This window comes from Ruegeria sp. CH2 (assembly GCF_056537065.1).
Genome location: NZ_JBQFQV010000009.1, coordinates 56,149 through 163,568, shown reverse-complemented (window position 1 = coordinate 163,568; position 107,420 = coordinate 56,149). Strand labels below are relative to the sequence as shown.

General features: G+C 55.2%; 103 protein-coding genes and 5 pseudogenes (1 of these 108 running past the window's edge). 50 read left to right on the top strand and 58 right to left on the bottom strand.

The features are described 5' to 3' along the window. Positions 1-101: 101 nt before the first annotated feature. Entirely contained in the window at positions 102-947 is an 846-nt protein-coding gene (locus ACR0M9_RS13785; protein ID WP_480773869.1) for an EamA family transporter, read from the bottom strand. Positions 948-1,076: 129 nt separating this feature from the next. Here ACR0M9_RS13785 and ACR0M9_RS13780 point away from each other — a divergent pair, with 129 nt between their 5' ends. Next, positions 1,077-1,526 carry a group II truncated hemoglobin gene (locus ACR0M9_RS13780; protein WP_480478526.1) on the top strand — a complete coding sequence of 150 codons (450 nt, stop codon included), beginning with the start codon at positions 1,077-1,079 and terminating at the stop codon, positions 1,524-1,526. Positions 1,527-1,595: 69 nt separating this feature from the next. Here ACR0M9_RS13780 and glnT read toward each other — a convergent pair whose 3' ends face one another. The 6 genes from glnT to ACR0M9_RS13750 form a co-directional block, all read right to left on the bottom strand. Further along, the gene (gene glnT, locus ACR0M9_RS13775; RefSeq protein ID WP_480483615.1) at positions 1,596-2,924 is read right to left on the bottom strand and encodes a type III glutamate--ammonia ligase; all 1,329 of its coding nucleotides are present in this window, start codon (positions 2,922-2,924) and stop codon (positions 1,596-1,598) included. 81 nt (positions 2,925-3,005) lie between these two features. Beyond that, the gene (locus tag ACR0M9_RS13770; protein WP_480483619.1) at positions 3,006-4,334 is read right to left on the bottom strand and encodes an FMN-binding glutamate synthase family protein; all 1,329 of its coding nucleotides are present in this window, start codon (positions 4,332-4,334) and stop codon (positions 3,006-3,008) included. Positions 4,335-4,354: 20 nt separating this feature from the next. Then, positions 4,355-5,038 carry a protein GlxC gene (locus ACR0M9_RS13765; protein ID WP_480483614.1) on the bottom strand — a complete coding sequence of 228 codons (684 nt, stop codon included), beginning with the start codon at positions 5,036-5,038 and terminating at the stop codon, positions 4,355-4,357. A gap of 1 nt (position 5,039) precedes the next feature. After that, positions 5,040-5,969, bottom strand: coding sequence for a class II glutamine amidotransferase (locus ACR0M9_RS13760; protein WP_480545992.1), 930 nt, complete (start codon positions 5,967-5,969; stop codon positions 5,040-5,042). A gap of 147 nt (positions 5,970-6,116) precedes the next feature. Continuing rightward, complete coding sequence (locus ACR0M9_RS13755) at positions 6,117-6,332, bottom strand: hypothetical protein (protein ID WP_480773868.1); 216 nt, start codon at positions 6,330-6,332, stop codon at positions 6,117-6,119. A gap of 11 nt (positions 6,333-6,343) precedes the next feature. Continuing rightward, positions 6,344-7,717, bottom strand: a complete 1,374-nt coding sequence (locus tag ACR0M9_RS13750; RefSeq protein WP_480483611.1) for an ammonium transporter — start codon at positions 7,715-7,717, stop codon at positions 6,344-6,346. 340 nt (positions 7,718-8,057) lie between these two features. Here ACR0M9_RS13750 and ACR0M9_RS13745 point away from each other — a divergent pair, with 340 nt between their 5' ends. From ACR0M9_RS13745 to ACR0M9_RS13725, 5 genes are read left to right on the top strand one after another with little or no spacing between them, the layout of a single operon-like run. Further along, positions 8,058-9,203 carry an aminomethyl transferase family protein gene (locus ACR0M9_RS13745; RefSeq protein WP_480478538.1) on the top strand — a complete coding sequence of 382 codons (1,146 nt, stop codon included), beginning with the start codon at positions 8,058-8,060 and terminating at the stop codon, positions 9,201-9,203. 55 nt (positions 9,204-9,258) lie between these two features. Continuing rightward, complete coding sequence (locus tag ACR0M9_RS13740; RefSeq protein WP_480487939.1) at positions 9,259-9,855, top strand: dimethylamine monooxygenase subunit DmmA family protein; 597 nt, start codon at positions 9,259-9,261, stop codon at positions 9,853-9,855. After that, a complete protein-coding gene (locus ACR0M9_RS13735; RefSeq protein ID WP_480773867.1) occupies positions 9,852-10,814 on the top strand; it encodes a PDR/VanB family oxidoreductase in 963 nt (320 codons plus the stop codon). The genes ACR0M9_RS13740 and ACR0M9_RS13735 overlap by 4 nt, the downstream gene beginning before the upstream one ends. A 13-nt stretch (positions 10,815-10,827) precedes the next feature. Next, positions 10,828-11,895 carry a heme-dependent oxidative N-demethylase family protein gene (locus ACR0M9_RS13730; RefSeq protein WP_480773866.1) on the top strand — a complete coding sequence of 356 codons (1,068 nt, stop codon included), beginning with the start codon at positions 10,828-10,830 and terminating at the stop codon, positions 11,893-11,895. Positions 11,896-11,902: 7 nt separating this feature from the next. Next, the gene (locus ACR0M9_RS13725; protein ID WP_480492855.1) at positions 11,903-12,421 is read left to right on the top strand and encodes a GNAT family N-acetyltransferase; all 519 of its coding nucleotides are present in this window, start codon (positions 11,903-11,905) and stop codon (positions 12,419-12,421) included. On the opposite strand, the gene ACR0M9_RS13720 is transcribed toward ACR0M9_RS13725, so the two are convergent. From ACR0M9_RS13720 to ACR0M9_RS13690, 7 genes and pseudogenes are all read right to left on the bottom strand, one after another. Beyond that, a complete protein-coding gene (locus tag ACR0M9_RS13720) occupies positions 12,399-13,028 on the bottom strand; it encodes a helix-turn-helix domain-containing protein (RefSeq protein ID WP_480483605.1) in 630 nt (209 codons plus the stop codon). The two genes, ACR0M9_RS13725 and ACR0M9_RS13720, sit on opposite strands and share 23 nt — an antisense overlap. A gap of 550 nt (positions 13,029-13,578) precedes the next feature. Next, a pseudogene (locus tag ACR0M9_RS13715) lies at positions 13,579-13,710 on the bottom strand (IS481 family transposase); the annotation flags it as partial. 270 nt (positions 13,711-13,980) lie between these two features. Then, positions 13,981-14,580, bottom strand: a complete 600-nt coding sequence (locus tag ACR0M9_RS13710; RefSeq protein ID WP_480483604.1) for a short chain dehydrogenase — start codon at positions 14,578-14,580, stop codon at positions 13,981-13,983. Further along, the gene (locus ACR0M9_RS13705; RefSeq protein WP_480558960.1) at positions 14,577-14,939 is read right to left on the bottom strand and encodes a MerR family transcriptional regulator; all 363 of its coding nucleotides are present in this window, start codon (positions 14,937-14,939) and stop codon (positions 14,577-14,579) included. Before ACR0M9_RS13705 ends, ACR0M9_RS13710 begins: the two co-directional genes overlap by 4 nt. A 197-nt stretch (positions 14,940-15,136) precedes the next feature. Further along, entirely contained in the window at positions 15,137-15,847 is a 711-nt protein-coding gene (locus ACR0M9_RS13700; RefSeq protein WP_480773865.1) for a transporter substrate-binding domain-containing protein, read from the bottom strand. After that, positions 15,844-16,209, bottom strand: a complete 366-nt coding sequence (locus ACR0M9_RS13695) for a MerR family transcriptional regulator (RefSeq protein WP_480773864.1) — start codon at positions 16,207-16,209, stop codon at positions 15,844-15,846. Before ACR0M9_RS13695 ends, ACR0M9_RS13700 begins: the two co-directional genes overlap by 4 nt. Before the next feature lie 321 nt (positions 16,210-16,530). Further along, a complete protein-coding gene (locus tag ACR0M9_RS13690) occupies positions 16,531-17,442 on the bottom strand; it encodes a PLP-dependent cysteine synthase family protein (RefSeq protein WP_480773863.1) in 912 nt (303 codons plus the stop codon). A gap of 126 nt (positions 17,443-17,568) precedes the next feature. Between ACR0M9_RS13690 and ACR0M9_RS13685 the strand changes: the two genes are divergently transcribed. After that, the gene (locus ACR0M9_RS13685; RefSeq protein WP_480487944.1) at positions 17,569-17,946 is read left to right on the top strand and encodes a winged helix-turn-helix transcriptional regulator; all 378 of its coding nucleotides are present in this window, start codon (positions 17,569-17,571) and stop codon (positions 17,944-17,946) included. Between the two features lie 87 nt (positions 17,947-18,033). Then, positions 18,034-18,162 (top strand): hypothetical protein, encoded by a 129-nt coding sequence (locus ACR0M9_RS13680; protein ID WP_480528895.1) that lies wholly within the window; start codon positions 18,034-18,036, stop codon positions 18,160-18,162. A gap of 148 nt (positions 18,163-18,310) precedes the next feature. Here the strand turns inward: ACR0M9_RS13680 and ACR0M9_RS13675 are convergent, their stop codons facing one another. The 6 genes from ACR0M9_RS13675 to ACR0M9_RS13650 form a co-directional block, all read right to left on the bottom strand. Beyond that, the gene (locus ACR0M9_RS13675; RefSeq protein WP_480483598.1) at positions 18,311-18,988 is read right to left on the bottom strand and encodes an aspartate/glutamate racemase family protein; all 678 of its coding nucleotides are present in this window, start codon (positions 18,986-18,988) and stop codon (positions 18,311-18,313) included. A gap of 7 nt (positions 18,989-18,995) precedes the next feature. Next, positions 18,996-19,718 carry an ABC transporter ATP-binding protein gene (locus tag ACR0M9_RS13670; protein WP_480487946.1) on the bottom strand — a complete coding sequence of 241 codons (723 nt, stop codon included), beginning with the start codon at positions 19,716-19,718 and terminating at the stop codon, positions 18,996-18,998. A 3-nt stretch (positions 19,719-19,721) separates the two neighbouring features. After that, positions 19,722-20,504 (bottom strand): ABC transporter ATP-binding protein, encoded by a 783-nt coding sequence (locus ACR0M9_RS13665; protein WP_480773862.1) that lies wholly within the window; start codon positions 20,502-20,504, stop codon positions 19,722-19,724. Then, positions 20,501-21,472: a branched-chain amino acid ABC transporter permease gene (locus ACR0M9_RS13660; protein ID WP_480483618.1), complete on the bottom strand. Its 972-nt coding sequence runs from the start codon at positions 21,470-21,472 to the stop codon at positions 20,501-20,503. Before ACR0M9_RS13660 ends, ACR0M9_RS13665 begins: the two co-directional genes overlap by 4 nt. Positions 21,473-21,491: 19 nt before the next feature. Further along, entirely contained in the window at positions 21,492-22,361 is an 870-nt protein-coding gene (locus tag ACR0M9_RS13655; protein WP_480483595.1) for a branched-chain amino acid ABC transporter permease, read from the bottom strand. A gap of 97 nt (positions 22,362-22,458) precedes the next feature. Then, positions 22,459-23,646 carry an ABC transporter substrate-binding protein gene (locus ACR0M9_RS13650; protein ID WP_480773861.1) on the bottom strand — a complete coding sequence of 396 codons (1,188 nt, stop codon included), beginning with the start codon at positions 23,644-23,646 and terminating at the stop codon, positions 22,459-22,461. A 228-nt stretch (positions 23,647-23,874) separates the two neighbouring features. Here ACR0M9_RS13650 and ACR0M9_RS13645 point away from each other — a divergent pair, with 228 nt between their 5' ends. Next, positions 23,875-24,585 carry a GntR family transcriptional regulator gene (locus ACR0M9_RS13645; RefSeq protein ID WP_480773860.1) on the top strand — a complete coding sequence of 237 codons (711 nt, stop codon included), beginning with the start codon at positions 23,875-23,877 and terminating at the stop codon, positions 24,583-24,585. A 54-nt stretch (positions 24,586-24,639) separates the two neighbouring features. Here the strand turns inward: ACR0M9_RS13645 and ACR0M9_RS13640 are convergent, their stop codons facing one another. From ACR0M9_RS13640 to ACR0M9_RS13630, 3 genes are all read right to left on the bottom strand, one after another. Further along, the gene (locus tag ACR0M9_RS13640; RefSeq protein ID WP_480773859.1) at positions 24,640-25,323 is read right to left on the bottom strand and encodes an IS6 family transposase; all 684 of its coding nucleotides are present in this window, start codon (positions 25,321-25,323) and stop codon (positions 24,640-24,642) included. A 529-nt stretch (positions 25,324-25,852) separates the two neighbouring features. After that, entirely contained in the window at positions 25,853-26,962 is a 1,110-nt protein-coding gene (locus tag ACR0M9_RS13635) for a ParB/RepB/Spo0J family partition protein (protein ID WP_480558978.1), read from the bottom strand. Then, positions 26,959-28,266 carry an AAA family ATPase gene (locus ACR0M9_RS13630; RefSeq protein WP_480483587.1) on the bottom strand — a complete coding sequence of 436 codons (1,308 nt, stop codon included), beginning with the start codon at positions 28,264-28,266 and terminating at the stop codon, positions 26,959-26,961. Before ACR0M9_RS13630 ends, ACR0M9_RS13635 begins: the two co-directional genes overlap by 4 nt. Before the next feature lie 763 nt (positions 28,267-29,029). Between ACR0M9_RS13630 and ACR0M9_RS13625 the strand changes: the two genes are divergently transcribed. Then, on the top strand, positions 29,030-29,419 hold the full coding sequence (locus tag ACR0M9_RS13625; protein WP_480773858.1) for a DnaA N-terminal domain-containing protein: 390 nt from the start codon (positions 29,030-29,032) through the stop codon (positions 29,417-29,419). Between the two features lie 261 nt (positions 29,420-29,680). After that, a pseudogene (locus ACR0M9_RS13620) lies at positions 29,681-30,391 on the top strand (IS6 family transposase). A 104-nt stretch (positions 30,392-30,495) separates the two neighbouring features. On the opposite strand, the gene ACR0M9_RS13615 reads toward ACR0M9_RS13620, so the two are convergent. The 4 genes from ACR0M9_RS13615 to ACR0M9_RS13600 form a co-directional block, all read right to left on the bottom strand. Beyond that, on the bottom strand, positions 30,496-31,119 hold the full coding sequence (locus ACR0M9_RS13615) for a class I SAM-dependent methyltransferase (RefSeq protein ID WP_480773857.1): 624 nt from the start codon (positions 31,117-31,119) through the stop codon (positions 30,496-30,498). Positions 31,120-31,128: 9 nt separating this feature from the next. Continuing rightward, positions 31,129-31,875 (bottom strand): CDP-diacylglycerol--serine O-phosphatidyltransferase, encoded by a 747-nt coding sequence (pssA, locus tag ACR0M9_RS13610; RefSeq protein ID WP_480773856.1) that lies wholly within the window; start codon positions 31,873-31,875, stop codon positions 31,129-31,131. Between the two features lie 12 nt (positions 31,876-31,887). Beyond that, positions 31,888-32,562, bottom strand: a complete 675-nt coding sequence (locus ACR0M9_RS13605; protein ID WP_480773855.1) for a phosphatidylserine decarboxylase — start codon at positions 32,560-32,562, stop codon at positions 31,888-31,890. Between the two features lie 84 nt (positions 32,563-32,646). Next, entirely contained in the window at positions 32,647-32,967 is a 321-nt protein-coding gene (locus ACR0M9_RS13600) for a hypothetical protein (RefSeq protein WP_480483592.1), read from the bottom strand. 63 nt (positions 32,968-33,030) lie between these two features. Here ACR0M9_RS13600 and ACR0M9_RS13595 point away from each other — a divergent pair. Further along, positions 33,031-33,339 (top strand): annotated as a pseudogene (locus ACR0M9_RS13595) (transposase); the annotation flags it as partial. 290 nt (positions 33,340-33,629) lie between these two features. On the opposite strand, the pseudogene ACR0M9_RS13590 reads toward ACR0M9_RS13595, so the two are convergent. After that, a pseudogene (locus ACR0M9_RS13590) lies at positions 33,630-33,776 on the bottom strand (IS6 family transposase); the annotation flags it as partial. Positions 33,777-33,853: 77 nt separating this feature from the next. On the opposite strand from ACR0M9_RS13590, the gene ACR0M9_RS13585 reads away from it, so the two are divergent. After that, positions 33,854-35,707, top strand: a complete 1,854-nt coding sequence (locus tag ACR0M9_RS13585; RefSeq protein WP_480773854.1) for a caspase family protein — start codon at positions 33,854-33,856, stop codon at positions 35,705-35,707. Positions 35,708-35,732: 25 nt separating this feature from the next. Here ACR0M9_RS13585 and ACR0M9_RS13580 read toward each other — a convergent pair whose 3' ends face one another. Both ACR0M9_RS13580 and ACR0M9_RS13575 read right to left on the bottom strand, forming a co-directional pair. Next, positions 35,733-37,649 (bottom strand): CHASE2 domain-containing protein, encoded by a 1,917-nt coding sequence (locus ACR0M9_RS13580; protein WP_480773853.1) that lies wholly within the window; start codon positions 37,647-37,649, stop codon positions 35,733-35,735. Continuing rightward, positions 37,646-38,296 (bottom strand): DUF928 domain-containing protein, encoded by a 651-nt coding sequence (locus tag ACR0M9_RS13575; RefSeq protein ID WP_480483581.1) that lies wholly within the window; start codon positions 38,294-38,296, stop codon positions 37,646-37,648. The genes ACR0M9_RS13580 and ACR0M9_RS13575 overlap by 4 nt, the downstream gene beginning before the upstream one ends. Before the next feature lie 222 nt (positions 38,297-38,518). Here ACR0M9_RS13575 and ACR0M9_RS13570 point away from each other — a divergent pair, with 222 nt between their 5' ends. Continuing rightward, positions 38,519-40,294 carry a caspase family protein gene (locus ACR0M9_RS13570; RefSeq protein WP_480539165.1) on the top strand — a complete coding sequence of 592 codons (1,776 nt, stop codon included), beginning with the start codon at positions 38,519-38,521 and terminating at the stop codon, positions 40,292-40,294. A 134-nt stretch (positions 40,295-40,428) separates the two neighbouring features. Next, positions 40,429-42,126, top strand: coding sequence for a caspase family protein (locus tag ACR0M9_RS13565; protein ID WP_480773852.1), 1,698 nt, complete (start codon positions 40,429-40,431; stop codon positions 42,124-42,126). A gap of 397 nt (positions 42,127-42,523) precedes the next feature. Here ACR0M9_RS13565 and ACR0M9_RS13560 read toward each other — a convergent pair whose 3' ends face one another. Continuing rightward, positions 42,524-43,177, bottom strand: a complete 654-nt coding sequence (locus ACR0M9_RS13560) for a GntR family transcriptional regulator (protein ID WP_209506749.1) — start codon at positions 43,175-43,177, stop codon at positions 42,524-42,526. 208 nt (positions 43,178-43,385) lie between these two features. Between ACR0M9_RS13560 and ACR0M9_RS13555 the strand changes: the two genes are divergently transcribed. The 13 genes from ACR0M9_RS13555 (at position 43,386) to ACR0M9_RS13495 (ending at position 58,312) form a co-directional block, all read left to right on the top strand. After that, positions 43,386-44,468: a Gfo/Idh/MocA family protein gene (locus tag ACR0M9_RS13555; protein ID WP_480483578.1), complete on the top strand. Its 1,083-nt coding sequence runs from the start codon at positions 43,386-43,388 to the stop codon at positions 44,466-44,468. 100 nt (positions 44,469-44,568) lie between these two features. Continuing rightward, complete coding sequence (locus tag ACR0M9_RS13550; protein WP_480483577.1) at positions 44,569-45,579, top strand: sialic acid TRAP transporter substrate-binding protein SiaP; 1,011 nt, start codon at positions 44,569-44,571, stop codon at positions 45,577-45,579. A gap of 30 nt (positions 45,580-45,609) precedes the next feature. Then, positions 45,610-46,185 (top strand): TRAP transporter small permease, encoded by a 576-nt coding sequence (locus tag ACR0M9_RS13545; protein WP_480483576.1) that lies wholly within the window; start codon positions 45,610-45,612, stop codon positions 46,183-46,185. After that, entirely contained in the window at positions 46,182-47,477 is a 1,296-nt protein-coding gene (locus ACR0M9_RS13540) for a TRAP transporter large permease (RefSeq protein ID WP_170753386.1), read from the top strand. Before ACR0M9_RS13545 ends, ACR0M9_RS13540 begins: the two co-directional genes overlap by 4 nt. Continuing rightward, positions 47,477-49,363, top strand: a complete 1,887-nt coding sequence (locus ACR0M9_RS13535; RefSeq protein ID WP_480483575.1) for a bifunctional sugar phosphate isomerase/epimerase/4-hydroxyphenylpyruvate dioxygenase family protein — start codon at positions 47,477-47,479, stop codon at positions 49,361-49,363. The genes ACR0M9_RS13540 and ACR0M9_RS13535 overlap by 1 nt, the downstream gene beginning before the upstream one ends. Next, entirely contained in the window at positions 49,293-50,237 is a 945-nt protein-coding gene (locus tag ACR0M9_RS13530) for a shikimate dehydrogenase (RefSeq protein ID WP_480492853.1), read from the top strand. Before ACR0M9_RS13535 ends, ACR0M9_RS13530 begins: the two co-directional genes overlap by 71 nt. Continuing rightward, positions 50,234-51,049, top strand: a complete 816-nt coding sequence (locus ACR0M9_RS13525) for a citryl-CoA lyase (RefSeq protein WP_480487955.1) — start codon at positions 50,234-50,236, stop codon at positions 51,047-51,049. Before ACR0M9_RS13530 ends, ACR0M9_RS13525 begins: the two co-directional genes overlap by 4 nt. Continuing rightward, positions 51,039-52,208: a Gfo/Idh/MocA family protein gene (locus tag ACR0M9_RS13520; protein ID WP_480773851.1), complete on the top strand. Its 1,170-nt coding sequence runs from the start codon at positions 51,039-51,041 to the stop codon at positions 52,206-52,208. The genes ACR0M9_RS13525 and ACR0M9_RS13520 overlap by 11 nt, the downstream gene beginning before the upstream one ends. A 7-nt stretch (positions 52,209-52,215) precedes the next feature. Then, on the top strand, positions 52,216-52,890 hold the full coding sequence (locus tag ACR0M9_RS13515; protein WP_480483571.1) for a hypothetical protein: 675 nt from the start codon (positions 52,216-52,218) through the stop codon (positions 52,888-52,890). Next, entirely contained in the window at positions 52,883-54,073 is a 1,191-nt protein-coding gene (locus ACR0M9_RS13510; protein ID WP_480487961.1) for a Gfo/Idh/MocA family protein, read from the top strand. The genes ACR0M9_RS13515 and ACR0M9_RS13510 overlap by 8 nt, the downstream gene beginning before the upstream one ends. 138 nt (positions 54,074-54,211) lie before the next feature. Further along, on the top strand, positions 54,212-55,141 hold the full coding sequence (locus tag ACR0M9_RS13505; protein WP_480773850.1) for a sugar phosphate isomerase/epimerase family protein: 930 nt from the start codon (positions 54,212-54,214) through the stop codon (positions 55,139-55,141). Beyond that, positions 55,122-56,531 (top strand): aldehyde dehydrogenase family protein, encoded by a 1,410-nt coding sequence (locus ACR0M9_RS13500; protein WP_480773849.1) that lies wholly within the window; start codon positions 55,122-55,124, stop codon positions 56,529-56,531. The genes ACR0M9_RS13505 and ACR0M9_RS13500 overlap by 20 nt, the downstream gene beginning before the upstream one ends. Beyond that, a complete protein-coding gene (locus ACR0M9_RS13495; protein WP_480773848.1) occupies positions 56,531-58,312 on the top strand; it encodes a thiamine pyrophosphate-binding protein in 1,782 nt (593 codons plus the stop codon). The genes ACR0M9_RS13500 and ACR0M9_RS13495 overlap by 1 nt, the downstream gene beginning before the upstream one ends. 415 nt (positions 58,313-58,727) lie before the next feature. Here the strand turns inward: ACR0M9_RS13495 and ACR0M9_RS13490 are convergent, their stop codons facing one another. Together ACR0M9_RS13490 and ACR0M9_RS13485 are read right to left on the bottom strand one after the other, a co-directional pair. Further along, entirely contained in the window at positions 58,728-60,107 is a 1,380-nt protein-coding gene (locus tag ACR0M9_RS13490; protein WP_480773847.1) for an NCS1 family transporter, read from the bottom strand. Positions 60,108-60,126: 19 nt separating this feature from the next. Beyond that, on the bottom strand, positions 60,127-60,825 hold the full coding sequence (locus tag ACR0M9_RS13485) for an aspartate/glutamate racemase family protein (protein WP_480558996.1): 699 nt from the start codon (positions 60,823-60,825) through the stop codon (positions 60,127-60,129). Positions 60,826-61,017: 192 nt separating this feature from the next. Between ACR0M9_RS13485 and ACR0M9_RS13480 the strand changes: the two are divergent. Further along, positions 61,018-61,404 (top strand): annotated as a pseudogene (locus tag ACR0M9_RS13480) (IS6 family transposase); the annotation flags it as partial. 35 nt (positions 61,405-61,439) lie between these two features. Here the strand turns inward: ACR0M9_RS13480 and ACR0M9_RS13475 are convergent. From ACR0M9_RS13475 to ACR0M9_RS13465, 3 genes are all read right to left on the bottom strand, one after another. Further along, on the bottom strand, positions 61,440-63,467 hold the full coding sequence (locus tag ACR0M9_RS13475; RefSeq protein ID WP_480773846.1) for an oxidoreductase: 2,028 nt from the start codon (positions 63,465-63,467) through the stop codon (positions 61,440-61,442). Positions 63,468-63,733: 266 nt separating this feature from the next. Beyond that, positions 63,734-64,681, bottom strand: a complete 948-nt coding sequence (locus tag ACR0M9_RS13470) for a DMT family transporter (RefSeq protein ID WP_480773871.1) — start codon at positions 64,679-64,681, stop codon at positions 63,734-63,736. Between the two features lie 163 nt (positions 64,682-64,844). After that, entirely contained in the window at positions 64,845-65,795 is a 951-nt protein-coding gene (locus ACR0M9_RS13465; protein WP_480559000.1) for a LysR family transcriptional regulator, read from the bottom strand. Positions 65,796-65,885: 90 nt separating this feature from the next. Between ACR0M9_RS13465 and ACR0M9_RS13460 the strand changes: the two genes are divergently transcribed. Together ACR0M9_RS13460 and ACR0M9_RS13455 are read left to right on the top strand one after the other, a co-directional pair. Beyond that, positions 65,886-66,722 carry a TauD/TfdA dioxygenase family protein gene (locus ACR0M9_RS13460; protein ID WP_480483563.1) on the top strand — a complete coding sequence of 279 codons (837 nt, stop codon included), beginning with the start codon at positions 65,886-65,888 and terminating at the stop codon, positions 66,720-66,722. 19 nt (positions 66,723-66,741) lie between these two features. Beyond that, positions 66,742-68,373 carry an arylsulfatase gene (locus ACR0M9_RS13455; protein ID WP_480773845.1) on the top strand — a complete coding sequence of 544 codons (1,632 nt, stop codon included), beginning with the start codon at positions 66,742-66,744 and terminating at the stop codon, positions 68,371-68,373. A gap of 9 nt (positions 68,374-68,382) precedes the next feature. Here the strand turns inward: ACR0M9_RS13455 and ACR0M9_RS13450 are convergent, their stop codons facing one another. Next, on the bottom strand, positions 68,383-68,544 hold the full coding sequence (locus ACR0M9_RS13450) for a hypothetical protein (protein WP_480539185.1): 162 nt from the start codon (positions 68,542-68,544) through the stop codon (positions 68,383-68,385). 78 nt (positions 68,545-68,622) lie between these two features. Between ACR0M9_RS13450 and ACR0M9_RS13445 the strand changes: the two genes are divergently transcribed. From ACR0M9_RS13445 to ACR0M9_RS13430, 4 genes are all read left to right on the top strand, one after another. Next, positions 68,623-68,955, top strand: a complete 333-nt coding sequence (locus ACR0M9_RS13445) for a YegP family protein (RefSeq protein WP_480539187.1) — start codon at positions 68,623-68,625, stop codon at positions 68,953-68,955. A gap of 52 nt (positions 68,956-69,007) precedes the next feature. Continuing rightward, positions 69,008-69,244 carry a hypothetical protein gene (locus tag ACR0M9_RS13440; RefSeq protein ID WP_480773844.1) on the top strand — a complete coding sequence of 79 codons (237 nt, stop codon included), beginning with the start codon at positions 69,008-69,010 and terminating at the stop codon, positions 69,242-69,244. Positions 69,245-69,459: 215 nt separating this feature from the next. Further along, complete coding sequence (locus ACR0M9_RS13435) at positions 69,460-70,101, top strand: Crp/Fnr family transcriptional regulator (RefSeq protein WP_480487969.1); 642 nt, start codon at positions 69,460-69,462, stop codon at positions 70,099-70,101. A gap of 65 nt (positions 70,102-70,166) precedes the next feature. Further along, positions 70,167-70,367 (top strand): YgaP family membrane protein, encoded by a 201-nt coding sequence (locus tag ACR0M9_RS13430; protein ID WP_480483558.1) that lies wholly within the window; start codon positions 70,167-70,169, stop codon positions 70,365-70,367. A 68-nt stretch (positions 70,368-70,435) separates the two neighbouring features. Here ACR0M9_RS13430 and ACR0M9_RS13425 read toward each other — a convergent pair whose 3' ends face one another. The 5 genes from ACR0M9_RS13425 to ACR0M9_RS13405 all read right to left on the bottom strand — a co-directional run bounded on the left by ACR0M9_RS13425 (position 70,436) and on the right by ACR0M9_RS13405 (position 74,727). Continuing rightward, positions 70,436-71,923: a TIGR01777 family oxidoreductase gene (locus ACR0M9_RS13425; protein WP_480487971.1), complete on the bottom strand. Its 1,488-nt coding sequence runs from the start codon at positions 71,921-71,923 to the stop codon at positions 70,436-70,438. Next, entirely contained in the window at positions 71,920-72,537 is a 618-nt protein-coding gene (locus ACR0M9_RS13420; protein WP_480773843.1) for a DUF4166 domain-containing protein, read from the bottom strand. Before ACR0M9_RS13420 ends, ACR0M9_RS13425 begins: the two co-directional genes overlap by 4 nt. A 99-nt stretch (positions 72,538-72,636) precedes the next feature. Further along, positions 72,637-73,200 carry a GbsR/MarR family transcriptional regulator gene (locus tag ACR0M9_RS13415; protein WP_480483554.1) on the bottom strand — a complete coding sequence of 188 codons (564 nt, stop codon included), beginning with the start codon at positions 73,198-73,200 and terminating at the stop codon, positions 72,637-72,639. A gap of 235 nt (positions 73,201-73,435) precedes the next feature. After that, complete coding sequence (locus ACR0M9_RS13410; RefSeq protein ID WP_480773842.1) at positions 73,436-74,179, bottom strand: FHA domain-containing protein; 744 nt, start codon at positions 74,177-74,179, stop codon at positions 73,436-73,438. Next, positions 74,176-74,727: a hypothetical protein gene (locus ACR0M9_RS13405; protein ID WP_480773841.1), complete on the bottom strand. Its 552-nt coding sequence runs from the start codon at positions 74,725-74,727 to the stop codon at positions 74,176-74,178. The genes ACR0M9_RS13410 and ACR0M9_RS13405 overlap by 4 nt, the downstream gene beginning before the upstream one ends. Between ACR0M9_RS13405 and ACR0M9_RS13400 the strand changes: the two genes are divergently transcribed. Beyond that, complete coding sequence (locus ACR0M9_RS13400; protein WP_480773840.1) at positions 74,727-75,149, top strand: hypothetical protein; 423 nt, start codon at positions 74,727-74,729, stop codon at positions 75,147-75,149. The two genes, ACR0M9_RS13405 and ACR0M9_RS13400, sit on opposite strands and share 1 nt — an antisense overlap. A 55-nt stretch (positions 75,150-75,204) precedes the next feature. Here the strand turns inward: ACR0M9_RS13400 and ACR0M9_RS13395 are convergent, their stop codons facing one another. From ACR0M9_RS13395 to ACR0M9_RS13380, 4 genes are all read right to left on the bottom strand, one after another. Next, positions 75,205-75,951: an anti-sigma factor family protein gene (locus tag ACR0M9_RS13395; protein WP_480773839.1), complete on the bottom strand. Its 747-nt coding sequence runs from the start codon at positions 75,949-75,951 to the stop codon at positions 75,205-75,207. Beyond that, entirely contained in the window at positions 75,948-76,457 is a 510-nt protein-coding gene (locus tag ACR0M9_RS13390) for an RNA polymerase sigma factor (protein WP_480773838.1), read from the bottom strand. Before ACR0M9_RS13390 ends, ACR0M9_RS13395 begins: the two co-directional genes overlap by 4 nt. Before the next feature lie 42 nt (positions 76,458-76,499). Continuing rightward, a complete protein-coding gene (locus tag ACR0M9_RS13385) occupies positions 76,500-76,892 on the bottom strand; it encodes a COG4315 family predicted lipoprotein (protein ID WP_480773837.1) in 393 nt (130 codons plus the stop codon). A 407-nt stretch (positions 76,893-77,299) separates the two neighbouring features. Continuing rightward, the gene (locus ACR0M9_RS13380; protein WP_480773836.1) at positions 77,300-77,938 is read right to left on the bottom strand and encodes a TetR family transcriptional regulator C-terminal domain-containing protein; all 639 of its coding nucleotides are present in this window, start codon (positions 77,936-77,938) and stop codon (positions 77,300-77,302) included. A gap of 130 nt (positions 77,939-78,068) precedes the next feature. Between ACR0M9_RS13380 and ACR0M9_RS13375 the strand changes: the two genes are divergently transcribed. The 7 genes from ACR0M9_RS13375 to ACR0M9_RS13345 all read left to right on the top strand — a co-directional run bounded on the left by ACR0M9_RS13375 (position 78,069) and on the right by ACR0M9_RS13345 (position 86,941). Next, complete coding sequence (locus tag ACR0M9_RS13375) at positions 78,069-78,926, top strand: ABC transporter permease (protein WP_267366088.1); 858 nt, start codon at positions 78,069-78,071, stop codon at positions 78,924-78,926. After that, positions 78,923-79,711, top strand: coding sequence for an ABC transporter permease (locus ACR0M9_RS13370; protein ID WP_480588105.1), 789 nt, complete (start codon positions 78,923-78,925; stop codon positions 79,709-79,711). Before ACR0M9_RS13375 ends, ACR0M9_RS13370 begins: the two co-directional genes overlap by 4 nt. Continuing rightward, positions 79,708-80,805: an ABC transporter ATP-binding protein gene (locus tag ACR0M9_RS13365; RefSeq protein WP_480773835.1), complete on the top strand. Its 1,098-nt coding sequence runs from the start codon at positions 79,708-79,710 to the stop codon at positions 80,803-80,805. Before ACR0M9_RS13370 ends, ACR0M9_RS13365 begins: the two co-directional genes overlap by 4 nt. Before the next feature lie 17 nt (positions 80,806-80,822). After that, complete coding sequence (locus tag ACR0M9_RS13360) at positions 80,823-81,884, top strand: ABC transporter substrate-binding protein (RefSeq protein ID WP_480773834.1); 1,062 nt, start codon at positions 80,823-80,825, stop codon at positions 81,882-81,884. Between the two features lie 62 nt (positions 81,885-81,946). Further along, positions 81,947-84,013: an FAD-dependent oxidoreductase gene (locus ACR0M9_RS13355; protein WP_480773833.1), complete on the top strand. Its 2,067-nt coding sequence runs from the start codon at positions 81,947-81,949 to the stop codon at positions 84,011-84,013. Beyond that, positions 84,010-85,584 carry a trimethylamine methyltransferase family protein gene (locus ACR0M9_RS13350; RefSeq protein ID WP_480773832.1) on the top strand — a complete coding sequence of 525 codons (1,575 nt, stop codon included), beginning with the start codon at positions 84,010-84,012 and terminating at the stop codon, positions 85,582-85,584. Before ACR0M9_RS13355 ends, ACR0M9_RS13350 begins: the two co-directional genes overlap by 4 nt. Then, positions 85,577-86,941 carry an aminotransferase gene (locus ACR0M9_RS13345; protein WP_480773831.1) on the top strand — a complete coding sequence of 455 codons (1,365 nt, stop codon included), beginning with the start codon at positions 85,577-85,579 and terminating at the stop codon, positions 86,939-86,941. The genes ACR0M9_RS13350 and ACR0M9_RS13345 overlap by 8 nt, the downstream gene beginning before the upstream one ends. A 292-nt stretch (positions 86,942-87,233) precedes the next feature. On the opposite strand, the gene ACR0M9_RS13340 is transcribed toward ACR0M9_RS13345, so the two are convergent. The 4 genes from ACR0M9_RS13340 to ACR0M9_RS13325 all read right to left on the bottom strand — a co-directional run bounded on the left by ACR0M9_RS13340 (position 87,234) and on the right by ACR0M9_RS13325 (position 90,566). Continuing rightward, on the bottom strand, positions 87,234-88,103 hold the full coding sequence (locus ACR0M9_RS13340; protein WP_480773830.1) for an EamA family transporter: 870 nt from the start codon (positions 88,101-88,103) through the stop codon (positions 87,234-87,236). Between the two features lie 3 nt (positions 88,104-88,106). Continuing rightward, positions 88,107-88,892 carry a phosphodiesterase gene (locus ACR0M9_RS13335; protein WP_480546016.1) on the bottom strand — a complete coding sequence of 262 codons (786 nt, stop codon included), beginning with the start codon at positions 88,890-88,892 and terminating at the stop codon, positions 88,107-88,109. A 343-nt stretch (positions 88,893-89,235) separates the two neighbouring features. Next, positions 89,236-89,760, bottom strand: a complete 525-nt coding sequence (locus tag ACR0M9_RS13330; protein WP_480773829.1) for a redoxin domain-containing protein — start codon at positions 89,758-89,760, stop codon at positions 89,236-89,238. 56 nt (positions 89,761-89,816) lie between these two features. Further along, entirely contained in the window at positions 89,817-90,566 is a 750-nt protein-coding gene (locus ACR0M9_RS13325; RefSeq protein ID WP_480773828.1) for a hypothetical protein, read from the bottom strand. An 86-nt stretch (positions 90,567-90,652) separates the two neighbouring features. On the opposite strand from ACR0M9_RS13325, the gene ACR0M9_RS13320 reads away from it, so the two are divergent. Continuing rightward, a complete protein-coding gene (locus tag ACR0M9_RS13320; protein ID WP_480514547.1) occupies positions 90,653-91,195 on the top strand; it encodes a MarR family winged helix-turn-helix transcriptional regulator in 543 nt (180 codons plus the stop codon). Continuing rightward, positions 91,196-91,906, top strand: coding sequence for an MOSC domain-containing protein (locus ACR0M9_RS13315; protein ID WP_480483491.1), 711 nt, complete (start codon positions 91,196-91,198; stop codon positions 91,904-91,906). It abuts the gene before it with no gap. 243 nt (positions 91,907-92,149) lie between these two features. On the opposite strand, the gene ACR0M9_RS13310 is transcribed toward ACR0M9_RS13315, so the two are convergent. Continuing rightward, a complete protein-coding gene (locus ACR0M9_RS13310; RefSeq protein WP_480483489.1) occupies positions 92,150-93,055 on the bottom strand; it encodes a LysR family transcriptional regulator in 906 nt (301 codons plus the stop codon). Between ACR0M9_RS13310 and ACR0M9_RS13305 the strand changes: the two genes are divergently transcribed. Beyond that, positions 93,036-94,025, top strand: coding sequence for a nuclear transport factor 2 family protein (locus tag ACR0M9_RS13305; protein ID WP_480483487.1), 990 nt, complete (start codon positions 93,036-93,038; stop codon positions 94,023-94,025). The two genes, ACR0M9_RS13310 and ACR0M9_RS13305, sit on opposite strands and share 20 nt — an antisense overlap. Before the next feature lie 17 nt (positions 94,026-94,042). Next, on the top strand, positions 94,043-94,996 hold the full coding sequence (locus ACR0M9_RS13300; RefSeq protein WP_480773827.1) for a VOC family protein: 954 nt from the start codon (positions 94,043-94,045) through the stop codon (positions 94,994-94,996). Positions 94,997-95,131: 135 nt separating this feature from the next. Here ACR0M9_RS13300 and ACR0M9_RS13295 read toward each other — a convergent pair whose 3' ends face one another. Then, a complete protein-coding gene (locus ACR0M9_RS13295; protein ID WP_480773870.1) occupies positions 95,132-96,319 on the bottom strand; it encodes a diaminopropionate ammonia-lyase in 1,188 nt (395 codons plus the stop codon). Between the two features lie 99 nt (positions 96,320-96,418). On the opposite strand from ACR0M9_RS13295, the gene ACR0M9_RS13290 reads away from it, so the two are divergent. Beyond that, positions 96,419-96,898, top strand: coding sequence for an Lrp/AsnC family transcriptional regulator (locus ACR0M9_RS13290; RefSeq protein ID WP_480773826.1), 480 nt, complete (start codon positions 96,419-96,421; stop codon positions 96,896-96,898). A 225-nt stretch (positions 96,899-97,123) separates the two neighbouring features. Here ACR0M9_RS13290 and ACR0M9_RS13285 read toward each other — a convergent pair whose 3' ends face one another. The 5 genes from ACR0M9_RS13285 to ACR0M9_RS13265 all read right to left on the bottom strand — a co-directional run bounded on the left by ACR0M9_RS13285 (position 97,124) and on the right by ACR0M9_RS13265 (position 104,494). Next, positions 97,124-99,568, bottom strand: coding sequence for a GcvT family protein (locus ACR0M9_RS13285; RefSeq protein WP_480773825.1), 2,445 nt, complete (start codon positions 99,566-99,568; stop codon positions 97,124-97,126). Positions 99,569-99,576: 8 nt separating this feature from the next. After that, the gene (locus ACR0M9_RS13280) at positions 99,577-100,458 is read right to left on the bottom strand and encodes a phosphotransferase (RefSeq protein ID WP_480483477.1); all 882 of its coding nucleotides are present in this window, start codon (positions 100,456-100,458) and stop codon (positions 99,577-99,579) included. A 1-nt stretch (position 100,459) separates the two neighbouring features. Continuing rightward, positions 100,460-102,451 carry an ABC transporter permease gene (locus ACR0M9_RS13275; protein WP_480773824.1) on the bottom strand — a complete coding sequence of 664 codons (1,992 nt, stop codon included), beginning with the start codon at positions 102,449-102,451 and terminating at the stop codon, positions 100,460-100,462. Continuing rightward, positions 102,448-103,470, bottom strand: a complete 1,023-nt coding sequence (locus ACR0M9_RS13270; protein WP_480546022.1) for a quaternary amine ABC transporter ATP-binding protein — start codon at positions 103,468-103,470, stop codon at positions 102,448-102,450. Before ACR0M9_RS13270 ends, ACR0M9_RS13275 begins: the two co-directional genes overlap by 4 nt. Positions 103,471-103,546: 76 nt before the next feature. After that, positions 103,547-104,494, bottom strand: coding sequence for an ABC transporter substrate-binding protein (locus ACR0M9_RS13265; RefSeq protein ID WP_480488010.1), 948 nt, complete (start codon positions 104,492-104,494; stop codon positions 103,547-103,549). Positions 104,495-104,697: 203 nt separating this feature from the next. Between ACR0M9_RS13265 and ACR0M9_RS13260 the strand changes: the two genes are divergently transcribed. Next, positions 104,698-105,483 (top strand): DeoR/GlpR family DNA-binding transcription regulator, encoded by a 786-nt coding sequence (locus ACR0M9_RS13260; RefSeq protein WP_480483469.1) that lies wholly within the window; start codon positions 104,698-104,700, stop codon positions 105,481-105,483. A 197-nt stretch (positions 105,484-105,680) separates the two neighbouring features. On the opposite strand, the gene ACR0M9_RS13255 is transcribed toward ACR0M9_RS13260, so the two are convergent. After that, a complete protein-coding gene (locus ACR0M9_RS13255) occupies positions 105,681-106,709 on the bottom strand; it encodes a LacI family DNA-binding transcriptional regulator (RefSeq protein ID WP_480773823.1) in 1,029 nt (342 codons plus the stop codon). A 112-nt stretch (positions 106,710-106,821) separates the two neighbouring features. Between ACR0M9_RS13255 and ACR0M9_RS13250 the strand changes: the two genes are divergently transcribed. Further along, positions 106,822-107,420, top strand: the beginning of a protein-coding gene (locus ACR0M9_RS13250; RefSeq protein ID WP_480488014.1) for a tripartite tricarboxylate transporter permease. It continues 913 nt past the right edge of the window; the window shows 599 of its 1,512 coding nt (coding positions 1-599); its start codon is at positions 106,822-106,824; its stop codon lies beyond the right edge, outside the window.

Below are 107,420 nucleotides of genomic sequence, written 5' to 3'. Positions count from 1 at the left end.
GCCTGCTGGCCAACACCCTCACCGCCTGCTGCCGCGCAAACAAACTCCCAGAACCAGAAGGCCTGACCGCGTGATATACGCGGGGGCCGGAGCGGGGCGTTTCAGAGTGCAAGGTACCCTATACCTGCAAATGCAACACAACATCCAAGCCACTGCTGAAGAGCCATTTTTTCCTTCAATATGGCCCAGGCCAGAACTACGGTTAACAACCCAAAAACGGATGCCGAGACCGAGGCAAATTGTGCATTGGGCAAACCACCCGCTGAGACCACGCAAAGGATGGCAACTGCATCCAGAACACCCATCACACATAACAGGGGCATCGCTTGGGGTCCGGGCCAGATTGCTTTTCCAGATGCCACAGCAACCATCCCCAGAGTCAGGATTGCCGCCAATCGGCTGACCAGCGAGACCGAGTACTCGTTGCTAAGCTCGGTTGCATATTGTCCTAGGGCAAAGGCCGCCGCGAAGCCGACGGCCGCAACCAGCGACAGCAGTATTGTTGGGCCTGTTGCCGGATACACCACCGCATCCCGTTCGGACTTGGCTGCGACCACGGAAACCCCGATGCCAATCGCAATGACGGCAAGCCAATGCAGCGGGCTGATAGTTGCACCCCGCCATATGGCCAGCAACACGGACAAGACCGGGTAACTCGCGACAAGTGGCGCAACCGACCGAACCGGGCCACGCTGAAAAGCGGCATACATGCTGATACCCGCCAACAGATAAAACCCGCCCGCGGCGACAGCGGTGAACACTGCGGCACCAGAAATCGAGTCAAATGTACCCAGCGTCACCGTCAGACCAAACTGAAGCACCGCGCCCGATATCAGCACGACCATCAGCGACGCGATCACGCTGACAGACTGGCTGACATAACGTACTGCCAGATCGTGTATCCCCCAGCAAAGTGCCGCGACCAGGCCAAGCGCCAGAGCAGTCATTTTGTCATCACCATCATCGGCTTTGTTTCAATCCGCTTGAGACCATGCATACGTCAAACTGTCACTGGTATTAAACTTATTTTCCTGTTATGCAATATTATTGAAGCCAAAGGCAGTAAGAGGCAGCACATGACGTCTGCATTAGAGCAACTTGGCGGTGAGAGCCGGCTGCGCAGTCTGGTTGAGCGTTTCTATGATCGGATGGAAACGGATCCGGCAGTTTATTCCTTGCACAGGCTACACTTTCGCGGCCATGGGCTAAACCATACCAGACAGGCCCAGTTCGAGTTTCTCAGCGGTTTTCTGGGAGGGCGGGCCTATTACCGCGAACGATTTGGTCATATGGACCTGCGCGAAATTCATGCGCATGTCCCTATCCGCGAAGCTGATGCCGAGCTTTGGCTGGAGACGTTTGACGCCGCGCTGGCGGATTGCGGCATGTCCGGTCCGGTTGTCGATAGGATGCGCGTGACGTTGCGCAGGGCGGCGCTCATGCTGGTCAATGACGTACCTGACTGGCGGCTGGAGGCGGATGCGGGCGCAGATGCCCGTGACACACAGCGTGAAAAGAGCGACTAACTTCGCGTGGCCATCGCAGAAACAGGGCCGCCTATGGCGCGGCCCCGATATGCAACCCTGCAATCCGACTTAGATATCGAGCGTGTTGTCTTTTTCCCAGCGCGAGAAATGGGAAACAAAAGAGTTCCATTCCTGATGCTTCATTTTCAGGAAAGCTGACGAGAATTCGGAACCCATCATCGCCTTCAGCTCTTTGTCCTTGTCGTATTCGCGCAGCGCATCAAGCATGTTCAGGGGCAGTTTCGGTGCACCGCGTACCTTATGGCCTTCGGCATACATATCGATGTCCCAGCGCTTGCCGGGATCGGCCTTGGACCGGATACCTGACAGCCCGGCCGCGATGATGACGGCCTGTAGCAGGTAGGGGTTGGTTGCGCCATCGGGCAAGCGCAATTCGAAACGTCCGGGGCCGGGAACGCGCACCATGTGCGTGCGGTTGTTGCCGGTCCAAGTCACCGTGTTAGGCGCCCAGGTAGCACCGGATATCGTCCGCGGCGCGTTGATGCGTTTGTAGCTGTTCACCGTGGGGTTGGTGATCGCCGCCAGTGCCGAGGCGTGTTTCATGATCCCGCCGAGGAAGTGCTTGCCGCGTTCTCCCAGACCAACCTCGCCGGTTGGGCCGTCACCCTCTCCTGCGAATACATTGGTTTTGGCGGCATCACCCGGCGCATCCCAGACCGAGATATGGGCGTGGCAGCCATTGCCGGTCAGTCCTTCGACCGGTTTCGGCATGAATGTCGCCCGAAGCCCGTGTTTTTCCGCGATCGATTTTGCCATGAACTTGAAGAAGGAATGCTTGTCTGCTGTGCGCAGGACATCATCAAATTCCCAGTTCATCTCGAACTGGCCGTTGGCATCCTCGTGGTCGTTCTGGTACGGACCCCAGCCCAGGTCCAGCATGTAGTCACAAATTTCGCGCACCACATCATAACGGCGCATCACGGCCTGTTGGTCATAACAGGGCTTTTCGGCTGTATCAAACGGATCACTGATCTGTTCGCCATCCGGGGTCATCAAAAAGAACTCGGCCTCGATCCCGGTTTTGACATGCATGCCCTCGCTTGCCGCTTCGCCAATCAGGCGGCGCAGAACATTGCGCGGGGCTTGCGCGACGTCCTTGCCTTCCATCACACAGTTGCCCGCAACCCATGCCACCTCTGGCTTCCATGGCAGCTGGATCACCGATGACGGGTCCGGCACCGCCAGCATGTCAGGATGCGCAGGGGTCATATCCAGCCAGGTGGCAAACCCGGCAAAACCAGCGCCATCTTCCTGCATCTCGGCAATGGCTTGCGCTGGCACCAGTTTGGCCCGCTGTCCACCAAACAGATCGGTGAACGAGATCATGAAGTATTTGACGCCTTTTTCTTTTGCGAAAGCTGCGAGATCTGTCGTCACGATTGCTTTCCTTTCCCTGTTGAATTTTCGGTTTTCAAAGCAAGAACGCGGCCCCCATTCAGGAGGCCGCGTCGCATATGTTCAGAACCCTTCCTTGCCCGGGTACCAACTGGTTCCCGCTAAGGGCACCCGCGCCATCGCGGCGGCCTCCATGGTCAGGGCACACAGGTCCTCCGGCTCGAGGTTGTGCAGGTGGTTGTGACCGCAGGCGCGCGCAATGGTCTGCGCCTCTAACGTCATGACCTTCAGGTAGTTGCGCAGCCTGCGACCCGCTTCGACGGGGTTCAAGCGCGCGGCAAGCTCTGGGTCCTGCGTTGTGATGCCAGCGGGGTCGCGCCCTTCGTGCCAGTCATCATAGGCCCCTGTGGTCGTGCCCAGTTTCTGATACTCGGATTCCCATTTGGGATCGTTGTCGCCAAGGGCCACCAGAGCGGCGGTGCCAATGGCGACCGCATCGGCCCCAAGCGCCAATGCTTTGGCCACATCTGCACCTGTTCGTATGCCACCCGAAATGACCAACTGAACTTCACGATGCACACCTAGATCCTGCAACGCCTGCACGGCGGGGCGGATACAGGCCAGTGTGGGCAAGCCAACATGTTCGATGAACACATCCTGCGTGGCAGCTGTGCCACCCTGCATCCCGTCCATGACCACGACATCAGCCCCGGCCTTTACCGCCAGTGCAGTATCATAATAGGGGCGCGTCGCGCCGACCTTGACATAGATCGGCACCTGCCAACCGGTGATTTCGCGCAACTCAAGGATCTTGATCTCCAGATCGTCCGGCCCGGTCCAGTCCGGATGGCGACAGGCCGAACGCTGGTCGATGCCTTTGGGCAGGGTCCGCATTTCGGCCACACGGTCGCTGATCTTCTGACCCAGAAGCATCCCGCCACCGCCGGGTTTAGCGCCTTGCCCGACCACGACTTCAATCGCATCCGCCTTACGCAAATCATTCGGGTTCATGCCGTAGCGCGAGGGCAGATACTGGTAGACCAGCTTGGATGAATGACCCCGTTCTTCCGGGGTCATGCCGCCATCACCGGTTGTGGTCGACGTGCCCGCAGCAGATGCGCCACGGCCCAAAGCCTCTTTGGCAGGACCAGACAACGCGCCGAAACTCATACCCGCGATGGTGATCGGAATGTCCAACTTGATCGGATTTTTCGCAAAACGTGTGCCTAGCGTTACCGAGGTATCGCAGCGTTCGCGATATCCTTCCAGCGGATAGCGCGAGATGGATGCGCCCAAAAACAGCAGATCGTCGAAATGAGGGACCCTGCGCTTGGCTCCGCCACCGCGAATATCATAGATGCCGGTCGCAGCAGCGCGTCGGATCTCGGCATTGATGGGGTTGGAGAACGTCGCCGACTGGATCGGCAGGGTGCGGGGGATCTGATCGTCCATATCTTTCATACCCTTCTTCCTCAGTATGCGGCGGCGTTGTCGATGTCGAAATTGTACAGCTGCCGAGCCGAGCCGTAGCGTTTGAACTCTTCCGGTTTGGCATCACAGCCCGCCCGGTCCAGCAGGTCTTTCAGTATCTCCAGATGTTCGGGACGCATTTCCTTCTCGATACAATCGGCACCAAGACTTTTGACCGAGCCGCGCACGAACAGCCGCGCCTCGTAGAGTGAATCCCCCAGCGCATCGCCTGCGTTTCCGCAGACCACCAGGTTTCCGGCTTGCGCCATGAAGGCGGACATGTGGCCGATATTGCCGTGCACGACGATGTCGATGCCTTTCATCGAAATGCCGCAGCGCGAGCTTGCATTGCCCTTGATCACCAGCAATCCGCCATGGCCGGTCGCGCCGGCATATTGGCTGGCGTCACCATCGACGATGACCTGACCGGACATCATGTTCTCTGCAACACCCGGCCCGACGGACCCTTCGACCTTGATAGTTGCCTGCTGGTTCATCCCCGCGCAGTAATACCCGGTCGATCCCTTGACCGTCACCTCGATCGGCGCGTCCAGCCCAACGGCAATCGCATGGCTGCCCTTGGGATTTACAATTTCCCAACGGGTCTGGTTGGTCTCGGAATTTTGTGCCTGCAAGCAAGAGTTCAATCCGCGCAGCCCGTCTGCCTCTAGATCATAGGTCTGCATATCAGGCGGCCTTTTCGTGGGTTGTGGGGCTGTCGTTGTGCGACCAGAAATAAACGGTGGACGGTTCAGGTTCCCAAACTCGTGCATCTTCGATGCCGGGCAGGTTCACTAGGGCGCGATACTCGCTGCCAAAAGCCACATACTGATCGGTTTCAGCCATCACGGCTGGTTTACACGCGATCGGATCACGCACGACGCCAAAGCCGTCCTTGGTTCCCACGACAAAAGTGAAGAAACCGTCCAGATCATCGATGCTGGATTCCAGAGCCTCGCCCAAGGTGGCACCATTCATCATCTTCCAGGTCAGGTAGGCTGCGCCAACTTCGGTGTCGTTCTCTGTCTGGATCGTTACACCCGCGCGGCGCAGTTTGCGGCGCAACGAGTTATGGTTGGACAGCGACCCGTTATGGACCAGACATTGGTCGGACCCTGTATTGAACGGGTGGGCACCCATTGTGGTCACCGCAGATTCCGTCGCCATGCGGGTGTGTCCGATGCCATGCGTGCCGCTCATTCCGCTGAGGTTAAAACGCTCGGCAACATCCTTCGGCAGGCCGACTTCCTTGTAGATTTCAAGGCTGTCACCACGGCTCATCACCCGGACCGACGGGCGGATCTCAGCCAGAGCGGACCGTGCAGCTTCGAACTGACCGGCAGGAATTTCCAAAACGGCATGTGTGTCGTTGTTTCTTTGACCAACAGACGTACCCAGGCTTTTGCCCAACTCGTCCGCAAGGTCGACAAAATCGGTTTCGGGGTTGGGGGACTGAACCGTAATCTTGGTTTTACCCGCCGATTCTGCGCCATAAATCGCAATACCGGCACTGTCGGGGCCACGATCTGTCATCGTGATCAGCATGTCTGTCAGCATATTGCCCAGTTGAGGAGCAAGGGACTGATCTTTGAGGAATAATCCAACAATTCCGCACATGGCTGGCAGATCTCCTTGTGTGTTTCGTTATGATTCGACGGTACCAATTATTCTGCAGGATATCAATAACGGTAGGAAAGTTTTTTTCCTGTCAGGCAATGGACGCATCCATTGATCTTGCGCCCATTGCCGGTTCTCAAAACCGGATCAATAACGATCCAGCTGTGCTTTTACTCTGTCTTCGTCTCCTGCGTGACGGGCTTTTTCAAGATGCTCGCCCTCGCGGACAAATTGGATACGGTGCCAGCCGACCCAGAAGACAACGCCGATGATGACCATCAGAATTTCGTACCCCTGGAAAGGATAGACCGGTCCGACTTCGGCAAGATCAACGGACCAACTTGTATATCCGATTGTAGACATAACGTTCTCCTCTATTTCGCGGCTGCGCCGCGGGCGGCCAGCTCTTCTTTGTCAGCCGCGATGATCGCTGCTTTGGCATCTTCGTAGGCATGGTGTTCGGCGTAATCGAGGCCCTGAAGCTCAACCTCTTCCGGTATGCGAAGAACACCGGCAGCAGCTTGCAACTTGGCCACGATCCAACCGGGCATGAAACCCAGCACAAAGAACATTATGACTGCACCGGTGACCTGTCCGACCGGATTGATCGTCGCATATCCTTCGTAAGGCGAAGACGGGACACCCCACAGGACAAACCCAGCAATGATGAGGCCAATGACACCTGAGTACCCGTGCACTGCAACCGCCCCGACAGCATCATCCAGCTTGAACCGGCGTTCGACCCAGTAGTGCAGCTTGTAGACAATCACGACACCGATCGCGCCGATGATCATCGCCTGGATCGGGTGGTACAGGTCATTCCCTGCGGATGCCGTGATAACACCGGCCAGCCCGCCAGAGAACGTCCAGAAGGCATCGCCTTTTGAAACCACATACGCCGCCATCAATCCACCAGACAGAGACATCAGGAAATTGAAGGTGATCGCCGAGAGAGTCGTCGGAGCCAGATAGATGTTTGTTGCGGTCCAGGTCACACCAGTGATCTGCCCGTCAATCGCCTCGGGAGAGATCACCGGAACGTTGCAGGCAGCGTAGAAACCCCAGAAACCGGTGTAGATCAGGAAAATCCCGATCGTCAGCATCCACGGATTGTGAGGTGGAATATCCCGAGGAGTTCCGTCCTTAGCAAACTTGCCAAGGCGTGGACCCAGAACCATGATCACACCAAGCGCATACCCCCCGGCGATCGCGTGAATAACGCCGGATGCATAGGCATCATGATACCCCAGAACACGCACCATCCAGCCGGCATAGTGCCAACCCCATGCGGCATCGATGATCCAAAAGACCGACCCGATCAGCACCGCATGTACCCAAAGGGCCGAAGATCTGATCCGCTCGATCACCGAGCCGGAAACGATCGAGGCCGCGGTCCACGAAAACAGCAGGAATGCGGCCCAGAAGACCCCTGTGATTCTGTCGCCAAGGTTGGTGGCCATTGTGTCGGCCCAAGGCAGATTCGCGGCACCCGCTTCTGCATCCAGACCGCCCCAGAACGGAAAGTTCGGAAAGGCCCAATAGATCCACCATCCAAAGAAGAAGAACGTGACCGTCACCAGCGGGATGATCATGATGTTTTTCATCAATGTGTGCATGTGGTTACGCGCTCGGCTGGCGCCGACCTCGTACATGCAAAAGCCCACATGGATGAGGAACATGAAGACGACCGTTACCCAGTAATAAAACTCGGTAAAGACCGTCGTGAGTGCGTTTAGATTACCATCCACTTCGTAGTCTCCCTGTTGTTGCAGCAGGAGGTCCGCCCGCGCAGAATTTCCTGCTGGGAATATTTATCTACTCAGAGGACATTTTCATTTGCGACCTGTCAATAGATATGTGGGGCAAACACCTTTTAGGCCTGTCCGTAACCTAAGCTTTGGCACACCAAAAACGGACCTAAACATCTGACAAACAACTAACAAATTCCCTTCTCAGGAATGTTTTCAGGGTGCAAAAATTGCAGGCAAATATTCCCAGCAGGAAAATTTTCTGCACTCAGGTGTTGATTTTCAATCCAACATCGGCCTCAATGTGGCCAACAAAAACGATCAACGGGAGACCTGAACCATGGCCATTCTTTGGAGGACGTCGGCCCTTGCGCAGCGCCATGCCGAGATCGGCGGCGAGCTTGAGGACTGGAACGGAATGGGGACCGCTTGGTTCTATGACCACAGCCCTGAACGTGCCAAAGCGGACTACGAAGCCATCCGCACCAAAGCTGGTCTTATGGATGTATCCGGCCTGAAAAAGGTTCATGTGGTTGGCGAGGATGCCGCCTATGTTATTGATCGTGTCACCACGCGGAATGTGGAAAAAATCATGCCTGGCCGATCGACCTATGCCTCGATCCTGAATGCCGAAGGCAAGTTTGTTGATGACTGCATCATCTATCGTCTGTCGGTGAACACGTGGTTGGTGGTGCATGGCACCGGAACAGGCATGGAGCAGCTGACATCCGTGGCGGCAGGCAAGAACTGCTCGGTCATTTTTGACGACGACATGCATGATATGTCGCTGCAAGGGCCAGTCGCCGTTGATTTCCTGGCAAAGCATATCCCCGGCATTCGTGACCTGGCTTATTTCGGCATCATGCAGACCAAGCTTTATGGGTGCCCGGTGATGGTTTCGCGGACCGGGTATACCGGTGAGCGTGGGTACGAGATTTTCTGTCAGGCCAAACATGCTGTGCATCTGTGGGACAGCATTCTGGCTGACGGCAAGGACATGGGCATCGTACCAGTCCAGTTCTCGACACTCGATCTGCTGCGCACCGAAAGTTACCTGCTGTTCTATCCGGGCGATAATTCGGAAACCTATCCGTTCGATGGTGAGACATGTGGCGATACGCTGTGGGAACTGGGTCTGGATTTCACTGTCTCGCCCGGCAAGACCGGCTTTATCGGCGCCGAGAACCATTATGCCTCGAAAGGCAAGGAACGGTTCAAGATCTATGGCGTCAAGTTGGAAGGCACGACACCGGCGAATGAGGGCGCGGACCTGCTGCAGAATGGTGAAAAGGTCGGTGTTGTCACCTTTGGCATGTATTCCGAAATCAACGGGCATAATGTGGGTATCGCGCGGATGCCGGTTGCCTGCGCATCGCCCGGAACCAAGCTGACGGTGCGCAACGGAGATGGAACGGAAATAGCGGCGACTGCGGAAGAGATGCCGTTCTACGATCAGGATAAATCGATCAGAACCGCAAAGGGCTGAGTTTCAGGGGGCGCAACGGGCATACCGTGGCGCCCTTTTCCTATTTGAGGGTACAATGTCAAAGTTCGAATTTCCCAAGTCAATCACAAGCCGACCGATCTGGGGCACGCTGGAAGCTCGCAAGGGTGACCATCATCTCATGATCGCCGAAGCCGAAGGCGCAGAAGCCGTTCTCGACATCGCGACGCCTGATCTGATGGCCAAAACGCATCTGATCTACATCCCTAAAGGGACGGACTACTCGGAAAGGTTGCAGGCGCTGAACCCCGCCCAATTCTACGAAGGTCCATCCTATGCGGCCGCGCTGCAACGCATCCGCCGCGTGCTGGAGGACGCGCATATGGGATTGCAGGTCTATCTGAGCGGTACTGAGGGCATGATGGGTCAGGCCATGAATGAGGTGACAGCAGTCGGCCTGCCACACACGGCGATACAGACCGAACATCGCGGTTCGGTTGCACGCCGGATGCAATGCGTGCACTGCAAAGGCATCACCGAAGATGTCGAGGTTGATCCGTTTGTCTGCTCGCATTGCGGGCTGAATCTGTTCGTGCGCGATCACTACTCCCGCCGGCTTGCCGCCTATCAGGGTGTCCGTGTCGACGCCGAAGATCATGGCAACGTGCCCGAGCCAAAGGGGATCTACGAATGAGTGGTGCCGAGAAAATTCAGGTCAAAGTGACCGAAATCACCCCGCTGAATGAACTGGTGACGCGGTTCCGGTTCGAACGCATCGACGGCGGTCAGTTGCCAACATTTTCGGGCGGAGCGCATACCGTTGTCGAAATGAAGGATGGCGGCATCACACGGCTTAATCCTTATTCCCTGATGTCCGACCCGTTTGATCAGTCATCCTATACGATCTCGGTCCGCCGCGATGATGAAGGCAGGGGCGGTTCGTTGTTCATGCACCGTCAGGTAAAGCTGGGTGATGAAATGACCATCAGTTATCCGGTCAACCTGTTCTCTCTTGACTTGCGCGCCCGCAAGCACCTGTTTCTGGCCGGTGGCATTGGCATCACGCCCTTTCTGGCGCAGATCAAGCAACTCGAACTGCTGCACGGGCACTGGGAACTGCATTACGCGTGTCGCAACACGGCATTGGCGTCTTATGCCGAGCAACTGACAGACAGGCATCCGAATGAAACCCATCTGTATTACGACGACCAAGACCAGCAGATTGATCTGAAAAACCTGCTGAGCGGGCAACCCTTGGGTACACATGTATATGTCTGCGGTCCCAAGGGCATGATTGATTGGGTGCGCAACACCGCGGCTGCCGAAGGCTGGCCCGAGGATTGCGTCCATTACGAAGAGTTTCTGGCCCCGCGACCCGGCAAACCGTTCGAAGTGCGGTTGGCCACATCGGACAAAGTTATTCATGTGGGCGAGAATGAAAGCCTGCTGGAGGCGATCGAACGTGAAGGCGTGGATGCACCGTATCTGTGCCGCGGCGGGGCTTGTGGCCAATGCGAAACCGTTGTGCTGGATCATGATGGCAATTTCGTTCACCGCGACCACTGGCTGACCGACGAAGAAAAGGCAGCGGGCAAGAAAATCATGCCTTGCGTATCGCGTTTCGAGGGCAAGTCCCTTGTGCTGGACCGCTAAGAGGAGGCCCAACATGACCATTCAATTCAACGACGAGTCCTTCCGCGACGATTATACGTTTCATAACTCGGACTGGGCGATAAAACGCTTTCCGTTTCCGTTCCACGAAGACAGCTACATGTATTCGGTCAACATGGAACAGCATCGCGGCGGGCCCGAAGGGTCAGTCTATGAAAAGCGGTTCGATGTGGACGAACATTATGTTTCGGAAATGAAAGACCGCGCCATCGTTCTGGATCAGGACCCGCTGCGTTGCCAGTCTTTGCCACACATGACATTGGCGGGTTGGGACATTCTGGAACTGATTATGGTTTGCAAGTCCGAGGATTACCCGGATCTGTTTGAACTGCACCGCAACGGCAACCAGTGGCGCTGGATCAACAAACCATTGGGGATTGATCACAGCTTTACCTTCATGGATGAAACCACCCTGCCCTGCGGGCCGATGGAATATATCACCCGTCAGGCCCAGGGTGACTATGCGATGCTTGATCAACGTGACGACATGCTGTGGATGGATGCCGGAATGGTGACCACCCAGGCCGACTGGAGCCTGGATTTCGACATTGGCATGAACTTTTTCGAATGGCACGCCCCGGTACCACTGGCCCACGAGATGGGTATCTTTCAGCGTGCGCTGAAATTCTTGCTGAGTATTCAGCAGGGCGCACCCGCACGCCGCCTGAACTGGACCATGACGGTCAACCCGCTTTTGGATACCAGCCCGGAGAACTACCATAAATGGGGTATTCAGAAAACCACACTGACACCGGAGAATATTGGCCAAAAACAACATCTTCGGGTCGAGTTGCAGACATTCTTCCGACTACCGCGTTCAAACGCGCTGTTATTCCCAATCCGCTGTTATCTGTGTAGTTTTCAGGATCTGATGACTGTACCGAAATGGGGTCGTCGCCTGCATCGTGTTGTTCGTGATCTGCCAGTGGAACTGGCAACCTACAAAGGGTTCATCGACAACCGGCCGCTGATGCTGGACTATCTCAGCCAGTTCGACGACGGGTTGCCCACCTCGCCCGGGATCTGGCCGGATCTGGAAACGGAACCCCCCTTGTCAAAGTAAACCGGCAATGTCAGGTGTCTTGGCTGTTATGACTGATCCAGACAGAACACCGTGGCTCATCCCGAGCGATGACTTCGCTCTGTATGACGCTCTGGCGCTGCTGCGCGAGTCCTTTCGGTACATGGATGCTCGGATCGACCCTCCGTCGTCCATCCATCGTCTGAACGTGGACGGAATGCTTGCGCATTGTCAAAGTGGCGGAGAAATCTGGGCCATCGGCCGACCGCTTTTCGCCTGCATGTTTCTAACGCCCAAGCCCGACAGCTTGTACCTTGGAAAGCTGGCAGTGAAGGACGGATTGCGAGGACAGGGTATTTGCCGGTCCTTGGTGGATCATGCTGCAATCCGCGCAGCGCAGCTTGGCCTGCCCGCGCTGGAACTGCAAACGCGCGTGGAGCTCACTGAAAACCATCGCATATTTTCCAGGCTTGGGTTCACGATTGTCAGCACGGGCAGCCATGAGGGGTATGACAGACCCACAGATTTCCTGCTGCGCAAGCCGATCAGTTTGTCTGCGGATAGCTGATCACTGAAAGATAGCGTGCCGGCAGATTGACCAACCGTTCCGGGCCGTGGGGTGCGTCGGCGTCAAAGAACAGGGTATCGCCGGGCTTCAGGGGATAAATCTGGTCCCCGTGGCGATAGTCTACCTCGCCTTCAAGCATGTAAATCGTCTCAATTCCGCCATGTTGGAACGTTGGGAACACATCGGATTCAGCAGTCAGTGTGATCAGGTAAGGTTCCACGATTACACCTGATCCATTGGCGCCGATATGCCCAAGCAGGTTGTACTGATGGTTGGCGCGAGTTCCCTCGCGCTCCAGTTCGACCCCTTCACCAGCTTTCGTATGAACCGCCTCGCGGCGTTCTTCAAACTGACGGAAAAAGCTAGTCAGAGGAACCGAGAGCGCATCCGCCAGCAATTGCAGGGTTGTCAGAGAAGGTGACGTGTTGCCGTTTTCGATCTTCGACAACATGCCGATTGACAACCCAGTTAGCTGAGCCAGGTCTGCAACCGTGATGTTCTGCTGTTTACGAAACGCTCGAACCTCGCGACCAATGGCGACTTCGAGAACTTTTTCCCTGTCACCCGAACGAACCGAATGCGGGTCCTGACTCAGATTTATCGCCATGTCTTTGTCTTTTTTTTTCAATTTCACTCTTTCAACGTCTTGCTACACTTGTCCAAACCGGTTCTGCAACCAGGCGCGGTGCAATAGCCCATCCAATTCGGACCACAATAGCACCAAGCTTTCCTGATAGTAAAATAATCATGCTGACAGAGAATATGAGCACACTGTTCAATCGCAGGAACCGTTCCGCTGCACGCAGGTGTTTTGCCAAAACGCTGGACTGCCAGGTTTCACTGCATCAATCTGAAATCTCGGCTAAATCGACCCAGCGATTTACTTGGGTCGATTTCAGTACTGCGCCACAGAATCGCATTTCGTAGCGACCGTCTTCAAATGTCGCCAGTTGCGTAAAGTGCGACATGCTGCCTGTCGTCAGGGAATTTGGGACAGTTGGCCGCCTGAACTAAGAGAGGATCAGGCTCACCTGGTTGTTTTGATTATGCGGCGGATTCGAGGTGGAGCAAGCGCCGGGTTTCGATTGTCTTTTGTTTGGTCCTTCCTCGTTGTCTTAGTATGGTCTGCCCGCGTCCGAAGTAGACATCGGCCGGGGTTAGGTGTTCAGTTTCGGCATCTGGTGGATTGGATTTAGGATGGATCGATCTGGTTTTGATGTCCAGATTTTGCAGATGTATTCATATGGTGCGAGACCGCTGAGCGTCATCAGTCTGAGGGCAAAGTTGTAGGGGTCAATTGCGGAAGAGTGTGGAATCCAACGCTAAGAAAACAATGACGCCATTGCGGGACGGGGCGAAATGACACTCTGAGCGATTTCGTGTTGCGCGCGCTCACAGCACCTGTATGCCGCAGGGACGGAATTTTCGGCGCCGCGGTGCAGCGCGGAGACCGGCCATTCATCGACTGCGCAGCAATTTTCGGACACCCAATTTACGAGTCGCGGACGAGAGTCCTATTTCGCTGCGGTTGCACCAACGTCCGGTCGCACGACGGGTTTCTAGTCAACGATCACCACCTGCCCTGTGAGAGCACCCTCGACACATTTCGCATATGCCAATCCAACATGATGGGATGAAACCGGTTTGTGGCCGTGAAACCATGCGCCGTAACGTGGCGCGGACACGTCCAACATGCCCGGACTGACAACATTGACTCTCAACCCGCGCGGCATCTCGATTGCAGCGCTCTTTACGAAGCCTGCCAATGCTCCGTTAGCGGTTGCCGCATTTGAACCCATTCTGATCGGATCGCGATCAAGAACACCGCTTGTCAGAGTGAAGGAACCTGCATCCGAAATGACGTCCAGCCCAGCCAGGACAAGGTTCACTTGCGCCATAACCTTTTGCTGAAGACCCACCATGAAGGTCACTTGGGTCATCTGCGGCAACGGGGCAAAGGTCGCGTCGCCTGCACAGGACACCACAGCATCGAAATTGCCGAGGCTTTCATACAGTGATTTCACCGCGTTTAAGTCACTTGAATCGACCCGATGGTCCCCACTTGAACGTCCCACTGTGACGATTTCATGCCTTTGCCGAAGCTCCTTGCAGGCAGCTTGTCCAATATCACCACCTGCTCCGACTACGATAATTCTCATGCCTGATCCTTCAATATCTCATCATAGCGTTTCAGTTTTCGATTTAGGATCACGCGGCATCGGTCCAGATCGGCCTGTCGATCTTCCAGGCGGCGGCTATGTGCCAAAAGGGCAGCTTTGCGCTCAGGGACTTTGCCGTCGCCGGATGCGTAAAGCTCCGCAAAAGCCCGCATTTCTGCCAAAGGCATACCTGTCGAACGAAGGGACGCCAGTAACTCTAACCAATCGGCATCTGTCTTCGAGAATTTGCGCTTGCCATCCGCGCCGCGTTGGACGAATGGACACAACCCCGATTTCTCATAGAAACGAATTGTTGAAGCGCTGAGTCCGGTGCGTTCTGCAACTTCTGAAATCATCATGCGATCTGATCCTCTCGCCCAAGTCCCTACCTACCTGAAGCTACTTCAGGTCAAGCAACTTCTGCAGAAACTCTCAAAAGCCGCCATTCTCGCATCGCGCAGCTTCGGCCACTCTGGCTCGCTGCAAAGCGCTTGGGCAGTATCGATGCGGACAGACAGGACTTGGCGCGCCGCGGCCAAGGTCAGCTTTCGACGTATCAGGCAGCCACCATATCAACTTCGGCAGCCGAGAATCCAAAAGAAGCGACCATGTTCCGATGGGCATCGGTCCCAAGGAATTGCGAAAGAACTGCGTCGACTTCGTTCCGCAGGTTTGTGTCGTTCAAACCAAACGCGAATGACCCGAACGCAGGAGGTTTTTCTGAGTTTGGCACAAGGATCAGTTCCAGGTCCCATTCCGGGTTCTGCTCGATAAATCCACCATGCGCTCGACCCACGCTGGCATAGGCATCGGCGGTGCCTTCACAAACAGCTTGTGCGGCCTCGGCATATGTTTCGAAAATCATGATGCGCTCTGCGCTGACGCCAAATTCAATCGCCGAGCGATGCTGAAACTGGTCCCGGATAACCGCCAAACGGATATCAGAATTGTCGGCAACCGATCGATATCCGCTCAAACCCATCTGATTGCCCCCAGCCACCAGGAGCCCGTCGGGTAGCGCCCAGATCGGGCGGCTGAACAATGCGCTCTTCCTGCGTTCTTCCGTTCCAAAAAGACCGGTCGTCATGCGCCATCGGCCATCCCCGACCCCGGGCAAGAGTTCAGCAAATTCCGTTTCTACCGTTTCAAAACCGGCAATGCCAAGTTGCGCCAATACATACCGCGCGAGTTCAACGTCACAGCCCGTGACGAGGCCTGTTGCATCGACGTAATTGAACGGCGGTTCGATCAGGTAGGCAAACTTCATGGGTCATCCTCTTTGGTGTCCGGGCCATAGCTGGCGATCTTGATGGCGAGGATACTTTCGCATTTTTCGAGAGTAGCGCGTTTGGCTTTTAGCGTTGACGCGTGGCCCAACAGGATTTGTCGCCGTTCTTCGATACCTGCATCGCCCACTTTGGCAAGAGTCGTGAACCGACGCATTTGCTTGAGTGGCATGCCGGTTTCGCGCAGCCAATAGAGCAGAGTCAGCCACTCGACCAAACGAGGCGTAAACCGACGATGTCCATCGGTGCCACGCTCGATCTCTGGCAGCATTCCCGACTTCTCGTAGAACCTTATAGTATGTGCGGATAGCCCACAGGCTTCCGCCGCTTCAGCAATTCTCATCTTCGCAAATGTTCCTCTGATCTCTGGGTAGCGAGTTAGAGCCACTCTAAGTCAATAGCGACTATTGAAAAGCCGGCATTCGTGCAGAGTGCGGCATCTGTCAAACTGGGCTCTGGGCGGTCATCGAAGGCGGAGCAGCATCTGAATTAAGAGAGATCTGTGGAGCCATCGAGGACGGCCCAAACCAATCTCTCAGCGCAACCCCATACTCTGCGGTCGCTGCCCGAAATTCAGACATTCGCTGCAGGCACGAAAGGTAGGATCACCGCAAGGTCAGCAGTGCGAACAAAGCTGGCATCAGCAATTCGTGTTTGAGACCCACTACCGATGCAAGTCTCCGTTCAAGTAGCGCAGACCGGTGTCGATGATCACGGTCACTACGGTTTTGCCCGGTCCAAGTTCCTTGGCCTTTTTCAGGGCCGCCCAGATGTTTGCACCTGACGTCACACCGCCAAGCAAACCTTCCTGGCCAGCGAGCGCCCGGGCCCCCCAATAGGCGTCTTCATCCTTCACTGGAATTACATCATCGATGAGGTCCCTGCGCAGGATCTTCGGCACGAAGGTTAAGCCTATCCCCTCGAGCTTGTGCGTACCACTGGTGTCACCTCCTGAGAGGTTGCGCACGTAGTAGGGCTCCACGGCGACAACTTCGGTGTTGGGATTGTGCGTCTTCAAGACCTCGGCATTGCCCGAAATGCAACCGCCACCGCCCGCAGCCATGACGAAGGCATGTACGGGAGTGTTTACTTGGCTCAGAATTTCCTGAGCCATGTCGTGATACCCCAGCTTGTTATCTATGTTGTTCACCTGATCCGGCCAAAACGTGCCCGGTTCCCCGGCCAGTTCTTTTGCGCGCACAATCATCCGGTCGAGTACATCCGCAGTCAGCACGCCGCCCTCGGCGTGAACAATTTCCACTTCCGCGCCGAACGCTCTCATCGTTTGTAGCTTTTCCTCGGAGAACCCGTTTGAAGACACAAAGTAGGCCTTATACCCGCGAGTGGCACAGACCATCGCCAGCGAGCTTCCGGTGCTGCCACCAGTGTACTCGACAACGCGCCCACCGGGCTTCAACTCTCCGCGCCGTTCGGCCCCTTCGATCATCGACAAGGCCATGCGGTCTTTCATGCTGCCCGTTGGGTTGGCCCCTTCCCACTTCACATAGATGTCGGCGTGATCGGGTCCTGTCAGATGGGACAGTTTGATGAGTGGGGTATTGCCGATGGTGGTCATTTTGGAGCCTTTCGCGGACTGTCATCACCAGTGGCTTCCATAAGTTAAGTCACATACTGAGTCAAACTTCCATTTTTTAAGTAACTGCGCTAAGTTCAACAAATTGACAGCTAACATGAGGACGGAATGACCCAAACAGAGCATGAGTTTCGTTCCCGATGCTCGATTGCGCGCAGCCTTGAGATCCTTGGTGACAAATGGACCCTGCTGGTGGTGCGAGACCTGTTGTGGCACGGAAAACATACATTCCAGGAATTGCAGAACAGTGAGGAACACCTGCCCCCAAACCTTCTGTCTCAACGACTAAAGCGGTTGATGGAGTGGGGGCTTGTGGAGCGGGTGGCCTATCAGGTCAGGCCAGTGCGCTATCGTTACATGCTTACCGACCGGGGGCGAGCGTTAGAGCCAACCTTGTTGGGGATCATGAACTGGGGGCACTTGCACTTAGGGGGAGGACTGTTCGACCCAACGCTTGGCAAGACAGTGGCTGGAACATCGGTCTGAGTTTCCAGACACGTTCGTTCTGGGTTCGTAGCAGACCTGGGAGCATGCGCGTCAACTAGATTCCAGAGTTTGCGACACATCCTCGGCATGTCCGAAGCAGAATACCAACGGCTTCGCGATCTGACCAGCGAATGGCGTTTCGGCAACAACTATCTGCTGACGATCCTCCTGGAACACTTAGACGATGTTGTGGACAGGAGGCTTGGAGCACCGTGATGGCGGACTTCATCGAGGAATACGGTCAGCCGGAAAGCGGCAGATTGCGTTAGCTGACGATGAGGCCCGGCCGATAGTGTTGAAAAACTCTGATTTTGCCCAAAAGTGGTGGAATAGTTGGCCGTAGAGAGCAAGTCGAAGACCCCGGCTAGGCGTAAGAACACAGCTTCGACGTCGTCAATCTGGATTTGACCAAGGCTTCGGCAAAGGTGACGGCACAGGCAACACCATCAACAACTGGCAAACCAAACTCCTCGGATAATTGTGACATCAAGTCTGTCATTCCGGCACAACCCAGAACGATGGCTTCAGCTTTGTCCTCGTCAATGGCGGCGCGAATTTCAGCCCGTATCTTATCTATTGTCGCCGGATCGTTTTCCTCAAGCTTCAGAACCGGCACGTCCGATGCCCGAACCCGGGCACATCTGCGATCCAGGCCATATTTCAGCAAATTGGTTTCCAACCCAGCCAGAGATCGGGACAGCGTAGTAATGACGCTGAATTTTGGACTGATCATGGAGGCCGCGTGATAGGCGGCCTCACCAACACCAACGACCGGAGCCGAGGTGATGCAACGTACAGCGTCGACGCCTGTGTCATCGAAACAGGCCACTACGATGCCATCCACATCCGGATGCTGCTTGACCACATCCAACAAGCCCGGAACACAAGTAGAGACATCCAGATAGCCCTGTATGCTGGCGGGACCGTCTTGCGAAGTGGCAGCAATAATCATGGTTTCAGGATGCGCAGCCGCCCGCGCTGCCTCTTCTATCTTTCGCGTCATGGAACTGGTGGTGTTGGGATTGACGACTAGAAGTTTCACAACGTCCTCACATTTCTCCGCCCAGATAGGCGGCTTTGATCCGGGGATCAGTCAACAGCTCTTTGGAATTGCCCGAGATCACCACATTTCCAGTGGTTAGTGCATAGGCACGGTGCGAAATCGAAAGCGCCATGCGCGAGTTCTGTTCGACCAGCAGCACAGACACACCTTCGTCCCGGTTGATAGCTACAATAGACCGCGCAATGTCTTGCACCAGCTTGGGCGCAATTCCCAACGACGGCTCATCCAGCAACAGAAGGCGTGGCTTTGCCATCAGAGCGCGCCCGATCACCATCATCTGCTGCTCGCCACCCGACAAGGTTCCTGCCGACTGGCTGTAGCGCTCTTTCAGACGCGGAAACCGTTCCAGAACCGAATCCAGAGTGCGCTGAACATCCGCTTTGTCCGAGCGGGTAAACGCCCCCATCAGAAGATTGTCTTTTACCGACATGTACGGGAAGACGCGCCGCCCTTCGGGCACCATAGCGATGCCTTTCGAGACGATCTCGGCCGGATTGGTTCCGGCAATCTGTTCGCCCTCGAACGCAACCGAACCGGATTTGATCTTCGCCAGCCCAGTGATCGCCCGCAGGATCGAGCTTTTGCCTGCCCCATTGGCACCGATCAGAGCAACCGTTTCGCCTTGCTCAAGATCTATTGATACCCCTTTAAGGGCATAGACGTGATCGTAGTAAAGCTCGACATCCTTGAAATCTAACATCTTGGTCATGGCTCAGATCCCAATCTCGTCGTCGGCGCTGCCCAGATAGGCTTCGATAACTTTTTCGTTGTTCTGGACTTCTACCGGTGTGCCCTCGGCGATCATCTCACCGAAGTTCAGCACGACGATCCGGTCCGAGATATTCATCACCGCAGGCATGTCATGTTCTACCAGTAGAACGGTCACCCCCCGGTCATCTCGCACCTTGCGCACCAGATTGACCATTTTCATGGTCTCGTCATGGTTCATCCCGGCGAAGGGTTCATCCAGCAGCAACACTTTGGGATCGGTCGCCAGACCAATCGCGATCCCCAACGCCCGCAGGTTGCCCTGCGGCAGGTTTGAGGCCTGTTCGTTGGCGATCTCGGTCATGCCGAGGAATTCGATCAGATCGTCGGCATATTGCCCGAAGCTGTCGACATCTTCATGCGCCGTTTTTGTGCCCCAGAAATACCCGGCCAACGAAGCACGGGCCCTTAAGTGCTGAGCGACGATGATGCTTTCGCGCACTGTCATGGATTTGAAGATCGTCGTTTCCTGAAACGTACGGACAATGCCTTTGCGGGCCACTGCGTGTGGTTTCAGGTTTGAAATTCTCTCGCCCTTGAACAGCACCTCTCCGGTCGTGGTCGGCAGGAAGGATGAGATCATCTTGAACAGTGTGCTTTTGCCCGCACCGTTCGGTCCGATCACCGACAGGATCTCGTTTTCATTGACGTTGAACGAGATGTTGCTGTTCGCGGTCAGGCCACCGAATTTCTTGGTGACATGGCGGACTTCCAGAAGATGGCTCATTTGTCCTCTCCTTTCTTGCCAGGCAGACGCAGGCTGAGCAGCCCGTTGGGCAGGAACAGCATCAGGATGATCAGCAAGCTGGAATAGGCCAGCAGCTGGAAACGACCCAACTCGAACAACAGGTCCCAGCCAAAATACAGGACCAGCGTGCCCAACATCGGGCCAAACACATATCCCAGACCACCGAGGAAGCAATTCAGCATGAAGTTCACACTGTCGGCGACCTGAAAGCTGGACGGATAAACCGATTGCGCGATCGATCCGAACATCGCACCGCCAATGCCGCCCAGAAAGGACGAGATGGCAAAGACGATGACCCGGATATACGAGATGTTCACACCTATGGAGCTGGCCAGTTCCTCATTCTGCTGCATCGAGCGGCAAAGGTGGCCAAGGCGCGAATTCACCAGCCGGTACATGGCGGCAAAGGTCAGGACCATCAGAACACAGGCGGTGTAGTAGAAGGCCAGTCTTGGGTTCTCCAGTGTTCCGAAATCGGGTATCAGAGGGATACCCAGGATCGACACCCCGCCCGGAAGCGGGATCGAGGTGATGCCCTTGGCACCATTCGTGACAGGCAAGGCAAGCGCAGTCAGGGTGACGACCTGTGTCAGCACCAGCGAGATCATTGCAAAATACACGCCCCGCAGCCGCAGGATCGGCAGACCGATCAGAACCGCCACACCGGCTGCAAAGAGGCCCGCAAGCGGCAGGGACAGCCAGAACGAAATGCCAGCCTTGGTCACCAGAATGGCCGAGACATAAGCTCCGATCAGGGCAAAGGCGCCCTGCCCTATGTTAATGCGACCGATATAGAAGGTCAGCCAGACACCGGCACTGGCGATCGACAGCAGCGCTACCGAGGTCAGCGTGTAGTACAGGTCAGACCGTCCGGAGGCGGCGACAAAGCTGGGAACCGCGATGAAGATGGCCAGCAGGAAGACCGCCACACCGGCCCATTGGATCATTGAAAATTTTGGCACTGCGTTATCCCCACGGTTTGCCCATCAGGCCCTGCGGGCGGATGGCCAGGAAAATCATCAGCGAGACGAAGATCAGCAGATAGGTGATATCGCCATATTGCGAGAGCACCGCTAAACCGATGGCTTCCATGAAGCCAAGGATGATACCGCCTGCGATTGCGCCGGAAATCACACCTGCGCCGCCGATCATGACCATCATGAAAGCCTTGATTGAGGTCGGTCCGCCCATACCCAGATTGACGCCGGTAATAGTCACGAGCAGACCGCCGACCAGACCAGCCAGCATTGCGCCCAATGCAAATCCAATCATGGAGTAGCGAGCAACATTGACTCCCATCAGTTGGGCAGCGGTTCTGTCCTGCGCCAGCGCACGCAGGGCGCGGCCGGTTTTGGAATACTGCATAAACAGGATGAAAGTGACGATCGACAGAATAGCCAGCACGCAGATCAAAATACGGTCATATGGCATGATCAACTTGAAATCCCAGTTGAAAACCCCGTTGACGATCTTGGGCACACCGCGCTGTTTTTCTCCAAAGACCAGCAGGATGACCGCGTCAAACAGAAACGCCAGTCCCGCCGCCAGCAGCATTGTGCTTTCTTCGCGCGATGACCGTCGTATGACTGGGGCGAACAGAAACCGTTCTATCAGCGCGCCGAGCACGGCCAGAGTGATACAGGACGCCAGCAGCGCAAGGATGAAAGGCCAGCCAAGTTGTCCGTAGAAGGTGTAGGTCACAAAGCCGCCGAGAACGTACATCTGTCCGTGAGCAAAATTCAGTACGTTCATCAGGGCAAAGATCAGCGTCAGACCCAAGGCGATCATCGCATATTGCGCGCCCAGATAGATGCCGTTTGCTAGTATCTGTTCCATGATAGTCCCGCGTTAGGTTCGGGTTTCCCGGGCCGATCATCAGCCCGGGAGTTTGAGTGGCTCGTTAGGCTTTCGCCTTGTCGTGGGGAGTTCTGCCTCAGTCGACTTCAGCGACAAAGAGTGTTTCAAACTGTCCGTCCTGGTAGACATTCACTACCAGCGGGACCGCAATCTGACGCTTTTGTCCGAAGGAGGTTGTTCCGACGTACCGCATTACGGCGTCGCCCTTCATGAAAGGGTTCGGTGCTTCGAACGTGTCCATCGTGGTCTGGAACGCCTTGACGTCGTCAATGCCCGCCGGGTTGGCGTTCAGAGTCGCCAGAATATACTCCAGCGCATAGACCTTGGTATTCGATTCATCGTTATATTCGCCGAACATGTCAGTGTAACGCTTGACGAATTCCTTCATTTCGTCCGATGCGATTTCAGGCGTCGATGCACCGCCGACCGAGATGAACCCGTTGGCCAGATCGCCCGCACCTTCGCGCAGAACCGTCGCATCCTGCGCGGTCTCGGTCGAGATGATGCCCTGATACCCCAGTTCGCGCGCAGACCGGATCAACTGAGGTGCATTGGCCGGCGAGACGCCGGACAGAACCAGCAAATCAGGCTGCGTGCGCATTACAGGCGTCAGAACCGGGGTAAAATCTGTCGTGTCCACCTGATACGTCACGTTGTCAGACACAACTTCAAGACCCAGCGCATTTGCCGCTGCGATCCCTCCATCCCGCTGGCTCAGCGGATCAGACTCGTTGGCAGCAACAAAGGCCACGCTCTTTACGCCTTTTTCGTCGCGCAGGTATTCGTAAATCGCCGGGCCGGATTGATAGTTCGCAACCATGCCCAAAACCGCATTGGACGCCGGAGCGGTATAAAGCTCTTTCGGGAAGGCATATGGGAAATACATAATCCCTTTTGCTTCGGCAACTGGGCGCACGGCGGCTGCGCCGTCATCCACGTTAGGACCAACCACATAGTGGATCCCTTCCTGTGCCATCTTCTCCATGCCTGCGATTGCGCGCTTGGGGTCTTTCTGGTCATCGAACGAGACGATTTCGATGTCGTATGTGGTATCGCCAATCTTGTAGCCCCCGGATTCGTTGATCCAGTCAGCCCGCGCCTCCATCGAGCGCTGGTTCGAGATGCCCCAGGCCGCTGCCGGACCTGAAGTCACACCAACAAAGCCAATCTTAAGAACCGGGTTTTCCGCCCAGGCGGTGGAGCCCAGAACGGATATGGCCATCGCCAGGGCCGCCGATGATTTCATCAGATTTCTGCGTTTCATTGTTTCCTCCCTATTGAGGTTTGGGCGCCTCTTTTGTGCGCTTGCAAAGGTTATTGAGTCACAGGTCGAATCCCGGTGATGTTGTTAAACTCAGCATTGTTAACAATCTATGTCAACATTTTTAATCAACGGCAGTGTTGATATTGTGAACAAATGCTCAATATATTGTCATTCGGAAGCCGTGCGTCTAATAAAAACGAACATGAATTCCAGCCAAATCGGAACAAGATGACAGACGCCCAACAAAAACTCGACACCGTCCAATCTGATCCGGATGAGCAATTGATCGTCGATCGAATTTATTCCGCGGTTATGGAACAGAAGCTGGCTCCACGAACCAAATTGAGTGAACAAACCTTATGTGAGACCTTTGGCGTTGGTCGCATGCGCGTCCGCCGCGCGTTGTTGTTATTGAGCAGCCAAGGCATTGTTGAACTTCATTCCAACCGCGGTGCCTTTATAGCCTGTCCAAGCCCTGACGAAGCTCGAGAGGTTTTTGAGGCCCGCTTGATGATTGAGTCTGGCATCGTACGTACACTAGCACATGAAAACGGCAGCCTGGGAATCGACGCATTACGGACACATGTCAAAGAAGAAGATAAGGCTCGGGCAGCTAATGATCGAACCGAGATTATTCGGCTCTCAGGTGAGTTTCATGTGGAGCTGGCCAAATGCCACAACAATACGGTACTCACACGCATTGTCCGCGAGCTGGTAACCCGGTCGTCTCTGATCGTGGCATTGTTCGGAACCAACAGAGACTCTTCGTGCCCCGATGATGAGCACGCTTCGATCATTAATGCGATCTTGAGTGGTGATCCAAAATCCGCGGAAGACAACATCCAACACCATCTCCTTCACGTAAAAAACAGTCTGGATCTGGAACAAACCCGAAAGGTTGAACCCGATCTGGCTAAGATACTCACCGGGCGCATGTAATTGGATCTGTTGCAAACTTTTGGAATGACTAGAGTAGCAACTAACCGGACACACCTATCCTGCGATCTCCGCAAATATCTGAAATCCCGACGTCGTAGCGTTGGGGAACTGCTGCTTTCGGATCATGTTTGCGACCTCGATGCCGTCCAGAATAGCCGATGCGGACCTGAACGATTTGAACCCGCACATGTGCCGCACGCAACGCTTGATAAACCGATAATCCTGCTCGGTCAGGTTATTCAAATACTTTGACCTGACTGTTTGAATTTTGGCAGGGCAACCAAACCGATTAAGCATTTTGTTCACCTCTCGAATGCCCGCTGCGTTGGTTCCGCTTTTGTCGATGACGATCTTGCTCGGGATTCCATTTGAAGACAGCGCTTTGGCAAAGAACCTAGCTGCCGCTGGACGGTTCCTCCGCTCAGACAGCATAAAATCAAGGGTATCTGCTGCCTTGTCGACAGCCCTGTAAAGGTACATCCAATTGCTGCGAACACGAACATATGTCTCGTCCATGCGCCAAGAGCTCGGCGTTGGGCGTTTCTTCGATTGCGATCTTGCTGCGATCATCGGTGAATACCTCACGACCCACCTGATGAGAGCGGCATGGTCCACCTGAACGCCGCGTTCTGCCAGGATTTCTTCTAAGTCCCGATACGACACCGTGTAACGCAGGTAGAAGTACACAGCGTACAAAACAGCATCCTTGGGGAAATGACAGCCCTTCAATGAGATCATGCTCAAACAACCTGTTCAAAACTGTTCGACGAGTACAAACCTCAGATCACACATGCGCGTCAACCAGACCCCAGAGTTCGCGACACATCTTTTTGGGTGCTAAGCCAGCGCTGTTGGCATATATTGTAGTTTATGCAAGTGGCTAACACTACATGTGCCTCAAATCACAACCGACTGATCTTCGACTGTAAACATCGCAACGATGCCTGCGCACTAGGTAAGTTTGACGTTCGGCGGGTCGGCAGGGCAAGCGCGACGATCCCGGCGCCACCTGTTTTCGACAGGCCGGAGATATATGCCTAAGCAGATTATGTCCATAATCGATATTTTGAGAAACTTCATACTTGGTGTGACAGCAAGCTTTGATATGCCGGTTACCCCGTTCACGCCATGGCCCGCGCCCTCCGGTTCAGCTTGGACAGTGGATGTACCCGACAATGTCACTCAAGGCCCCTACCCTTTGCGCGGCAAAACAAAAAAGGCGCCGAAACCTTTCCGACGCCTTCACCTGACTTGCTAGTTCGTGATCTTACCCGTGGGTAAGATCATCTTCCTCGGGAAGCGCATCGAGCAGCGCGGCAATTGCTGCCTCCAGTTTGCTTCGATCAACGCGGGTAAAATCCAGATCATACCGCACCTCAATCCTTCCACTAGAAGCAGCACATTTCGCGATCCCTGCCCTGCCCGAAACCTGAAAAGTTGTTTTCGCGCGGCGTGGTTTACCTGCACTAGCGGCTTCCGTCTTCTTCGAGGACACAGCTTCTGGCTCACCTAGAAATGACCTCAGAATTGCGACTTCACGCGCGCCATCCCGATCAGGCTCACTCTTCAGTGCCTCGCTTACCTGGCGAACCAGACCTGGCGTCGCGTCAAATTTGCGCTTTAGCTCAACACCCACGTTTCGCGGAATGTCGTTCGGGTGGGTCAGAACTTTGTCCAGCATCAGCAGCAAACTGGCAAAAGACCGGATATAGCTGCGCTTTGTGTAGCTGGCAGATTTGAACAGCGTGGACACCGCCTTGTCGACATCGGGACAGTCATTCGCAGGGTCTTCGGAATATGCACGGGCGAGGGCGCCCATTTCCGCAAATGAGATATCCTTTCGGATCAGGTTCTCGTCGACCATACGCCGATAACTGTTGTCCAGATCACCCGCATCAGAAATCCCCGCTGGAATTCTGGCATAGGTTTCGTCGCCGGTCTCATCGTACAAAGCACGATAGGCAGACAAACGGCGCATGCCCTGGATCAATTCATACAGCCCGTCCGACCTGCGCTCCAGGCGGATCGGGTTGGACAAGCCGATCTCCCTAATCGAGTCCTTAAGTTCATCCAGTTCTGGATCGGGACCGGGTTTGCGATCTCGCGTCAGCTTTTCCGTTACAACGTCGTTCAGCACCACTCGTTCTGTCACCAAACCTTCAGCTCTCAGCCGCACCAGTTCGTGTGCAAGACGATCGTTTTCTGCACGGATGGATTGCTCTGTCGATTGCTGATCACGCAAAGCGTCGGCATTTTCCGAAATTGCAGCGGCCATTGGGCCACGTCGTTTTTCGAAAACTTTATCCGGCACCTTACCAACAGGAATGTCATCCATAGCCGGTAGATCAATATCGAACATTCTCCGCTTGCGGCTCATGCGTCATCCTCCACCTTGTCCCAAGCCGATAGCATTACGCCCCGGAATTCCTCATACACATTGTCGAAAGTTGAGCGGGCACGCCGCCAGGTTTCGCGGGTCATTTCGCGGTAATCCATTTCGTAGACCGAGCTCAGAAAACGTCCAGACTGCTCCACCGCACGGGTCATTTCCACCGGGTGCTGTGCGACGTGCTCGCCAAATACCTTCTTAAAGGCATCAAACATCGCCAGATGCAGCGCATTGCCCGGTTCATACCGCGTCAACAGGAACCGCAACTCACAGAAGGTTTTGGGCAACCCAATCTTACCCGTGGGTAAGGTCTTGTCGAACCCATAGGCCAGATCTTCCAACGCTTCTGCCAATTGGCCGATGAACGATGTGGTCGAGTCATACTCCCAATATCCGGGCCCAGAAGGGATATAAAGCATGTCTGCGGCAAAGACCGCGTTCATAGACTGGTACCCGATTGCGGGCGGACAATCGAACAGGATAAGGTCATAGGCGTCATCCGGAATCTGATCCAGATACCGGGACACCGCCGCAAAGAAGGACCATTCGGGATTCAGGTGCCGGTACTGGGCCGACGCAAATTCAACAAAGGCTGCGTTCGCACAGGAAGGTATCGCATCGATCGTCGACCAGGAGGTCTTCTTGATGAAATCAGCAATTCGCAGATCGCCCAGGCCCATATCTGTTATCGCCGGCGGCAACTCCCGGCGAGGCAGGGCGGTTCCCGATTCTGCAGCGGCGGGGCGGTTATTCATGCGTTCTGTTTCACGAATGAGGTCACGCGCCATGATCCCCCAAACCGTATAATCTTCGGCCACATCCGTCAGCCCCATCGAATGGCTTAGTGTTGCCTGAGGGTCGAAATCCACCACAAGGACCCGATACCCATCCAGGGCGGCTGCATGGGCAAGATGCAGCGCCACGGTCGACTTTCCCGCGCCACCCTTGAAGTTTGCGACAGCCGCACGAATGGCGCGCTTGCCTTCAGGGCGAGGGGGCATCAGTGACTTGCGATTAATCTTGAGCCGTCGCCGAAGCTCGTTCACCTCTTCCAGGCTGAACCAGCGCTGACGCCCGTCGGGCTCAACTTCTCCACCAGGTAGGGAAGGATCGGCTGCAAGCTTTCCGCGAAAGGTTGACTGGTTCACCCGGAAGATCAGTTCGGACACTTCCCAGCTGGAAAACCGGCGGAGCGTTTTCTCCATCTCAGGGCTAAAGGTCTGCTGGCGAATCCACCCCTGCAACTTGAGGGACTGATTGCGCAATGCGTTCAGGTCTTCGTGCGTGTACATGCCTCGGGTCTCTTAGTTTGGAACGTAAATTTCTGCTCGTTTCCTATTTACGCTTGATTTGCACTTTACGCAAAAGAAATTATGATGAGAGTACGATCTTACCCACGGGTAAGAAAACAAGGCGTAAAAACACCCGAAGCGATTCGACCGCCCCAGTTGGAACAAAAAGATCAAGACAGCCCTATCCAGCCAGTATTTAGGGGGACGGACCGAAGGAAATAACCACATATAGGGGGACACAAAGACCCAATAAGGGGACACACAGAATGACCCCCATCACCAATATTTCACCAAATTTCTTTTCGGTTTTTGAGTTTGATCTGCGCAAGATCTCGCGATGTTCCAGTCTTGGCTTGACAGAATCGAAGCTTTGGACGCTAATTAGGCCAAGATGACGAAAAGCGTTGGCAAACGGCGCGAGATTGGCGGGACACACCCGCCAGAGGCAGACTGAGCGGTGAGAACGGATATGCAGCTTGCGAAACCGGTCGGGCGAAATGCGCCGGCTTTGAAATATGATATACTATCTGCTCTGACCGTTCATGCGCTGTCAGGCGACAAGCACCGACAACGAAGTATTTTGCGTATCATTTCGTTGATTACGACCCGGTATAACTGGCGCAACAACGAATTATCCATTGGGCGGGAAGAAATTTCGCGCCTGTGGGCAGTGAACGAAAGAACCGTAAAGCGCGAAATGTCCAGATTTCGCACATTAGGTTGGGTAACGGTAAAACGGCCCGCTGCGCGGGGTCGTGTAGCCGTGTACGAGATCGATCTGAAACAAATCCTGATTGACACCGAAGAGGTGTGGTCTGTTATCGGATCGGACTTTCAAGCCCGGATGACTGACGTGCCGGAACCCGAAACGAATGTCGTACCCTTTGCAACCAAACCCAGTACCCCTGACAGCCCAGCTGGGGATGTGTGGTCGCAGGCACAGGCGATTCTACACGGTCGCGATCCGGAACTGTGGGCAAGCTGGTTTCAACATCTGTCCGAAGCTGAAAGGGCAGGGGGGCGTGTTGTCCTTATCGCACCGTCACGATTCATGGCCGATTATATTTCGCAGAAGTGGTCGGCGCGACTTCTGGCCGCCTACAGCCGTATTGATCCCAGCATCAGGACGGTTCGCGTGGACGCAGCTGAGTAACTGTCTTCGGCCTTGTTGCCCAATTGTCGAACGTACGTGATCTCATGTTCGGTCCCATCGAGTAGTTTCCGAACAGTCTTCAAGAAGATCAGCAAAGGTCAATTCAAGCCCATATTCCGTCTTTTTCAGCAGTTCAGCCAACTGGCTGGACAATCGTCCCTCCAGCTTCATGTATGCAGATCTCAGAGAAGTTTGCGAAAGAACCTAACTCGACGGTATTGCCAAGTTGTTCACGTTGAATGATCCAGCTATGTCGCGCTAATGAACATCCCAACGATCATGCCACTCCTGAAAGGTTTTCGCTTTCCTCGTGAGATCATTGCTTACGCGGTCTGGGCTTACCATCGCTTTGGGTTGAGCACAGCTGACGTTGAGGATCTGTTGGCTGCTCGGGGCGTGATCGTAAGCCGGGAAGCAGTTCGGCTATGGGTCAATCGCTTCGGTTGACACTTTGTAGATTGTATCAGACGGGATCGTCCATGGCCGAATGACAAGTGGCACATGGACGAAGTCGTAATCATGATCCGTGGCAACAAACACTGGTTGTGGCGGGCGATCGCCGCAAATTGCGACGTGCTCGACATTCTCGTGCAAACGCGCCGAAATGCTAAAGCTGCAAAGCGTTTTTTCAACGGGCCGGTTGCCAAGTTTGGCGAACCCAGGGTCGTCATCACCGACAAATTGCGCAGCTATATCAAACCAATCAAAGTACTGGCACCGGACGCTGACCATCATGCCCACAAAGGTCTGAATAACGCCATCGAAGTGTCGCACCAACCAACCCGCAAACGAGAAAAGATCATGGGCCAGTTCAAGTCTCACCTACAGGTTCAGAGATTTCTCTCAGCGCATGACCAAATCAACCTGGTCTTCCGCCCCAGCCGATATCAACTCACCGCAAACTCATACCACCACGCTCGCACGGACGCATTCAGCCTCTGGGACGAGTACACTGCGGAAATGACCGCTTGATCCTGTCTTCGCCAATACCTCACATGCTCGGGTCATCAACTTGGCAATACCTGTCATTCTGCTCGGCTTCCTGTTTTCGGCGGCGCTAATTTTTTATTAGAACCCTATGCAACCCCTGATTTTCTCAAAACCAGAAAGGTCATCATCCCGATCGGTGGTAGGGCTCTTTGCTCTTCGACAGTTAGCGCTTGCTCTTGTAATACCGTGTCGATTTCGAAGTCAGAATGCCAACCGATTGTGTTAGCGACTGGCGCAAACGCGCGTTCCAAGGTTGCCAGCAGACCTCGCTCTCGTTTGAAATGGTTCGTAATCACCACACTGCCGCCGGGTTTACAGACCCTCACAATTTCCGCCATTACCTTTTCCGGTTCTGGAACGACGGACAGCACATGCATCGCTGCAACCGTATCGAAATGGTTGTCTGGGAAATCAAGCGCGCGGGCATCCATTTGCCTTAGCTCCGCAACGTGGCTCAGGGATAAATCTCTTACCTTGCCGCGTGCTTTTTGCAGCATGTCCTCGCTGAAGTCGATTCCGGTCACCTGAGTCCTGGGTCCGTAATGTTCCAGTGACAGCCCGGTGCCCACGCCAACCTCCAGAACCTTGCCAGGACGTCTGTTGATATAGTCAACCGCATGCTGCCGCCCGACATTGGTGACGGCCCCAAACGTCTTGTCATAGACGGGTGCCCAGCGAGCGTAAGAGGTTTGAACGGCTTTGATGTCCATATCGTATCCCTAACGGTTAGAAGGTGCTTCCCTGTCAATCCACGCCCAGGCGACCATTCCCACATATCCGACACAAAGCGCGATCAGCGTGGCCCAGGCAAAGGTCAGCAGCGCGGCGCCAACAACAGCGACACCGATGAGAAAAAACTTCGCGTTCTCGCGTGAAATCCGCGTGGTTTTAAAAGACCAGGTCGGTATGCGACTGATAAGCAAAAGACCAATGATCACGATGAAGAGGCAAATCAATATACTGGGCAGCGCGGGCGCATCCGCGAAAGCGAAGGACAGATACATTGGCAACATGACCAGCAGCGCCCCTGCAGGGGCCGGAACCCCCTCGAAATAAGCGCTGTCATGTTCGCAGGTCTCGGACTTGCTGCCCACATTGAACCGAGCAAGGCGCATAACGCAGCACACCGCAAAAAACAGCACGGCGAGCCATGCAGCACTGGGTACATCCTGCAAAGCCCAGAAATAGAGAACAAGCGGCGGGGCAACACCGAAGTTCAAGAAATCCGCAAGCGAATCCAGTTCTGCCCCGATTTTGCTGTCACTGCTGAGCAAGCGCGCAATGCGCCCGTCCAACCCATCCAGCACACAAGCGGCTATAATCAACTGCACCGCAAGCTCGTAGTTGCCCTGAACGCCAAATCTGATTGCCGACAGGCCCGCGCAAATGGCTGTTATTGTCAGTGCATTGGGCAGCAAATGAATCAGCGCAAACCCGGTCTCTTCCTGTTCGGATGGTTCTGTCACTGATCCAGCCACCTACTTTTCATTGGGTGTGTGCAAACTGGCAAGGATAGTTTCGCCGGCAATCATCGTTTGCCCGACACGCACCTGCGGCTCCACGCCATCTGGAAGATAAACATCCAGACGGGAACCGAAACGGATCAATCCAAATCGCTCTCCGGTTTGAAGCGCGTTGCCAGGTTTCACAAAGCAGACGATCCGTCTGGCCACTAGGCCGGCAATCTGGACCACAGCCAGGTCCTGACCATTCCTCATTCGAATACGCAGGCTGTTGCGCTCGTTATCGGCACTGGCCTTATCTAGGGATGCGTTGAAAAATTTGCCGGGGCGGTAGGCAACGGCGGTGATCTCACCTTCAATGGGCGTGCGGTTCACATGGCAATTGAAGACGCTCATGAATACACTGACACGAGTGAGGGGCGTGTTTGGCATCCCAAGCTCACTCGGCGGCACTGCCGCTTCGATTAGCGAAACCACCCCATCCGCCGGGCTGACAATCAAGCCTTCCCCTGTCGGTGATACGCGTTCGGGGTCGCGAAAGAAATAGTAGCACCAGACCGTAAGGCCGACGCCAATCCAGCCCAGAATGTCGGACAGGAGAAACAGACCGACCGTGATGGCGGCAAAGATCGCGACAAACCGAATGCCTTCAGGGTGCATCGGTTTGATGAACGTATCGCGCATGCGCATCGTAAGCTTTCCCCGAGGTCAATTGATGGCACTTTCATAAGTGGATTGCTGGGGAACGCAAGTGTAGCGGGTGCAGACGATTCATTATTTCAGATATCTGATCCAAAGGGCTTGATCGTCTGAATCTCCGCGCACTTCGGTAACTTCAGCTGGGTTGAGGCCAAATTCCGCAACCAAGTCTTCGACCTGACCCGATTGGAAGCTATCGAGGCTTCGTACAAGTCCGCCTTCTTCAAATGCGATCAATTCGTGAGATCTGCCGGACCACCGGACGATCCCGCCACAGAGCGTTCTAAGTTCCATATCGACCAGTTCTGCCACCGGGTCGGCAAAGAAATCGCTCCATTTGAGAAATCCTGTACGGTTCTGAAGGTGTAGAGGCCCCCGCTGGCCTCGGTGTGCCATTGTGGGTTTGCAAACAACCTGAATGGAGGCCTGCGCCAGTGCTTAGAAAGGCTGATCAGCATGTTGAACCAACTGGAGGGTCAGATCAAAGAACTGGATGCCGAGATTGCCCGCCGCGCGCGGTCAAATGAAACGGCACACCGCCTTATGACGGTGCCTGGAATTGGTCCGCTCATCGCAACTGCGCTGGTGGCCCTCGCCCCGCCGCCGGAAACGTTCCCGCGAGGACGCGACTTCGCCGCCTGGCTCGGGCTGGTTCCAAGACAGCATTCAACAGGGGGCAAGCAGCGCCTCGGCGCAACGACAAAGATGGGAAAACGTTCGCTCAGGCGGTTACTGATCATCGGTGCCAACAGCGTTGTTATGTGGCGTTCGCGTAAGAGAACAATGGACGGTATGGCATAAGGATCGTGAGACCGGGTCGGGAAAACCAGCTTGCGACAGAGTGCTTTGAGCACGTGGTTTTGAATTGGACCGGTTCCGCTAACACCATAGGGGCCAGCGGCATGTACAAAGGCCGCGCAACAGGCCGAACACATGTCAGTACCCGAACCGATGCAATTACCGGCCAAAATTACCTCTTGCGTTTTGGGCGTCTACACATGTCGCAAACTTAAATGAGATTAGCATAGTCAGTGCTGACGAGCCGATTATCCAGCCAATCAGGCAAACTGTTGAAATGGAGAGAGTCCAGGTGTGAACTGACCTTTGCAGACCATGTTGACCAGTTCGATACCAGCCAAGGCAGATGCTGCTGAAGTGAACGACATGAATCCCAGCGTAGGCCTGATCCTTCGTTTGATGAAACGGGAAGTTTTAGCGCGGTTCATACGAAAAAGTTGGCGGCACACCTGGCAAATTCTTTGTAGCCTTATCGCGATTCGATGTGGATTATGTTAAAGTAACTGCGGCTTTCGTGGACGAAGTTATTATGCTAATACACCTTGTTTTTATAGGTTTTTTGCGGCTTAGGTCTAGCCTCATCGCTATTGTGATGTTCGGACCTGCTATTGTACTGGCGGACGTATCTGATGTCAGACGTACGGCGCTTGTCATAGGAAATTCGCAGTATGAGTACGTTTCGAATATTCCGAACTCGGCAAATGACGCCCGGGATATAGCAGCAGCGCTTGGTCGGATAAGTTTTAATGTGACCGAATTATACGATCTCGACTATCGCCAAATGCGGCTGGCCCTTCGGGATTTTTCCGACAAGGCTGCGACGGCCGACGTGGTATTGGTCTATTTTGCGGGTCATGGCATCGAAATAGACAACACTAATTACCTGATTCCCACCAACGCGGAACTCAAAAGCGACAAGGATGTGGAATTCGAGGCTATACGGCTGGACTCGGTACTAAATTCGGTATCGACGGCGAAAGGTCTCAAACTTGTTCTTATTGACGCCTGCCGAAACAATCCGTTCCTTTCTGATATGGAGCGCACAACCGCGACGCGGTCGATCGGGCGCGGATTGAGCAGTATTGACCCCGGAGGTGTTCTGGTCGGCTATTCTGCGCGCGGTGGAACTTTGGCTTTGGATGGAAAAGGTCGCAACAGCCCATATGCCGAAGCCCTGCTTGAACATATTGAGGTTCCCGGGCTGGAACTTGGGAAATTGTTTCGCAAAGTCCGGGATTCAGTCTTTAAACTTACCGATGGGTACCAAGAGCCCTTCACTTATGGCTCATTGCCAGGGCGGGATATTTTCCTTGTCCCTGCAGCGGCCAAGGTGCCTTCCATTTTAAAAGAAACGCCTGCGCCTGTTGCCGAGTCCTCGCCTGAAGATGAGCGTGAAAAATCTGCCCAACGCGTTCTGCGCGAAGCGTTAAAGTTGGATGATCAAACGGTCAAGTTGGGCGCTTTGAAGATGATCGCGCAGCTCTATCCAAATACACGCGCTGGTCAATATGCGGCTGACGTAGCCGATGTGCTCAGCCGTTCACAACCGATTAAGAACAACGCCAGCGTGCCTACAGAGTCTGCTGCCGCGTCCCAAAGCCCGATCAACACGACGAACCAGGAAAACGTCGCGGGGCAACAACCAGATCCAGCCCTTGTGGCAGAAAAGGATCTTAATCTCAGCCAAAACGACTATCGCAACATTCAACGTGGCCTGAATTTCCTAGGGTATTCAGCCGGGCCTGTTGATGGGATATTCGGTACGCGCTCTCGTGCGGCACTAAAGCAATTTCAGAGCAAAAGCGGTTCGACCAGAACGGGGTATCTGACAGCGCAAAGCCTTGCTGTGTTAAAGAACGTCGCAAAGCCGCCACCCTCGGCGCACAGCGAGGAACAAACGAGCGGCGAAACGCTTGCTGCCTTGCCGAAGACGACCCAAACCGGCGCAGTAGCGAACAGCTACCATGGGGATTACTCAATCGTGGTCAGAAGACGACCCAATCCAAACTACAATGACCCTGAGCTTGCTAAGGATCGGCCCAAAATAGTGTTGCAGATGGTGTACCGGAAGTCGTCCGCCGGGTTTCAGATGATCAGCGCTCAGGATCTGACGGAAGGTGGTGAAAATCGACCAAAACGATTTCGCGCATCGTTATCAGAAAAGGGGCGGTTGCGTATTTCGGGAAATACAGGGTACCTGTTTGGTAAAGTAAGAATTGTCCCCTTCTCGATTACTCAGAGAATTCCTGCAGACTTTTCCAAGGGGCAAACCCTCCACTCCAACCAAGGCCAGTTCGACAAAGCCTTTTTCATGGATGTGACGATAACAAAACGTTGAAACTCACAACACGAAGTATTCGCAGCTACTCGGGTACGCGCCTGTTGAGTTCAACTACTTGAATTTCTGTCTCGCCATCATCGTGAATGAAACTCGCAGCCACTGGCCATCGTCGTTCAGCGTCCACAGTTTTTGCCGTCGCCATGGTCATATAAATGGGACGAAACCCATCGGCATCCGGTGCTAGGGTCTTGGTCCAGCTTTCCAGGCGTGCAGCGACATTTATCGTATCACCGATGACGTTATAATGCATGGATCCGCTGACACCCAGTGTGCCACCGATTGCTTCTCCACTGTTCAGCGCTATCCGTAGCTTGTATGCACGTTGATTTCGAAAAGTGTTATTAAGTGATGCCACGGCTTCGCGCATGGCGTTGGCACAACGTAGTCCGGCCTGCGCGTCCGATTGCCTTTGCTCGTGTGTTTCGCTTGGAATTGGCGCGCCAAACACAACCAGTATGCCGTCTCCTGTATATTTCTCGACAAACCCACCATGCGCGCGAGCGATTTCACCCAGCCGATCAAGAATTCGCGCGATCCACGTCATAAACTCGTCTGCATCCATCGCATTCCCGGCGAGGGTCGACCCTTCAATATCCGCAAGCAGCGCCGTAACATACAGCTGTCGAGATCGGGGCTTTCCACCCGACATTAGATTTTTGCGCTGCTTCCAGATCTCAGCTGACAACTCTTCGGACAGATGAGATGAAAAAACCTGTGCGATCGCGCGTCTTTGGTTGCGCGAAAAGCCTGAGATGATCCCAAAGCCGAAAAGAAACCCGAAAGTCCAGCCCAGCAGAGAAGGCGCGACAGGCATTAACAACGCGAACTGTTGAAACATGGACAACGTAATCGTTAGCAGGACGCCACCTATCCCAGCCAGCAACACCGCATTGCCGGTGACCCTGACGAAAACAGACACGCAGGCACCTAAGAAGACCGAAGCGAGGATGATGAACGCAGGGAACTGACCGTCCAACGCGCGCAGCGGAGAGGCTTGGCCGTTGAAGTAGTCAATCAACTGTTGAACGATGGCGGCATGAATTTCGGCACCAAAGGTAAAATCTGACCCGGTTGATCGGTTGAGTGGTGTTGAAAAGTAATCTTTTACGGAATGACTGGTAACGCCGATTATCACGGCATTTCCCTCAAAGCGATCCAGCCCAGTTTGAGTCAGAATCTCTGCGGCGGGAACACTGCGCGTGATCGGCAATGCATTTTTGTAATCAATGACGATTTGATAGCCTGACGTATCCACGTTGCGGAACAGGTTTGCACCCGGGGCCAAGGGTTCTACAACTGTATCGCCAAACATCAAATAGCGCGGATTGTCGGGAGCGCTTTTCAATGCGGGTTGCCCGGTATGGGTCGCGGCCAGATGCATAGGCAGTGACAGGGAAATACCATCGTGCGTATTTACTAACAACAAGGCGCGTCGGGCAACGCCATCAGGGTCAATTGGAATATCAGCGAACCCAGTGTGCGTGCCCGGCGGCGCTGAAATGCCAGCAGTCTCGCTATCCTGCAATTTCGAGATCACGAAAACTCTGGGATCGCTCAGCACCTCAAGTAAGGCGTCCCGACCTTCACCTGCCGGAACGTCCCTGTAAATGTCGACGCCCACCGTAGTTGCACCAGAGGCGAGCAAGGTGTTTACAATCTGTGCCAATTGCCGATCGGGGACAGGCCAACCCCATTCGCTCAAATCTCGGTCGGTGATGGCAACCAGATAAACGTCTGCTATAGGTTCATCCGCCGCAAAGGCCGATATTGTCCAATCGTATTGGAGAAGCTCAAGTGACTCGAGCATGCCTTTTTTCCGGAGTTCGACCAGAGGCATGCCGACAATCAGTGTAATGACACAGACCAACACCCAGCGTTGCCAAACCGGCATGAGCGATGACGTTCTCTGCCATGCATGCTTTTGACGCTTCGATGTCACTGACCTACGCCAGCTGAGTTCAGCAATTGTTCGAGTTCGGCTGGGTTCGTCGCCTGCACACGGCCGCTGAGGCCTATATCCACAAGTTCAGAGAGCGCATCGAACCACAGACCAGCTGCGGCCGGGGTGTCGGATCTAAATTCTTCCGGCAAACGCTCGATCAATCCTGATGTTCGTTCGACCACCGCGTCGGTGTTTGGATCGAGCAACTCGAGTTGCAAAAGATAAACTCGGTCGGTGTCCAGCACAATATTTGACCTACTCAGGTCCAGACCGTAATCGCCGGGTGGGAAAGGGCCACTGATGTGTAACTCTGTTGCAGTCATCCCGGATGGGCCCAGTTTGACGATTACATTTCCTCGATGGCCGCGAGTTAGCCGCCAGATCAACGGCGGAAAGGCTTGAGTTGTTAGCCCACCGTCTGCTGGAACCAGTAGCAATAGGTCAGAAGCGGCATCCGAAGGTATATTCCGGGTGCCTGCGCCCATTCGATCCTTTGGCGTACCTATTTTGGGAGGAACAAACACAATTTCTGCGGACGTGTCGGTGTTTTTCTCATCGCCGGAAGCCAGCGCAAAACCGCTGAGAAACAGGCCTGCAGCCAGTACGAAGACAAAAACAGCTATTGATACCCAATTCCACGACACAAGACGCCTCTCGAAGAAAACTGCAGGTGTATCCGCTTTTTGAAGGTTTAGCGTAGGCTTGAAACTACGTTGAGTCCAGTTCCTGCTCTGTCTCGCTTCAGCTGATCCTAAGCTCGGTGGTCAGGCAATTTTATGCTAAAATAAGGATCTGTTCGGTTCAGAGTCGAGTCTGTGCTCATGGTTCCTGAAAGCAAATGGCGAAGCGGCGCCTCGTGTTTGTTGGTGGTTTGTTTGCTCTTGATCTTGCCGCTTGCGGCAGAGGCTAAGGGCAAGCGCGTCGCTCTTGTAATAGGTAACTCCGCCTATCAATACGTCCCGGACCTGCGCAATCCGGCCAATGATGCTGAGGATATATCTAAGGCGTTACAGCGCATTGGGTTTGAGGTTACACAGCATCAAAACCTGAGTTACACAGATATGCGCATTGCATTGCGCGACTTTGCCGAAGCCGCAGCCGATGCGGAAGTGGCGCTTGCGTATTTCGCGGGCCACGGAATCGAAATTGAGAACACAAACTATCTGATACCCGTGAATGCCGCGCTAAAAAGTGATCGGGATGTAGAATTTGAAGCCATTCGTCTGGACGCTATCGTGAATGCCATTGCTGGCTCGTCGGCTCTAAGTATCGTGATTGTTGACGCATGCCGAAACAACCCGTTTTTGGCCCAGATGAAAAAGGCCTCGAGCACTCGTTCAATCGGGCGCGGTCTGGCCGCGGTTGAACCAAGAGGAGTCGTGGTCGGATACGCGGCCCGAGGTGGGACTCTGGCGCAGGATGGCGACGGCCGGAACAGCCCTTACGCGCAGGCGTTTCTGGAACATGTTGAAGAACCGGGAGTGGAACTTGGTAAACTGTTCCGCAAGGTGCGCGACCGCGTGGTCGCACTGACCGACGGGTATCAGGAGCCTTTTGTCTATGGCTCACTACCGGGCGAGGACATATTTTTGGTCCCCAAGGTAGAACAGGCTGCATTACCCTTCCCTGACCTTCAGGAGTCTGACGAACCAGTCTTGCAGCCGCAGGTAACTCAGAAAAACGCGCTGGCCGCAGCTATGAAGGTGAACACAGTCAGGGGGTGGGATTTGGTCGCCAGATCCTATCGCGCTGCAACGTTATCCGAGCCCGAAATACTGAAGCGGATGGCCCAGATCACACCTGCCTGGACCAGAAAAAGCGGGCGGCTCGATGAGATAGAAGCCGCGCTCTTGCCGGGCCCTGCTCAGAAGAAGGAAGTACAACAAAGTCTTAACAACTCAGGCTTCGACGTCGGTACACCTGACGGAGTTTTCGGACCGCGGACCCGATCAGGCATCAAGGCGCTTCAGGCCAACGTCGGGTTAGAACCAACCGGATATGCCGATCTTGCTGTCCTGTCCGGCTTGGGGATCAGACCGCTGGCGGATGATGGCGCGAGTTTTATCAGCAATCCCTTTGCTGTCCGACAGGATATATCCGAGCTGGAAGTGTTAGGTGAATCCGAAGAGGTCACGCAAATTCTTGGCTGTTTGGGCCTGCGTAAAAGCGTCTATGGTACGTTTCGCGGAAACCTATATATTGCGCTGGTTTATTCAGGCAGTGTGCAGAGTGCGCGCAGCGAGGCGCAAAAATGTGGCTTGGATTTGGCCGCAATAACATCGGCTGCAGAGAATGCGTTCATCGTCCGGATGATTTCAAGTGACCCGGCTTTCTTTGAATTGGGATACGACAGCAAAACGAAAATCAGCTACAAGGCCGGACCCTATTTCGGGTTCAGAAAGGACCCCAAAGAAGACGGTGCCATCATCGGATGGCGATGGTTCAGCGGAGAACCCGTGAGCTACACCAACTGGTTGCCATCCAAGCCAAACAAAACCCACGGCAAAGGCAGAAAATCATTTGCCCAATTTCAGTACGAAGCGCGAGGACGGCGCGACCTTGACGATGTGACCCCAACAAAATGGTTCGATGGCTCTGGATGGAATGCGCGTTCCGTGGTCTTGGAAGCTTCTCTGAAATAACGCGCTCTGCCCAAAGGGTTTCAGCGAAGCTATGTTTTTTATGAGGATACGCTGGCAATCGGATCGGCATATTCGATTCAATCAGGTTATGTGGTAATGTTCAGGCGTCTCAACTTGTTCCGATCGGGGGCAGTTTGTTTAACAGTTCATTTCAATATCCTTTCAGGACATTCTTATGGCTGATAGGCTTTGCGATTTGGTTCTCGGTTTCGCATGTTGCGCACGCGGACACCAAACGGGTCGCATTGGTGATTGGAAATGCCGAGTATCAACATGTCGCCAATCTTCCAAATGCAGGCAATGATGCCTCGGATCTGGCCAAAGCCTTGCAACGGATCGGTTTCACGGTTTGGCACAATCAGAATCTAGATTACCGTGGTCTCCGCATTGCGTTGCGCGACTTTGGTCGAGCGGCGAAAGATGCGGATATGGCCATCATCTATTTTGCGGGTCACGGGATTGAGATCGAAAACACAAACTACCTTATTCCTGTAAACTCAGAACTGCGCAGCGATCAAGATATCGAATTTGAAGCGATACGGTTGGACTCCGTCGTTAGTTCCTTGTCGGGTGCCGATGGGTTAAAGGTCGTTTTGATCGATGCGTGCCGGAACAACCCATTCCTGAGCACGATGGAAAGAAATGGCGGCACACGCTCCATCGGTCGCGGATTGGGTCGTATTGACCCCAGCGGAGTATTAGTAAGCTACGCAGCCAAGGGTGGAACGTTGGCTCTTGATGGAGAGGGGCGTAACAGCCCGTATGCCACAGCGCTGCTAAAGCACATCGAAGAGCCTGGGCTGGAACTAGGTAAAATGTTCCGCAAGGTCCGCGACACCGTATTTAAGTTGACAGATGGGTTTCAGGAACCTTTCACCTACGGTTCTTTACCAAGCCAAGATATCTACCTAGTTCCGGTGGCAGCGCCCATGCCGCCGGAAGCCAAGCGTGTCGGGTCTGACAACCGTGAAATCTACGCTGACTTTGAGTTGGCTCGTTCACTCGGAACGCTGGATGCAATTGAGTCCTTTCTAAACCGTTATCAGGAACAGAATGATCACTTTGCGGTAACGCTCGCCCTTTCGCTTCGGGATGATCTGCGTGAGAAGGCAAGGCAACAAGCTGCTCCTGACGACAACCCCAGAACGAACGACACGGAAGTCGCCGTTGTGGCTCCGCCGGACAATCCGACTGAGGAAGCACAGACACGCAGCCTAGTCCGTGACATTCAGAGCGAATTGAACCGCGTCGGATGCAGCGCGGGCGCGGCGGACGGCGTTGCAGGTCCTCGCACTAGAGCGGCATATACCAGATACCGGAACGCCCGAAAAAACCTAGGGCTTCCGGCGGAAGGTCTGAACCAACAACAGACCCTCATTGCGCTTAAGAAAGAACCGGGTCGCGTTTGCAAGGAAGTTGCGGTTGCTGTAGGTTTAGACGGTGATTACGTCATCTCCATTCGGCGTAGATGGGATGATGACTATTGGCAGACTGCAACGCGCGGCGACGAATCCTACTACCCCGGAAAAATCGAACCACTCGCGTCATTGCGGATCAATCGGAAAGGCAGCAAACTGACTCTGGTGTCCGCCCAAGCGTTTACCGGAGGCGGTCCGTGGTTCAAGGATTTCCAGGGGTCATTGGATGACAACGGTCAACTGAAACTCCGTTTCACCCTAAGCTCACATTTTGGTCCACCGGTGACGCCCTACAAGGTTCGAATTGATGTAAAATTGCCTCAAGGACTGCAACCCGACCGACGCCTCGTGTATGAGCCACGACGTATCGACGGTCAGTTTTTCCTGAATTTCCTGGTTAGGCGTGCGAACTAGCTTCCAACGGAATTCCCAAGATGACGGGGGTCGACAAGAGCGGCATGATTACCAAGCTGCGTGCCGTTTGCGCCAAAGTTGCAGAGACCGATTTCCTCTACTTCGAAGTCGGCCATCGGCTTGAGAGCCGTTGAAAATAGGATTTCCACTAAATCAACTGAAGTAGCTGCATGTTGTTGTAGAATTCCGTACCCTGCCATGAGGTCGGTGATATCGGAAGGTGGTGGGCGGGATCACAGCGAACGGCAGCTATGCGGGCTGCACCACCAGCATTCGGCTTCGACGCAAAAGGTCCGGTATGGGCCGCTCACAAACTTCTCGATCTAGATGTGGAATATTGAGATATTCCCTGCCAAATCGACCTGAAGACGTCGAGTCACACAATCAGCATGCCGCCTTACATAGCCTCCAACGTATGGGCGAGGCCATTTCTGATGTGATCTTCCAACAGTTTCTTGGCTGTATCAGCGTCTTTGGCCAGCGCGGCATCGAACATGCGTTTGTGTTCTTGGGCTGCAACCTCACCTCGGTAGGTCAGTACGAGCATCTGATAACGAAGGTACTTGTCATAAATGATTGAGTGAAGGGATAAGAGGTTCTTGGAATTACAGGCTGCAATCATCGCTTGATGAAACTCTGAATCGTACCTCTTCCAGGTTTCCTTTTCAGAGTCATCTCCCTTGAGAAGCCGTTGCTCCATCAAATGCAGCTTATGATGCGCAGCGACCAGGTTGCCTTCCCAGTCCGTGTCGCCATTCGCAATGGACAACTCCAACGCGTGGCATTCCAGCAGAACGCGCAGTTCTGAAATCTCGGTCAGGTCTTCTCGTGAAACTGGCGTGACCAGGAAACCCCGTTGCTCAGGAGCTTCGACAAATCCGTCGCTGGCGAGCCTGTTCAGCGTTTCACGAAGTGTCGAAAGGCTTGCCGAATAGCGTTCCTTCAAGGCGTCCAGCTTCAGTTTGGAGCCGGGCTGCAGCTCCCCGAAGATGATGTCCCGCTTGATGCGCTGATAGGTGCTTGCACCTATCGTAGACGGCTGTTTCGCCATGCGTTTCACCCGATATTTTTAGTTTCCTCGTTCAATTAGCATTTTTTTGAGACATCAGCAATCCAAACTGATGTATGGTATAAATAATAATATCATACATTATTGCGGAATCGCGAAAACCCCAATACGGTCGTGGCCAAATTGGGCAAGGCAGCCTGATCGCAATCAACGGTTTCGGGATTTTCCGGACCCTCCGGAAGGAAGCAAAGTGTCTAAGAACTTTCGCATTGCCATTGTCGGCATTGGTCTTGTTGGACGCCGCCACGCAGACGCTATCCGAGCGTTGCGCCATGTTGATCTCGTTGCGGTAGTCGACCCCAGTGATGAAGGTCGTGCTTACGCCGTTGAGCACGGGGTCGCATGTTACGAGACCCTCGAGAAAATGTTTGCAAATCAGACGCCAGACGGAGCTGTTCTTGCGACCCCGACCACGCTTCATGTTGAACAAGGCCTCACGTGTGTTCGACACGGTTGTCCTGTTCTTGTCGAAAAACCGATCGCCGTAGAAGCCACCGCTGCACTTGAGCTTGTTCAAGCTGCGGAGAAGGCCAATGTGCCACTGATGGTCGGTCATCATCGCAGACACAATCCTTTGATCAGGTCGGCTAAGGAAGCAATTGTCGATGGAAAGATTGGAAATGTGCGCGCTGTCCATGCGAATTGCTGGTTCTATAAGCCAGACGAGTATTTTGATACTGCGCCCTGGAGAAAGAAACCCGGTGCAGGGCCCATCTCGGTCAATCTTGTCCACGATGTGGATCTGCTGAGGTACCTGGCCGGAGAAGTTGTGACCGTACAGGCTCAGTCGGCTGCATCGCAGCGGGGCTACGACAACGAAGATGTTGCTGGTGCGCTGTTGACATTTGAAAGCGGGGCGATAGGGACCATAAGTGTGTCCGACAGCATCGTTGCTCCATGGAGCTGGGAGATGACGTCTCAGGAATATCCAATCTATCCTTCGACCACAGAGAGTAGCTATATGATCGGTGGCTCTCATGGTTCGTTGTCCGTTCCCGATCTTCGCCTGTGGAGTTACCAGAGTGAGCAACGGGACTGGTGGACGCCTATCTCATCGACCGCGCTGAAGAAGGGTGCGTCTGACCCTTTGGTCAATCAGCTCAGGCACTTTATTGAAGTAGCCCGGCACGAAGCAGTGCCGATTGTGTCTGGATGGGAAGGTTTCAGAACGCTTCAAGTTATTGAAGCTATTCAGAATTCTTGCAGAACAGGTGAAACGGTCAGGATCAAAAACTTACAAAAAACACCAATGGTAGATATGACAGTAGTATAAAATATCAGATATTTTGCAAAAAATCTTGCAAAATTTCCAAAATAGGGCAAAACTCTGAATCGCAAAAAAGAAGCATCATGATGTCTCAGGGAGGAGCAAAGTGATTACCAAACTTACCCGCCGGGCTGCTGTATCAGCCCTTGTTGCAACCGGTGTTCTGTTTGGCGCGACAAGCGGTGCGCTGGCGGAAGACAAAGTGCAACTTCGCCTCGCAACATCAGGATCGGAGACCGACCAGCGCTCGGTCGCTATGGCCGAAGTTTTCGCGCCGATGGTCGCTGATTTTGCAAGCTACGAGCCCAGCTATAATGGAACCATCTTTGCCCAAGGCACCGAGTTGGATGCCATCAGCCGGGGTAACCTGGAAATGTCGATCACCTCGGCGCAGGAACTGGCACAGTTCTTCCCCGAGTTTTCGATCTTTACCGCAGGTTATGTCCACCAGGACGCCGCGCATCAGGTGGCTGTCTTCAACGATCCCTTGATGGATGCCTTTAAGCAGAAGGCCGAAGAAGAATTAGGCGTCAAACTGCTGTCGGTCATGTATCTGGGCCGTCGTCAGGTGAACCTGCGCCAGCCCAAGGATGAGCTGACAGTCACGACACCCGCAGATTTGGAAGGCGTGAATCTGCGGATGCCGGGCACCGACGCATGGCAGTTCCTTGGCAAGGCGCTGGGTGCCGCGCCGACACCGATGGCCTTCTCCGAAGTCTATACCGCGCTGTCGACCGGTGCCGTTGACGGGCAGGATAACCCGTTGCCGACCGTCGTCGACGCCAAGTTCTATGAAGTGACCAATCAGATCGTCCTGACATCGCATCTGGTCGACCTGAACTATATCGCCATCGGCAAAGAGGTTTGGGACGGGCTGACACCGGAACAGCAAGCCAAGGTTCAGGAAGCTGCGGACGCAGCAGCTGAATCAGGCCGCCAGAAGCAGCTTCAGAAAGAAGAGGATCTTGTCAGCTTCCTGAAAGAGCAGGGCATGGAGATTTACGAACCCGATCTCGCTGCGTTCCGCGATCAGGTACAGTCTATGTATCTGGACAGCGAATTCGCTGGCTCATGGCCCGAAGGCGTTCTGGATCAGATCAACGCTCTGGGCAACTGAACCCAGTAAGACAGGGGAGGGAGAACCATAATGAAGGCCTTTATGAAGGGGTTCTCCCGACTGACCGAAGCGATTGCCGGCGGGATGCTGGCGGCAATCTTCCTTATCTTCCTTCTCCAAATTCTACTACGGTACTTCTTCACCCCAGCAGGCTGGACGCTGGAATTGATCGGCATTCTTTGGGTCTGGGTGATTTTCTTCAGCTGCGCTTTCATCGTGCGCGAACGGGATCACGTGAAGTTCGACATCATCTATCTTTCGGTGCCGATGCGCGTACGGCAGGTCTTTGCGATGCTGGCGGCCGCAGCGATCGTAGTCGGTATGCTCTACAGCTTCCTTCCGACGTGGGACTACATCGACTGGATGAAAATCCGCAAGACATCGACTGTCCGCAATCCGTTCTCCGGTGAGAAGATTCCGCTGCGCACAGTATTCTCGATTTACGCGGTATTCATGCTGGTCGTCGCAGCGCGCTACGCGTGGCTATTCTTCGACGTCATGCGCAATGGCCCACCAAAGACAGAGTTGGAACTGGTCGTTGGGTACAACGTGGTTGACGATCATCCCCGTGTCGACGTCGAAAAGGATGAGGAAGTTAAGAAATGAGTTTTGAACTTCTTTCCTGCCTGCTCGCTCTCTTTCTTCTGGCAGGCATCGGGACACCTATCGGCTATTCCATCCTCCTGGCCTCATTAGTGTACCTGGGCACGGCCGGACTGGACGTCGCCCTCGCGGGCGAGAAGATCCTGCAAGGTTTTTACAAAAGCACGATCCTGCTTGCCGTGCCTTTGTTCATCGTCGCCGCGAATATCATGAACGCTGGATCGATCACGGACCGTCTTTTGAACTTCTGCGTCGCTGCTGTCGGTCGTTTCAAGGGCGGCCTCGGGCACGTAAACGTGGTAGCGTCACTGATCTTTTCGGGTATGTCCGGCTCGGCCGTCGCGGATGCTGCTGGGATCGGGAAGATCATCATTGAAATGATGACCAAGGATGGCCGCTACAGCCGAGGCTACGCAGCTGCAATCACGGCGGCGTCGGCAACGATCGGCCCTATTATTCCGCCCTCTATCCCAATGGTTTTGTACGCGCTCGTTTCCAAGGCCTCCATCGGGTCGCTGTTCCTAGCCGGTATTCTGCCGGGCCTGATCATGGGCGTCGTCCTCATGGCGATGAACTATTATCTGGCCGGAAAGCGGAACTTTGCATTGGAAGAACCTGTTCCACTGCGCGAGTTGCCGGCTAAAACCGCCAACGCATTTCCGGCACTGCTGATGCCCGCAATCCTGCTCTACGGCATATATGGGGGCGTCACCACTCCGACTGAAGCTGCCGCCGTAGCTGCATTCTACGCCCTGCTACTGGCAGCGTTGTTCTACCGAGCGCTGACCTTCCGCGGCCTTTATCAGGTGTTCGTCGATAGCGCGCGCTCTTCCGCAGCCGTCGGGGTTGTCATTGGTGGCGCGTTCATTCTGAACTTCATCGTCATCCAGGAACAAATACCGCAGTCTATCTCGGCGCTGCTGGAGGGTTCCGATGTTAGCCCGATTGTGTTCCTGATCCTCGTAAACCTGCTGATCCTCGCGCTGGGATGCGTGTTAGACGCAACAACGATCATCCTAGTGATTGTGCCCCTGTTCATTCCAACCTGCGAGGCGCTTGGGATTGATCTGGTGCATTTCGGGGTGCTTGTCGTCGTGAACTCGATGATCGGTCTGATCACGCCGCCCTATGGCATTCTGCTCTTTGTGATCAACGCCGTGACGGACATTCCGCTACGCGAAATCATCTCGGAAATCTGGGCCTTCCTCGCGGTTCTTATCTTCGCCCTGGTGATCATGATACTGATGCCTGATTTGGTCCTGTGGTTGCCGCGTATGTTTGGATATCAGGGATAATGTGCCTCTCGGTTTCGACAACGTCGATCCCCGGTGATCTGGCCGAAAAACTAAGCACTATCGCTGACGCGGGATTCGGGGGTGTCGAATTACACGAACCGGACTTGACCGCTTTTGACGGGCCGCCATCGCAAATTCGGAACATTGCATCAGATCTCGGCCTGAAGATTTGCCTGCTGCAACCTTTCCATAACCTTGAAGGTCAGTCTGGCGGCGGACGGGAGCGCGCCTTTGATCGACTGAAGCGCAAACTCGACCTGATGAGCGAATTGGGTACGGATCTGCTGCTAATCGGGTCCGCATTCGAGGTCGATGCCGCTGCGACCGAAGAACAGGTAATCGCAGATCTTGGCGAGGCGGCCGAAATAGCAAAGGCATTGGGGTTGCGTCTGGCCTATATGGGCTTGCCATGGTCGGATCTTATTCACTCGGATGAACAGGCGTTAGGCGTCGTTGAAGCTATCGACAGCCCTTATTTGGGGTTGGCCTTGAATTCCTTCTTCTCGCTTGCCGACGGGTCCAAACCAGCCCGCCTTCGGGACATTCCCGGAGATCGGCTGTTCCATGTGCAGCTATCCGATGCACCCCGACTTGAGATGGATATTCGCAGGCTCAAACGGCACTTTGGGCTTCTGCCGGGGCTTGGGTCGCTGAACCTTGCGGGCTTTGTGCGGGTGTTGTCCCGCGCTGGGTACAAGGGGCCTTGGTCTATTGCGCGTGTCAATGAAGCAGCTCCTCAACCCGGTGGCCTGACACTGGCCCGAGACAGCTACAGGTCGCTGGTGAACCTGTTAGATGAGGTTTCCCGGACCGAACCGGGAACAGATTTCGGCATCCCGGACCTGCCGGAACGCGTCTATGCGTCAGGCTTCGAATTCGTCGAATTTACAGCCGACGAAACAAGCGGCGCGCAGCTGGCAGATATGCTGTCAGCAATGTGTTTTCGAATGGAGCGAAAACACGTAACCAAGTCCGTCGAGCTGTGGCGGCAGGGCGCGATAAACATCGTTGTAAATACCGAAAAGGAAGGTTTCGCCCATTCGGCGTTCCTGGGTCACGGCCCCTCCGTGTGTGACATGGGGTTGCGTGTCAAAGATGCGGATCAGACGGTTCAGCGAGCGACCGCGTTGGGCGCGCCGAATTTCTCACAGCCGGTAGGGACTGGGGAACTGGACATCCCGGCCATCCGAGGTGTTGGTGGCAATGTTGTCCATTTCATAGATGAGAAATCCGATCTGCATCGGGTTTGGGACATCGAGTTCGAGCCAGTCGCCAAGACCAAAGCGATCCAGCCTGCTGGTCTGCGCCGCATCGACCATCTGGCGCAGACGATGCGTAACGATGAGATGCAAAGCTGGCTGCTCTATTACATTTCGACTTTTGAGATGGCAAAATCTCCGATCGTGAACGTTGCCGACCCTTCAGGTGTTGTGCAAAGCCAAGCCATCGAGAGCCCCGAGGGCGAAGTGCGTTTAAACCTGAATGGTGCAGTTGGGCGTCGAACACTGGCGGCTTCATTCCTTGAAGACGGTTTTGGTGCCGGTGTTCAGCACATAGCCTTCCAGTCGGACGACATATTTGAAACCTCAGCCCAATTGCGGAAGTCCGGCTTTCCCAGCCTGTCCATCCCAGAAAACTACTACGCTGATCTGCAAGCGACATTCGGGTTAAGTGAAGACCTGATCGCCCAAATGCGCAGGGATAACATTCTCTACGACCGCGCAGCGGGTTCCGAGTATTTTCAGATCTACAGCCGACCTATCTTTAACGGCTTCTTCTTTGAAATTGTTGAGCGCCGATCTGGCTATTCCGGCTATGGCGCGCGCAATGCTGCGTTCCGATTGGCGGCCCAAGCGCGACACCACATGGCGGAAGGAACAACCTGAAATGAAGGCGGCACTAATCGGCCAAGGTATTGCTGGCTCCATGACGCCTGAGATGCACGAGGCAGAAGGTCGGGCGCAGGGTATCGATCTGAGCTACGGTAGGATCGACACTGCAAAAGAGCCATTTCGTGGAATGTCGGTCGCTGATTTACTGCATTATTCCGTTGAATTAGGCTGCGCGGCGGTCAACGTGACGCATCCCTACAAAGCATCAGTCATTGATCATCTTGATGAGCTTTCCAAGACTGCTGAGGAGCTTCAAGCTGTCAACGCGGTGGTTTTTTGTGACGACCGAATGGTTGGCCACAACACCGACTACATAGGTTTCCACAGTGCCTTCGGAGATTCTTTGGGATCATCGAAGACTGAAACGGTTCTCATGTTTGGTGCTGGTGGCGCGGGCAGTGCAGTCTCTTTGGCTTTGCTTGATTCAGGTGTTCGAGACCTGGAGATTATTGATCCTGACCTCCGCCGAGCGCAGGCGCTGGTCAGTCGACTAGAGGTCTTGCGCCCTTACGCAAAGATTCAGGGTTCCCCTTCGATTTCGTTGGATCGGATCGAACTTGTGGACGGAGTGGTCAACGCAACACCACTTGGAATGGACAAGTACCCCGGAACAGTCATTGAACCATCCCTGTTGCGGCCCGATGCATGGGTGGCAGACATCGTATATTTCCCGCTTGAGACACACCTACTGAGCAGGGCCCGCGCAACTGGGTTGAAAGTGATGAATGGTGCTGGAATGGCGGTTCATCAGGCTGCAGCGTCTTTTGAAATCTTCACCGGCTGCACCGCCTCAATCAGTCGCCTTCAAAACGTTTTCGATTCACTTCGTCAGCAGCGCATGCGCGAGTTTAGAGGTGCAACGGTATGACAAACGACGAACAAGCAATCCGCCAATGGTGGCGCACATCCATCATTGACATGAAACCCGGCAAGATCGCGTTTCGTGGCAACGCAATAGAGGATCTGATCGGGAACGTTTCTTTCCCGCAGATGATCTGGCTGATGGTGCGGGGCGATCTGCCCAGCGACGCACAAGCGCGTCTGTTCGAAGCCGCTTTGGTCGCAGGCGTGGATCACGGCCCACAGGCCCCCTCAATCGCGGCGGCGCGCATGGCTGCCACCTGCGGGGTAGGTCTCAATAATGCGATGGCGACTGCGGTGAACATGCTGGGCGATGTGCATGGCGGAGCAGGCGAACAATGCGCCGAGCTGTACTATGATATCTCGGAACGCGTGAATGCTGGGGCATCGCTGATTAATGCTGTTCAGGACGGTCTGGACAGCTGGCGCGAGACGTACGGCAAGATCGTCTCGGGCTTTGGCCACCGTTTTCACAAGCCCGTCGACCCGCGCGCGCCCCGGCTGATGCAACTTGTTCGTGATGCGGCAGATGAAGGCACTGTTTCGGGTCGCTTTGCTGATATCGGAGAAGAGGTTCAGGCTGAACTCGGCCGTCAACGCGGCGGTCGGCCAATTGCCATGAATATTGACGGCGCGACAGCTGTGATCTTCTGCGAACTTGGCTTTCCCGCGCCCTTGTCGCGGGGGTTGTTCTGCCTATCCCGCTCGGTCGGAATACTCGCCCACGCTTGGGAGCAGATGAACCAGGGTGGCCGCAACAAAGGGCCCATGCCCCCGAATTACTTACCTCTCTACGAAGACAGGAATGATGACACGTGAGACATCGAAATCCTTCCGGGTCGGCCTTATCGGTTGTGGTCGTATCAGCGATATCTATCTAAAAACGCTATCCAAATTCTCAAACGTCGAGGTCGTGGCTTGTGCAAGCCTTGATCCTTCGGAAAGCCGCGCCAAAGCAGATCAATACGGTGTCGCCCAGGCCTGCACACCAGATGAAGTGTTTGACGATCCGACGATTGACTGCGTTCTGAATCTGACAATTCCGGCGGCGCATGCGGAAATCAGTTTGCGCGCGTTGGAGGCCGGCAAGCACGTCTATTCCGAGAAGCCGCTGGTTATGAATCGAACGGACGGAAAGGCGATCCTGCACACTGCCACTGAAAAGGGGCTACTGGTCGGTTGCGCACCCGACACGTTTCTGGGCGGTCGTTGGCAGACCGTTCGGCGCTTGATCGATGAAGGCGCTATCGGGAAACCAACAGGGATTTTTGCCCATGTCGGGACCCACGGGACGGAGCGCCACCATCCCAACCCGGATTTCTACTATAAGGCGGGTGGTGGGCCAATGCTGGACCTTGGGCCGTACTACCTGACCGCCATGATCTACTGCCTTGGACCCGTTGACCGGGTTGCCGGAATGGCTCGGCGCACGTTTGACAAAAGGATGATCGAAAACGGCCCTCGCAACGGCGAATGGATGAATGTCGAGGTGGACACGCACTCCCTAAGCCTGCTGCAGTTCTCTTCCGGAGCAATAGGGTCGATGACCATGAGCTTCGACGTCTGGGACAGCGAAACTCCGCGGTTCGAGATCTATGGTGAAAACGGAACCATCAGCATCCCTGACCCTGACCCGGTTCATGGCGCCAACATCTTTCAGGGAGATGTCTGGCTGAAAACACGCGAAACCTCGCGTTGGTCGCATCAGCCCCGCCCAACCGGTCGCGAGGACTGGCAGGTGGTAGAAAACAAACACGGCTTCAACGAAGACAGCCGCGGTCTCGGCCTTTTGGACCTCGCCCTGGCGGCACAAGAAGGACGCCAACCCCGTGCAAGTGGAGCGCTTGCTTACCACGTTTTCGAGGTCATGGACGCAATTGAACGGGCGCCAAAATTCGGCGCCTATCAGACGATAGAAAGCCGTTGCGCGGCTCCGGAGCCTTTGCCGGTCGATTTCCTTAACGATGAGAGGAAGTAGCTGGTCCATGCCGATTGAGACACTCGACTTTGCCCAGCCATTCTTTGGCGTCCAGCACATAACTGACGAGCGCAGAATTTCTATCGAGGGTCGCGCCATCGTCCTTAACCTTGGGGGGCGAAATCTCTCTGTCGATGATCAGACCATTGCACCGCTTTCCTCTGTGATCGTGCAAGACAGCACGCTTACCGGCGTGGAACGTGCAGTCATTGTCCACGGTTTCGACGCCCATTCCAATGACAACGAGTTGTTCGCATGGGTGAAAGATACATGGCCATCTGCTTTCGATGTTCGCCAAGAGGAGCGTCTGCGTGGCGTCAGCCACTACATGTCGCCGAAGGTCTTCGTGGGTAACGTTGGACTGACCATGTACCATTCCGGCTCGGTCCCTTTGAATGTCGGATTGCATAAGGATCATCCGTTCTGCCCGGTACCAGGGTTTCGCGAAGTGCATACGCAGATCGTTGGCTTCGGCAAAATGCAGCAATGTCGCGAACGGGATGTCGAGACCCTGTATCTCGAAGAATTCATGGCCCCGGGCACGACCCACAAACCTATGTATGACGCCGAAGGCAATTATCCCTGGCATCAATACGAGACGATCACCCCCGGTATCTTCATGGCGGTGGAGATACTGCCCGAGGGCGTACGGGTCCCGGAAGCGGAGGTTGAGAATGGCTGAGAGACTTTTACCCGAAGACCTGAAGTTCGACGGCCCTTTCCCCCGGTTGTCTCGCCGTTTGCGGCTGGGCGTTGTTGGTGGAGGACGGATCTCGGACACGCAAGCAACGGCTGCGCGCATGACCGACCGGTGGGAGGTCGCCGCAGGCGCGCTCAGTTCAGATACCGAGCGCAGCAAGGCGCGCGGGGTCGAGTGGTTCCTGCCGGCCGACCGGTGCTACGCGTCGTTCGAGGAGATGGCACAGGCCGAGGCGGCGCGCCCAGATGGCGTAGATGCCGTCATGATCACGACCCCAAACCACGTTCATTTCGGCGTGGCCAAAGCGTTTCTGGAAGCGGGCATTGACGTGTTGTGCGACAAGCCCCTGACCAACGAAGTGGCCGAGGCCGAGGGGCTTGAGGAGATTACCGCGCGCACGGGACACATCTTTGCTGTCGGTTATGTGATGTCATGTTTTCCGGTGATACGGCAGGCCAAGCAGATCGTGGCCGACGGGGGCATCGGCAAAATCAACCAGATCCATGTCGAGTTCATGCAAGACTGGATGACGCCCGAAGATGTGGCCGATGCGCCTCATGTAAAGTGGCGGCTGGACCCCAAGATTTCTGGTCCAACCAGCTGTGTCGGCGATATCGGCACCCATGCCGCGCATCTCGCCAGTTTTGTTTCCGGCCTGCCCTTGACCGACCTGCGGGCCGAGTTTCATGTCTGCGGCGCGCCAAAGCCTTTGGAAGACACGGTGTTCATGTTCACCCGTTACCAAAATGAAGTCCCCGGAACCTTGATGGCAACACGCCTTGCCCCCGGAAACCGGGGTGGGTTGCGCCTGCGCATATTCGGGAACGAAGGAGGCCTCGAGTGGGACCTAGAGAACTCGGAGCGGCTGAAATTCAATCGGTTTGGTGAACCGGATCAAATCATCAGCCGAGGTCTCGGGCATGGTATCGGACCCGGCGCAGAACGTTTGATCCGTACCGCGCGCGGCTTCCCTGAAGGGATTATCGAAGCCTGGGCCAACCTCTATACGGAACTTGCGATGGCCGTAGCCGCGCGTCGGGATGGCGTTACCGTTCCGGCCGATTGGCTTGCTTATCCCAGTGTCGAACAAGGCGCAGACGGTGTTCGATTCATTGACGCCTCTGTGCGCTCTCACCAGTCCGGAGGGGACTGGGTCACTCTCTAAGGGTCTGCCTACACGAATGTAATACACGCCCGGGCCGTTGCCCGGGCGTTTTCATTTCCTGTTCAGTATTAAAGTTGATATTTTAAAAAATATCAGATATTTTTGACTACGTGTGATGAATTTTAGATTCGCAGACACGTGGAGCTGTCGTTCATGGTGAAACCCGAAGAGGCTGGCGCAAGCCCCTCTCTCTACTCCTTGGCGCATCTGACGCTGATTGGCTGTACGCCGCCCGAGTTGGTCTATATCGCCGCACGGGCCGGTTACGATGCCGTCAGCCCCCGATTCATTCCGATGCATGTGCCCGGCGAATTCACTCAATCCCCAATCGACAAGGCACAGGTGCAGGCCACCAAAACGGCTCTCTCTACCACCGGATTGAAGGTCCTTGATGTCGAGCTTGCACGCATCACCGAAGATGTCGATCCACGCAGTTTTGAGCCTTCTCTTGAGATTGGCGGGGAGTTGGGCGCCAAACGCATGATTATGAGCGCGTGGACAAACACCCGCGATGATCGTGACTTTCTGATCGACGTCTATTCCGAAACCTGCGAACTGGCAGCGCCCTACGGATTAACGGTGGACTTGGAGTTCCCGAGCTTCTCCCGCTTGCGCACGCTGGATGAAGCACTGGACATTGTCCGCGCCTCTGATCAGCCCAACGGCGGTATTCTGGTCGATACGCTCTACCTGCACCTCAGCCGCGTAGATCTTGGTGAGCTGTTGCACGTTCCCTCGGACCTGTTTCACTTCCTGCATATCTCTGATTGCCTGCCCGGCATCGCCGATACGCGTGAGGGCATGATCCAACTGGCCCGCGATGCGCGGCTATATCCCGGTGAGGGATGGATCGATTTCACCGGCATCATCGAACGGATGCCACCCGTCGACTATTCCATCGAACTGCCCAACCAAAGCCGCGTGGCCGAGTTGGGATATGAAGAACACGCGCGTCGCTGTCTCAGCCACGCCAAGCGAACATTCGGCGAGGCGCGGTCACAGCGTCGTATGCCCAATGCTGCAATTCCAAAACACCAAGAGGATCATCATGGGCAAAGAGCTCACTGAAAACGACCGCAACATGGCGGCCGATATGCTGGCACGCGCCCGCGCTGCCATGGCCGAGATCGAGGATTGGGATCAGGGCAGGTTGGACCGCCTGTCTCAGGCCATTGCGTGGTATGCGGGGAACGAGAAAACCTTCACGCGTCTAGCCCAGCAAGGCGTGGACGAAAGCGGTATCGGAGATCGCGAAGGGCGTCCTGCCAAGCGATTTAAGATTCACATGGTGTTGCGTGACGTCTTGCGGACACCATCGACCGGGATCGTCGAAGTAGACGAAGAAAAGGGTCTGGTAAAATATGCCAAGCCTGCCGGTGTGATCGCATCTCTGATTCCGATGACCAATCCAGCGATGACACCACCGGTGACCGGTGTTTCCGCCGCCAACGCCCGGAATGCTGTTATCTTCAGTCCGCATCCGCGAACCGCTCATACCACCTTTGAGATGGTCGAGGTCATGCGAGCGGCCTGCCGTGCCGCTGGTGCCCCCGAGGATCTGTTTCAATCCATTCGCAAACCGTCGATCCCATTGACGCAACATTTGATGGAGATCTGTGATCTGACGCTGGCAACGGGCGGCAAGCCCATGGTCAAAGCCGCGTACAGTTCAGGGCGCCCGGCCTTTGGCGTCGGCGCGGGCAATTCATCCATCGTCATCGATGAGACTGCCGACCTGGACATCGCCGCTCAGAACACACGAATTTCCAAGACGTCTGACTTTGGTTCGGGTTGTTCGGCCGACGGTAACATCATCATCCAGCGCTCGGTTTACGACGATATGGTCAAGGCGCTTGAGGCCGAAGGTGGATACCTGTGTTCGACCAAAGAGAAGGCCATGCTCGAAGCTGCCATGTGGGATGAGAAAGGAAACCGTACCTTCCCGACTATCGCCTGTCCGCCTCAGCAAACGGCCAAGGTCGCCGGTTTCTCGATCCCCGAAGATCGCAAGTTCCTGATGGTTGAAAATCAGGGGCAAATCGGGCCGCAGCACAAGTTCTCGAAGGAAAAACTGACCACGCTGATGGCACTTTATCACTTCGACACATTTGATAACGCGCTGGAAACGGTCAGCCAGATTTACAACACCGGAGGCAAGGGCCATTCCTGCGGCATCTATAGCCACAATGACGATCACATCGACCGGTTGGCGCGCCTGGCTCCGGTCAGCCGCATGATGGTTCGACAGCCTCAGTCCAAGGCCAATGCGGGTGCCTGGACCAATGGCATGCCTATGACCAGCAGCCTGGGTTGCGGCATCTGGGGAGGCAACATCACCAATGAAAACGTCACCATGAAACACATGATGAACTACACCTGGGTCAGCCGTCCCATCCCCGAGGATCGCCCCTCGGAGCCGGACCTGTTCGGTGAGTTCTACGGACAGGAGGTCGCGTGATGGACGGAGCGAAATTGGACGGCAAGACCGTTGCCGAACACATCGTCGACTTTCTCGAACGTCGCGAGGTCAAGCATGTATTCGGCCTGTGCGGCCATACGAATATCGCGGTTCTGGCCGCGTTGGCGGAAAGCCCCATCGATTTCGTCACCGTACGGCACGAACAAATCGCCAGCCACGCAGCGGACGCATATGCCCGCGTGACGGGCAAGGCCTCGGTGGTGCTGTCCCACCTCTCCCCGGGGCTGACCAATTGTGCAACCGGGGTCGCCAACGCCGCCCTGGACTGTATCCCGATGGTCGTGATCGCGGGCGACATTCCAACGCACTACTACGGCAAACATCCACATCAGGAAGTGAACCTGCACGCAGATGCTGCCCAGTGGGAGATCTATCGTCCCTTTGTCAAACGCGCCTGGCGGGTAGATCGGGCAGACCTGATGGCCGAGATTCTGGAAAAGGCGTTTCATCTCGCCGAAAGCGGCCAGCCCGGCCCGGTGCTGGTCAACGTGCCGATGGACATCTTCTCCGAGGTGATCCCCTCGGACAGTTTCGACCGTATCCGCGACAACACGCGCGCGCTCAAGAAACCGTCGATTGACGATGAAACAGCGCGAGAGATTGTCGAAGCGTTGGCTAAAGCCGAAAACCCTGTCGCTTATATCGGTGGTGGTATTCTTCTGGCACAGGCCAGCGAAGAGTTGCGAGAATTCGTTGAACATATGGGCCTTCCAGTCGCGCATTCCCTCATGGGTAAAGGCGCGTTGCGAGACGACCACCCGCTTGTGCTGGGAATGACCGGGTTTTGGGGCACCGAGCTGGTCAACCAGTCTTGCCTGAATGCGGATTACATCTTTGCGGTTGGAACCCGGTTCAAAGAGGCCGATTGCTCCAGCTGGTATCCTGGTTACACGTTCAACATTCCTGACTCAAAGGTCATCCATATCGACATCGAACCGCAGGAGATTGGACGGAACTATCCCACCGAGATCGGAGTGGTTGCTGACGCCAAGGCCGCTTTGCGCGTCGTCAACCGAGTTGCCCGCGAGATGTATCCTGAGGGCTTCAAACGCCCCGCGCTGGAACAGAAGATCACCGACTTTCGAACGGACTTCAAAGCGCGCAACGTGGACATGGCGACCTCGTCGTCCTTTCCGATGATGCCCGAACGTATTTTGGCAGATACCCGCAAGGCACTGCCCGAGGATGCCATTATCACTACGGACGTGGGATGGAACAAGAACGGCGTCGGACAACAATTTGATATCCTGGCACCCGGTTCAATCCTGACCCCAGGTGGATTCGCGACGATGGGCTTTGGCCCTCCGGGAGCGATCGGCGCAAAACTGGCAGCCCCTGACCGTGTGGTGATAAGTCTTGTTGGCGATGGGGGGTTCGGTCAGAACCCGTCGATGCTGGCAACCGCGGTCGAGCTTGATCTGGGCATCATCTGGCTGGTTATGAACAACAACGCCTTCGGCACTATCGCGGGCCTTCAAAAGGCGCATTACGGTCTGACATACGGGACCACGTTCCCTGGATCAGCCGCAGCTCCTGCGAACGGACCGGGTTATGCAGATATTGCAAGAGCTTATGGTGCAGAAGGGCACAGGCTCAGTGCTGCTGATGAATTGTTGCCCGCATTGGAAGCGGCAATCGCCAGCGGCAAACCAACCGTTCTTGATGTCCCAATGATCAACAACCCAACACCAACGACCGGACATTGGAACATCTTGGACATATACTCACCGGACAAAGAGGTATCTCACGTCGCGACTTGACGAAACTGGGCGCGTTCAGACGCGCCCAGTTTCTTGTGTCAATGTTCATCCGTGTTCGAGCAAATATCAACAGCTCCGTCGCGGCGCGGTCATCGTTGTTGTGTGTCTGAACTTTTTTGTTGGTTAGTTATTCTCAACGAAGCACGTGAAATAATGTCAAATTGCAATATCACTGAAGTATGTGCGTTCTTAGCGTCCAAGTTTTCTCTCTCGCAGCGAATGGCAGATTCGACGGGATGCGCCGCAGCATCACCAACAGGCGGCCACCGGCAGCTTAGGGCCGGGCGCGTCGTTTAGGCCAAGGCGCTTATTAGCTACCCGGGACGTGTCTGTTTTTTGACGGCGGCGAGCAGTAAATGCCTAAGAAAGAAGGCCCGCAATGACGCGAGCCTTCTTTTGGCGGATGGGTCATCGACTATGCGTCGAGAAACCTTTTCGCGCTCGGCAGGTGGTGCATCAGCACGTAGTAGGTCAGACCCGCCGGGATCAGACTTGCATACCAGGAGATCCCCGAAAAGATCAGGGCCGCGACAACTCCGACACCCATGGCGATCACGGCAGCCCAGTTCACGCCGTTATAGGGGCCTTCCAGATCATAGAGCTTGTCAAGATCAAGCGTCTGTTTGCGCAGCACGAAGTAATCGACGACAAGGATCGCGAAGATGGGACCTAGGAAAGCCGAGTAGGTCTGAATGAATATGCTCAGGCCTGCCGCGGACTCATCTTTTACAAGTTCCCACGGGAAAGTGCAGAAGGCGAGCAAGCCGACGATCACTGCAGAGGTTTTGAATTTGATCTTGAAGACATCCATCAGCGCATAAGCGGGAGGGACGACGTTGTTCAGGATGTTCGTTGTGACCTGAGCAAAAGCAATGAACAGGAGCGTTACGACCAGCAGCAGTTTGTTGTCGACAGCGCTCGAAAACACCTTGATTGGATCAACTTCACCGGTAGCACCGGACACCATCAGCCCAATGAGGCCCATGAAAAGTGTCGCCGGCAGGATCGAATTTGCATAGATCGCGACCTGCCTTAGCGGCCCAACGCTCCGACGCAATTCGCGCGAATAGTCCGATACGTTCAGCATCATCGTACTGTAGATCCCAAGGAAGAGCATGGTAGCCCCCCAGAACGGTGCACCCCAGGTGCCCTCGACATTTACCAGATTGGTCGAGATTTCTTCGCCGTATTTGTTGATGACGCTAAAGAACATGTAGATCAGCGACGCGATGATGAAGATCGATCCGATATTCTCGAGCCACTTGATCCCGTGAAACCCAAGCACCGAAAGACCGATCTGAAGGAACTGGAAGCCGATAAAGAACGCCCACATGTTCGAATAACCGAGGAGCGTTTCCGACACGAGGTTGAGTGCGCCCGCGCCGATCCAACTCTGGAACCCGAACCAGACGATAGCGGGAACCGAACGCACCAGCGCCGGAATCCGAGTGCCCGCAAAGCCAAAGGCGGACCGGGCCTGTACCATGAACGGAATGCCATATTTGTGACCGGCCTGACCGTTGATCATTAGCGCGAGCCCGATCACCGTGCAGCCGATGGCGATAGCGACAAAGGTCTGCAGGAGGTTCAGCGTACCGACCAAGCCCGACCCGATAGTAAATGTTCCGATGGAAACACATCCGCCAAGCCACGCGAAAAGATAGGACCACGGGTCCATGATCCGCGTCTCTTGCGGTGCCAGGCTCTCTTCCCCGATCGCCTTGTGTTCGATATGGGTTACGTGATCGTCGTGCGACATAGCGACCGTGTCGGCCGTGTCTGATTTGATTGTCATTTTCTCCTCCGATGACAGGTTATTTTAGTTTTGGCCGGGCGTAGGCATTGATTTTGCTGGTCTTTAGGCCGCAACCGACCAGCGCTTCGATCATGCGGGTTGCCACGCTCACGCCATCGATCACAGGAATGCCGGTCTCTTCGCTGAGCCACGCGGTCAAATCGGCCATCCCCGCACATCCCAGAACAATTGCTTCGCAACGATCTTCCTCAATCGCGCGCAGGATTTCCTCGCGGATCTTTTCGCGCGCGTTCGAGCCGGGCTCTTCCAAGGCCAAAACAGGGATCTCTGCTGACCGAACCCGCCGGCATTGATGCGACAGGCCATAGCCATGGATCATGTGTTCGATGATGGGCACTGACCGCGGCAAAGTGGTGACGACCGAGAACGAGGTGGCAAGCATGCTCGCCGCCTTCACCGCAGCTTCGCAGATTCCGATGACAGGGCCCGTCGCGATCTCGCGGCAAGCGCCGATACCGGGATCATCTAAACAAGCAACGACAATGCCATCGACCTGCTGGTCTTCTGCGGCTTGCACGCAGGACAGAAGGCCGGGAACTGACATCGCTTCGTCGAAATGCCCTTCGATACTCGCCGGTGCGCCTTGCGCGGTAGCGCCTCTGATCACGACACCGGCACTCGCGGCCGCCTGGGCGGACGTGATGATCTTGCGTGTCATCGATTCAGTAGAGTTGGGGTTTACAACTAGAATTTCCATGTGATCTCCCTTGACGATATAAATCGTTAACAAACGTTGTTAACGATTCCAACAAAAATGTTAACTTAGATTGTCAAGGCGTTACCGATGCCTAGATGGCGTCTGTTCCGACTGGGGGCAGAATGACAGGGGTGTTGTCAGGTTAACCCTAGATCGGTTGCTCGTGTCTGGATTTGGACATAGATCGCATTGGTGAATCCATCGTCCATCAGCTACAAGCGTCACCGATTTCCGCCTCAGATCATTGCCCACTCTGTGTGGCTGTATTTCCGCTTCAATTTGAGCCTTCGCGAAGTTGAAGAGATGCTGCTTGCGCGCGGGATCGGCGTTTCTTACGAGACTGTCCGGTGTTGCGTGATCAAGTTCGGACGGATGATGGCTCGAAACTTGCGACTAAGTCAGGACCGTCCTGGTGATGTCTGGCATCTCGATGAAGTTGTCGTGAAAATCGCTGGTCGCAGGTATTGGCTTTGGCGCGCGGTCGATCAGCATGGCATCGTGCTGGACGAAATACTCCAACCGAAGCGGGACAAACGGGCCGCAAAACGGTTGTTGCGCCGCCTGATAAAGCGTCTTGGCTTCCTCCATTGGTCAGCAAAGAAGTGAAATTTCTTTCAGACAGTTACACATATCCGCAATGCATCGAGAATTGCGGCGTGTATATTTCGGCTTGTAACTGCGTCGCCAATTCGGGCCAAATGGAAACGGCCGCTTAGATTGGTGTCAACGAATGGAAATGTCCCACCAATAAGCGCCTTGTGTTCAACCTGCCCGTGGTTCCGCGAGCTTGGTTTGAGATCGTGAAAAAGTCCGTCCATTGGGGACAGGCCATGTTCTACGACTACGTGATCAACAAGACGTTCAGTGACATCCCCCGTCAACACATGACGCAGGCTGGCGCGAACTCCATCATCTTCGCGCACCAGGGAGGTAAGCTCTTGCAGGCAGGTGAAGGTAACTCCATTGGCGGCCAGATCGCGTAAGGCGACGGCAGAGGTCGTTGGGCCAAGGTCATGCAGAAGTGCCCGGTCCGGGGTTACAAGATTTACACTGCAACCATTGCCCGCCAGCGCGTCGGCAGTTACAGCCGCAGGGTGGTCGCCGACTACATCGAACAACAGCACCTCGCCCGAGACACGTGCCTCGCCCGACAACACGTCCCAACTGGAAATTGCCAGGTCGCCGCCGGGGATAACTGTGGTTTCGGGCCAGCCGCCTGTTGCAACGATCACCAAATCGGGGGCTTCGGATATCACGTCATCAGCTTCGGCATAGGTGTTCAAGCGGATATCGATCCCAAGCAAAGTCACTTCGGAAATCAACCAGTCAGCTACGCCCCAGACCTGTCTGCGCGTTTTCCCTTTAGAGGCCAGAACCAACTGCCCGCCCAGCCGATCCGATGCCTCGAACAGCACGACTTCGTGACCGCGCAGGGCGCAGACCCGTGCGGCCTCCAGTCCGCCGGGCCCGCCGCCGACGACAACAACTTTCTTTCGGGTGTCGCTGTAGGCGATGATATGAGGCAAGGTCTGCTCACGCCCCGTGGCGGCATTGTGTCCGCAAACGGCAGGTTTGCCCTGATTGACCCGGTCCACGCAGTAGCCCAAGCCGACACAGGGGCGGATGCGTTCTTCTTCCCCCCGCGCGAGTTTTTCTACCAGATAGGGATCTGCCATCTGTGCGCGGGTCATGCCCACCAGATCGACATGGCCGCCGGAGACCGAGTGGCGGGCCGTGGCAATATCCGCAATCCCTCCTGCGTGCAGGATAGGCAAATCGACGGCATCACGGATGCGCCCGGCCACGGTGATATGCGGTGCCGCCGGCAGGCCCATGGGGCGCACCCATTCAGCCAAACCCAGATCATCATAGGGCGCGCCGGCGAGGATGTTGAGCAGGTCGACATCGCTGGATTTTTCCAGCATCCTGGCTGCGGCAATGCATTCTTCAGCGCTCAGCCCACCTTCTTTCAGTTCATCGCCGGTGATGCGCATCGACAGGATGAAATCAGCGCCGACTTCGGCGCGCACGGCGTCGAGCACCTGCAAGGTCAGGCGCATGCGGTTCTCCAGCGTTCCACCATAGTCATCGTCGCGCTTGTTTGTCAGCGGGGACAGGAATTGCCCCAGAAGGTGTGAGTGGGACAGGAGCTCGATCCCGTCGAATCCTCCCTGCTGACAGCGACGCGCAGCGGCTGCGAAATCGTCAATCACGCGGTTGATGTCTTCTTGTTCCATAGCCTTGGGAAAGGCACGATGAGCACGTTCGCGGATACTGGACGGAGCTATGACAGGCAGCCAATGGCCATCATCCCATGCAGTGCGGCGCCCCATATGAGTGATCTGACACATGATCGCGGCACCATGTTCGTGAACGCCATCCGTTAGTTTCCGAAACCATGGAATGACGCTGTCATCACCGGTATAAAGCTGGCCGAACACCGATGGGCTATCAGGGGCGATATTGGTCGACCCACCGACCATGGTCAGGGCAACCCCGCCCTTTGCCTTTTCCTCGTGATACAACCTGTAGCGGTCCCGGGGATGGCCATCTTCGACAAAATTCGGCGCATGGGACGTGCTGACGATGCGGTTGCGCAAAGTCAGGTGTTTCAATTGAAACGGATCGAGTAGGTGCGCCACTTTCGTGCCCCTTCGGCCAAATCTGCTGTTTGAAAACTGTCCAGGGTCGGCTCCGCTGGTCAGTTTCAACACCTGATGAGTTTGGTTGTCGAAAGCACTTTACTTGGGAAGTTATGCCTAAGAATTCACTGCTTCCGACATTGCTGTATGAAAAGGCGACCCGACCAGGAAACCCAATGGTGGAACACCCTTTGAGCACAGAAGGGAACCTGACAGGGGCCGCTCGATCCATCAAGGTCTGCACAAGGTTGCAATCACGTGCAATCTTAGATTGGAGGTGCTGCGCGCGCTGTGATCAACTGTCTGGCAGTAACTCTTTCGCGATGTATCATGTACAGACCTGCACCGATGATGATGGCAATGCCAAGCAGGCTAAACTTGTTCGGAAAGTCATTGAAGACAAGGTAGCCAAACAAGGTTGCTACCGGCAGCTCAAAATACTGCAAAGGAGCCAATGTGGCAGACGGGGCAAACGAAAGCGCATAAGTCATCATCATGTGGCTTACCGTCGCAAAAAAACCGGTCCCAAGAAGCCACAACAGCGCAATGTCTTTCGGCCAAACGGGATCGAAAAGTTCGGAGCCAGAACCTTGCGCAACCAATAAGATTGGAATGCAAAACAGACTGGCAACCAGGCCAGTGTGAAATTGCAGAGCCACCGGGTGCATCCGTCGCGACAAGCCCCGCGTCACAAGAATGTAGAAAGCGAAAGCAACAGCCGTACCGAGAGGAATAATTGCCACTGCGCCGAAAGCCGCGAAACTGGGTTGGATGACGAACAATACCCCGACAAACCCCACAAGAGCTGCCCCGACGCGACGAGGACCGACATCTTCACCAAGGTAAAACTTGCCGACCAGCAAGACAATGAACGGTGCCACAAACACGATGGCAAGGGCATCAGCAAGCGGCATCACTCGGATAGCCGTAATGAAACAAAAAGTCGCGAACAGCAAAAGTATTGAGCGGAATACAAGTACCATCAATTCACCGCTCGCGACACGCAATGACAGTCCCATTTTCCAGACAAACGGTCCCATCAACGCACATTGCAATACAAAGCGAGCGGCCGTTATCTGCCCAACCGGCACACTGGCCGATGCGAGCTTGGCAGCTACATCGAGCAAGGGAGCAGTCAGGCAAAATCCAAGCATCAGTGCAACGCCCGCAAGGGTGCGATCCGTGGATTGAGGTGTGGAATCAGCTGAGGTCATCTCATCATGAAGAACTGTCGCCAAATGCGTGTCTGTTCTCAATGCGACGCCAGGCAAAAGTCCCGATATTCCCGAGCTCGGGCAGAGTAGGAGTTTGCTCATGCAGCGAACCGCAGGTTCCATGACCCGCACGGCAGCATCAACTGCCTTGTTTCAGGATTCGCTAACGAGATGTACTGGCTTTTTCATTCAACGGTTTACCTGCAAGGCTAGGCACAGAGATCGGCGACCTGCAAATCTCTAGAAACCGGTCAATCAACGCTGTCTGCACTGTTTGGCGAGAGCGGGCAATCACCACCCTGTAGTGTCCGATGCTTTCCTCGAGCGGTCGCGCAACGATGGGGTCGCCTTCAATCGTGCGATCCTGCTTGGGCGGGAAGCCTGCCAGGGTGAAGCCGAACCCCTTGCCGACGTAGGCCTGAACAAGCTCGCGTGATTGGGATTGGAATGGCACTTCGGGGTGAACGCCTGCGGCCTGCAGCAGTTGAAGATAGCTAGGGCCAGGCCCGGCTGGTGATACAGCGATATAGGGCAGTCCGATCAGGTCGGACAGGCTGATCCGGGCTTTTGCTGCCAAAGGGTGTTCGCCTGACAGCAGAACCAGGGGCGGCAGCTCCAGCAGCACTTCTGCCTCATGCCGCTTGAGATCGAACCCCTGGTCAAAAACCACCAGCGCATCCACTTCGCCACCATCCAGTGCGTCCACCAAGGTCGGATAATCCGCTTCCTTCACCTCGACACGAACGTCTGGGTAGCTTTCGCGGAAGGCAAGCACCGCAGGCAGGACGATGCGCTGTGCCAGTGCGTGATGAGTGCCGATGTGGATCCTGCCAGTGCGTCCTGACGCCAGGTTCTCGGCCTGCCTGTCCAGCGCCGCGGCCTGCGCCAGCAGCGCCTCAGCCTGGGCGAAAAACTCCTTTCCCGCAGGCGTCAGCCGCATACCTTGCGCCGGAAAGCGGTCGAACAGGGTCAGGCCGGTGGTCGCCTCCAGTTTGTCCACCGCTGAGGCAATCGCGGCGGGAGAAACATTCAATTGCCGGGCAGCCTGGGCAATACCGCCCCGCCGGGCGGTTTCTGACAGGTAGGCGAGTTGGCGAAGGGTGAAATTAATCATCTAAAAAACTGACTTTTGAGGTGTATTAAATCAGTTTTACCGACCTTTTGACAAGCCCTATGCTGCTTTTGGGACAAACAGGAGACTCACATGGAGATTCTTCCTCTGACGGGGGGGCTCGGTGCCGAAATTCTGGGTGCGGATGTCCGCAGCGATGCAGATTTTGACGCCATTCAGCGCGCATTTGCCAAATACTCGGTGATTGTGCTGAGGGGGCAGGATGTGGGCCCGGAAGATCACCTCGCCTTTGCCCGCCGTTTCGGGCCGGTCAACGTGAACCGGTTCTTCAAGCCGGTCAAAGGGCACCCCGAGATCGCCATGGTGCTGAAAGAGAAGAACCAGAAAGAAGCCGTTGGAGAAGGTTGGCATACCGATCATTCCTACGATCAGGAACCGGCGATGGGCTCGATTTTGCATGCGATCGAAATGCCGCCTTACGGCGGCGATACGCTGTTTGTCTCAATGGGGGCCGCCTACGAGGCGCTTTCGGCCCCGATGCGCCGGTTTCTCGGCGAGCTGACGGCCGTGCATTCCTCGCGGCATGTGTTCGGCGCTGCCGTAATGGATAGCGAGGCAGTAAAGTCAGGACGTCTGGGCAATGCAGAGGCCGCAATCCAGGACGCCCGGCATCCGGTCGTTATCACGCATCCCCTGAGCCGACGGCGTGGCCTTTTTGTGAACCCGGTCTTCACAACCCGTATCGAGGGTTTGGCCCCGGCTGAGTCTGAGGCGCTTCTGGCCATGCTCTATGCCCATTGCCAGCAACCCGAGTTCCAATGCCGTGTGCGCTGGCAGGCCGGTGACATTACCATGTGGGACAACCGCGCCACCTGGCATAAGGCGATCAATGATTATCACGGCTTCCGCCGCCTGATGCATCGTGTCACCGTGGAGGGCGTGCCCCTCGCGCCCGCTGCTGCGGCCTGACCTTAGCGAAAGTATCGCAATGACCCACCTCAACTCACAGGCAGCAACCAGCCGGCCCAATGTCATCCTGATCCTTGCGGACGACATGGGATTTGCCGATCTCGGCTGCACCGGTTCTGAAATCCAGACCCCCAACATCGACGCCCTTGCGCGGGGCGGTGTTATGCTGTCGGCGATGTACAACTGCGCCCGCTGCTGCCCCACCCGTGCTTCGCTTCTGACCGGGCTTTATCCGCATAATGCAGGCGTTGGCCACATGGGCGCCAATCTGGGCAGCCCTGCCTATCAGGGCTTCCTGCGCAATGACAGTGCCACGATTGCCGAGCATCTGCGCGCTAGCGGTTATGCCGCGCTGATGTCGGGGAAGTGGCATGTGGCGGGTGATTTTGAAGCCCGTAAGGTGGACAGTTGGCGGGTTGGCGACGTCGAACACCCAACCCCGCGCCAACGCGGCTTTGACCGGTTTTACGGGATCATGGATGGGGCCACACATTTCTTTTCGCCGCATTACATGCTGGAGGATGACAGTCGGGTCGAAACCTTCCCCGATGACTTCTACTTCACCGACGCCATCACCCAAAAGGCTATTGGTATGATCGAAGGCGCTGTGGCGGAAGAAAAACCCTTCTTCCTTTACCTAGCCCACACAGCGCCGCACTGGCCGTTGCACGCCCACCCCGAGGACATCGCAAAATACGATGGGGTCTATTCAAAAGGCTGGGACCATATTCGCACCGCGCGCCATGAAACCATGAACGGTCAGGGTGTGTTCCAGCGCGGCTGGGACATCTCGCCCCGCGACAGCACTGTACATGGTTGGGAGCAGGAACAGAACCGGGACTGGGAGGCCAGCAAGATGGCCACCTACGCGGCGATGGTGGACCGAATGGATCAGTCGATCGGCACGCTGGTTGCGGCCCTGAAACGGCTCGGTCAGTTCGACAACACGCTGATCCTGTTCCTGTCAGACAACGGCGGCTGCGCCGAGTTCATGGCCGAGGACGGCTGGGCCAAGTTCTATCCCGACCGCACCCATGACGGCAGGCAGATCACCATGGGCAATGTGACCGATCTGCGCCCCGGCGATGCCCAAACCTTCCAGAGCTATGACAAACCGTGGGCCAATGTCTCCAATGCGCCGTTCCGGCTTTACAAGCATTATGTCCACGAGGGCGGTATCTCCACCCCACTGGTGGCCCATTGGCCAAATGGGTTCGAACCGCGCGGCACGGCTCATGCAGCTTGCCATGTGGTCGATATTCTGCCGACCATCCTGGAAGCCACCGGAGGCGCCTATCAGACAGAGGTGGGCGGTCATGATATCCAACCGTTGCAAGGGGAATCTCTGCTAGGTCTTATGAAGGGCAAGGACTGGCAGCGCGAGCAGCCGATCTTCTGGGAGCACGAGGGCAATGCCGCCATCCGGTTGGGCCAGTTCAAGCTGGTTCGACTGCATGACCGCCCCTGGGAGCTTTACGACATCGAGGCCGACCGTACCGAGTTGACCGACCTAGCGGGCCGCAACGCCGCCCTTGAGAAAGACATGATCCATCAATACCAGGCTTGGGCGGAAACCGTCGGCGTGATGGACTGGAACGTAGCGTTGCCGAAACTGCTGGCGGCATGGGGGATGGAGAACGCGGATGGCTGAAGCTGATCGCTAGGTGGCTGCTGAGGTCCCTTGGTAAAGGACGGGTTTGCTCGCATCCTGCCAGTTCTGGCGAGGTGTAACGAATGGAACCGAAGCCAGCATCAGATCATCCATTTCGATCTTACCTGTGACTTTGGGGGTATCTTGCTCTGGGTAGATTGCTCGCCTCATCTTTTTTCTTGAGACGAATGTTTAATTATAGGAATGTATTTGAAAAAATCGAAAGTAGAACAGAGGAGTAGGCGTCAAATGGCCGGGAAGTTCGAGATATATAAAGACAAGGCTGGTGAATTTCGATTTCGTCTGAAAGCAGGGAATGGTGAAATCATTCTGGCCAGTGAAGGATATGTTCAAAAGGCGAGTGCCACGAACGGGATCGAGTCAGTCAAGAAGAACGCGCCGGATGACAGCCGGTACGAGCGCAAGGAAACCAAGTCCGGCGGTCATATGTTCAACTTGAAGGCCAGCAACGGTCAAGTGATCGGCACCAGCGAGAGCTATACCAGCACTTCAGGGCGGGATAACGGGATCGATTCCGTCAAACGGAACGCACCTGACGCACGTGTCGACGATTTGACGTGACCTGACACGGTAACTTTTTACCACTTCCATTTGTGTAAACTGCGAAGGCGAGATGCATGGACGCATCTCGCACAAAGGCTTGAACAACCAAGCCGAAAGCACTCATCAATCAACCCGTAGGCGCGAACGCATCGTGAAGCGCTTCGTTTCGATTCTGTTTCAAATCCGTGCCTACCGAATAAAACGGCGTTTTAGCGACAGAGGATCCAGACCCATGCTGGCAATCAAATCCGTTGCTTCAACCGCATTTGCCCTGACGACCATTAAACAGAAAAACATGATCCGCTAAGGGCAGACCTCCCCTGGACTCCGTCCATTTCAGCACTTTGCCCAACTGGCAGGCCAATAGAGTCGCCATCTCCACTGATGCCGCCGCTATTAAGACCGTAGTAGAATTGTCAACTTTGGTTCCGCGCGGGTGGGTTTGTCACAGGCAAATTGGGTTTGCTCGCGAGGTCCCCAAGGCTAAAAATCCGGGAGTGAGTGTGAGACGGAGGTAAAGCGGTGACCCAACAGAACTGGAGCCAGGCCATTCTCGACCGGCTCAAGTCCGCAGGAAGTAATCTGACTATACCAGACGGATCCCAACTGTTTGCACCGGGCGCTTACGGTGAGATGTTTTTGATCGTCCGTTCGGGCATCGTCCGGGTGGAACAAACCAGCCCGTCGGGACGCACCGTTGTTCTTTATCGGGTTGGCCCGTACGACAGTTGCGTTATGACGACCTCGTGCATGTTGTCGGACATCCCCTATTCAGGGTTCGGTTATGCCGAGGGGCCGGTGACGGCGCTGGCCATCGGGCGGGACAAGTTCAACACGTTGCTGGCTACAGATGCCGAGTTTCGGGGCGCGGTCTTCATGGCGTTTTCACAACGCATTGTTGAGCTGTCCGAGGTTATCGATGATCTTCTACTTAACCGGATGGACCTGAAACTGGCGCAGTGGCTTTTGGATCAGGGCGCAACTTCGGGCGATATTCGCACCACGCACCAGCGCATTGCAGCCGAACTGGGCAGCGCGCGCGAAGTCATGTCCCGTATCCTCAAGGATTTTGAACATCGCGGGTGGGTCAGGCTTGAGCGAGGTGTGATTTATCTGCAGGACCGCCCAGCTCTGCACCACCATGCCAGAACGGGGGTTGTGTGACCTCGTCACATAATATGGCTTGGAAAACAGTGAATCTTGGGCCAGACAATCAAGGAGATTCGACCATGCAATTCACGTCTAATGTTGGTTCTGTCGACCGGATTCTGCGCCTGATCCTCGGTGGTGTGCTGATCCTTCTGGCACTGACCGGTACTATCGGCCCCTGGGGTTGGCTTGGGGCTGTGTTTGTGGTGACGGCATTCATGAAATTCTGTCCGATCTATGCGCTTCTGGGGCTGTGCACCAACAAGCAAGCCAAGCCGTAACACGACCAACCCTTGCCTCGTGCAACACCGGGATTTTCTGGATCCCGGCGTTGCGCAGCGGGCGCGGGTCAGGCGCGGCGTTTCTCAGAGCTGACGCTGTTTGAGGCGGCCCGAGCGCCCGTGATCCTGGCAAGGGCGGGGGCCAGCTCGGGGCTATTGAAACGGAACCCGCTGCGTAGCAGTTTTGCCGGAATGACACGCTGGCCACCCAGTATCGTTTCACGTCCCATATCCCCTGCGACGTTTGTGATCAGCCAAGCAGGCAGACGTATCAAGGCAGGGCGGTTCAATGCGCTTGCCAAAGCCTGTGTGAACTCTGCGTTGCGCACCGGGTTTGGAGCAGTGGCGTTGAGCGGGCCGTTGATATCCGGATGCGACATGACGAATGCGATGACGCGGATCAGATCATCCCGTTCGATCCAGGGCATCCACTGTTGTCCATTCCCCAGCTGACAACCGGCACCAAACTCGAAAGGTGTCAGCATTCGGGCCAGCATGCCGCCTTCAACCCCCAGCACCAGACCGATACGCAGTTGCACAACCCGGACGCCCATATCCACGACTGGCGCAGCGGCGCGCTCCCATGTGTCGCACACCTCATGGATGAAGGCGGGGCAGTGCGTGTCGTCTTCGGTGAGGGTCTCGTCTTGCCGCAGCCCATACCAGCCCACGGCGGAGCCGGTGATCAGACAAGATGGTTTTTGATCCAGCCTGCGGATCAGTGCGACCAAATCTTTCGTCATCTTGACCCGAGACTGCAGGATGCGCGCGCGTTTCCGAGGCGTCCAATGCGCGTTTGCTACCGGCTCACCCGCCAGATTGACGATGGCGTCAAAACGCTCTGTGTTGTCAATTTGCTCGAGTGAGGTGATCAGGCGTACCGGATGGGTCAAAGCGTCGACCTTTTGCAGATTGCGGGTCAGGACGGTGACGTGGTGGCCGCCAGCAACCAGGGCTTCGACCAGGCGTTGTCCGATGAAACCGGTGCCACCCGTGATCAGCAGATGTTGTCGGGGCGCGAGTTGCGCGACCAGAGAGGTCGCGTTGACAGCATTCAACCGCGTGCTGCGTGCGGCCGCCACCAAATCGCGCGCGCTGAACAGCGCCACACCAATCGCGGCAAGGGTCGCCATGATGCTCCAACCGCCGCGATGGACGGGTACCATCTCTGACGGCAGGGCAGACCAGGTCCAAAGGTATGGGGCAGCCAGCGCGAGGATCGCACCATAATTCAGCGCCAGCAAAGTGTGATTGACCCGTTCTGTGGCGGGGAGACGGCGGGTCAGGTCCTCTTCAACGAAATCCCAAAGGGTAATCAGGACCTCAAGGCCCAGGATTATGGTCAGAGCAATGGTAAACGTGCCGTGGGGTTCGAACCATCCAAGGCACAGGAAGATGACGGCGTAGAAAGCGTTCCTGACCCCATGCAGGCGCAGTTCGGTCTGTTGCGAAGGGCGCCAGGCCAGCCGCTCGGTGCCTTCATGGTGCACCAGCGTGTCGAATGCACCCATCGAGATCTGAAGGGCAATCAATGTCCAAAGCAGCGGGTCAGTCATGTCGGATCCTTTCTGTCGTAAAAAATGGCGTCCTGGTGGATCAACTCTCCGAACAGGCGGCTATGAAGGCTTAGGGAAAACAGAAACCGCGCGTCGCCAAGATCGGTGTGAGTGATGGTCAGAACGCCAGGGCGAATCCAGCGCGGGAGGCGCAGTTTCCTATCACCCAATTGAACGAAGTAATGATCGCTGAGAAAGCGGAGACCGGTGCGGTCTGCTTGAACGCGCAATGCGATACCGATACCGGCGCCGATGTATTCTTCGATCCCGGTCGGTCCAGAGAACCGTTTTGCGCTGTGGATAACTTGAGGAAACCCTCCGGCGCGCCCATACTGGCGGATCCAGAACTGTCCGTTAACGGAACTATCCTCGGTCACGGTGACAATCGCGGGCTGATCCACGCTGGATGTATCAAAGGGTAGGGGGCCGCCGATCAGACGGGCCAGATGCGCCAGCAGTTGCCCGGCCAGCGTCAGACGCATTGCTACAACTTTGCCCTGATAGACCACGCTGGCGCCGTTCGCTAGGCAATGACCAAACCGCGCCCGGACCTGATGGGGCAGGGCGGCCCAAGCTGCGGGGCCAACCAAGTCGCGAAACCTTTGATCGGACATGTCCATAACATGCGGAGAGAAGTTGCTCAGTTTCATATCACACCATATGCTGTAGTTGCTGTTATTTCTGTATGAAGAGAAATATATTCTCAAAATTTTTTACGACTTGCCTTTCTTGCTCCCGATCTTGAGGAGCATGATGATCTTGTCGCCCATCTTCATAAGAGCCGAAAGCTTGGACTTAGGGACCGACAGCATTTGCTCGGACCATTGGTCGGCCGTAGTCAGGAACTGTTGCATATTTTGCATTCTCTCCAATACGACAGGGGACAGATCAGCCTCGTCCGAGGCTTGTTGCACGCAGATGTCCAACGCCCGCATCGCGGGGTCGATCTCGCGCTCTTTGCGGCCTTTTGCAATCAGAAGGGCCATGTTCCAGACATCAGTTTCGGCTGCGAAGTGCTCGCGACGATCACCGGGGACGGGCACGCGGTGGATCAAACGCCATCCGGCCAGCTCTTTCAGCGAGTTTGAAACATTTGACCGGGCGATGCCAAGTTCGTTTGCGATTTCTTCGGCATTCATGGGCGAAGTGCTGAGGTACAAAAGCGCATGTATCTGCGCTACGGATCGGTTCACACCCCACTGGCTGCCCATATCACCCCAATAGAGGATGAATTGTGAACGGGCCGAGGATTCGGATAAATCAGTTGTTTCTGTCATGACAGAAATATGAGATACCGGTAGTCTGATGTCAAACAAATTTACCATGACGTCAGGGTGATCCGCCCGAAACCTGTACCGAGGTCTTGTCGCAACCGGATCGCAATTGATGACCGTGGAATCCTGAGTGACTAACCAATTCCAAAGTCAAATTTAGGGAATTAACCAGCCGCAATACCTGCCGTGCATTTGTAGCTAACAAACTATGCTAAAACCCGCGGTACGTTGGAACTGGTCACCTGACCGTGGCAATCTGGACATTTCCTACACGGAACCGACCATCCGCGGCCAACGGTACCCATTTTTCAGGACCGACACGCCGTCCACCTGTCCAGGTTCCGTTCGTTGAGCCCATATCACGAATAAAAAGATCGCCCGTTTTTTCTACGCGTAAAACACAATGCTGACCCGAAGTTCTTTCGCTGCGAGAAAGCGCAAGATCAGCCCAGTTCTTGTCACGTCCGATTTTGATCTGATGTGTGTTAGACAAGCCTTTAACATTCCGAAATTCGACAAACTTGCCGCGATCCGGGCCGTTCAGAACAACCAGTTGCCAAAAGGCCAAGGCGCGGGGAGCCATCGGGCTGTACCATGTCACATCGGCGGCCCTGTCATACCGGGATGCGACGTTCGGATTTGCTCCGGTTAAGCCAAACGACATGATCTTCTTCAACGCGCGGGTAGAACGCCGCATATGAGATACCGGATTGCCGCGTTTGTCGCGCATATTCAGACATAAGGCATATCGTCCCAGGCTGTGCCCACCAAGAAAACCTTCGCAGATCAACCAGTAGCTAAGGACCAGGATCAGATAAAGCCCTACCGGTAAGGCCAGACCGGTATTTCCCAACCGTAGTTCCTGACGCAACACAGGTTCCAAAGTGACCAATACAAAACCCAGAAACATAAAATCTAGGACAGCGGCGGCGCCCAGCAGGCGCGCGGCGTTTTTTGAATCCAGAGGTCCACCGAGCTTCATGTCCGTGCCCCCAACAAAGTAAGCACCATAAAAAGGGCCGCGCCGATCGAGAATAGGAACAGCGCGTCGCACCTGACCCGCAGTGCTCGCCTCCCACCTGCACCGGCGCTTTGAAAATGGAATCCAGCGACCCACAGGGCAAGACCCGTTCCTGCGACAGTGAATAACAGGATTTCCGGCAAGACCTGTTGGTGGGGCGCAATAGAAAGCCAGTCAGCGGCCCCCACCATAAGGCCGCCCCACAAAAGCGCGACGACATAAGCTGCAAAGCCAAGAGACTCATTTCTTTGCTGACTTAGCTTTCCGACAAGTGCACCCAATCCCCATCCCAATGCCGCAGCGACTAAAACTAATAATGTCAGGCGGACAGGTAAAGACAGTGAAGAAACCTGAGCATTGAACACAATACTGGACGTATTGTTCGTCAAATTGGAAGTAATACCGAGAAACGCAAGAAATGCGCCAACTCCGGCACCGAGGTGCCCAAGGAAGGTAAAAATATCATTTGCGAGTGAGAGTTTATCTCTGATATCAAAGGGTAATTTCATTGAAAATCTCGAAGGCAGATCTGAGTAACCTGGAAGAAGCATTGCGGATCATTGTCGACCAGGCCGAGCGGAACGTCGTGAACCCTGATCAGTTCTTTGCACAGGTTCTGGGAGTTGCCGCAGACATGAGCCGCAGACCTGATCAGGTATCACGCCAGTCAGACCCCAGCCTTGCCGAAGCAGTGGCGTTGGACGAATACCTGTCTGACCTGCCCTATAAGTCTCAGATCATGACTATTACTGAAGATGATTGGGTGCGCCTTCCGATTTCAGAACAGCAAACCATCGTCAACGGGCTATATGACAAGATCGAACGGTACCGGCGGTACAACGAGTCGACCGATCAATGGGTTGATTACCTCGGGGCCGGGCCGCAGGCAGGAAACTTGCTGTACCCGATGTTGTTAGATGATTTGCCATAACCCCAAAGGTGTTGTCGCAAATCTTCCGCGCGAGCCAAGCCGTCGAAAGCGGTCTCTAGATCATTTGACCATGCGCCAAGCGGGCGATGTGCTCCATCGGGTCACGTTTCTGGTCCCCGACCAACGTATACTGCCAGGGCCCGTCCTGCCAGAAGACGACAAGATATCCGTCCTCTTGTCGAAACCGAAATGATTGGGTTTGAGTTGTGTCGCCATGTGTGGCCATCAAACTCAACCGATCACCTTCAGCATTCTCGTACATAAATAAAGCTGAGGCTTGGTCTCCTGCGGGCAGAAGGCGTCCTCCAATCAGGGAAAACCCGGTTTCCCCAAGTTGTGGCGCGATAATGGCAGAGCCCAGACGATTGGAGAGCCAGGTTTGCAAGTGATCCTTTTCGTCCACGGCAACTTCCACAGGGTGTAGAACTTCAACGGCGAATAAAGAATGCGCCGCTTTTGCGTGTTGCGAAAACAATGCCAGATCGTCGGTTGTCCGACTGTTCCAAGGTTCCAAATAAGATCCCAAACCAAAACCAACAGCAAAAACCGCAACCGAAGCAACCAGCCTGAAAGAGACTGGCGAGGGTAGCGTGGCCTGTTTTTGCAGACCTCGAAGATGTGCCGCAGAAGGAACAGGGACCGCCTTGTCTATCAGGTCTGTTTGACGCTGCATTGCACGAAAACGCGCTGCATCGTCCGGGTGTCGGGCAAGGTGACGGTCAAGGCGTTCGCTCTCTTCCGGTGACAACTCACCGTCTATGCTACGTTGAACCAAGTCTTCGATGGATGGGGTGTGCGTCATTTCACGCTCCTGATCTTCACGGCGGCCGAAGCGTCCATTTCAGATTTGATTTTAGTACGCGCGCGCGATATCCGCGACATTAGCGTACCCTTTGGAATGGACAAAGTTGTGGCCGCTTCGTCATAACTTAGCCCACCAATCACTACAGAAAGAAGGGCCTCTCGCTGATCTTGGGGAACAGAATCCAGCGCCTTCCAGACTGCCTTGATTTCCAACCGTTCTTCGGCCGTGCTTGTCGTAGCTGCCAGTGTTGAAATGTTATCGAGATCGACAGTGTTGAATTTGGTTTCTCGACGCCACCTGTCCCGATAGAGGTTTAACAATATTTTAGTGAGCCATGGTTTCAACGGCCGCCCCGGAAGCCAAAGCAACCGTTTGCGCAGGGCGCGTTCAACACAATCCTGCACCAGATCATCCGCCGCATCACGATCACGGGTCAGCGACCAGGCATAACGCCAAAGATCGGGGAGGCAGTTTTCAAGCTGGTTTTCAAATGACTGAAGCATGTACGTAAGCCGGGGGAGGAAACCTTCCCCCGGCACCAAGGTTCAGGGTCGTGCGATATGCCAAACACCTTTTACACCGTCCCCTGTCATGTCCCCAGGATTTTCGTCTTTGAACCATAGATAAAGCGGCTTTCCTTTGTAGGCGACCTGAAAGCTGCCATCCTTGCGTTCGATCAGGCTGTAGCCTTTTTTCAGTTCCATGTTGGCATCACCCATCAGCGGCGGCCATTTGGTGGCACAGTCATCATAGCAATTCGAAACGCCTGTTTCGTCCTTGTCAAAGGTATAGAGAGTCATCTTGTGCGCATCCATCAGGAAGGTTTCTCCGTTGAGCTTGCCAGTTACGGCTGGCGCACCGGTGTGACCATCCGCAAATGAACCGGTTGCAGTCGCAACCAGCGCGACACCAGAAAAAGTAAGGGACTTTAGGGACATTGTATTCTCCGACTGTTTCAGGTCTGCCGGATGGCAGACAATACAACTACGAAGGCACCTGGAAAAAATTCCCCAAAGTGAAACATTTTTTCGGCGGCGTGTGGGCATTGTTTTGATGGTAAAGCCAGAGTCCACGCCTATGGGAAAGGTCACGCATATCCAGTTTGGGTACGAAGAACCTGTATCTGTTCGACAAGTGGGACAAGCGCGTTAGGGCCCGTGGGGCAGGGTGCTTCGTCACCTGTCAGTATCTGAAGTAAGGACATTTAAGTGTTGGCACGGCTATCGCGAATCTTGCAAAACGAAAGCACAGGCGAGCTGATTGCATGCGCCCGGAACAATTATCTCTCAGAAACTTCTGTCTCCGAGCTATCCAATTTGAATTGGAACGCCGCCTAGACTTAGACCTAGAATTTTCCGGGGAAAAGTCCGCATAAAAACCTTCGAACAAGGTTGACAGAGCGGCGGCGTGAAAATCCCTGCATATCGGTTAGGTAGTTCACCCACATCCCCTCCAGCAAGGCCAGCGTTCCGCTGGTTGCGTCATCTACCAGGTTCGGGTCGCCCCTGTTTTCCGAGGCTATCTCTGTGAACGCGGACCGCAAGGTTTCGACAAGTTTGTCATCCTGAGTGCTGCTGTAACGGGCGATACCTGGATGAGAGCTTGCGATACCCCGAAACGCATGCCAGATTTTAGTACTGCGGGGATTGAGCAGTGCTTCTGACAGGTCGGCCTCAATCACTGCCATAACACGGTCTTCGGGTCTTGCGCTCGCGCCCAGATCTGTCCGTCTGTCCATCTCGGCATAATACTCGGTGCTGAAATGCTGGGCGGCTGCGGTCAGTAAATTGTCCTTACCCCCGAAATGCAAATGGATCATTCCGCGTGACAGACCGGAGCGCTCGCAGATTCGGCTGACCGAGGTATCGGTAACCCCAATATCGGCAATCGTGTCCAGAGTCGCGTCGATCAGTAGCTGTTTATTGGCTTCCGGATCCCGCTTTGAACCGCGTTTTTGTTCCTTGACACTTTGCGCTTTATTCAATGTTACCAACCGTTTGTGAATGTCTCATAGAGGTAGCTCACAGGAATATTGACACGAAAGGCCATTCTGGCGCAACATTTAATGGACGATCGTCCATTAGTGACTCGTGAATTGCGGGAAGGGAGGTTGGGTGATCTTTCGCAGCGAAGCGTCCCGGGGATATACCCTCAGCGCGCCAGCCACGGCTTACGTGGGCTTTCTGGTCGCGGCGCCATTGGTGATCCTGATTGCCTATTCATTCTGGACCCAAACCTATGTGACGCTCGACAAGACACCGACACTGAAGAATTACAGCGATGCGTTTGCGGATCCGCTGGTCCGGCACCTGATGCTCAGATCAATCTGGATTGCCGGAGCGGTGACCATAGTCACCGTCGCGCTGGCCTATCCCATCGCGTATTTTATCGCGATGAAGGCCCAGAAAAAGACCATCTGGCTTCTGCTCATCACCATTCCGTTTTGGTCCAGCTATTTGCTGCGCGTATTTGCCTGGAAGCTCATTCTGGGGTTCAACGGCGTGATGAACTCTGCGCTTCTGGCGCTGGGTTTGATCAGCGAACCTCTCGACTTCCTGCTCTACAACGAATTCGCAGTCGTGCTGACGCTCGCTCATGCCTGGGCACCATTTGCGATCCTGCCGATCTATGTCTCACTGCAAAAGATCGATCCGAGCCTTCTTGAGGCTGCAACAGATCTTGGGAACAGCCCCTTTCAACGTTTCATGCGGGTGACCCTGCCACTGACGATCCCAGGTATCATTGCTGCTTGCCTGATCATCTTCATCCCTACCGTCGGTGATTATGTGACCCCGGCTTTGGTTGGTGGTTCAGACGGGAAGATGATCGCCAATCTTATTCAGGTGCAGTTCGGGGCCGCCAACAACTGGCCCCTTGGGGCCACGCTGTCGCTGATCGCAATGCTTTCGGTGGGTTTTGTGGCCATCGTGTTTGTGATGTCCGCGACGCGGCTGGGGAGGCGGATCAGATGAGACGTCCTTCGACCCTGACAGCCTATGCGTTCCTGTATCTGCTGTTTCTGTATCTGCCGGTTCTGTTCCTGCCCCTGTTCTCTTTCAATAGCGGCACAATCGTTGCGTTCCCGATTAAGGGCTGGACACTGGACTGGTATCGTAAGCTAGGCGAGCAGGACACGTTGATCCAGGCGCTTTGGAACTCGCTTGCCGTCGGAACTGTTGTTGCCCTTCTGTCGACCGCCATGGGGCTGTTCGCCGCCCGTGCCTTTGTTCGGTACCGTTTTCGGGGTCAACGCGCGGCAGAAGGTCTGGTGATGCTGCCTTTGGTGATCCCAGGTATTATCGTCGCCTCTTCAATGCTGGTCCTGTTTCTGTTTCTTGGTCTCAAGCCGTCATTGCTGACCGTCATTCTGGGCCACACGTTTCTCGCGCTGCCGTTCTCTGTCTCGATCTTGAAATCAGCCTTTGATGACTTCGATGCATCACTGGAGGAAGCATCTTACGATCTGGGCGTCGGTGTGTTCGAAACCTTCCGCCGCGTGACGCTGCCGGTCGTCGCCCCCGGTATCGTAGCCAGTGTTTTGGTCACATTCACCGTCAGTTTCGATGAATTCGTCCTTGCCTTTTTCCTGTCCGGCAACCAGCCAACCCTGCCGGTTTACATCTGGAGCCAGATCCGTTTCCCCGCCAAGCTTCCAAATGTGTTGGCGCTGGGGTCGATCCTGCTGCTGACTTCGGTTCTGCTTCTGGTTCTGGCCGAATACTTCCGCCGCCGTTCATCCGCATCAGAGGTCCGATGACACACAGAAACATCATAGAGCTCAGGGACGTCGAAAAGCGCTACGGCACATTTGTGGCCGCGAGCGGAATAAACCTTGACCTCAAAGAGGGTGAGTTCTTTTCGCTCCTCGGTCCTTCGGGATGCGGTAAGACCACGGTTTTACGTATGATCGCGGGCTTTCAGGAACCCACCAGGGGAAAGGTGCTGATTGACGGTCAGGATATGGAAGGAGTGCCGGCCAACAACCGCCCGACGAACATGGTCTTCCAAAGCTACGCAATCTTCCCACACCTCAATGTCGGGAACAACGTAGCCTACGGGTTGCGGGGCAAAGCGCCCAAGGCCGAGATCGACCAGCGCGTCGCCGAAGCTTTGGAAATGGTCGAACTGGGTGGTCTTCAGGATCGCGGCGCAAGCGAGTTGTCGGGCGGGCAGCGTCAAAGGGTGGCGCTTGCCCGCGCGCTGATCATGCGGCCAAAGGTGTTGCTTTTGGATGAACCCTTGTCAGCGCTTGACAAGAAGCTGCGTGAACAGATGCAGTTTGAAATGCGCAATCTGCAACAGTCGCTTGGCATTACCTTTGTGATGGTCACGCATGACCAGTACGAGGCTATGACCATGTCCGACCGTATCGGCGTGATGTTCAACGGACAACTCAAACAAGTTGACACGCCAACGACGCTTTATGCCCGTCCCTGTGATCAACAAGTGGCCAGCTTCATCGGTGAGATGAACATATTGCCGGCCCGGTTACTGAGCGAAAGCGGTGACATGTTGTCAATCGATGCGGCTGCCTTCGGGCGGATGGAAATCGAGAGAAACCCCAATGTGGCGACCAGCGCCAGAAACATGAACATCGGTATTCGACCGGAACAGTTGGAGATTGCTGTAGACCGCCCTGAAGACTACCCATCAACGGTTCAGGGTACTGTCAGCAACGTCGCCTTCTACGGTGAGAATATTCACTACCACATTCAGGTGGCTGGGGCCGAGAAACCAATCTCGGTCTCGGTTCCGAACTATTTCCACACGGTCGACTTTAAACGCGGCGATGTCGTTTGGCTGGGGCTTCAGGCGGCTAGCGTGATCGATCTTGGTACGATCTCGGAATAAAACAGAGGGAGGATAGAATGAAACTTCAGGGAATTGCGGCCTTCGCGTGTGCGACGGCAATAACGACAGGCAGTGCCAGTGCAGGTGGCGCCGATCTGACGGTTTTTGACTGGTCGGGATATGAAGATCCCGGATTCTTTGCCAGCTACATGGAAAAATACGGGGATGAAGCGCCAAGCTATTCCTATTTCGGAAGCCAGGAAGAAGCCTTTACCAAGCTGAGTTCCGGTTTTACCGCTGATCTGGCACATCCTTGTTCTGACGCGGTCAGAAAATGGGTCGCAGCTGATCTGATTCAGCCTTTGGATGAAAGCAAGCTGACCAATTGGGCGGATGTGCTGCCCGAGATCAAAGAGGTCGACGCCATCGTTCTGGACGGCCAGCTTTACATGCTGCCGTTCGAATGGGGGAACACAGGTCTTATCTATCGCACCGACAAGATATCAGGGGATGACATCTCACTGCAATTGATGGCGGACCCGGCCTATGCAGGCAAAATCGCCATCCCGGATGCTGCATCGTCTGCTTATGCCTTGGCCGCGCTGGCAACCGGAAACGCGGATGACTACACCAACCTGAGCGATGAGCAATTCAAGGAAGCATCGGATTTCCTGCGCTCGATCCACCCGAATATGCGTTTTTATTGGTCCGATGCGGGTCAGTTTGACCAGGCCATGACCAGTGGCGAGATCGAAATGGGGTGGGCCTGGAACCAGTCCGAACTGAACCTGATCTGGAACGAAGTGCCCGCGGCCATGATGCGCAACGTGGACAAGGGCATCGCGACCTGGGCGTGTGGCTATGTGCATCTGAAATCGTCCACGACACCGGTCGATCAGGTCTATGACCTTTTGAACGCGCTTACGGACCCTGCCAGTGGTCAGTACATCATCGACAACTGGGGCTATCCGCATTCCAACGCAAAAGCGTTCGAAATCGCCGATCAGGCCAATATCGATGCTTATGGTTTCTCCGATCCCAAAAGCTTTTTCGAAGGCAGCTTGTTCTTTGACGCTGTGAACCCCGAGCTTGAGGCAAAGATGCTGGCCGAATTCGAGCGGATCAAAGCCGGCTTCTAACACAACCCATCATCCGGGGCCTAAGGGCTCCGGACCCCAAAAATACAGGAAAACGCGTGATTATGTCGAACGCGAACCCATATGCTCTGCTTTTCGAACCGGTCCAGATTGGGCCGGTGACAGCCAGAAACCGCTTTTATCAGGTGCCGCATTGCACCGGGATGGGGCATCTCAGACCGCGGGCGGACGCTGCCGTACGGGGAATGAAAGCAGAAGGTGGCTGGGCCGTGGTGTCCAATCAGGAGACCGAGATTCATCCAACCTCGGACTTGTCCCCGTTCCCCGAGGGGCGATTGTGGGACGCACGCGATGTGCCTGCGCTGCGGCTGATGACGGATGCAGTACATGCACATGGCGCGCTGGCGGCCATACAGCTGGTTCATAACGGCAACCACGCGCAAAACCTGCTAACCCGCGCTCCGGTTCTTGCGCCGTCCGAGATGTCTGTGGATACGACGCAACCAAAGCACGCGCAGGCCATGGACAAGGCCGATATCCGGGAACTCCGCCGCTGGCACCGCGACGCGGCCCTGCGCGCGAAAGAGGCCGGGTTTGACATCGTTTATGTCTATGCCGGGCACAACATGACATTGGCGCAACATTTCATGCTGCCCCATATGAACCAGCGCAGCGATGAATATGGGGGGTCGCTTGAAAACCGTGTGCGGCTGACCCGTGAACTGCTGGAAGACACCCACGAAGCCATAGGCGACAGCTGTGCCGTGGCGTTCCGCTTTGCCATTGACGAGATGATGGGCGCCGACGGTATGCAGGCGGCAGAAGAAGGCCGCGCGGTTGTTGAGCTATTGGCCGATCTTCCCGACCTGTGGGACGTGAATGTCGCGGATTGGTCCAATGACAGCGCAACGACCCGTTTCCAGCCCGAAGATGGCTTTCAGAATGCGTTTCTGTCCCATGTCAAACAGATCACCCGAAAACCTGTTGTTGGCGTTGGCCGACTGACGTCCCCGGACATGATGCTGTCGATGGTCAAAAAGGGAATTGTCGACCTCATCGGTGCCGCGCGGCCATCCATTGCGGACCCTTTCATACCAAAAAAGATCGAGGAAGGCAGGATCGACGAAATCCGCGAATGCATCGGCTGCAATATCTGCGTGTCGTCGGACAATCTGGGTATTCCGATCCGCTGCACGCAAAACCCAACGATGGGCGAGGAATGGCGCCGTGGCTGGCACCCCGAGATCATCGCGCCGAAAAAAAGCGAGGCAGAAGTGCTGGTCATCGGTGGCGGACCTGCGGGGCTGGAATGCACGATGCAATTGGCACGGCGCGGGTATCAGGTAACACTGGCCGAGGCCTCGACCGAACTTGGTGGACGGGTAGGTAGGGAAAGTAGACTTCCAGGCCTCGCCGCCTGGTCGCGGGTGGTTGACTATCGCCTGAACGATCTGAAACAGCGGGCCAACGTTCAGTTATTCTCGGACAGCAAGCTCGAAGCCGGACAAGTCGCCGAGCTTGGCATCGAGCATGTCTTTGTTGCAACAGGCAGCCATTGGCGCGCCGATGGAGTGGGTCGCAATACGCAACGCCGCCTGCCTAGGGTCACGCCGGATGCCAAGGTGTTGACGCCTGATGACATCATGAAAGGCGTTCTGCTCCCGGACGGCCCGGTGATGATCTATGATGATGATCACATCTATCTGGCGGGGGTGATTGCCGAGAAATTGGCGACAGCCGGATATCAGGTCATTTTTGCCACGCCAGAGAGTTTGGTTTCAGCCTACGCCGTTCATACTTTGGAACAGTCCCGCATTCAGGCCCGCATGATCGAACTGGGGGTGGATATCCGCTGCAATCAGGTGCTTGCGGCGGTTCAGAGCGACGCGGTGCGGATAGGCTGTGCCTTTACCGACCGCGAAACTGAAATCCCGTGCGCCTCAACGGTTCTGGTGACCGAGCGCCAGCGTGAAACCGCCCTTTTCGACAGCCTGAAGGGAGCCGGTTTGAAAACCCTTGACCTCATTGGTGATGCCGCGTCGCCGGGGCTGATCGCAGACGCAGTTTTTGCAGGTCATCGCGCCGCCCGCGATTTCGAACGCCCAAAGGCCGATGCAGACAAAGACTGGTTTCGCCGTGAGATTATTGATTTGGCAGAGGATGCAACATGAACAGCACCAATGAAGCACCCCGTTCACGTCGTCGCGGGGGCGGGGGGCGCGCAGCGCGTCTGAAGGTACAACAGACGACCACGGGTAACGAAGCCGTACGCGGGGGTCTGAGCGGCGGACGCTATAGACCGCTGACTCAGACCGATATGGAGAACATCCATCATGCAGCCTTGACCGTCCTGGAACAAACCGGAATTACCGACCATTTCCCGGAGTTGCTTGAGCTGGTGCTTCCCAAAGGTGCAGTGCTGAGTGACCTCAACCGGCTGTGCTTCCCACGCTCCCTGATGGAGGACATTCTGGCAGGTGCCGCCAAGGAGTTTTACGTCTATGCCCGAGGGGAGCGCGAAGGTAAGGACGACATGCATTGCACGGCAGAAAGCGTCTATTTTGCCAATTCCGGCACCGCCGTGACAACATTCGATTCCAAATCCAAAACCTATCGTCCGTCGGTTCTGCGTGATGTTTATGATTTCACCCGCCTGGTCGACCGGTTGGAAAACATACACATGCTGGGCGACACGGTTCTGGCGACGGATGTGACCGATGACTTCACCCATGACATGAACACCATTTATGCCATGCTTGCGGGCAGCCAAAAACCCGCCTGCCTGACTTTCCGTGACCGCAGCCACATTCCACATGCCATCCGCATGTTTGATCTGGCCCAAGGGGGCGAGGGGGCTTTCCTGAATAAGCCAAGCGTCATATTCGGCGGCTGCCCCATTGTTTCCCCCTTACGGATCGGCAAGGAAAATATGGAGATCCTGATTGATACCGCCAAACTTGGCCTGACTGTCGATCTGGCCGTGCCACCTCAAGCCGGGGCCACGGCACCTGCGACGCTTGCGGGAACGCTGGTTCAGACCGTGGCCGAAACACTTGCCTGCGTTGCCATCGTCAACCTGATCACGCCGGGTTGCCCCATCTGCTTTGCGGCCTGGCCCTTCATTACGGACTTGCGCAGCGGGTCTTTTACTGGCGGCAGCGGCGAACAGGCGCTGATCGGTGCCGCAGCAATTCAGATGGGCAACTTCTACGGCCTTCCCACTTCGGTGGGCGCAGGTATGACCGATGCAAAAATACCTGATGCGCAATACGGGCTGGAAAAGGCGCTGACCTTTACCCTTGCAGCGCATGCTGGCGCCAATCGCCTGTGCGAGTTTGGTGGCATGATCGGTAGCCTGATGGGATGCAGTTTTGAAAGCATGGTCATCGATGACGAAGCGGGCGGCATGATCCTGCGATCGTTGCGTGGGATAGAGGTTACTGATGAAACCATGGCGGTGGATGTGATTCACCAATGCGCCATAGATCCGGGTCATTTCCTCGGCAATCCGCACACGCTGAGCTATATGAACAGCGAATTTGTCTACCCACAGCTGATGGACCGCGAGCGTACGGACACTTGGGAGAATGAAGGGAAAACGGATCTGCTGGACCGCGCCCGCAACAAGGCGAATTCCATCCTCGACAGCCATTTTCCTAATTATTTTGGTGCTTTGGACGCTCGGGTGCGCGAAGAATTCCCTATTGTACTAAGCGCGGAAAGCATGGCCCGCCATGGATAACTCCAACGCCAAGCAATGGGACAACGACCACTTCCTGCACCCGTGGGAAGGGATGGAGGCTTTGGGTGAAAACGACCGCACCTTTATCGAAGGTGCCAGCGGCATCCATCTGATAAACGAAAAGGGGGCTCGCCTGATCGACGGTCCGGGGGGAATGTGGTGCACCCAGATTGGGTATGGGCGCACGGAAATGGCCGAAGCAATGGCCGAGCAAGCCCGGAATCTTGCCTATTTCTCACCCTTCAACAACACCAACTCGACTGCGGCACAGTTCGCCCGCGAAATCGCCAAACGTGCGCCCGGCGATCTGAATAATGTCTTCTTTACAACCGGCGGTTCCACCGCGGTTGATACAGCCATCCGGTTTGTCCATTTCCGCAACAACCTTATGGGTCGGCCAGAGAAAAAGAAAATCATTTCAAGGCAAAAAGCCTATCACGGAAGCACTTATCTGGCAGCCAGCGTCAGTGGAAAAGAACGTGACAGGCTTTGGCTCGACAAGGCCGACGACCTGGCGCATTTCCTGCCGGACGTGAACCCGCTTTACCGCGCGCCCGGTCAAAGCGATGAAAGCTTTCTGAACGAGAAAGCTGCCGATCTCGAAAACGCCATTGTGGCGCTTGGCCCGGATAATGTTGCCGCTTTTATTGCTGAACCGGTTTTGGCCTCGGGCGGTGTCATCGTGCCACCAATCGGATATCACGCACGCTGCCTGAACATCTGCAAGAAGTATGATGTTCTGTATATATCAGACGAGGTTGTCACGGCTTTCGGGCGATTGGGTCATTGGTTCGCTTCCGAGGCTGTCTTTGGCATTCAGCCCGACATAATCACCTGCGCCAAGGGGATGACATCCGGGTATGCGCCGATGGGGGCCGCGATTATCTCAGATCGACTGATAGCGGATGTTGCGGGAAAAGATGCCACCTTTTCGAATGGCTACACCTATTCGGGCCATCCGGTCAGCGCGGCTGCCGGGTTGAAAAACATCGAGATTATCGAGCGGGAAAAGATACTCGATCACGTTCGAAAAGTCGGCCCGGTTTTTCAGGATCAATTACAGCAGTTGCGCAAGATTGACATTGTGGCCGATGCGCGTGGGATGGGATTGATGGGGTGTGTTCAGTGCTCAGTCGATGGCGATCCCCAGAGCGAGCTTGGGCGCGACTATGAGATTGGCAGTCGTATCGATATGGAATGCCAGAAACGCGGTCTGCTTGTAAGACCCGTGATCAACATGTGTGTTCTTTCACCGCCCCTCATCATTACAAAAAGCGAAATCGAGCATATGTTTGCTATTCTGCGACAAGGGCTAGAAGCGACATCCGAGTGGCTCGGCAGGATCAGTGGCCGGTGACTGTTGCAGGCTGTCGCTGCGAAAACCTGGAGATCGGCTACCGTAGCGGCATTTAGATCTTAAGGATTGCCAAGTTCGTTTTCGTCAAGGAGTTGGCGTATTTGCACTGCCCGAGCGACTATAGCATCTACACGTTGGTTCCAGAGATGGAGTGTTTCGGATCATCAGTGTAGTCGTTTGCTTCTGTCGTGCACGGCCATTACAGGACCGGTTAATTACGTCCAGAGAGATCCCAAACAAGGCCAGTAAACGAAGGACGAGTTCGTAGCGCGTCAAGACAGTGACTACCGTTTCAACCTCGGGACAGCGTAATCAAAAGGATTCCCAATGCGATCAGGCTTGCCCAGCCGATACGGTGCAGAAAACGGGATTCCTTCAAGATGATCGCCGCGAGGGTCACTGAAACCGGGATCGATGCTTGCCGTACCGCGCTGACTGTGGCGGCTTCGGCCCCAAGCTGGAATGCGGTCAGGATGAACAAGTAAGACAGATAGGACGCAATCCCGGCAAAAGCGATCCGCACCGGTGCCTGTGCCCAGCCACGCACGACCCCCAGAAACGGGGCTGACAAGTGGCGATCTTCCCAGGCTCTGATGCCAGCAAGCAGCGGTGTCACCAGAATATAGGTGAAAAACAGGAAAGGTGCCGGATTGGTCAGCTTCATCGCTTGGGCATCGCTTAGCGAATAAGCGGCCGATCCCAGCATCGCCATACTTGCCAGCGCGAATGCTTTGTGATCATGCAGCAGCCCGCTAGGCGACTTCTGAATCATCAGGCTGCCTAGCAGGACCAATGCGATCCCCAGCAGGGTGAACCACGAGTAATGCTGATCAAGGGCCAGCCAGCTGAAGGCGACAATAGCAATCGGCGACGAACGGATAATCGGATAATAAACCGACAGGTTCCCACGTCTCAGGGCCGACAATGTGCCGTAGTAGTAGAAGGTCAACCCAAGGGCTGAGATTGCGACAAAGGGCCAGGTCTCAAGTGGCAGGCTCAATTCCTGACCCATAACCAGCGTATGAACCGCCGCCAGGATCACCCAGGTCAGAGACACTCCGACATAGCACGACACCGGATGCGCAACCCCTTTCAGCGTAAGGTCGCGCAATGGGTGGGTTGCCGCCGAAACCAGAACCAATGCGATCCAATAGGCTTCCATACCTCAGGTCTGATGCAATGGGTTGCGTTGCAGGAAAGTGTTGAAATGCACCGTCAGCTGATCCTCGGCGATCTGTACGACACCGTAGGCCGGAGGTTCGTCGCAGAACTCGCCATCGACACTGGCCGCATTCAACGGAATCTGATGGTTGAGACTGGGCAGGCTGGTAAATGGAATGCCACGCCAGTTCACATAGGTCATGCGGTGCACATGGCCGTAAAACACATGCCGAATGTTGCGCCCGTGTTTGAGTGCGTCAGCAAAGGCGTCCGCTTCGACCAGCCTGATCTCGTCCACAAGGGGAATGCCAAGGTCAAAGGGCGGGTGGTGCAGGAACACATAGGTTGGCTTGTCCTCGGCTTGGGTCAGTTGCTGCCTGAGCCAGTCCAGCCGGGCAGGGCAAAGCTGCCCTTCATGCACATCGCGCCCGTCTTTGGTTGAATCGAGAAACAAGAAAACCCCCTCATCCGTTTCGAACCGATGCTGGACAAACCCGTTGGCATCCTTTGGATGATCCGGGAAGACCGATTGGAAAACAGTTCGGTCGTCGTGATTTCCAATCAGCAGAAATGAGCGGAGCGGAAATGCGGCCAGTTTCGCCTTGAGCGCCCGATAGGCCTCATCCTCAGCAAATTCAGCCAAATCTCCAGAGATGACACAGAACGCCGCATCGGAATGCCACCGAAGGATATCGTCCAAACAGGCGTCCAGCCGCTGGGATGGAAAGCCGCCGTTTAGCGGGCCGGAGTCGCGGACGAGGTGTATGTCAGTGATGTGAATGAATTTCATCAGCCATTTTCCCCGAGTATTGCAAGAAACAAGGTATCGACGAAGTTTGCCGATCACACGGATTTAGTAAGAATTTCACTGGGTTCACTCGCTCATACGCGACAAGGTTTGCAGTCGAACACGACAGAGTTCGCGAAACTTCCTCCAAATGATGTGAAGCCGTAGTCCCGATAATCCGGCCGTATTGCTGTCGCGGGTACGCAAGTCTGAAACGGGCGCGGTACCGTGCCTAAACGAACATGTGGAACCCGGGCAGTTTTGCTTAGCTGAGAAAATGGAGAACCAATGTCGCGCACGCCGAGGAGGTAGATACGCTTAGGTTTGCCCTCTGTATGCCGCCGTCTCACACAGCGCAGCCAGTGTCATCACACCGCCTGGCCTGGCTGGGTTGCCGACTTGTGTCCTCAGCGGCAGCCTCGCTGGCAAGTAGGCTTCCAATCTCTGCACCCAGCTGCAGCTTAGAGACCTGGCCAAAGTGATGTGCCGCAATCCGGCCTGACTGATCCAATAGAACAAGGCTGGGCGTGCCGCGCATTCCGTATGCCGCCATGGTTTCCGGCAAAGGCCCGGTGCCCTGTTTGTCGACCGCCACAGGAAACCTGATACGGTATTCGTGAAGAAAGGCTTTCAGTGATACCGGCGTCATTGCGTCGTGATGTTCGAAAACGGTGTGCAACCCGATTACGGCGACGTGTTCGTTGGAAAAATGCTCCCGCACAGCTTGTGCCAGAGGGATGCCATGGATGACGCAGCCTGGGCATAGCATCTGGAAAGCCTCAATGACGACAACCTTACCCTGGAAATCCGAAAGCATTAAGTTCTTGTCAGTGTTGAACCATTCACTGACCTGCAGTTCAGGCGCTTGCATATTGACCTCTCCTGTTCAGAGGTCGGCCGCCTGCCTGAGACGACCGGCTGACATCGTTATTGAAGCTTGCCCGGTAGGCTCAGGTCGCCCGAGGCAATGTCGAAAACATCCGTGACGCACAAAAGCGGAGCGTGAATGTTGGCGTTTACCCGCAGAGCAGAGGTTACGCCATCATAAGCGATGCCTTCCAACTGAACGTCGTTGGAAAATCCGGCTTTGACTTGAATTTCCGGACCATCGAACAGCGGTGTGAACCCTGGGCTGTCCAGGAAGATTGGGAATCCAGGCCAGGTTGCAGGAAGCTTTGGCGTCGTCCCTTCAGGGATATCGCGCACTGCAAGGGCGCCCGGGCCGCAAGTTTCGGTCGGGGCGAGAACAACCCAGTGGCTGTGCCATTCGATACCGTCGTTGGCTGGGTCGCCATCGCCGTTTTCATCAAACAGCGGGGTGTCGTCAAAATCCGGGTGGCTGGTTGCAGCCATTGCCAAGATGCCGGCGCCGCCTTCGAAACCTACTGCAGACGTATCCAGGGATGTAGGCCACACATAGGACCAGACGTCTGACCCTCCTACTGCCCCGGTTCCTGCCGGCACCGATGCCCCGGCAGTACCATTGGTGGTCATGTGGAACGTAATGGTATTGCCGTTGCGATGCGCATGCGCTGCAAGGATGTCAAAGTCGGCCACCTTGGCGACATCAGCGGGAGAGACAACAGCCCCCTCCTGATGTATCGCGTGATCGCCTTCTGCGACGGCGGACGAAGCTCCGATCACAACTGCAGCAAGTGATTTCCAGGTGAGTATCATTTCTTATCTCCGGTAAAGTGATATCGACTCGCTACCAAACGGAGAAACATATTGCAACTTTAATTTCGACTCGCTACTTGTTGGGCATGAGAACCGCCCACAGTATTCGTATCCTTATCAACCGTCTTGCCCGGATAGATTCCGCTGCGGGCTGGACGGGCGACCTGAACCCGACACAAAGGGCGGCGCTGGAGTACCTTTCCGAGGCAAATCAGTTTTCCCGTTCACCGTCACATGTCGCTGAGTACCTTGGGACAACCCGCGGAACGATGTCCCAGACACTGAAAGCGCTTGTGCGCAAGGGATACGCTGCCGAGCACCGACAAAAATCTGACCAGCGGTCGATCTCGTACGAACTGTCCAAGGCGGGCGCCTCTGTTTTGACAGAGGCCAATCCGATTGCTGACGCCATCGGCAATCTGCCCTCCAGCGTTCAGGTGTCTCTCAAGGATGGTCTGCTTCAGAGCTTGATGTTGGCATTGGCAGCGAACGGTGGTCACTCGTTCGGGAAATGCATGACCTGCGCCTATCATAAGAAAGGTCAGAAAAATGGCTTCTGCAGCTTGCTGGAAGTGAGCCTCGAGCGTGGCGAAGAAGAAAAGATATGTATTGAACACAAAGAGGCCTGAATGACCCTTCCTGAACTATCGACAGTAATAGGTGGCATTTTCCTGGGTTGTGTCACGAACCGCTGGGAGGCAAAGCCGCCCTCTGCCATTCAGAAGGATCGGGTGTCTGGCCGTCAGGTCATTTCGCTTACTGGATTTTCAGATGATGCACAGGCGGACCTGACCGTGCATGGCGGTGCAGAAAAAGCCATTCACCATTATGCGCAGGATCACTATGCGGATTGGCAGAGAGAAGGGCAGCTGCCCCCCGGCGCAGAGCCCGCAGCATTTGGTGAAAACATCTCAACAACCGGTTTGACCGAGGAAAATCTGTGCATTGGCGACATCCTGAGGCTGGGCACGGCAATCGTTCAAATCAGCCAGGGCCGTCAGCCCTGCTGGAAACTGGGACTGCACACCGGAAATGAAAGGATGCCCTACCTGTTTCAGAAAACGGGTCGCACTGGGTGGTACTACCGTGTTCTGGAAACCGGCGAGGTCGAAGCAGGAGATCGAATAACGTTGATTGAAAGGCGCAATCCGGACTGGAGCGTGCAGCACGTGACCCGCGCCCGACTGACACGACGAGTTTCCCGCAAGGATGCCGAAGCCCTCGCAAATCTGACGGACCTCGCCCCTGGCTGGCGGCAAGCCTTTGCGCGCATGGCGATGGGCGACGTAAAAGAAGATACGCGCGCGAGATTGGGGAGCATGTCGAACACATCGCCTTAAGGCCCCACTGCGAGACTTCAGCATGTTTGTTGGAAGACATGGGCAGGTCGCCAGCGCGGTGCACATCGGCACGTCAAGGGGCTATATGAATTTCTGGCGGTTGATCAGCCAGGAAGTTTCCAGTGAACGTTCCGCTTTCGCAGTTAGGATATCAGTTCCGGTTGTCGGAAGGAGGGTCCGCATGCGGCGGACCACGTCTTTTGCGCGCCATCTCAGAGATGGCAATCAAAGTTCCTTTGCCCTTCATCGGGCGGTCGCTATCTCCGAGATGAGCGCGCGGAGCCATTGGTGGCGAGGTGACGCTGCCTGGCGCATGTGCCAGATCTGCGCAATTCTATCGGGTGGCAGGTCGACGGGTGGGCTGCAATGAGCAAAGCCGGCAAAGATATTGTCCTTTAACCGCGCAGGCATAGTCGCAATAGTATTGGTCCCGCGAATAAGAGAGGCGATTGCCGAGAAACCGGGCAGCGTCACTGAGATGCGGCGATGCCTTTCCAGGTGGCTGAGCGCCAAATCGATAGCGGTAAGTTCGTGTTGCCCGGGCATCATGACCGCGTGGGGCAACGCGCAATAAGCCGCGATTGTATCAGGAGCAGTCACGTGGTCAGGGTCGAAATAGCAAAGATCATTGTCGGTCAGGATCAGTTTCTGCATCAAGTCGGCTTCGGTTCCGGTAAGCTCGGGCGCCAGCACCAGATCGACCTGCCCGTTGCGTAGTAGTTCGGCCCAGTCTTGTTGCGACTGCGCGCGCCAAATGCGCAGTTGTACCTTCGGTGCGCGGTGTCGCAACGCGTGAAATAAGGGTTTCAGCACGATTTCGGTCTCATAATCATTGGCGGCGATCACAAACTGGCCGCTGTCATCACGAGGCTCGTATTGCGCGGGTTCTGTAAATGCGTCCACTGCCTCCAGAATATGTTGCGCTTGTGCAAACAACTGGGCTGCGCGCGGCGTAGGAGAGATACCGCGCCCCATAGGGACAAACAGCTCATCTTTCACAATTCCGCGTAGCCGGTTCAATCCATGGCTGACAGTGGATTGTGTGACCTCCAGACGTCTGGCCGCCGCCGTGATCGAACCTGTGTCATAGACCGCGGCAAACATGCGTATCAAACGGACGCCGAGTTCCTTGTTATCGTTTTTCTTCATGAGTTGTATGGTTATTCTTTCTGTTATTTTCATCAATGAAAATCTCTATCTGGTCGCCACATGCAACCGAAAAGGTAAACCCATGCCGTTTAGAAGATCCGTCCTCTTTGCTGCAACCGCTGTGGTTATGGCGCTTTCCACTCCGCTCCATGCTGATAAGCTAAGCATTGACGCACAAACCCAGGCCTCGATCAAACTGGCCGAAGGGTTCTATCGGGATGTTTTGGTTTACCGGAACCTCAACAATTTCGGGAAGTACATCGGCGATACCTATGTTCAGCATGCCACCGCATATGGCGACGGGCCGGTTGAGTTGATCAAGGCCGTTGCCAGTGAACTGACTGCCGATCCTGATGTGCAGGTGGATCTCTACCGTGTGCTTGCCGAGGGTTCCTATGTTGCAATCCATTCTGTCTGGACCGGCAGTAACGGGGACCAGTACGTCTATGTTGATGTCTGGCGCGCCGAGGACGGAAAACTGGTCGAACACTGGGACCACTACCAGCAGGTCCCCGAAAGCGCGGCGAATGAAAACACCATGTTTCAGGGACCAAACGCAGATGTTTATTCCGATCAGAATATCGAGCAGAACCGTGAACGTGCTATCGCCGTTCTGAAAAGCTTTGAAAACCCAAGTGATCTATCAGCGGTCGAAGCGTATATCTCCTCCGAGAACTATATACAGCACAACCCGAGCGTGCCGGATGGGCGCGATGCTCTGGCAGAATACTTGACCGGACTAGCTGCTGATAACGTGCGCCTAAAAACAGAAATTGCCAAGACTATTGCGATGGGCGACATGGTGCTGGTTCATTCGAAGCAGACCAACCTCGACATTGAGGGCGATCTGGGCATCGGATTTTTCGATATCTTCCGCTTTGATGACAATGGTTTCATCGTAGAGCATTGGGACATCGAAGAAGCGCAGACCGGAGAATCTGCAAACACCAACGGCGTGTTCGAGTATTGAGGATCAGGAGAAACCCCATGACCATCAAACCCGGCAATGTGCACAGGCGAGGATTTCTAAACAGGATGGCCGGAGGTTTGACTGCCGCCGCCGGTACAGCGATGATCGCTGATATGCTGGCAACGCGGGCCTACGCCAGCGCGGTTGATGGGAAGGGGGTTTCGAAACTCAGAAAAGGAGCCTATGGCATGAGAAGCAGCGAAGCCCCCGTGTCAATCGGCCGTGTGGCACTGATTGTGAACAATCTGGACACTGTTGGGACCTTTTACCAACAAGTGCTTGGCCTTGAGGAATTGGCGCGGGATGGCGAAACCCTGAAACTGGGCGCAGGAAACAACGTTCTGCTCGAGTTGCGCCAAGACCGTGCTGCGCGGCGCTATCCGCATGCGGCGGGTCTTTTCCATACAGCTTTTCTGATGCCGGACCACGATTACCTGGGACGCTGGCTGATCTATGCTGCACAAAACCGCATCCCTTTGACCGGGGCGGCGGATCACGACGTCAGCGAGGCGCTGTATCTAAACGATCCAGAAGGCAATGGGATCGAAATCTACGCCGACCGGCCTGTTGAAACATGGCAGATGGATGGAGAGTATATCCGCATGGGCTCGCATCATCTGGACCTGGAGGCCATTGCAGGTGCGGCCCGTCAAGACTGGTCCGGGGCTCCGGAAATTATGGTGGTCGGACATGTCCACCTACAGGTCGGGGATATCAATGCGGTCGACGAATTCATGACACGACATCTAGCGCAGGATCGCATGCTGCACGAAGGTTCAGCAGGGTTCTACAGTTCGGGTGGGTACCACCATCACTTTGCAGGCAACGTCTGGAACAGCAATGGTGCAAAAGCTCGTCCAACTGACAGCAGCGGCTTGGATGAGATCGTGCTGTTGACGGATGGGACTGTATTGCAACCGCAAGAGCTGACAGACCCTTGGGGAACGCGGTTCACTGTCGAAAGGAAGTGAACCTGCATGATTGGCCAAGAACAAAGGCGTATCTTGCAGGCCGGACAGCGGTAAACTCCGGCGGCGTGGCCGGAAGGTGGAAGCCGGGCGCGGCTTCCACCAAGGGGGAATACCACGCCGGGTCATTTCCGCAAGTCAGTTGCTATCATTCATGATCCGGTCGAAAACATGCGGATCTGTGACGCCCTCTGACCCGATCAACATCACTCGGGATCGCGGCGTAATTTGAAATTGTTTTCGCAAGTCGGTGCGCATCGACGCGCAGATCAAGCCAATCAGACCGGCCACGGCGCTTTCTCCGGCTTCGATTGGCTCATCTCCGAAAGCGCCGTTTGCCAATAGGCGGACGGCCGGTGCCACAAGCTGGTCAGGGATTTTCATGAAACCGCTGGCGGCCTCTTCCAAAACGTTCCATGCCAATTCGGACGGCGCGCCGCAGGATAGCCCAGCCATTATGGTTTCTTCGCCTACTTCGACGGCTGTAGGCCGATTTGCCTGGGCGCTTGCAAAAAGGCAGGGGGCCAATTCAGGTTCGACCACGATGACGCGCGGCGCATTCTGCTCCCATTCGTGGAGGAATACCGCGGTGACGGCAGCCGCTAAGCCTCCAACGCCGCCTTGAAGGAAGACATGAGTGGGTGGCAAAGCCAAATCCTGCACGATCTCGCGCGCCATGACCCCGTAACCAGCCATGACATCAAGAGGTGCCTGAGTGTAACCGGGCCAGGAAGTATCTGAAACAATCAACCAACCGTGTGCCGCTGCATCGGTCCGGGTCTGTGCCACGGAAGCGTCGTAATCTCCATCAACCCTGATCACTTCGGCCCCCAGCTGGCGCATTGCGTCGGCGCGGAATGCGCTTACTTCTTTGTGAATGTAAATTCGGCATGGCGCGCCGAAGCGCTGGGCACCCCAAGCCACTGAACGACCGTGATTGCCATCTGTCGCCGAAATGACGGTTATGTCTGCAATTCCGGCAGTATGGGTGCCGTTTCGGATCTCATCGGCAGTGACTTCACGGCCTGTCTTTTTGGTTAATTCGCGCTGTAATACTCGCAGAACCGCATAAGCGCCGCCAAGTGCTTTGAAACTGCCCAAGCCAAATCTTAACCCTTCATGCTTGTAATAGACTGCGCCCAGATCCAGTGCTTCGGCTAGACCTTGAAGAGACGGCATTGGCGCTCTTTTGTACCCACTCCAGCTTTGAATTTCCCTCTGTGCGAGGTCAAATCCCTCGCGGGGTAAGGTGGCTGTGGCGGCATGGCCAAAGCCTGGCTTGGCTGTATGGCTTTCAATTCCGACTGTCTCAAAGTTTGCGAGCATTTGTGGTCCTTCCATTGTTGGTGCAAATATAATTCAATGTCAGTGATCTTTTCGCTCTGAATTGCTGGTAATTTTGAAGCAAACTTGCATGAGGTCGCCGTGAAACAAAAATATTTATCAGGAAGTCTGGATAGCTTCGATCTCGCGATTCTTAGGGTGTTGCAGCAGGACAATACGGTGCCGCACCGTCAAATCGGTGAAAGCGTGAATCTGTCTGCGCCCAGCGTGCAGCGGAGGATCAAACGCATGGAGGCGGAGGGCGTCATTGCCGCGCAGTCAGCGCATATTGATCCGGCAGCCGTGGGATTGCCGCTGACCATTTTCGTCGAAGTCGAACTAAAAACCGAGACTGGCGGAAAAATCGATGAAATCAAGAAAAGCTTCTATGATGCCCCTGAGGTTCAGCAATGCTACTATGTTACTGGTGAAGTGGATTTTGTTCTGATCGTTATCGTTCGAGATATGTCCGAATATGAAAAGCTTACCCAACGGTTGTTCTTTTCGAACAAGAACATCCGAAAGTTCAGAACATTCGTTGCAATGGACCGAACAAAGTCATCCATGCAGTTGAACATCTGACTTGTGCCTCTCCAGAGCATGTAGTCTGGCGGGGTATTTGACTTTTGCGCGGCGAGAACTGGAAACAAAGTGCTTGTGCATTCCAAATCTGCCAGAAACCTGGTGATCTGGGCGGTAAATCCTGCCGAGATACCTCTCGGTTTACCTGGAAAATAACCACGTTTCCTGAGGTATTGAGGTTGGGACACATTTGCCCCAACCTCATCCAGGTAACAGGAGTTTGTGTTATGATTTGATACGGTCCATTTTGGGATCGTAAAGCGGTTGAAGTGTCACGTCGCAGGAGACACGTTGGGTCGCAACCTCCAACTCATACGTGCCGGACGTAACAAAATCTGCATCGACGCCGAACTGATTTCGGACATAGCCGTAACCGATGGATTTACCGGTTGTATAGCCATAGCCTCCCGACGTTAGCCAACCCACCCGTTCTCCATCCCGGTATATCGTTTCGCGGCCCAACAGCACCACATCGGGGTCGACGGTGAAGCAGGCCAGCATCTTTTTGACGCCCTCGGCCTTTTGCTTCTCGCTTGCCGCGCGGCCCTTGAAGTTTATGTTTTTGCGCAGCTTCACAGCCCATCCCAGACCGCTTTCAAACGGTGTGTGATCGGGCCCGATATCGGACCCCCAGGCCCGGTAACCCTTTTCTAACCGAAGAGATTCAATTGCGCGGTAGCCTGCATTTACCAGTCCTTGTGGCTGCCCTGCTTGCATCAGCGCAGAATAGACTGTTTGCGCGTATTCAACAGGCAAGTGCAGTTCCCAGCCAAGCTCGCCCACATATGTCACCCGCAGTGCCCTGACAGGGCAACCGGCGATGCCGATTGTCCGGATCGTGCCAAACTTGAACCCGTCATTCGACACATCGTCGCGGGTAACTGCCGCCAGAATATCTCGTGCCCTCGGCCCCATCAGCGACAATACTGCGTTTGAGGAGGTGATATCGAACAGCTGGCAGTTCAGCCCGTCCGGAATATTGCGGCTGATCCAGTCGAAGTCGTGGGTGGCAAAACCGGTGCCGGTGACAATGTAGAATTCATCATGCGCTACGCGGCCCACGGTCAGGTCGCATTCAATTCCGCCCTTATCATTCAGCATCTGGGTATAGACCAGCGCACCCACCGGTTTGTCCACATCATTGGCACAAATCCAGTTCATCGCCGCCTGGGCGTCGGGGCCTTTCAGCGCGAATTTGGCAAATGATGTTTGATCGAACAGCACTGCCGCTTCTCGGGCGGCTTTGTGTTCACGGCCAACAGCAGCGAACCAGTTCTGGCGACCAAAGCTGTATTCGTCCTTGGGTGCCTCGCCCAGCGATGCGTCGGCAAACCAGTTTGGACGCTCCCAACCCAGTTTTTCACCAAAGCAAGCGCCCTGATCCATAAGCGTATCGTACAGCGGTGACTTGCGGCAGGGGCGGCCGGACTCGTGTTCTTCATGAGGCCAGGCCATAGTGTAGTGTTTGCCATATGCTTCGACTGTTCGGGTGCGAACCCAATCGGTGTCGAAATGCGGGCGGCCAAAACGGCGAATGTCGGCGGACCACAGGTCAAAGGGCGGCTCGCCCTTGGCGGCCCATTCTGCCAGCACCATTCCGGCGCCACCGCCAGAAGCAATGCCAAAGGCGTTGAAACCAGCACCAACAAAGAAATTCTTCAGCTCTGGTGCTTCACCTACAATGAAGTTGCCATCCGGAGTGAAGCTTTCGGGACCATTGGTTAGGGTCTTGATCCCTGCGGTCTCCAACGCTGGCACCCGGCCCAGCGACAGCTCTATGATCTGTTCGAAATGGTCGAAGTTACTGTCGAGCAAGGTGTAGTGGAAATCTTTAGGTATGCCATTCACCGCCCATGGGATTGGGTTCGGCTCATAACCGCCCATGACGAGCCCACCAACTTCTTCCTTGTAATAGGTCAGCCGATCGGGATCCCGCAGGGTAGGCAGATCACCGGGTACACCAAATGGTTCTGTGACCATGTACTGATGTTCCATTGGCACCAGCGGCACATTCACACCGAACTTGGCGGCAAAGTCGCGCGTCCACTGACCGGCACACACGATCACCTTTTCACATTCGATACGGCCATGTTCAGTGATTACGGCGCGGATCTTGCCGTTCTCGATTTCAAGATCGGTGGCCTTGGTATCCTCGAATATCTTCGCGCCTGCCATGCGCGCTCCCTTGGCCAGCGCCTGGGTAATGTCCGAGGGGTTTGCTTGCCCATCGGTGGGCAGGAACGCCGCGCCGATGACGTCACCGATATCCATCAGCGGCCAAAGATCCTGCGCTTCCTTCGGGGTTAGCAGCTGCATGTCCAGACCAAAGGAATGGGCTGTGGTGGCCTGCCGTTTGACCTCGGTCCAGCGTTCCTCGTTGCAGGCGAGACGCAAACCGCCATTCATTTTCCAACCCGTTCCCAGACCGGTTTCTTCTTCAATCTTGTTGTACAGATCGACTGAATATCCCAGCAGCTGAGTGATATTGGCGTTCGAACGCAGCTGCCCCACCAGACCCGCAGCATGGAATGTGGTGCCCGAAGTCAGCTTTTTGCGCTCCAGCAGCACCGTGTCGGTCCAACCGAGCTTGGCAAGGTGATAGGCGGTCGAGCAGCCGATGATGCCGCCGCCGATGATGACGGCTTTGGCTGTATTTGGAAGGTCGGTCATATCTGTCCTCAGGTGTTTTTGTAATCGGTCAGGGCCGTGCGAAACCGCGCGAGATTTTCACTTGTGTAGGCTGCATAGTCGAAGTCGATATCCGAGGTGATCTCGGACACCATGCTCCACATGGTTTCACGAAGCAGCGAGGCGCATTTCATCGCCGTATAGCGATGACGCAATTGGTTGGTGACGGGTGCCTGAAAGTAGGTTTCCAGAACCCAGTCCTCTTGTTCATTGGAAAGAGAGTTGTTCGAGGCCAGCCCACCCAAATCAAACAATGGCGAGTTGAAGCCCGCGTAGTCGAAATCGATCAGCCACAGGCGGGTGCCATCGTCCAGAAAGTTGCCGCAAAGCAGGTCGTTATGGCCAAACACGATTTCGTACGGCCCGGCCTCGGCTTCCAGATCATTTCCAATTTGCACAAGTTCAGGGATCAGGCCTTTATGCGAACTTCCATGATCGGTGAGGGTGGCGGCATAGTCGCGGATGACATGAAAGACCCAGAACACCAGCGACGGGCCGCGCAGGTGCTTGGGCACCTCAAGGTGGCAGGCTTTCACGAGCTCCAGCACTCGAGGCAGCATACTGGGGTCGCGTACGTCTTCTTCGATCAGAGTGCGGCTTTCGACGAATTCCAGCACTGTTAATTCGTTGGACGAAAACACTACAGCGGGTGACAGACCTGCAGCATGGGCGGCCTTACTGGCAGCCAGTTCGTTGAAGCGCATCACCTGGTGCAAAGGGATGTCGTCACCGACACGCACCACATAGGATCCACTGCTGTCAGTGACCTTGTAGTTCACATTTGTAATCCCACCCGTCAACGGGGTGGCTTTGATCTCGCCCTGCCAGATCGGTAGCTTGCGAATGCGGGTCATCAGGTCGGATTGGGTCATATCAACTCTCCATTCCAAAGCGGATGCGTGCCTGACGAGCGCTTGCGTTGATCAGCCTATCAGCGATGATGGCAATGAATGCGATGGACAGCCCTGCCACCAGACCTCGACCAGTGTCAGCCTTTGTCAGGGCAATGTAGACTTCCTGCCCCAGATCGCGGGTGCCAACGAGGGCGGTGATAACCAGCATGGACAGCGCCAGCATGATGGTCTGGTTAATACCCAAAAGGATTTCGGGCAGGGCCATGGGCAAGCGAATATGGCGCAGAAGTTGCGTGCGTGTGCACCCAGAGACCAATCCGGCCTCGATCAATTCCTCACTGACCGAGCGCACGCCATGGGCCGCATAACGTACGGCCGGGGCCAGTGCGTAAAGGACTATGGCAATCAGCGCAGTGAAATCGCCGACGCGAAACAGCATCACAACCGGGATCAGATAGACAAAGCTGGGCAATGTCTGCAGTGTATCAATCAACAGGTTGATCACCGTCCCGGCGCGTTTGTTCAGTGCAGCCACAACACCCAGTGGAACACCGATCAGGGTAGCAAGAAACACAGAGGCACCGCAGAGATAAACTGTCACCATTGCCTTGGCCCACAGTCCTGACACGAGGATCAGCGACGCCAGTCCTCCGCACAGCAGCGCCAGCCGCCAGCCCCCTGCGTGCCAACCCAGCAAGGTCAGCATGGCAATGGCCCAAGGCCATGGGATTCCCAGCAAAACCGTTTTGATCGGGATCATGAACCACGTCAGGAAGAAGATCTTGATCGCCTCGAACGTGTCAAAATAATTGATGTTCAGGTATTTGACCGTGTCATCCCAGAACCCGCCAGTGGTGATCGTCTGGCTTTCAGGATATTCCAGCAACAGGGGTGAAAACTGTCCCAGAACCCAGGTCAAAATCAGCAGGATCATTACCAGAACTGTCCGACGATGGCGGGTGATCCACGAGCCGGGGAGCTCGTGATGTACCTGCCCCATACGCTCAGCAAAAGCCTGACTTAGGCGATCGACGGCAATGGCCAGAACTACAATGGCAATACCGGCCTCGAACCCAGCGCCGATGTCCAGCCGGCGCAGTGCGGCAAGGACGTCAAACCCTAATCCTCCGGCCCCGATCATCGAGGCAATGATGACCATGTTCAGCGTCAGCATGATCACCTGATTGACGCCTACCATCAGACTGTGGCTGGCGGAAGGAACCAAAACGCGCCACATCAACTGCTTTTGCGTCGTGCCTGCCATGCGCCCGAAGTCCAAAATCTCGGGGTCGACGGCTCTCAAGGCAAGCGTGGTGATCCGCACCATGGGTGGTGTCGCATAGATGATAGTTGCAACAAGCGCCGAAATCGGTCCAAAGCCGAACATGAACAGAATTGGTACCAGATAGGCAAAGATCGGGATTGTCTGCATCAGGTCCAGAATGGGCGAGATAATGCGATCGAAAGTCAGGTGGCGATAGGCCAATATCCCCAACAACAGCCCGCCGCCCGCGCCAATCGGCACCGCAATCAGGACGGAGGCAAGCGTTACCATCGCGCTGTCCCACTGGCCAAAAACGGCCAGATAAGTGAAACAGCCGCCGACCAACGCCGCCAACCCCCAGTCCCGGCAATACTGTCCCAAAGCTATTACGGCGGTGATAACCACAATCCAGCTGATCGCAGGTAGGATGACTTGCGCATCGTTGCCTTGCCCGGTGACAAAACCCTCGGCCAGCAGGGACAAGACAAGGTCATAGGGCTGTTCTATCAACCAAGCAGCAGCGCGGGTAACGTCGGTGAACGAAACTGGGCCGATTGCAGCATCCTCGATCAGCCAGGACATTGCAGATGAGATATAAGTTTTGAACGGGACGACCCAAGCTGACGGGAATTTGGTGATCCAACGCGCATCGAGCGCTTTTCCCAGGTTGCTGCCGAAATACCCCAGCAGGATCGTGAGTCCGACAAGCAGCAGAATGATGAGCTGACTGCGGGACAGGCGGCTCATACCGCGTCCCCTTCACCGAATAGCACATGGGCCACAGCCTTGCGATCAATGGCGCCAATAACCAGACCATTGCTGTCTGTCACGGGAATTGGCGCATCTGCGGCGATGATCCGTTCCGCCACGGTCGAGACGCGGGTCGATTGCACAATGGGCTCACCTTCACCTGCAGCGCCGACGGTCATTACACCACCAACCGTCAAAACCTTGGAGCGCGGAATATGGCGCGTGAATTCAGCCACATATTCTGTCGCTGGATTCATCACCAGTTCTTCCGGGGTGGCGATCTGGATGACTTCACCATCCTTCATAATGGCGATGCGGTCGGCCAAGCGAACGGCTTCTTCAAAGTCGTGCGTGATAAAGACAATAGTCTTATGCAACCGTTCCTGGAGTCGCAGAAATTCGTCCTGCATTTCGCGCCGGATCAGCGGATCGAGGGCCGAAAAAGGCTCGTCCAGAAACCAAAGATCGGGCTCTGTCACCAACGATCGAGCAATGCCCACACGCTGTTGCTGACCACCCGAGAGCTCTCGTGGATAGTAGTCCTCGCGCCCCTTCAGGCCGACCAGTTCCACCACGTCTCTCGCCTTTGCGTCGGCTTCGTGTTTGGGCGTAGCCTGAATAGTCAGGGGGAACATCACATTCTGCAATACGGTCAGGTGCGGCAGCAGGGCAAAATGCTGAAACACCATGCCCATCTTGTGCCGGCGGATTTCAATCATTTCTTTCTCGCTGGCGCGCAGCAGGTCGGCGTCGTCGAACAGAACCTCACCGCTTGTAGGTTCGATCAACCTGGACAGACAACGAACCAGGGTTGATTTGCCTGAACCGGACAGGCCCATGATGATGAAGATTTCACCTTCAACGATTTCAATATTGGCGTTGCGTACCGCTCCGATCACACCCGCATTTCGAATGTCATCTGCCGATGGGTTCGGATTTTGCGCCAGAAGGGTCTCGGCGTTTGGACCGTAAAGCTTCCAAACGTTTCGGCAGGACAGTTTTGTTGTGGGAGTCATCAGTGGTGTCCGGGACTAAGACGGAAAAAGACCGAAGCGGTAGAGGAGAGCGGGGTAACCGCTTCGGCCAAGCAGATTATTTAGAGATCCAGCCAGACCAACGGTCCTTGTTCGTCTCCATCCAATCCGCGACAACTGCATCAATATCCACACCGTCCAGATCGGCTTTGCCGACCATGGCGCTCATCTCGTCGTTATTGATGTTATAGGCTTCGATGATGTCATACGCGCCCGGCCACTTTTCTTGCAGGCCAGACCAAGCAGCCTTCCAGATCGGACCGCGCGGTTTTCCGCAATCATAGGCCAAGGCCGGGTTCACACCGACGGACGGGTCGCTGTAGCACTCGGCCGAGTATGGCGGAAACTCCACGAATTCACCGTCATATTTGGCCGGGGCCCAGTGCGGAACATAGACCCACAGCATGATCGGATCTTCGCGCTGATATGCGGATTCCAGCTCTGCAAAAAGCGCAGCATCCGTGCCTGCGTGGACAACTTCAAACTCTAACTCTAACGCTTCGACGCGTTCTTCGTCGAAACCGCCCCAGGTCACGGGTCCGCCGACATAGCGCCCATTTGGCGAGGTTTCAGCCGTGGCAAATTCCCCTGCGCAGTCTTTCAGAGCTTCCCAGTTTGGCAAGCCGGGGCAGCGGTCTTTCATGTAAGTCGGGTACCACCATTCTTCGATCGCCATCAGACCGGTTTCACCAACGTTCACCACATTGCCAGAGGCGGTGGCTTCGTCCAGCGCTTCACGCCCGGTGGTTTCCCAGATTTCCATTGCCAGATGTAGATCACCTGTCTTCAGGCCCGCAAACTGAGCGATATAGTCTGCCTGTACATATTCAACGTTGTATCCGGCCTCTTGCAGGATTGATCCCATTATCTTGGTGTTGATCAGCTGCCCTGACCAATCATGCAACGTCAGTTTGATTGGGTCCGTCGATTCGGCGGCCCAAGAAGCCGAAGCAGTTACGCCAGCGACTAATGCCATTGCGTGTAGTGCATTGAATTTCCTGATCATGTTGTGCTCCCTGAATGTGGCTTTTTGAGTGTTTTTCGTTTATTACACTTCCATGCTGCGCCAATCTGACAACTACGTCAATAAAAACCACACTTCGCCACGACTATTCGTTATAATTCACACAAAAAGCCCCGAACGGCACCGTATTGGGCGTAATATTGTTTTATTGGGATGACTGCCGTATCCCCCTTTCAGGAGGTCGCATGTTAAAGCCACGAAAAACCACAAATCAGCGCGAAGAAGAAATCCTTCGCGAGCTGCAACATGCGGGCGGATCGTGCAGGGTCAGCCTCCTGGCTCAAAAACTGAATGTTTCCAATGAAACGATCCGGCGCAACGTCAAGGCGCTGGAAGAGCGCAAGATCGTGCGGAAGGTTCATGGCGGCGTACATCTTAGCGAAGACGCCATAGAGCCACCCTTTGAAAACCGCTTGGGAACGCAAGCACATGCGAAAGAAGCAATAGCCCGGGCAGTCGCAAATACAATTAGCGACGGGGATTCCCTATTTCTGGATATCGGTTCGACGACCGCCTACGTCGCGCTTGCGCTACGGAAACACAAAGACCTGTTTGTAGTTACAAATTCGGTTTTCGTCGCTTACACGTTGTCAAAGCACAACAACAACCGGGTGTTTCTGGCGGGTGGAGAACTGCGCGCCCATGATGGGGGCGCTTTCGGTGCAGAGGCATTGGATCTTGTGAAGCGTTTCAACGTACAGCTGGCAGTGTTCTCGGTTGGAGCCGTGAATGGCGATTTGGGCTTCATGCTTCATGATCTTGAAGAGGCCAATATCGCGCGTGCTGCAGCTGAAAATGCGCAGGTGCGCATCGTCGTAGCCGACAGCGGAAAATTCAACAAGCGGGCTCCGATATCTCTCCATAACATGGCCGGAATTGATGTTTTGTATACGGACCGCGTTCCTCCTGCCAACATCCTGGCCATGCTCGACAAAAATGAAATCGAAGTTGTTATCGCAGGGTCGGACTAGTGTCAGAACTGATAGATGTACCCAGCTTACAAAACTGCATCTTTGAGGAGATGGCAGCCTTTTAATGAGATCATGTTGAAATCTGTTAACGAACTATTCGATGGGGAAAACGTCAAATCGCGCATGTTCGTCAACCGGGCCTCATAGTTTGCGACACATCCGTTCTGAATGTGCAAACAAGTTGGCAATGCCGACTATTATACTGACACTGGACCTGTTGTTCCTCTAACAACACAATCCAGCTCGCAGCAAATTTTAAAATGTTCCGACTCATCTGACGTAATGTAATCGGTGAACTTGTCACCTGCGAGTTTACCGATGGCTTCGGCGGGGATTCGAATGGTGGTGAGCCCCGGCTCAACATCAGCCGATCCCTTGAAATCTCCGATGCCCATAATTGAAAGATCGCCGGGAACGTTTAACCCCAGTTTCTGGGCCGCAAACAAAGCGCCCTGCGCTATGACGTCATTTCCACATAACAAAGCCGTAAGTCGAGATGTTTCCGCCAAAAGGTTCAGCGCAGCCTGCTTGGCCTGCGAAACGCTGTAAGGAGCTTCAGATTCGTGCTCGCCCGGAACGGAGACACCCATATTTTGTAGCGCTTCGTGCACGGCGGAAAGTCGATGTTGCGCGCGGTCATTACCACTGGTCTTTGGAAAGATCAGCCCAATGTCACGATGCCCTAGGGCCAGCAGGTGCTCTGTTGCGAGACGGCCGGCCAACTGGTTGTCGGCCCCGACACAAGGAAGTTCCGAATCCTTTGAGTAGTTCCAAATCGCAAGTGCAGGTATTTTCTGCTGCGTGATCAACCGATTGGTGGCATCGGAATGCTCCAAGCCAACCAATGCCACGCCGTCCACACGATGTTCAAGAAACTTGCGGACCATCGCGTATTCCCGATCTAGATCATACCCGTGCGACGCCAGTAGAAGGCTGAATCCTGCCTTGTCGATAGAGTCGGAAAAAGCCTGAATGACCTCGGCGAAGATGGCATGGTTGATAGTTGGTACGACCAGGCCAATCGTTCCTGACCGTTTGCCATGCATTGTTTGAGCGGCACGATTGCGGATATACCCGAGCCGCTGCACTGCCCTGTTGATCTTTTTGCGAGTCGCAGGGCTGACCAGATCAGGGTGATTGAAGGTACGAGAAACCGTAGACGGTGAAACCTTCGCGGCCTTTGCGACTGCAACGATATCGACTTTACCATGCTGAAAATTAGACATAATTTTGTCCTGTTCGGTCGATTTTATGAAAACATTTGCAATACTATTTTCATCCCCTAACCTGATTTGTCAACAAACCAAAAGTGCAGACAAACGGGTTGGGAGGCACTGGATGGAATTCATTTACTACTTCGGGGATGTGTTCACACCGATGTCCTTCTTGCTGCTTTTGGGCGGCACGATCGGAGGGCTGATCCTGGGCGCGACACCAGGCTTGTCACCAACGATGGCGGTTGCCCTTTTGATTCCGTTCACCTTCCAGCTTGAGGCCGCACAGGGGCTGATCTTGCTGGGAGCCGCCTATACCTCGACCGTTGCTGGTGGCGCGGTGAGTGCAATTCTACTGAAAATCCCAGGCGCTCCAGCCAATATTGCCACCACTCTGGACGGCCACACCATGGCCAAGCAGGGACAAGGGGCGCGGGCGCTGCAACTGTCGTTTCTGGCCTCGGCGGTTGGCGGCATCTTCGGTGTGCTCCTATTGATCTTTCTGACACCGGTTTTGGCCAAATGGGCGCTGGCGTTTGGCCCCTCACACCTGTTCTGGCTGGCCATTTTAGGGGTGACTGTGATCGGCACGCTGGATTCTGCATCCGTGGTCAAAGGTTTGCTATCGGGTTGTATCGGATTGTGGCTGGCGACAGTCGGTTTCGACGACATTATGGGCGCGCAACGCTTTATCTTTCACCCTGCACTGGGCGGCGGCATCAA

Coding starts and splice junctions, on each gene's coding strand:
- ACR0M9_RS13650 (WP_480773861.1), bottom strand. CDS start 23,646: ATGAAACGCAGAAATCTGATGAAATCATCGGCGGCCCTGGCGATGGCC.
- ACR0M9_RS13470 (WP_480773871.1), bottom strand. CDS start 64,681: ATGACCTCAGCTGATTCCACACCTCAATCCACGGATCGCACCCTTGCG.
- ACR0M9_RS13760 (WP_480545992.1), bottom strand. CDS start 5,969: ATGTGCGGAATTGTTGGATTATTCCTCAAAGATCAGTCCCTTGCTCCT.
- ACR0M9_RS13345 (WP_480773831.1), top strand. CDS start 85,577: ATGGATAACTCCAACGCCAAGCAATGGGACAACGACCACTTCCTGCAC.
- ACR0M9_RS13630 (WP_480483587.1), bottom strand. CDS start 28,266: ATGTACACGCACGAAGACCTGAACGCATTGCGCAATCAGTCCCTCAAG.
- ACR0M9_RS13700 (WP_480773865.1), bottom strand. CDS start 15,847: ATGAAGTTTGCCTACCTGATCGAACCGCCGTTCAATTACGTCGATGCA.
- ACR0M9_RS13270 (WP_480546022.1), bottom strand. CDS start 103,470: ATGACTCCCACAACAAAACTGTCCTGCCGAAACGTTTGGAAGCTTTAC.
- ACR0M9_RS13430 (WP_480483558.1), top strand. CDS start 70,167: ATGCAATTCACGTCTAATGTTGGTTCTGTCGACCGGATTCTGCGCCTG.
- ACR0M9_RS13710 (WP_480483604.1), bottom strand. CDS start 14,580: ATGAGAATTATCGTAGTCGGAGCAGGTGGTGATATTGGACAAGCTGCC.
- ACR0M9_RS13695 (WP_480773864.1), bottom strand. CDS start 16,209: ATGAGAATTGCTGAAGCGGCGGAAGCCTGTGGGCTATCCGCACATACT.
- ACR0M9_RS13665 (WP_480773862.1), bottom strand. CDS start 20,504: ATGAGCCATCTTCTGGAAGTCCGCCATGTCACCAAGAAATTCGGTGGC.
- ACR0M9_RS13365 (WP_480773835.1), top strand. CDS start 79,708: ATGACACACAGAAACATCATAGAGCTCAGGGACGTCGAAAAGCGCTAC.
- ACR0M9_RS13605 (WP_480773855.1), bottom strand. CDS start 32,562: ATGCGCATGCGCGATACGTTCATCAAACCGATGCACCCTGAAGGCATT.
- ACR0M9_RS13705 (WP_480558960.1), bottom strand. CDS start 14,939: ATGATGATTTCAGAAGTTGCAGAACGCACCGGACTCAGCGCTTCAACA.
- ACR0M9_RS13335 (WP_480546016.1), bottom strand. CDS start 88,892: ATGAAATTCATTCACATCACTGACATACACCTCGTCCGCGACTCCGGC.
- ACR0M9_RS13535 (WP_480483575.1), top strand. CDS start 47,477: ATGTGCCTCTCGGTTTCGACAACGTCGATCCCCGGTGATCTGGCCGAA.
- ACR0M9_RS13540 (WP_170753386.1), top strand. CDS start 46,182: ATGAGTTTTGAACTTCTTTCCTGCCTGCTCGCTCTCTTTCTTCTGGCA.
- ACR0M9_RS13425 (WP_480487971.1), bottom strand. CDS start 71,923: ATGACTGACCCGCTGCTTTGGACATTGATTGCCCTTCAGATCTCGATG.
- ACR0M9_RS13410 (WP_480773842.1), bottom strand. CDS start 74,179: ATGAAGCTCGGTGGACCTCTGGATTCAAAAAACGCCGCGCGCCTGCTG.
- ACR0M9_RS13395 (WP_480773839.1), bottom strand. CDS start 75,951: ATGACGCACACCCCATCCATCGAAGACTTGGTTCAACGTAGCATAGAC.
- ACR0M9_RS13485 (WP_480558996.1), bottom strand. CDS start 60,825: ATGGAAATTCTAGTTGTAAACCCCAACTCTACTGAATCGATGACACGC.
- ACR0M9_RS13445 (WP_480539187.1), top strand. CDS start 68,623: ATGGCCGGGAAGTTCGAGATATATAAAGACAAGGCTGGTGAATTTCGA.
- ACR0M9_RS13330 (WP_480773829.1), bottom strand. CDS start 89,760: ATGCAAGCGCCTGAACTGCAGGTCAGTGAATGGTTCAACACTGACAAG.
- ACR0M9_RS13255 (WP_480773823.1), bottom strand. CDS start 106,709: ATGTCTAATTTTCAGCATGGTAAAGTCGATATCGTTGCAGTCGCAAAG.
- ACR0M9_RS13680 (WP_480528895.1), top strand. CDS start 18,034: ATGTCCGAAGCAGAATACCAACGGCTTCGCGATCTGACCAGCGAATGG.
- ACR0M9_RS13460 (WP_480483563.1), top strand. CDS start 65,886: ATGGAGATTCTTCCTCTGACGGGGGGGCTCGGTGCCGAAATTCTGGGT.
- ACR0M9_RS13745 (WP_480478538.1), top strand. CDS start 8,058: ATGGCCATTCTTTGGAGGACGTCGGCCCTTGCGCAGCGCCATGCCGAG.
- ACR0M9_RS13720 (WP_480483605.1), bottom strand. CDS start 13,028: ATGGCGATAAATCTGAGTCAGGACCCGCATTCGGTTCGTTCGGGTGAC.
- ACR0M9_RS13510 (WP_480487961.1), top strand. CDS start 52,883: ATGGCTGAGAGACTTTTACCCGAAGACCTGAAGTTCGACGGCCCTTTC.
- ACR0M9_RS13275 (WP_480773824.1), bottom strand. CDS start 102,451: ATGAGCCGCCTGTCCCGCAGTCAGCTCATCATTCTGCTGCTTGTCGGA.
- ACR0M9_RS13360 (WP_480773834.1), top strand. CDS start 80,823: ATGAAACTTCAGGGAATTGCGGCCTTCGCGTGTGCGACGGCAATAACG.
- ACR0M9_RS13310 (WP_480483489.1), bottom strand. CDS start 93,055: ATGAAGAAAAACGATAACAAGGAACTCGGCGTCCGTTTGATACGCATG.
- ACR0M9_RS13690 (WP_480773863.1), bottom strand. CDS start 17,442: ATGACCACCATCGGCAATACCCCACTCATCAAACTGTCCCATCTGACA.
- ACR0M9_RS13455 (WP_480773845.1), top strand. CDS start 66,742: ATGACCCACCTCAACTCACAGGCAGCAACCAGCCGGCCCAATGTCATC.
- ACR0M9_RS13515 (WP_480483571.1), top strand. CDS start 52,216: ATGCCGATTGAGACACTCGACTTTGCCCAGCCATTCTTTGGCGTCCAG.
- ACR0M9_RS13765 (WP_480483614.1), bottom strand. CDS start 5,038: ATGCAGACCTATGATCTAGAGGCAGACGGGCTGCGCGGATTGAACTCT.
- ACR0M9_RS13730 (WP_480773866.1), top strand. CDS start 10,828: ATGACCATTCAATTCAACGACGAGTCCTTCCGCGACGATTATACGTTT.
- ACR0M9_RS13295 (WP_480773870.1), bottom strand. CDS start 96,319: ATGCTCGCAAACTTTGAGACAGTCGGAATTGAAAGCCATACAGCCAAG.
- ACR0M9_RS13655 (WP_480483595.1), bottom strand. CDS start 22,361: ATGGAACAGATACTAGCAAACGGCATCTATCTGGGCGCGCAATATGCG.
- ACR0M9_RS13780 (WP_480478526.1), top strand. CDS start 1,077: ATGACGTCTGCATTAGAGCAACTTGGCGGTGAGAGCCGGCTGCGCAGT.
- ACR0M9_RS13415 (WP_480483554.1), bottom strand. CDS start 73,200: ATGACAGAAACAACTGATTTATCCGAATCCTCGGCCCGTTCACAATTC.
- ACR0M9_RS13355 (WP_480773833.1), top strand. CDS start 81,947: ATGTCGAACGCGAACCCATATGCTCTGCTTTTCGAACCGGTCCAGATT.
- ACR0M9_RS13315 (WP_480483491.1), top strand. CDS start 91,196: ATGACCCTTCCTGAACTATCGACAGTAATAGGTGGCATTTTCCTGGGT.
- ACR0M9_RS13385 (WP_480773837.1), bottom strand. CDS start 76,892: ATGTCCCTAAAGTCCCTTACTTTTTCTGGTGTCGCGCTGGTTGCGACT.
- ACR0M9_RS13300 (WP_480773827.1), top strand. CDS start 94,043: ATGACCATCAAACCCGGCAATGTGCACAGGCGAGGATTTCTAAACAGG.
- ACR0M9_RS13495 (WP_480773848.1), top strand. CDS start 56,531: ATGGACGGAGCGAAATTGGACGGCAAGACCGTTGCCGAACACATCGTC.
- ACR0M9_RS13265 (WP_480488010.1), bottom strand. CDS start 104,494: ATGATCAGGAAATTCAATGCACTACACGCAATGGCATTAGTCGCTGGC.
- ACR0M9_RS13615 (WP_480773857.1), bottom strand. CDS start 31,119: ATGGACATCAAAGCCGTTCAAACCTCTTACGCTCGCTGGGCACCCGTC.
- ACR0M9_RS13685 (WP_480487944.1), top strand. CDS start 17,569: ATGACCCAAACAGAGCATGAGTTTCGTTCCCGATGCTCGATTGCGCGC.
- ACR0M9_RS13725 (WP_480492855.1), top strand. CDS start 11,903: ATGTCAGGTGTCTTGGCTGTTATGACTGATCCAGACAGAACACCGTGG.
- ACR0M9_RS13560 (WP_209506749.1), bottom strand. CDS start 43,177: ATGGCGAAACAGCCGTCTACGATAGGTGCAAGCACCTATCAGCGCATC.
- ACR0M9_RS13735 (WP_480773867.1), top strand. CDS start 9,852: ATGAGTGGTGCCGAGAAAATTCAGGTCAAAGTGACCGAAATCACCCCG.
- ACR0M9_RS13280 (WP_480483477.1), bottom strand. CDS start 100,458: ATGACCCAATCCGACCTGATGACCCGCATTCGCAAGCTACCGATCTGG.
- ACR0M9_RS13340 (WP_480773830.1), bottom strand. CDS start 88,103: ATGGAAGCCTATTGGATCGCATTGGTTCTGGTTTCGGCGGCAACCCAC.
- ACR0M9_RS13520 (WP_480773851.1), top strand. CDS start 51,039: ATGACACGTGAGACATCGAAATCCTTCCGGGTCGGCCTTATCGGTTGT.
- ACR0M9_RS13600 (WP_480483592.1), bottom strand. CDS start 32,967: ATGGCACACCGAGGCCAGCGGGGGCCTCTACACCTTCAGAACCGTACA.
- ACR0M9_RS13440 (WP_480773844.1), top strand. CDS start 69,008: ATGCATGGACGCATCTCGCACAAAGGCTTGAACAACCAAGCCGAAAGC.
- ACR0M9_RS13640 (WP_480773859.1), bottom strand. CDS start 25,323: ATGATCTCATTGAAGGGCTGTCATTTCCCCAAGGATGCTGTTTTGTAC.
- ACR0M9_RS13285 (WP_480773825.1), bottom strand. CDS start 99,568: ATGACCGACCTTCCAAATACAGCCAAAGCCGTCATCATCGGCGGCGGC.
- ACR0M9_RS13740 (WP_480487939.1), top strand. CDS start 9,259: ATGTCAAAGTTCGAATTTCCCAAGTCAATCACAAGCCGACCGATCTGG.
- ACR0M9_RS13645 (WP_480773860.1), top strand. CDS start 23,875: ATGACAGACGCCCAACAAAAACTCGACACCGTCCAATCTGATCCGGAT.
- ACR0M9_RS13390 (WP_480773838.1), bottom strand. CDS start 76,457: ATGCTTCAGTCATTTGAAAACCAGCTTGAAAACTGCCTCCCCGATCTT.
- ACR0M9_RS13525 (WP_480487955.1), top strand. CDS start 50,234: ATGACAAACGACGAACAAGCAATCCGCCAATGGTGGCGCACATCCATC.
- ACR0M9_RS13450 (WP_480539185.1), bottom strand. CDS start 68,544: ATGAGGCGAGCAATCTACCCAGAGCAAGATACCCCCAAAGTCACAGGT.
- ACR0M9_RS13370 (WP_480588105.1), top strand. CDS start 78,923: ATGAGACGTCCTTCGACCCTGACAGCCTATGCGTTCCTGTATCTGCTG.
- ACR0M9_RS13670 (WP_480487946.1), bottom strand. CDS start 19,718: ATGACCAAGATGTTAGATTTCAAGGATGTCGAGCTTTACTACGATCAC.
- ACR0M9_RS13770 (WP_480483619.1), bottom strand. CDS start 4,334: ATGGACGATCAGATCCCCCGCACCCTGCCGATCCAGTCGGCGACGTTC.
- ACR0M9_RS13530 (WP_480492853.1), top strand. CDS start 49,293: ATGGCGCGCGCAATGCTGCGTTCCGATTGGCGGCCCAAGCGCGACACC.
- ACR0M9_RS13500 (WP_480773849.1), top strand. CDS start 55,122: ATGGGCAAAGAGCTCACTGAAAACGACCGCAACATGGCGGCCGATATG.
- ACR0M9_RS13785 (WP_480773869.1), bottom strand. CDS start 947: ATGACTGCTCTGGCGCTTGGCCTGGTCGCGGCACTTTGCTGGGGGATA.
- ACR0M9_RS13405 (WP_480773841.1), bottom strand. CDS start 74,727: ATGAAATTACCCTTTGATATCAGAGATAAACTCTCACTCGCAAATGAT.
- ACR0M9_RS13545 (WP_480483576.1), top strand. CDS start 45,610: ATGAAGGCCTTTATGAAGGGGTTCTCCCGACTGACCGAAGCGATTGCC.
- ACR0M9_RS13320 (WP_480514547.1), top strand. CDS start 90,653: ATGAGAACCGCCCACAGTATTCGTATCCTTATCAACCGTCTTGCCCGG.
- ACR0M9_RS13465 (WP_480559000.1), bottom strand. CDS start 65,795: ATGATTAATTTCACCCTTCGCCAACTCGCCTACCTGTCAGAAACCGCC.
- ACR0M9_RS13755 (WP_480773868.1), bottom strand. CDS start 6,332: ATGTCTACAATCGGATATACAAGTTGGTCCGTTGATCTTGCCGAAGTC.
- ACR0M9_RS13325 (WP_480773828.1), bottom strand. CDS start 90,566: ATGATACTCACCTGGAAATCACTTGCTGCAGTTGTGATCGGAGCTTCG.
- ACR0M9_RS13260 (WP_480483469.1), top strand. CDS start 104,698: ATGTTAAAGCCACGAAAAACCACAAATCAGCGCGAAGAAGAAATCCTT.
- ACR0M9_RS13660 (WP_480483618.1), bottom strand. CDS start 21,472: ATGATCCAATGGGCCGGTGTGGCGGTCTTCCTGCTGGCCATCTTCATC.
- ACR0M9_RS13350 (WP_480773832.1), top strand. CDS start 84,010: ATGAACAGCACCAATGAAGCACCCCGTTCACGTCGTCGCGGGGGCGGG.
- ACR0M9_RS13635 (WP_480558978.1), bottom strand. CDS start 26,962: ATGAGCCGCAAGCGGAGAATGTTCGATATTGATCTACCGGCTATGGAT.
- ACR0M9_RS13420 (WP_480773843.1), bottom strand. CDS start 72,537: ATGTCCGATCAAAGGTTTCGCGACTTGGTTGGCCCCGCAGCTTGGGCC.
- ACR0M9_RS13490 (WP_480773847.1), bottom strand. CDS start 60,107: ATGACAATCAAATCAGACACGGCCGACACGGTCGCTATGTCGCACGAC.